General features: G+C 65.3%; 69 protein-coding genes, 1 tRNA gene, 2 pseudogenes and 1 riboswitch. Of the genes and pseudogenes, 41 read left to right on the top strand and 31 right to left on the bottom strand.

All coding sequences use genetic code 11. The features are described 5' to 3' along the window. The 6 genes and pseudogenes from FG95_RS04055 to xth all read left to right on the top strand — a co-directional run. Positions 1-339, top strand: a pseudogene (locus tag FG95_RS04055) (glutamine-synthetase adenylyltransferase); the annotation flags it as partial. 3 nt (positions 340-342) lie between these two features. Then, complete coding sequence (locus FG95_RS04050; RefSeq protein ID WP_037554122.1) at positions 343-810, top strand: peroxiredoxin; 468 nt, start codon at positions 343-345, stop codon at positions 808-810. Next, a complete protein-coding gene (locus FG95_RS04045) occupies positions 810-1,601 on the top strand; it encodes a ferritin-like domain-containing protein (RefSeq protein WP_037554121.1) in 792 nt (263 codons plus the stop codon). Before FG95_RS04050 ends, FG95_RS04045 begins: the two co-directional genes overlap by 1 nt. Before the next feature lie 186 nt (positions 1,602-1,787). Beyond that, entirely contained in the window at positions 1,788-2,420 is a 633-nt protein-coding gene (locus FG95_RS04040; protein ID WP_235211451.1) for a M23 family metallopeptidase, read from the top strand. A 91-nt stretch (positions 2,421-2,511) separates the two neighbouring features. Beyond that, entirely contained in the window at positions 2,512-2,853 is a 342-nt protein-coding gene (gene erpA / locus FG95_RS04035) for an iron-sulfur cluster insertion protein ErpA (RefSeq protein WP_037554119.1), read from the top strand. Positions 2,854-2,892: 39 nt separating this feature from the next. Further along, positions 2,893-3,663, top strand: a complete 771-nt coding sequence (gene xth / locus FG95_RS04030) for an exodeoxyribonuclease III (RefSeq protein WP_037554118.1) — start codon at positions 2,893-2,895, stop codon at positions 3,661-3,663. Between the two features lie 25 nt (positions 3,664-3,688). On the opposite strand, the gene FG95_RS04025 is transcribed toward xth, so the two are convergent. The 3 genes from FG95_RS04025 to FG95_RS04015 all read right to left on the bottom strand — a co-directional run bounded on the left by FG95_RS04025 (position 3,689) and on the right by FG95_RS04015 (position 7,475). Next, positions 3,689-4,810 carry a DUF1501 domain-containing protein gene (locus FG95_RS04025; RefSeq protein WP_037554117.1) on the bottom strand — a complete coding sequence of 374 codons (1,122 nt, stop codon included), beginning with the start codon at positions 4,808-4,810 and terminating at the stop codon, positions 3,689-3,691. Between the two features lie 3 nt (positions 4,811-4,813). Beyond that, positions 4,814-6,244: a DUF1800 domain-containing protein gene (locus FG95_RS04020; protein WP_037554116.1), complete on the bottom strand. Its 1,431-nt coding sequence runs from the start codon at positions 6,242-6,244 to the stop codon at positions 4,814-4,816. Positions 6,245-6,308: 64 nt separating this feature from the next. After that, positions 6,309-7,475 (bottom strand): hypothetical protein, encoded by a 1,167-nt coding sequence (locus FG95_RS04015; RefSeq protein ID WP_037554115.1) that lies wholly within the window; start codon positions 7,473-7,475, stop codon positions 6,309-6,311. 127 nt (positions 7,476-7,602) lie between these two features. Here FG95_RS04015 and FG95_RS04010 point away from each other — a divergent pair, with 127 nt between their 5' ends. Beyond that, positions 7,603-8,691: a fatty acid desaturase family protein gene (locus FG95_RS04010; RefSeq protein WP_037554114.1), complete on the top strand. Its 1,089-nt coding sequence runs from the start codon at positions 7,603-7,605 to the stop codon at positions 8,689-8,691. Between the two features lie 51 nt (positions 8,692-8,742). On the opposite strand, the gene FG95_RS04005 is transcribed toward FG95_RS04010, so the two are convergent. Genes FG95_RS04005 through lptF form a run of 3 tightly spaced genes read right to left on the bottom strand, consistent with a single transcriptional unit; the run spans position 8,743 to position 11,340 of the window. Beyond that, positions 8,743-9,015: a hypothetical protein gene (locus FG95_RS04005; protein WP_037554113.1), complete on the bottom strand. Its 273-nt coding sequence runs from the start codon at positions 9,013-9,015 to the stop codon at positions 8,743-8,745. 13 nt (positions 9,016-9,028) lie between these two features. Beyond that, a complete protein-coding gene (lptG, locus tag FG95_RS04000; RefSeq protein ID WP_037554112.1) occupies positions 9,029-10,129 on the bottom strand; it encodes an LPS export ABC transporter permease LptG in 1,101 nt (366 codons plus the stop codon). Next, positions 10,129-11,340, bottom strand: a complete 1,212-nt coding sequence (gene lptF / locus FG95_RS03995) for an LPS export ABC transporter permease LptF (RefSeq protein ID WP_037554111.1) — start codon at positions 11,338-11,340, stop codon at positions 10,129-10,131. The genes lptG and lptF overlap by 1 nt, the downstream gene beginning before the upstream one ends. 132 nt (positions 11,341-11,472) lie before the next feature. On the opposite strand from lptF, the gene FG95_RS03990 reads away from it, so the two are divergent. The 3 genes from FG95_RS03990 to FG95_RS03980 all read left to right on the top strand — a co-directional run bounded on the left by FG95_RS03990 (position 11,473) and on the right by FG95_RS03980 (position 13,928). Then, a complete protein-coding gene (locus FG95_RS03990; RefSeq protein WP_037554110.1) occupies positions 11,473-11,946 on the top strand; it encodes a DUF2141 domain-containing protein in 474 nt (157 codons plus the stop codon). A gap of 4 nt (positions 11,947-11,950) precedes the next feature. Beyond that, positions 11,951-12,925, top strand: a complete 975-nt coding sequence (locus FG95_RS03985) for a diacylglycerol/lipid kinase family protein (RefSeq protein ID WP_037554109.1) — start codon at positions 11,951-11,953, stop codon at positions 12,923-12,925. A 208-nt stretch (positions 12,926-13,133) separates the two neighbouring features. After that, positions 13,134-13,928, top strand: a complete 795-nt coding sequence (locus FG95_RS03980) for a hypothetical protein (RefSeq protein ID WP_235211453.1) — start codon at positions 13,134-13,136, stop codon at positions 13,926-13,928. A gap of 175 nt (positions 13,929-14,103) precedes the next feature. On the opposite strand, the gene FG95_RS03975 is transcribed toward FG95_RS03980, so the two are convergent. The 3 genes from FG95_RS03975 to FG95_RS03965 all read right to left on the bottom strand — a co-directional run bounded on the left by FG95_RS03975 (position 14,104) and on the right by FG95_RS03965 (position 17,630). Next, positions 14,104-16,086: an ATP-binding protein gene (locus tag FG95_RS03975; protein WP_235211450.1), complete on the bottom strand. Its 1,983-nt coding sequence runs from the start codon at positions 16,084-16,086 to the stop codon at positions 14,104-14,106. Between the two features lie 96 nt (positions 16,087-16,182). Then, the gene (gene spt / locus FG95_RS03970; RefSeq protein WP_037554107.1) at positions 16,183-17,385 is read right to left on the bottom strand and encodes a serine palmitoyltransferase; all 1,203 of its coding nucleotides are present in this window, start codon (positions 17,383-17,385) and stop codon (positions 16,183-16,185) included. A gap of 8 nt (positions 17,386-17,393) precedes the next feature. Beyond that, a complete protein-coding gene (locus FG95_RS03965; protein WP_037554106.1) occupies positions 17,394-17,630 on the bottom strand; it encodes an acyl carrier protein in 237 nt (78 codons plus the stop codon). 152 nt (positions 17,631-17,782) lie between these two features. Between FG95_RS03965 and FG95_RS03960 the strand changes: the two genes are divergently transcribed. From FG95_RS03960 to FG95_RS03940, 5 genes are all read left to right on the top strand, one after another. Beyond that, positions 17,783-18,355 (top strand): Pycsar system effector family protein, encoded by a 573-nt coding sequence (locus tag FG95_RS03960; protein ID WP_052182065.1) that lies wholly within the window; start codon positions 17,783-17,785, stop codon positions 18,353-18,355. A gap of 242 nt (positions 18,356-18,597) precedes the next feature. Then, positions 18,598-19,995, top strand: coding sequence for an MATE family efflux transporter (locus FG95_RS03955; RefSeq protein WP_052182062.1), 1,398 nt, complete (start codon positions 18,598-18,600; stop codon positions 19,993-19,995). Between the two features lie 118 nt (positions 19,996-20,113). Next, positions 20,114-20,401: a co-chaperone GroES gene (gene groES, locus FG95_RS03950; RefSeq protein WP_037554105.1), complete on the top strand. Its 288-nt coding sequence runs from the start codon at positions 20,114-20,116 to the stop codon at positions 20,399-20,401. A 45-nt stretch (positions 20,402-20,446) separates the two neighbouring features. Continuing rightward, positions 20,447-22,090 (top strand): chaperonin GroEL, encoded by a 1,644-nt coding sequence (gene groL / locus FG95_RS03945; protein WP_037554103.1) that lies wholly within the window; start codon positions 20,447-20,449, stop codon positions 22,088-22,090. A gap of 169 nt (positions 22,091-22,259) precedes the next feature. Continuing rightward, positions 22,260-23,027: a glutaminyl-peptide cyclotransferase gene (locus FG95_RS03940; protein WP_081932991.1), complete on the top strand. Its 768-nt coding sequence runs from the start codon at positions 22,260-22,262 to the stop codon at positions 23,025-23,027. Here FG95_RS03940 and FG95_RS03935 read toward each other — a convergent pair. The 4 genes from FG95_RS03935 to FG95_RS03920 form a co-directional block, all read right to left on the bottom strand. Further along, positions 23,024-23,695, bottom strand: coding sequence for a DJ-1/PfpI family protein (locus FG95_RS03935; RefSeq protein ID WP_037554101.1), 672 nt, complete (start codon positions 23,693-23,695; stop codon positions 23,024-23,026). The genes FG95_RS03940 and FG95_RS03935 overlap by 4 nt on opposite strands. Before the next feature lie 20 nt (positions 23,696-23,715). Next, a riboswitch (ZMP/ZTP riboswitch) is annotated at positions 23,716-23,796 on the bottom strand. Positions 23,797-23,828: 32 nt separating this feature from the next. After that, positions 23,829-24,026: a hypothetical protein gene (locus FG95_RS03930; RefSeq protein WP_052182061.1), complete on the bottom strand. Its 198-nt coding sequence runs from the start codon at positions 24,024-24,026 to the stop codon at positions 23,829-23,831. Positions 24,027-24,101: 75 nt separating this feature from the next. Further along, positions 24,102-24,431, bottom strand: a complete 330-nt coding sequence (locus FG95_RS03925; protein WP_037554100.1) for a hypothetical protein — start codon at positions 24,429-24,431, stop codon at positions 24,102-24,104. Positions 24,432-24,602: 171 nt separating this feature from the next. Beyond that, positions 24,603-24,935, bottom strand: coding sequence for a hypothetical protein (locus FG95_RS03920; RefSeq protein ID WP_037554099.1), 333 nt, complete (start codon positions 24,933-24,935; stop codon positions 24,603-24,605). 233 nt (positions 24,936-25,168) lie between these two features. On the opposite strand from FG95_RS03920, the gene FG95_RS03915 reads away from it, so the two are divergent. From FG95_RS03915 to FG95_RS03895, 5 genes are all read left to right on the top strand, one after another. Then, complete coding sequence (locus FG95_RS03915; RefSeq protein WP_037554146.1) at positions 25,169-26,155, top strand: ArsR/SmtB family transcription factor; 987 nt, start codon at positions 25,169-25,171, stop codon at positions 26,153-26,155. Continuing rightward, positions 26,152-27,090 carry a methylenetetrahydrofolate reductase gene (gene metF, locus FG95_RS03910; protein WP_037554098.1) on the top strand — a complete coding sequence of 313 codons (939 nt, stop codon included), beginning with the start codon at positions 26,152-26,154 and terminating at the stop codon, positions 27,088-27,090. The genes FG95_RS03915 and metF overlap by 4 nt, the downstream gene beginning before the upstream one ends. Further along, positions 27,087-28,136: a homocysteine S-methyltransferase family protein gene (locus FG95_RS03905; protein WP_037554096.1), complete on the top strand. Its 1,050-nt coding sequence runs from the start codon at positions 27,087-27,089 to the stop codon at positions 28,134-28,136. Before metF ends, FG95_RS03905 begins: the two co-directional genes overlap by 4 nt. A gap of 118 nt (positions 28,137-28,254) precedes the next feature. Continuing rightward, positions 28,255-30,876, top strand: coding sequence for a methionine synthase (metH, locus tag FG95_RS03900; protein ID WP_200880144.1), 2,622 nt, complete (start codon positions 28,255-28,257; stop codon positions 30,874-30,876). 111 nt (positions 30,877-30,987) lie between these two features. After that, complete coding sequence (locus tag FG95_RS03895) at positions 30,988-31,941, top strand: hypothetical protein (RefSeq protein ID WP_037554094.1); 954 nt, start codon at positions 30,988-30,990, stop codon at positions 31,939-31,941. Between the two features lie 39 nt (positions 31,942-31,980). Here the strand turns inward: FG95_RS03895 and FG95_RS03890 are convergent, their stop codons facing one another. The 5 genes from FG95_RS03890 to FG95_RS03870 form a co-directional block, all read right to left on the bottom strand. Then, on the bottom strand, positions 31,981-32,487 hold the full coding sequence (locus tag FG95_RS03890; protein ID WP_037554093.1) for a YbjN domain-containing protein: 507 nt from the start codon (positions 32,485-32,487) through the stop codon (positions 31,981-31,983). A 98-nt stretch (positions 32,488-32,585) separates the two neighbouring features. Next, the gene (locus tag FG95_RS03885; protein WP_037554092.1) at positions 32,586-32,912 is read right to left on the bottom strand and encodes an accessory factor UbiK family protein; all 327 of its coding nucleotides are present in this window, start codon (positions 32,910-32,912) and stop codon (positions 32,586-32,588) included. A gap of 48 nt (positions 32,913-32,960) precedes the next feature. Further along, a complete protein-coding gene (locus FG95_RS03880) occupies positions 32,961-33,512 on the bottom strand; it encodes a TspO/MBR family protein (protein ID WP_037554091.1) in 552 nt (183 codons plus the stop codon). 61 nt (positions 33,513-33,573) lie between these two features. Beyond that, complete coding sequence (locus FG95_RS03875) at positions 33,574-34,314, bottom strand: TlyA family RNA methyltransferase (RefSeq protein ID WP_037554090.1); 741 nt, start codon at positions 34,312-34,314, stop codon at positions 33,574-33,576. After that, complete coding sequence (locus tag FG95_RS03870; RefSeq protein WP_037554089.1) at positions 34,314-36,371, bottom strand: protein-disulfide reductase DsbD family protein; 2,058 nt, start codon at positions 36,369-36,371, stop codon at positions 34,314-34,316. Before FG95_RS03870 ends, FG95_RS03875 begins: the two co-directional genes overlap by 1 nt. A 100-nt stretch (positions 36,372-36,471) precedes the next feature. Between FG95_RS03870 and FG95_RS03865 the strand changes: the two genes are divergently transcribed. Beyond that, entirely contained in the window at positions 36,472-38,136 is a 1,665-nt protein-coding gene (locus FG95_RS03865; protein WP_235211449.1) for an alkaline phosphatase family protein, read from the top strand. Between the two features lie 19 nt (positions 38,137-38,155). Beyond that, positions 38,156-38,986, top strand: a complete 831-nt coding sequence (gene proC, locus FG95_RS03860; RefSeq protein WP_052182060.1) for a pyrroline-5-carboxylate reductase — start codon at positions 38,156-38,158, stop codon at positions 38,984-38,986. A gap of 537 nt (positions 38,987-39,523) precedes the next feature. Here proC and FG95_RS03855 read toward each other — a convergent pair. Further along, positions 39,524-40,036 (bottom strand): MarR family winged helix-turn-helix transcriptional regulator, encoded by a 513-nt coding sequence (locus FG95_RS03855; RefSeq protein ID WP_037554088.1) that lies wholly within the window; start codon positions 40,034-40,036, stop codon positions 39,524-39,526. A gap of 78 nt (positions 40,037-40,114) precedes the next feature. Here FG95_RS03855 and FG95_RS03850 point away from each other — a divergent pair, with 78 nt between their 5' ends. After that, positions 40,115-41,200 carry a branched-chain amino acid aminotransferase gene (locus tag FG95_RS03850; RefSeq protein ID WP_037554087.1) on the top strand — a complete coding sequence of 362 codons (1,086 nt, stop codon included), beginning with the start codon at positions 40,115-40,117 and terminating at the stop codon, positions 41,198-41,200. A 58-nt stretch (positions 41,201-41,258) separates the two neighbouring features. Then, positions 41,259-41,333, top strand: a tRNA-Gln gene (locus tag FG95_RS03845). Between the two features lie 54 nt (positions 41,334-41,387). Here FG95_RS03845 and FG95_RS21325 read toward each other — a convergent pair. Then, positions 41,388-41,483: pseudogene (locus FG95_RS21325) on the bottom strand (enoyl-CoA hydratase/isomerase family protein); the annotation flags it as partial. 440 nt (positions 41,484-41,923) lie between these two features. Between FG95_RS21325 and FG95_RS03840 the strand changes: the two are divergent. Together FG95_RS03840 and FG95_RS03835 are read left to right on the top strand one after the other, a co-directional pair. Further along, entirely contained in the window at positions 41,924-44,668 is a 2,745-nt protein-coding gene (locus FG95_RS03840; RefSeq protein WP_152567568.1) for a TonB-dependent receptor, read from the top strand. A gap of 107 nt (positions 44,669-44,775) precedes the next feature. Continuing rightward, on the top strand, positions 44,776-45,450 hold the full coding sequence (locus tag FG95_RS03835; protein WP_052182058.1) for a MipA/OmpV family protein: 675 nt from the start codon (positions 44,776-44,778) through the stop codon (positions 45,448-45,450). Between the two features lie 208 nt (positions 45,451-45,658). On the opposite strand, the gene FG95_RS03830 is transcribed toward FG95_RS03835, so the two are convergent. Next, positions 45,659-48,661, bottom strand: a complete 3,003-nt coding sequence (locus tag FG95_RS03830) for a TonB-dependent receptor plug domain-containing protein (RefSeq protein WP_052182057.1) — start codon at positions 48,659-48,661, stop codon at positions 45,659-45,661. A gap of 401 nt (positions 48,662-49,062) precedes the next feature. Here FG95_RS03830 and FG95_RS03825 point away from each other — a divergent pair, with 401 nt between their 5' ends. Continuing rightward, positions 49,063-51,471 (top strand): penicillin acylase family protein, encoded by a 2,409-nt coding sequence (locus FG95_RS03825; RefSeq protein WP_037554135.1) that lies wholly within the window; start codon positions 49,063-49,065, stop codon positions 51,469-51,471. Here the strand turns inward: FG95_RS03825 and dacB are convergent. From dacB to FG95_RS03810, 3 genes are read right to left on the bottom strand one after another with little or no spacing between them, the layout of a single operon-like run. Further along, positions 51,445-52,932, bottom strand: a complete 1,488-nt coding sequence (gene dacB, locus FG95_RS03820) for a D-alanyl-D-alanine carboxypeptidase/D-alanyl-D-alanine endopeptidase (RefSeq protein ID WP_052182056.1) — start codon at positions 52,930-52,932, stop codon at positions 51,445-51,447. The two genes, FG95_RS03825 and dacB, sit on opposite strands and share 27 nt — an antisense overlap. After that, complete coding sequence (locus tag FG95_RS03815; RefSeq protein ID WP_037554086.1) at positions 52,929-53,957, bottom strand: serine hydrolase domain-containing protein; 1,029 nt, start codon at positions 53,955-53,957, stop codon at positions 52,929-52,931. The genes dacB and FG95_RS03815 overlap by 4 nt, the downstream gene beginning before the upstream one ends. After that, the gene (locus FG95_RS03810) at positions 53,954-55,489 is read right to left on the bottom strand and encodes a permease (protein ID WP_235211447.1); all 1,536 of its coding nucleotides are present in this window, start codon (positions 55,487-55,489) and stop codon (positions 53,954-53,956) included. The genes FG95_RS03815 and FG95_RS03810 overlap by 4 nt, the downstream gene beginning before the upstream one ends. A 294-nt stretch (positions 55,490-55,783) precedes the next feature. On the opposite strand from FG95_RS03810, the gene FG95_RS03805 reads away from it, so the two are divergent. The 6 genes from FG95_RS03805 (at position 55,784) to FG95_RS03780 (ending at position 61,496) form a co-directional block, all read left to right on the top strand. After that, positions 55,784-56,344, top strand: a complete 561-nt coding sequence (locus FG95_RS03805) for a superoxide dismutase family protein (protein WP_235211446.1) — start codon at positions 55,784-55,786, stop codon at positions 56,342-56,344. A gap of 140 nt (positions 56,345-56,484) precedes the next feature. Then, positions 56,485-57,426, top strand: coding sequence for a hypothetical protein (locus FG95_RS03800; protein WP_037554084.1), 942 nt, complete (start codon positions 56,485-56,487; stop codon positions 57,424-57,426). After that, positions 57,423-58,295 carry a HesA/MoeB/ThiF family protein gene (locus FG95_RS03795; protein WP_037554083.1) on the top strand — a complete coding sequence of 291 codons (873 nt, stop codon included), beginning with the start codon at positions 57,423-57,425 and terminating at the stop codon, positions 58,293-58,295. Before FG95_RS03800 ends, FG95_RS03795 begins: the two co-directional genes overlap by 4 nt. Further along, positions 58,292-59,431: a hypothetical protein gene (locus FG95_RS03790; RefSeq protein WP_037554081.1), complete on the top strand. Its 1,140-nt coding sequence runs from the start codon at positions 58,292-58,294 to the stop codon at positions 59,429-59,431. The genes FG95_RS03795 and FG95_RS03790 overlap by 4 nt, the downstream gene beginning before the upstream one ends. After that, entirely contained in the window at positions 59,428-60,522 is a 1,095-nt protein-coding gene (locus FG95_RS03785) for a GNAT family N-acetyltransferase (RefSeq protein ID WP_037554080.1), read from the top strand. Before FG95_RS03790 ends, FG95_RS03785 begins: the two co-directional genes overlap by 4 nt. Then, the gene (locus tag FG95_RS03780) at positions 60,519-61,496 is read left to right on the top strand and encodes a hypothetical protein (protein ID WP_037554079.1); all 978 of its coding nucleotides are present in this window, start codon (positions 60,519-60,521) and stop codon (positions 61,494-61,496) included. Before FG95_RS03785 ends, FG95_RS03780 begins: the two co-directional genes overlap by 4 nt. Here the strand turns inward: FG95_RS03780 and FG95_RS21290 are convergent. The 4 genes from FG95_RS21290 to FG95_RS03760 all read right to left on the bottom strand — a co-directional run bounded on the left by FG95_RS21290 (position 61,493) and on the right by FG95_RS03760 (position 72,053). Then, positions 61,493-62,899, bottom strand: a complete 1,407-nt coding sequence (locus tag FG95_RS21290; RefSeq protein ID WP_161786529.1) for a c-type cytochrome — start codon at positions 62,897-62,899, stop codon at positions 61,493-61,495. The two genes, FG95_RS03780 and FG95_RS21290, sit on opposite strands and share 4 nt — an antisense overlap. 371 nt (positions 62,900-63,270) lie before the next feature. Continuing rightward, positions 63,271-65,436 (bottom strand): AsmA family protein, encoded by a 2,166-nt coding sequence (locus tag FG95_RS03770; protein WP_235211445.1) that lies wholly within the window; start codon positions 65,434-65,436, stop codon positions 63,271-63,273. A 142-nt stretch (positions 65,437-65,578) separates the two neighbouring features. Then, positions 65,579-69,337, bottom strand: coding sequence for a CHAT domain-containing tetratricopeptide repeat protein (locus FG95_RS03765; protein WP_161786528.1), 3,759 nt, complete (start codon positions 69,335-69,337; stop codon positions 65,579-65,581). Positions 69,338-69,542: 205 nt separating this feature from the next. Next, a complete protein-coding gene (locus FG95_RS03760) occupies positions 69,543-72,053 on the bottom strand; it encodes a TonB-dependent receptor plug domain-containing protein (protein WP_037554078.1) in 2,511 nt (836 codons plus the stop codon). A gap of 197 nt (positions 72,054-72,250) precedes the next feature. On the opposite strand from FG95_RS03760, the gene guaA reads away from it, so the two are divergent. Next, positions 72,251-73,837, top strand: a complete 1,587-nt coding sequence (guaA, locus tag FG95_RS03755) for a glutamine-hydrolyzing GMP synthase (RefSeq protein WP_037554077.1) — start codon at positions 72,251-72,253, stop codon at positions 73,835-73,837. Between the two features lie 18 nt (positions 73,838-73,855). On the opposite strand, the gene FG95_RS03750 is transcribed toward guaA, so the two are convergent. Genes FG95_RS03750 through uvrB form a run of 3 tightly spaced genes read right to left on the bottom strand, consistent with a single transcriptional unit; the run spans position 73,856 to position 78,800 of the window. After that, the gene (locus FG95_RS03750; protein ID WP_037554076.1) at positions 73,856-75,364 is read right to left on the bottom strand and encodes a S10 family peptidase; all 1,509 of its coding nucleotides are present in this window, start codon (positions 75,362-75,364) and stop codon (positions 73,856-73,858) included. 59 nt (positions 75,365-75,423) lie between these two features. Next, the gene (locus FG95_RS20080) at positions 75,424-76,605 is read right to left on the bottom strand and encodes a pentapeptide repeat-containing protein (protein WP_235211452.1); all 1,182 of its coding nucleotides are present in this window, start codon (positions 76,603-76,605) and stop codon (positions 75,424-75,426) included. Between the two features lie 8 nt (positions 76,606-76,613). After that, on the bottom strand, positions 76,614-78,800 hold the full coding sequence (gene uvrB, locus FG95_RS03740; protein ID WP_037554072.1) for an excinuclease ABC subunit UvrB: 2,187 nt from the start codon (positions 78,798-78,800) through the stop codon (positions 76,614-76,616). 102 nt (positions 78,801-78,902) lie between these two features. On the opposite strand from uvrB, the gene FG95_RS03735 reads away from it, so the two are divergent. The 7 genes from FG95_RS03735 to FG95_RS03705 all read left to right on the top strand — a co-directional run bounded on the left by FG95_RS03735 (position 78,903) and on the right by FG95_RS03705 (position 86,784). Further along, positions 78,903-79,427 carry a DUF3617 domain-containing protein gene (locus tag FG95_RS03735; protein ID WP_037554070.1) on the top strand — a complete coding sequence of 175 codons (525 nt, stop codon included), beginning with the start codon at positions 78,903-78,905 and terminating at the stop codon, positions 79,425-79,427. Positions 79,428-79,981: 554 nt separating this feature from the next. Next, positions 79,982-81,739: a tetratricopeptide repeat protein gene (locus FG95_RS03730; protein ID WP_037554069.1), complete on the top strand. Its 1,758-nt coding sequence runs from the start codon at positions 79,982-79,984 to the stop codon at positions 81,737-81,739. Between the two features lie 54 nt (positions 81,740-81,793). After that, positions 81,794-82,993: a serine hydrolase domain-containing protein gene (locus tag FG95_RS03725; protein WP_052182053.1), complete on the top strand. Its 1,200-nt coding sequence runs from the start codon at positions 81,794-81,796 to the stop codon at positions 82,991-82,993. Positions 82,994-83,039: 46 nt separating this feature from the next. Beyond that, entirely contained in the window at positions 83,040-83,276 is a 237-nt protein-coding gene (locus FG95_RS03720; protein WP_003039428.1) for an acyl carrier protein, read from the top strand. Between the two features lie 169 nt (positions 83,277-83,445). Continuing rightward, positions 83,446-84,705 carry a beta-ketoacyl-ACP synthase II gene (gene fabF / locus FG95_RS03715; protein WP_037554125.1) on the top strand — a complete coding sequence of 420 codons (1,260 nt, stop codon included), beginning with the start codon at positions 83,446-83,448 and terminating at the stop codon, positions 84,703-84,705. A 296-nt stretch (positions 84,706-85,001) separates the two neighbouring features. Beyond that, the gene (mltG, locus tag FG95_RS03710; RefSeq protein ID WP_037554068.1) at positions 85,002-85,943 is read left to right on the top strand and encodes an endolytic transglycosylase MltG; all 942 of its coding nucleotides are present in this window, start codon (positions 85,002-85,004) and stop codon (positions 85,941-85,943) included. 91 nt (positions 85,944-86,034) lie between these two features. After that, positions 86,035-86,784 (top strand): alpha/beta fold hydrolase, encoded by a 750-nt coding sequence (locus FG95_RS03705; protein ID WP_037554067.1) that lies wholly within the window; start codon positions 86,035-86,037, stop codon positions 86,782-86,784. Positions 86,785-86,927 lie beyond the last annotated feature (143 nt).

Raw genomic sequence — 86,927 nt, 5'->3', positions numbered from 1 at the left:
GTCGTCGACCTCGAATTCGCAATGCAGGTGACCCAGCTTGTGAGCGGCCAGTGCCACGATCCGAATATCGCGGCAGCGCTCGCGTGCATGAAGGCGGCGGGGCTTGTGCCGCTCGAGGTAATCGACGCGCACGGCCTGCTCGCGCGCATGCTCGTCATGTTGCGCCTCACGGCGCCCGAAGGCGAGCCGCCGACGGCGGCGGCGCGGCAGTTGGTGGCAAGCCAGTGCGGCGAGCCCGGCTGGCCGCAACTGCTTGCCGCGCACGATCTGGCGCGGCAGGAGATCGCGAACTGGTGGGCCTCGATTCGGCCCGTCGCCCCGGCACAGCAGGAGATTTGAGACATGAACGCACCCGCGATCGGCGACCCGATTCCCGATGTGAAGCTTCTCGATGCCGACGGCGCGGCGATCGACCTTGCCGCGATGAAGGGCGCGCCGCTCGTCGTCTATTTCTATCCCAAAGCCGACACCCCCGGCTGCACGACCGAGGCGCAGGATTTCACCCGCCTCGCGCCCGAATTCGCGCATCTGGGTGCACAGGTGCTGGCGGTATCGCGCGATGCGCTGGCGAAGCTCTGCAAGTTCCGCGATAAATATGGCCTGACCGTCCGCCTCGCGTCGGACGAGGATGGGGCGGTGTGCGAGGCATTCGGGACGTGGGTGGAAAAGCAGAATTATGGCCGCACCTATATGGGCATCGAACGGTCTACTTTCCTCTTCGGCCGCGACGGCAAGCTGGCGAAAGAGTGGCGCAAGGTGCGCGTCAAGGGCCATGCCGACGCCGTGCTGGAGGCCGCCAAGGCGCTTTGATGCCGACGCTGGGCGAAGCCGCGCGCGCGGTGCTGCTGACCGCGGATCCGCACGACAAGCGCCGCGCGGCGCGGGGTCTGGCGCGGGCTTGGCGGCGCGGCGAGATCGAACATCGCTGCGACACGGCGATGCCCGATCAGCCGGCGTGGCCCGCCGAACTCGAACTGCGCGCACCGAACCAGATGCCCAAGCGCGGCAAGGGCGGGTCGGAGCGCGGCCGCATCGCGCTGCTCCATGCGCTCGCGCATATCGAATTCGTCGCGATCGACCTCGCGGTCGATCTGGTGGGACGCTTTGGCGGCGAGTTCCCCCGCGCTTTCGTCGATGACTGGATCGGCGTCGCGGCCGACGAGGCAATGCACTTCGCGCTGCTCGACCGGCGTCTGCGCCAGCTCGGCAGCCATTATGGCGCGCTTCCGGCGCACGCCGGATTGTGGGAAGCGGCGCAGGCGACCGCCGACGATGCGCTCGCCCGCCTCGCTATCGTGCCGATGGTGCTCGAAGCGCGCGGGCTCGACGTCACTCCGGCGACGGTCGACCGCTTCCGAAGCGTGGGCGACGAGGCGTCCGCGAAGATTTTATCGCGTATTTACAAGGACGAAATTCGCCATGTGAGCGCCGGCACAGTCTGGTTCCGGCAAAAGTGCGACGAAATGGGATTCAACGCCGTCGAAACGTGGCACAGCCTAGTAAAATCGCGCTTTCGCGGCAGTTTGAAGCCGCCGTTCAACGACTCGGCGCGCGAGCGTGCCGGTTTAACGCAAGAATTCTACGCCGTTATTGCTTCGTAAGGATTGGAACAGCACACAGGCTTCCGCGGGGGATGAGCAATCATCCAAACCAAGAAAAACCGGCGCCAAGGCCTATTTCCGGGGCTTTGGCGACATGGCAAATGCGGGGTCGTTGTTTTGACTAACACTCTTCTGGCGCAGAAGTTGCACCAAGTCGCAATAATTTGCGCGGCAGCATGTTTCGGATTGGCCACCCCGGCCGTCCACGCCGCCGAAACCAGCGCCGACGCTGGCATTGTCGCTCCCGACGAACCCGATGACGACAGCTTCGACGCTGGCGTTCCCTCGGCGAGCGAAGACAGCGAAGCCCGCGCGATCTTTCAGGCGTGGAAGCGCCTCGACACCGGCCTGACCGCTTCGATCGGCGTTGCGATCCCGTCGCGCCGCCCGATCGACCAGATGTCGCTTTCGTCGTCCTATGGCATGCGCGTCCACCCCGTCACCGGCCGGGTCGCGCGCCACAACGGCATCGACATTCCGGCGCCGCGCGGCACCCCGATCTATGCGACCGCCGACGGCATCGTCGGCCGCGCCCAGCGCCTTGGCGGCTATGGCAATTATGTCGAAGTCGAGCATGGCAACGCGATCCAGACGCGTTACGGCCATATGTCCTCCTACATCGTGCGCTCCGGGCAGCAGGTGAAGAAGGGCGACATCCTCGGTTACGTCGGTTCGACCGGCCGTTCGACCGGCAACCACCTCCATTATGAAGTCCGCATCGAAGGCGCACCGGTCAATCCGATGCCGTTCGTCCGTTCGGACCAGATGGCGATCGCCGCGATCACGGGCAAGAATGTCGCGATGGGCGGTCCCGAATAAGAGCTTTCCTGGGTCGGAGAGGAAGGGGCGCCAGGCGGGTCACCGTCGAGGCGCCCTTTTTATTTGGGGATAAGGCTCCTATCTAGCGATCATGGCTACGCAGCTTTCCGATATCACCCTTTCGCCCGCCGCTGCGGCGCGCGTCCGTTGGATCGCCGACCGCAAGGGCGAGGCCGAGGCCGCGCTGCGTCTCGCGGTCGACGGCGGGGGCTGCTCGGGCTTCACCTATCGTTTCGGGCTTGCCGAAAGCATCGAGGCCGATGACATCGTCGCCGAAACCGACGGGGTGAAGCTGGTCGTCGATCCCGTGAGCATCGACCTGGTGCGCGGCTGCGTCGTCGATTTCGTCGATTCGCTCGGCGGATCGTCGTTCAAGGTCGAAAATCCCAACGCCGCCGCAGGCTGCGGTTGCGGCTCCAGCTTCTCAATCTGACGCCTTTCACAGCGGCGTGCTTGCTGGCATAGCAAGCCGATGAAAATCGCGACCTTTAACATCAACGGGATCAAGGCCCGTTTGCCGCGCCTTGTCGAATGGCTCGAAGAAACGCAGCCCGATATCGCCTGCCTGCAGGAACTGAAATCGAGCGACGAGACGATGCCGACGAAGGAAATCGAGGCGGCGGGCTACGGCTTTCTCTATCACGGGCAAAAGGGCTTCAACGGCGTCGCGATCCTCGCCAAGGGCACACAGCCGGTCGAGGTGCAGCGCGGCCTTGCCGGCGAGGCCGAAGACGAGCAATCGCGCTACCTCGAAGCCGATGTCCACGGCCTGCGCGTCGGGTGCATCTATCTGCCCAACGGCAATCCGCAACCGGGGCCGAAATTCGATTACAAGCTGCGCTGGATGGCGCGGCTGCGCGAGCGGGCGAAGTTTCTGCTCGCTTCCGAAATCCCGACGATCCTGACCGGCGACTATAATGTCATCCCGCACGACGACGATGTGTGGGACCCGCGCGCGATGGCGACCGACGCGCTGATGCAGCCCGATTCGCGCGACGCCTGGTTCCGCCTGCTCGGCGACGGCTGGACCGACGCGATCCGCAGCCGCCATCCGGCGGGCGGCGTCTGGACCTTCTGGGATTATCAGGCGGGCGGCTGGCAGCGCGACCATGGCTTCCGCATCGATCATCTGCTCTTGAGCCCCGCGCTTGCCGACCGGCTTGTCGACGCGGGCGTCGACAAGGACCATCGTGGCCGCGAGAAGGCGAGCGACCATGCGCCGACCTGGGCGGTGCTTTCTTAACGCGCAGCCGAGATAACGGCTGTCATCACGCGTCAGGGTAAAGCGTCGACATCACCCGCTTGGGATCGAGCGCATAATGATGCGCGACCGCGCCCGCGATCACGCGCTCCAAGCTGCGCGTCGGCTTGAGGTCGCGGCCCTCATATCGCGCAGCGGCAGCGAGCCCCGGCCAGTCGGCCGATACCTTGCCGCCCGCCGCCAATCCGCCGCCGAGCAGCATCGCGGTCGACGCGGTGCCATGATCGGTGCCGCCGGTGCCATTGACCTCGACCGTGCGGCCGAATTCGGTCGCGACGATGACGAGCGTGTCGTTCCACGCGGGACCGAGCCCCGTCTGCAGCGCGCCGATCAGCTGGTCGAGCCCGCGCAATTGCGCCGCGAGACGATTTCGCTGGCCGCTGTGCGTGTCCCAGCCGCCGGTTTCGACCATCATCACGCGCGCACCGTCTGCGGGGAGCATCAGCGACGCCGCGAGCTTGCCGAGTTCGGCGCCGTTGCGGCCGTTGTTGCCGCCGATGTCGCTCGCGAGTTCCTGCGTCTTCACCGCGCTGTCCCACAGCGGGTGGAGCAGCGGGTCGTCGGCATATAGCGCGGTCAGCCGCGCGATCAGGTCGGCGTCGGCCTGCGGCAGGCGGCTCGGAGCATAGGTGCCGACCTGCACCGACCCGCGCAGCGCGAGCGGGACTGCGGGGGCAATGGCGATCGCGTCGCGCTCGGCGGCGGGCAGCAAAGTGAGCAGCCGTCCGACCCAGCCGTCGTCGCGGCCATAGGGGCGCGACCCGCCGCCCTCGAGCATATTCTGTCCGTCGAAATGCGACCGGTCGCGATAGGCCGTCGCGACGGCATGCGCGAAATGCGCTTGCTTGCCGGTGTAAAGGCTCGCGGTCTGCGCGAGCGACGGGTGCAATGTGAACATGCCGTCGAGCTTCGCGCCGCCCGCCGTTTCGTCGGTCATCGCGCGGCGCGCGGCGGCGAAGGCGGGATCGCCGGTGGGGGCAACGGTTGCGAGCCCGTCGGCGGCGCCGCGCTGGATCACAAAGACAAGCCGCTTCGGCGTGCCCGCCGCGGCATAGGCGAAGCCGGGCATCGCGCCCGCGGCGGCAACGGTGATTCCCGACAGGAGGATCGAGCGGCGTGAGAGGATCATCGTCTATCTCCGCAAAAAGGCCGGGCTGGCGAACAGCATCGCGAGCCCCTGTCCGGGGCTGTCGGCGCGGGCGATGGCTTGGGCGGTATCCGGGGCGAGGGCGTCGGCGAGGACGAGGGGAGCGAGCTGGCGCGCGTCGGCGCGGTCGCCGATCCGGCCCGCGATGCGGCTCGCCAGTTCGACGCGCTGCATCAAGGCGGCCGATCCGGCCCAGGTGGCGACCGTGTCGTCATAGCCTTTGGGCGATCCGGGGCGCCACACCGGCTGGCCGAGCTGGGTGAACATCGCGGCGATATTCTGGCGCTCGCCGAGCCCCGGTGTTTTCAGGGCGCGCAGCATCGACACTGTCCAGTCCCATGGCGATTTGAACATCGTCGATTCGGCCGCCCAGGGCTCGGGCGAAGCGACGAGGGTGCGATAAAGCGAGGGCAGGTCGCCGCCGGTTTTTTCGAAATCGTCGGCCAGCCGCTCGACGAGCGCCGCGGGCGGTTCGTCGCCGGTAAAGTGCCTTGCGAGCTTGGTCGAAACATGGCGCGCCGTCGCGGGATGAACGGCGAGGTCGCGCAGCACCGCTTCGGCCTGTTTCGCGCCGGGCTGGTCATAGCGTTTGCCGAGGATCGTGAGCGCCCCCGGCTGATGGAGCCGGTCGACGAAGACCGTCGCGCCCGCTTGCGCGTCGGCGGGCATCAGCCGCTGTCCCGCGCCGCGGCCGAGCCCGGCGACCGTCAGGCCGGTGAGCGCCTTGGCGAAGTTCGTCACATCGGCCTGCGTATAGCCGGCGCGCACGCCGAGCGTGTGCAGCTCCATGATCTCGCGCGCCAGATTCTCGTTGAGCCCCGGCGCCTGCCGCCTGCCGCGATTGCGTACCCGCGTTGCAAAGGCACTGTCGGGGCCGAAGCTTTGTGCCTGATCGAGAAAGAGCAGCATCGCGGGGTGGTGGACCGCGGCGGTCAAGAGGTCGGAAAATTTGCCCATGACATGCGGGCGGATCGCTTCATTCTCGTAATTGCCGGCGAAGCCGACGACGGTCTGTTTGTCCGCCGAGATCGCGAAATGATTGGACCAGAAATGGACGAGACGTTCGGCGAAGGGGGTTTGCGTGGCGACTGCGGCGGCGAGGCGCGCGCTCGCGGCTTCGCCATAATGGCGGCGGAATCCCGCGCGCGACATGCGGCGCATCGCCTCAACCGCACTGCCGTCGTCGTCGCGCATTTCTGCATTCTTCGCTTCGCGGCGCATCGCCTGCCGCTCGCCCTGATATTCGGCATAGGCGGTCGCGATCGCCTCGCGCCCCGCCAGCTCCGCGATCGCCGCGGGGGCGGGATCATAGTCGCCGATCTGGCGGATCAGCCAGTCTTTCGGGTCTTCGATGGCCGGATCGTCGAAGCGGCGGCCGAGCCCGAAGCGATTGGTGGCAAGATACTGGACTGCCATGACAAACCTTTCCGTGGCTTCAAACGCACGATGGCCGCCATTTGTCGCAAAGCTATCCCAGCGATCAGAGCATTTTGTCGTAGATCTGATACACCCGGTTGACCTTGGCCTCGATCGCCTCGGCGACCGCGTTCATCCCCTGATTGTCGTCGAGCACCCAGCCGATGTCGCCGCGCTCGGTGCCATAGTCGACCACCGCGTCGCGGCGGATATATTCGATCATCATGAAGGCCAGCGTGCTCGCCATGCGGCTGTTCTGCAATTTCTTGGCGACGCCCATCAACGGCACGCGCAGGATGCGGCTCTTGGGCTTGCGCAGCCACCAGAGCAGCCGCGCCCAGTTGAAGGGCAGCAACGAGCCGTCCATGTCGATCAAGAGCTGGTTGATGTTCGGCAGCACGATCATGAAAGCGACCGGTTCGCCGTCGACTTCGGCGACGCGGATCAGGTCCTCGAACACGATATCCTTGAGCTTCTTGCCGACATAGGCGATCTCGCTGTCGGTCAGTGGCACGAAACCCCAATTGTCCGACCATGCGTCGTTGAGCAGCCCCATGATCAGCTTCGCTTCGGCATCGAAACGGCGCTTGTCGACCTTGCGGATGCGGATCCGCGCATTCTTCTCGCCCGCCGCGACGATGCGGTTGACGATCGGCGGGAAGCCGTCGCCTATCGCGACATCATAATTCAGAAGCTGCTTCACCGGCCGATAGCCGGTGCCCTCGATCCACCCGCGATAGAGCGGGCTATTATGCCCCATCATCACCGTCGGCGGGTTGTCGAACCCCTCGATCAGCAGCCCGGGCTCGTCCCAGATCGAAATCGACAGCGGCCCGAGCGCGCGCGTCATGCCTTGCCCGCGCAGCCAATCCTCGCCCGCGGCGATCAGCGCATGCGCACTTTCCTCATCCTCGGCTTCGAGCAGCCCCCAGTTGCCGGTGCCGGGCCCCATGCCCTGTTCGGCAGGCTGGGCGAGCGCGAGTTCGTCGATATGCGCCGAGATGCGGCCGATCGTGCGGCCGTCCCGCCGCGCGAGGAAAAATTGGGCCTTGCCATGTTCGAACCACGGATTCTTGCCCGGCGTGAGCAGACCGTAAACCTCGCCCTTCAGCGGCGGCACCCACGCCGGATCGCCGCGGTTGAGGCGAAAGGCGAGCTCGACGAACTCGCGCAAATCATTCTTGTCCTTGACCGGATGAATGGTGATCGGGCCGTGCGAATGTCCGCTCATGGGTGGTTTCCTGAAAAGCCGAGCCTATATTTGTGGCGAGGCATTAGGGCATAGATGGGGCGCTGGCGACCCGCTTTCGGCCATTTTGCTGCCACGAAAATATGATGAAGAGCCGCCTATGTTAGCGATGAACACCCTTGTCGACCGCTTGTCGGCGCCTGCCGCGGCGACGACCCCGAAGTCCGCGATCGCCGACGATATGGCGATGATCCGCGCGGCGTCGGAGCTGACGCGCGATCTCGTGCAGCCTTCGGCGCGCATTTATTGGACCGATTTTCTCGCTTCGACCTTCATCGGTTATGCGGGCATCGCGGCCGCGATCCTTGCGCCTTCGATCGCGTGGATGCTCGTCGCGGCGGTGATCGCGGTCGTTGCACTCTATCGCGCGGGGAGCTTCATTCACGAGCTGACGCATATCCGCAAGAATGCGCTGCCCGGTTTCCGCCTCGCGTGGAATATCCTCGTCGGCGTGCCGCTGCTCATCCCCTCCTTCATGTATGAGGGGATACACAGCCTGCACCACAACCGCACCAAATATGGCACGGTAGAGGATCCCGAATATCTGCCGCTCGCACTGATGAAGCCTTGGACGGTGCCGCTGTTTGTCGTCGCTGCGGCCTTTGCGCCGCTCGCGCTCGTCTTCCGCTATGGCGTGCTCACCCCGCTCTCGTTCCTGATCCCGCCGCTGCGCCGGATCGTCGTCGAACGCTATTCGGGGATGATCATCAACCCGCTGTTCCGCCGCAAGCCGCCCGAGGGCGAATTCCGCCGCCAGTGGGCGTGGCAGGAAGGCGGCGCCTGGGCGTGGTCGAGCCTGCTGATCGCCGCGGGCGTCTTCGGCTGGGTACCGCTGCGCGCGCTGATCATCTTCGGCGCGATTGCGTCGGCGACTTTGGTGCTCAACCAGATCCGCACGCTCGTCGCACATCTCTGGGAAAATGACGGCGAAGTGCTGACGGTGACCGGCCAGTTCCTTGACAGCGTCAACGTGCCGCCGCCGGGTCTGCTCCCCGAATTGTGGGCGCCGGTCGGACTGCGCTACCACGCGCTGCACCACCTGTTGCCGGGCGTTCCCTATCATTCGCTCGCCGAGGCGCACCGCCGCCTGAAGGACGCGTTGCCGTCGGACTCGCAATATCATGGCGCGAATTACGACAGCCTGCCGAAGCTGGTGATGAATCTGGTTGCGGGTTCGGCACGGGGCGCGGCGGTCTGAAGTTGCTGGAATGATTTTTTGGCTGCCGGAGGATTTCTCCCGCAAATCGGATCAATCGCGGGAATCTCGGCGCGCCGCCCACAGTCGTAACGCCCTGAGCATGTGGAAGATCAGATAGCCAAGCCATATCGTTCCGGGCGCGAGCAGTAGGGCGAGGATCATGATGCGATACGGATTCGCCAAGCCCACGCTGATGTCGAGGGCCGCAAATATCGTGCAGCCGACAAGGAATGGCCAGAGCATCGTGAGCTTGTCGGGGCCGAACGGTTCCCCTTCGTACATCTCGCCCAAAATCTTGGCTCGATAGTTCGCGAACGACTTCATGGGTTCGAGCCCGCTATTCCTCGGTCCGGATCAAAATCATCTCGCCGATCAGCGCGAACAGGATGAATGGCCCCCACGCCGCGAGGAAGGGCGAGTAAGCGCCGAGATCGCCCATCGCGAGCGCGAAATTGTCGGCGACGAAATAGGCGAAGCCGAGCCCCATGCCGATGATCGCGCGCACGAACAGCTTGCCCGAGCGCGCGAGGCCGAACGCCGCGACCGCGCCCAATAGCGGCATCAAGATCGCCGACAGCGGCCCCGAAATCTTGTGCCAGAGCACGCCCTTCAGCGCGTCGACGGGGCGCCCCGCGGCCTCGAGGTCATCGATCGCCGATTTGAGCTTGAGGAAGGGCAATTCGTCGCCGTCGACCTGCGCCAGCGTGAACTGGTCGGGGCGCACATTTTTCGCGGCAACGATCGTGCCCAGCGGTTCGACGGTGCCCGAGCGGCGGATGAAGCGCCGCGCGTTCGTCAGTTCCCAGCCGCCACCCGCGACCGCGCGCGCGCTGTCGGCCGACAGCATCGACGACAGCACGCCGCCGGTGCGCTCATAGATGGTGACATAGCCGAGGGTGATTGCCGGGCCGCTGGTATCGACCGTTGTCGCGTTGATCAGGTCGTCGCCGTCGCGAACCCAGATATTGGTTCTTATGCCGCTGTCCTTCGGCACTTTTTTATATTCGACCTTCTGCCAGGCGCTGAGCGCGGCGGTCGAGCGCGTGACGATGCGTTCGTTGAAGGCGAAACTGATCCCCGCGACGAGCAGCGCGGCGAGGAACAGCGGCGCGAGCACCTGATGCGCCGACATGCCCGACGCCTTCATCGCGATGACCTCGCTGTTCTGGTTGAGCGTCACCATCGTCAATATCGTACCGAGCAGCACTGAAAAGGGCAGGAAGGTCTCGATGATCTGCGGCAGCCGCATCCCGACATAGCGCCACACGTCGGCATCGCTGTTGCCGGCGACGCCCAGGATCTTGCCGCTTTCGCCGAGCAGGTCGAGCGTCTGGAGGATCAGCACGAGCGCGAAGAGGATCGAAAAGGAGCGGACGAGGAACAGGCGGCCGACATAGATCGCCATCGTGCGCGACGGGAAAAAATGAAGCTGGTGCATCAGGTAAGCCGGGCCTTGTCGCGCTGGAACATGCTGAGCAATCCGCGGATCTTCTGCGCCGCCTTGGCGGCGACGCGTTCGAGCGCGCCGATCGGCTGGCCGCCGGGAACATGCGCGATCGTGTAATACATCCAGATGGCGAGGGCGGCAAAGAGCAGATAGGGGACCCAGAGCGCGATCAGCGGGTCGATCGTCCCGCGCGCGCCCAGATCCTCGGCATATTGGTTGATCTTGTGCTGGGTGACGAGCAGCACGATCGACAGGAAGACGCCGAGCGACGAGGTCGATCGTTTCGGGGGCACCGCGAGCGCGACGGCGATCAGCGGGATCAGGAACATCGACATCACCTCGACGATGCGGAAGTGGAAATTCGCTCGCGATTCAAGCCGCGTCTGTTCGGGCTGGCTGCTGTCCTTGCCCGCGACGAACAGTTCGGGGATCGTCATCTCGCGGTCGGCGCCGCCGCGCAGGCGGAACGCCTCGATCTTGGGGAGCGGGATCGGCAGATCGTGATTGTCGAAGGTCAGCACGCGCGGCACCGAGAATTTGGGCGATTCATGGATCAGCACGCCCTGCGACAAGCGCAGGATGATCGTGTTGGGGTCGTCGGTCGCGAGGAACTGCCCGCGCGCCGCGGTCGCCGACACGCGCTGCCCGTCGCGCTGGTCGCCGCGTACGAAGATGCCGCGCAGGGACCGCCCGTCGTTATAGCTTTCCTCGATGCGCAGCGTCATGCGGTCGCCCAATTTGGTGAATTCGCCGACCTTGATCGACGCCCCGAGCGCGCCCGAACGCAATTCGAACTGCAACCCTTCATAGGCATAACGCGCGACGGGCTGGATGAAGCCGACGATCGCCAGATTGAGCGCCGCGAGCGCGATCGCATAGGCGAATGGAATACGCATCAGGCGCCCGAAACTCATGCCGACGCCCTTGAGCACGTCGAGCTCGCTCGACGTCGCAAGCCTGCGGAAAGCAAGGAGAATCCCGAGCATCAGGCCGATCGGGATGCCGAGCGAGAGATATTCGGGAATGAGGTTGGCGAGCATCCGCCACACGACGCTGACCGGGCCGCCCTCGGTCGCGACGAAGTCGAAGAGGCGCAGCATTTTTTCGAGCACGAGCAGCATCGCCGACAGGACGAGCGTGCCGAGCATCGGGAAAAAGATGAGCCGCGCGATGTAGCGGTCGATGGCAGGAAGCTTATTCAATCTTTCGTCGCCCCATCACCATGATTTGGCCGCAGTTGTTTCCGATATGCCGATTCAAGGGCGACAGGGACCCACGTCGGCGCGCGCTTAGCGTGTGCGGATGTGGCTATAGCCTCTGGAGGTTTTGAGGTCATGTCGAAATTTCTATCCGCGCTGCTTGGCGTTTCCGTGCTGGCTGTCGCCGCGACGGCGCAGGCGGAAGGCCGGGTCATCTCGAACGATCTGTCGCAGTGCAAAAGCGGCCCGTCGACGCTGGTCCGGATCAGCGGTGTCAAGGCGTCGACCGGCAAGATTCGCGTACAAAGCTATCGCGGCACGGCCGCCGACTGGCTCGAGAAGGGCCGTTGGCTCGCGCGCATCGAGGTGCCGGCGCGTGCCGGATCGATGACCGTCTGCGTTCCGCTGCCCGAAGCGGGCGTGTATGGCATCGCGGTGCGTCATGACGTCAACGGCAATGGCAAGACCGATATCTCGCGCGATGGCGGCGGGATGTCGAACAATCCCAGCATCAACATCTTCAACCTCGGCAAGCCGAGCTACAAGAAGACCGCCTTTTCGGTCGGCGATGCGCCCAAAACGATCTCCATCTCGATGAAATATATGTAAAGACATGGCCAGCGTCGCGCTCCTTTCGAATCCACGTTCGACGGGCAACCGTGCCCTGTTGCCGCGGGTTCGCGAATATTGCGCGGCGCACCCCGATATCTTTCATTACGAGGTCGAGGACGTCGACCAGATCGGCGAAGCGATCCGCACGATGGCGATGGTCAGCCCGCGCATTGTCGTCATCAACGGCGGCGACGGCACGGTGCAGGCGGCGCTGACCGAATTGTATTCGGGCGGCCATTTCGGCGGCTCGCCGCCGCCGGTCGCGGTGCTCCCGAACGGCAAGACCAATTTGATCGCGCTCGACCTCGGCGCCGAGGGCGATCCGATCAAGGCATTGCAGCGCGTCGTCGATCTGGTCGGGAGCGGCCGGCTCGAGGATCATGTGATCGAACGCCAGCTCATCTCGCTCGACAGCGGCGACGAATCGCGCCCGGTGCTCGGCATGTTTCTCGGCGGCGCCTACCTCGCCGACGTGATGCTCTATTGCCGCAACCGCATCTATCCGCTCGGTCTGCCCAACGGGATTTCGCATTTCCTCGCGGCGATGCTCGCGCTGTTCGCGATCATCTTCGGGGTCGGCGGCGGGCGCCTGCCGCCCAAGCCCGAGCCGATGACGGTGTCGCTGATCCGCCAGGGCGAGTTCAAGGGCAAATTCTCGCTGCTCATCGTGACGACGCTCGAGAAACTGCTGCTCAGCATCCGCACCAGCGAAGCCTATGGCACGAACGGCAATATGAAGCTGCTCGCGACCGACAGCAGCGTCGGCGCGCTGTTTCGCATGCTCGGCGCGACCTGGCGTGGGACGCTGGGGCAAAAGCAGCTCGAAGGCGTGCATTTCCAGCAGGGCGACGAGATTCGTATCGAGGGCGAACGGTCGAACGTCATCCTCGACGGCGAAATCTTTCAGGCGAAGAACGGCATGCCGATCATCCTGACCTCGACGCAGCCGGTTCCCTTCCTGCGCCTCGCCGCCTGAGCGCAGTCGTTCGGCGATGGCTGAGCCAAACCTCCCATCCGCATCCCCGAGCGAAGACGAGGGGCTCGTTCGAGCGAAGCGAGAAGCTGGGCGCCGCAGCCTCGACTGCGCTCGGCATAGCCCCTCGTCTTCGCTCGGGGATGCGGGAAGGTTGGCGCATTTGGTCCGCGAAGAACTCGGACGCCCCGTCGATCCGCGCGTCACCGCGATGGCGACAGCGATCGCGGCCGACTATCCGGGCAGCGCGCGCGCGGTGCTCTTTTACGGCAGTTGCCTCCGCGAGAGCGAACTCGACGGGCTGATGCTCGATTTCTACCTGATCGTCTCCGACTATGGCGACGCCTATTCCAAAGGCTGGATGGCGGCCGCGAACCGGCTGATCCCGCCCAATGTCTTTCCATTTCAGCACGGCGGCCTGATCGCCAAATATGCGGTCCTGAGCGAAGGCGATTTCGACCGGCTGAACGGCGCCGAAACGCGCAACGTGTCGGTGTGGGCGCGTTTCGCCCAGCCGTCGCGGCTCGTCTGGGCGGTGGACGACACCGCGGCGAGCCGCGCGGTCGCCGCGGTAGCGCGCGCCGCGCCGACCCTGCTCGCGGCGGCGGGCCGGCTCGACGGCGAAGCGCCGCTCGACTGGTGGCGCCGCGCTTTTTCGCTCACCTATTCGGTCGAGCTGCGCGCCGAGCGGGCGGGTCGCGCGCAGTCGGTCGTCGATGCCGACGCGGAACGTTATGAGCGGTTCAGCGCGCCCGCGATCGCGGCGATCCCGGCGGAGGCGCGCGCCGGGGGGTGGGCGCGCCGGCGGCTGGAGGGCAAGCTGCTCAGCGTTGCGCGGCTTGCGAAGGCCAGCCTGACCTATGCCGGCGGGATCGATTATCTGGCGTGGAAGATCAACCGCCACGCTGGAACGAAGATCGAGATCAAGCCCTGGCAGCGCCGCTGGCCGCTCGTCGCCGCGCTGACGCTGGTGCCGCGGTTGATCCGCGGCGGCGCGATACGTTAGAGCTGCATCGTTGAATCTGATCCGCATCCCCGAGCGAAGACGAGGGGCTATGCCGAGCGAAGTCGAGGCAGCGTCACTACGCGGGGTTCTCGCTTCGCTCGAACGAGCCCCTAGTCTTCGCTCGGGGATGCGGATGACGAAGGTTGTGCGCCAGTGAATCTAGCGTGCGAATAATCTAACTCGCCAGCCGCTGGCCGTCGGGCCGCGTTTCGCCGCTCCGCCGGATCGCGCGGTCGAGCGCGCTGAGCGTGAAGGGCTTGCGCAGCACGTCATGGTCGCCAAAGGCGGCGTCCTCGCTCGCATCGCCGGCATAGCCGGTGACGAACAGCACCGACAGTTCGGGCCAGCGCTGTTTCAGCTGCGCGACCATTTCGGGGCCGGTGAGTTCGGGCATCAACACGTCGGACAGGATCAGGTCGAACCCGCCGCGGCCTTCGGCCAGCCGCCCTTCGACCAAGGCCTCGGCCTCCAGCGGATTGCCGCATGCGACCACATTATGGCCGAGTTCGCTGACCGCGTCGACCGTCGCGGCCAGGACGCGCGCGTCGTCCTCGACCACCAGGATGCTGAGTGCGTCGGCGGGCGCCGCGGGGGCTTCGGTATCGCCGGGTACCACTTCGTCCGCGTCGCTGGTCGGCGGCTGGGCGACGGGCAGCAGCATCGCGACGCTCGTGCCTTCGCCCTCGGTCGACGAAATCTGCACCTCGCCGCCCGATTGACGGCAGAAGGCGAAGACCTGGCTCATGCCGAGGCCGGTTCCCTGGCCCGCGGGCTTGGTGGTGTAGAAGGGGTCGAAGACGCGTTCGAGCACCTCGGGCGACATGCCGCAGCCGGTGTCGATCACCTGCACCGCGAGCGCCGCTGCCTTCACCTCGCCGTCGCCCAGCGTGCGGATCGTCAGCGATCCGTGGCCATCCATCGCGTCGCGCGCGTTGACCGCGAGGTTGAGCAGGGCATTTTCGAACTGCTGCCGGTCGACCCAGCAGGCGAGGTCGCCGGCCTGAAGGTCGAGCGTGAGCGCGATCCGGTCGCCGATCGTGCGCTCGATCAGCTGCGCAAAGCTCGCGATACACTCGTCGACCGGGGTCATTTCGGGGCGCGCGGGCTCCGAGCGGGCGAAGGTCAGCAGGCGCCGCGTCAGGTCGGCGGCGCGATTGGCGCCGTCGAGCGCGTTGGTAAGGTGACGCTGCGCCTTGTCCGGCGTATCGGGAAGCCAGCGCTGCGCCAGTTCGAGCCCGCCGACGACGACCGCGAGCATATTGTTGAAATCATGCGCGATGCCGCCGGTCAGCTGGCCGACGGCTTCCATTTTCTGTGCCTGGCGGAGCTGCGCCTCCGCCGCTTCGCGGTCGGTCATCTCGCTGCGCAGCGCGGCGTTTGCCTCAGCGAGTTCGGCGGTCCGCTCCTCGACCGCCGCCTCGAGCTGCGCGGCACGGTCGCTTTCGACCAGCTGCTCGCGCCGTGCGAGGCGCCGTTCGCCCTCGGCGCGGATCAGCGAGAAGGTCGCGCCGATCGCGATGACCGCCGCGGCAGCGCCGAGCAGCGAAAAGAGCAGGATAGCCTGGTTGAGACTGGCGCGGTCGGCCGCCGCCAACCGGTTGCGCTCGCGCAGCAGCGCGCGTTCGTTGGCGATGATTTCGCTGAGCAGATTGTCGATCCGCGCCAGCCCGTCGCCTTGGCCGGCGGCGTAAAATTTGGAAATCGCGGCGACGGTCTGGTTGTAGTTGGCGCTGAGCGCTGCGTCGCCCAGCTGTTCGCCGCGGCTGTCCATCTCGCGCGCCAGCTGCTCGACGAGCACGATCTGTTTGGGATTGTCGCGCACATTGCGCTTCAGCCGCGTCATGAACTGGCGCGCGCGGCCCCATTGATATTCATAGATGCGCCCGTCCTCTTTCTGCAGCCCGACCGCGAAGCGGCCGAGCGCCGCCTCCGCCCGCGCGATCGCGGCGTCGACCGAGCGCGTCTGCGAAATGACCTCCATGCTCTGCGTCTGCCAGCCGAGCGAGCGGTCGTAATTGTCGTTGGCGCGCGCGAGCAGCAGCACGAGCGCCCCGACCACACCGGTCAGGATCGCACCGAGGACGATCATTGACCAGAAGCGAATACGCTCCCGCCGGCCGTCATTTTCGCTGTCGATATCCCGCTCGAACACGCGCATCTCTTACCGGACAAGCGGTGCGCCGCAAAGCACCGAAGGTCGCGCGGCTTCAATTCGCCGCGAAAAGGAATCCGCTGGTCGGCGTGAGCGCTCGGTTCAGCCGATAATCTGCGCGCGCTTTCCCGCGCGTTCGAAGCGGCCGAGGATTTCGCCGACCTGCTCGCTACTATGCTCGGCGCACAGCGAACAGCGCAGCAGCGTCATACCCGCGGGCGTCGCCGGCGGACGCGCGAGGTTCACATAGAGCCCTTCTTCCAGCAGCGCTTCCCACATCATCGCACCCCTTTCGAGGTCGGGCATGATCACCGCGATGATCGCCGACTGCGGCTCGTCGGTGCCGAGCTGGAAGCCCAGATCCTTGAGCCCCTGGTGGAGCATCTTCGAATTTTCCCACAGATGCGCGCGCTTGTTCGACCCGTGCATCAGCTTGCGGATACTCGTCGCGGCGGTCGCGACGACGCTCGGCGGCAGCGAGGCGGTGAACACATAAGGACGGCAGACGAGCCGCATGATCTCGAACTTCGGATGGTTCGAGACGCAGAAGCCGCCGACGGTGCCGACGCTCTTGCTGAACGTGCCGATGATGAAGTCGACATCGTCGATCACGCCCTGCGCCTCGGCGACGCCGCGGCCGTGCTCGCCGATGAAGCCCATCGAATGCGCTTCGTCGACCAGCACCATCGCGCCATTTTCCTTGGCGACGCGGACCATTTCCTTGAGCGGCGCGACGTCGCCCAGCATCGAATAGACGCCCTCGAGCACGACGAGCTTGCCGGCCTCGGCGGGCAGGCGCTTCAGCCGCTTTTCGAGCGCTTCGATGTCGTTGTGGCGAAAGGCGACGATTTCGGCGTCGCCCATCTTGCACCCGTCATAGATCGACGCGTGGCTGTCGATGTCGAGGATGACATAATCGCCCTTGCCCGCGATCGTCGAAATGATGCCGAGGTTCGCCTGATAGCCGGTCGAAAACACCATGGCATGATCCATGGCGTAAAATTCCTTGAGCGCGTCCTCGCACTCCTTGTGCCCCTGATAGGTGCCGTTGAGCACGCGGCTCCCGGTCGTGCCGCTGCCGAATTTGTCGAGCGCGTCCTTGCCCGCGGCGATGACATCCTCGTCGAAGGTCATGCCCATATAATTATAGGTGCCGAGCAGGATCGTCTCGCGCCCGTTGCAGATCGCGACGGTCGGCGAGATCACCTTTTCCATCACCAGGCTGAACGGATCGGTGACGCCGGTCGCGAGCAATGCCTCGCGCTGCTGGATCAGCGGGTCGAATTTGGAGAAGAGGTCGGTCATCGCGGTGGTCAGCCCTGCAGCTTCTCGACCGCGGCGACGAGCTGGCCGACATTTTCGATCTCGGCCTGCATGTTCATGCTGATGATGATGTCGAACGTGTCCTCGACCTCGGCGACGAAATCCATCACGGTCAGGCTGTCCCATTCGAGGTCGCCGGCAAAGGTCGTCGCGTCGCTCAGTTCGACGCCCTTCTTGTTGAAAGGGGCGATCAGGCCGTAAATCTGGTCCTTGATGGCGGTGCTCATATACTGTGTCCTATAGCGGAATAAAGTTGCGCGCGGGCATGCCGCGAAGCCTCCGGATTGGCAAGCGAATGCGGCGGGAACAGGGCAGCATCTTGCCGCTCGCGGGACTTCATGCCATCCCTGTCGCGGGTCGCCAGCAGGGGCAGCTTGGCATGGATAGCGCAGAATCAGAGGTGTCGCGGGACCCGCCGGCGGTCTCCTTTCCGGCGAACGCGGTGCATCTCGTCCGCACGAACCAGCAGCTGACGATGCAATTGTCGCAGATGGCGGATCAAAAGGCGTCGATTCTGATGGGTGCGACCTTCGTCGTCTTCACCCTCGCGATCGGACAGGCGCGGTCGGGCGGCGGCGCGCTCGCGATGCCGCTCGCCATCCTCGCGACCTTTTCCTTCCTCTCGGCGCTGCTCGCGGTGTCGGCCGTGCTCCCGCGCGTCGGCAAGGGCCCGCCGGTCGTCTACAAAGACGGTAAGGATCACAGCAACATTCTCTTCTTCGGCCGCTTTGCCCAGATGGACGAGGATGAATTCATCGCCGAGGTGAAGAACCGGCTGCGCAGCGAGGAGGATCTGTACGAAACGATGCTGCGCGACACCTATCAGAACGGCGTCGTCCTCGCGCGGCGCAAATATCGCTATCTCGCTTATGCTTATCGGCTGTTCGTGGTGGGGCTGACTTTGACCTTCGTGGCGTTTGGGGTCGAAATGGCGGGGCTTTGGAGCGAATGAACCCATTGATCCTCCCTGTCGCGAAGCGATGGGGAGGGGGACCACTCGCGTAGCGAGTGGTGGAGGGGCCGCGTTAAAGCCCCTCTGTCAGCGCTTCGCGCTGCCACCTCCCCATTGGCTTCGCCACAGGGAGGAGCAAATCGGGCAGCGCTGTTGCCATTCTGCCACCCCCGCCGACAAATCATCCGCCGCCGTCTCGCCGCACTTGAACGGTAACATTCGCGCGCCTATCCGGGCCGGCTATGCTGCAGCGGGCTACCCCTCTGACCGCGGAAACACCGCAGAGTCTTCGCGCCGAATTCCGCGCGACGCTGGCGCTCGCCGTGCCGCTGGCGGCGGCGAATCTGTTGCAGATGCTCGTCCACGCGATCGACGTCATTTTTGTGGCGCGGCTCGGCGACGCGGCACTCGCCGCCTCGTCGCTCGGGGTGGCGATCTTCGGCCTGCTGCTGTGGACGGGATCGGGACTTGTCGGCGCCTCGGCGCCGCTGATTGCCGCCGAACTCGGGCGCCGCAAACATGCGGTGCGCGAGGTGCGGCGGACGGTGCGCATGGCGCTTTGGCTCAGCGCGCTGGTGTCGATCCTATTCATGGGTATTTGCGCCGCGGGCGGGCCGATCATGATCGCGACCGGGCAGCCGCCCGAAACCTCGGCGCGCGCCGCGGGCTTCCTGCTGATCCTGATGTGGGGCATGTTCCCGATGATCGCGGCGGCGGTGCTGCGCATCTTCGTCTCGGCGCTCGGCCGGCCGACCATTGCCACGGCGATCACTTTCGGCGCGCTCTTCGTCAACGCGCTCGGCAATTGGGTGCTCGTGTTCGGCCATCTCGGCATGCCCGCGCTCGGCCTCCACGGTTCGGCGATTTCGAGCGTCATGACGAGCGTGCTGATGCTGCTCGCCTATATCATCGTCATCCAGACCGACCGTCGCCTGCGGCGCTATCGTCTGTTCGGAAACTGGTGGCGGTCCGAATGGACGCGCTTTTTCGATATGCTGCGCATCGGCACTCCGATCAGCCTGACCATTCTCGCCGAGGCGGGGCTGTTCACCGGCGCCGCCTTCCTGATGGGCCGGATCGGCGAGACCGAACTCGCCGGGCACACGATCGCGCTTCAGGTCGCGGCGCTCGCCTTCCAGATTCCCTTTGGCGTCGCGCAGGCGGCGACGATCCGCGTCGGCCTCTTCTATGGCGCGCGCGACCACAATGGTATCGCGCACGCGGGGCAGGCGTCGCTGATACTCGGGATCGGCTTCATGGCGGTCACCGCGCTGATCATGTGGCTTTTCCCGTCGCTCGTGCTGTCGATCTATGTCGACGTCGATGCCGCGCGCAACGCCGCGCTCGTCGGCTTCGCGATGCAGTTCCTCGTCGTCGCGGCCGCCTTCCAGCTCTTCGACGGTGCGCAGGCGGTGGCCGCGGGGGTGCTCCGGGGATTGCAGGACACGCGAACGCCGATGATCATCGCGATCTGCGGTTACTGGATCGCGGGTTACGGCACCGCCATCTATCTCGGCTTCTGGACCCCGCTCGCCGGAGTCGGGGTGTGGATCGGCCTCGCCGTCGGGCTCGTCGTGGTCTCGGCGGTGCTGCTCCTGCGCTGGCGAATGCGCGGCCGTCTCGGTCTCCTCCCGGTCTGACGCAAAAATCTTGCGGCGGCGCTTGACGCTCCCCTGACTCCCACCCATATCCCCGCCTGTTAGCACTCGCGTCCTGTGAGTGCTAAGCGACATCCATTGCACTATTGGAGGGATATCCATGCAATTTCGTCCGCTGCACGACCGCGTGCTCGTCCGCCGTATCGAAGCCGAAGAAAAGACGGCCGGCGGCATCATCATCCCCGACACCGCCAAGGAAAAGCCGCAGGAAGGCGAAGTCGTCTCGGTCGGTTCGGGCACCCGCGCCGACGACGGCAAGGTCACTCCGCTCGACGTCAAGGCCGGCGACCGCATCCTGTTCGGCAAATGGTCGGGCACCGAAGTCAAGGTCGACGGCGAAGAGCTGCTGATCATGAAGGAATCGGACATCCTCGGCGTCATCGCCTGAGTCCCTGTTCTTCCCCTATTTCATTCCATTTGAAGGAGCATCCACATGGCTGCCAAGGACGTTAAATTTTCGCGCGACGCGCGCGAGCGCATCCTGAAGGGCGTCGACATCCTCGCCGACGCCGTCAAGGTCACGCTGGGCCCCAAGGGCCGCAATGTCGTGATCGACAAGAGCTTCGGCGCGCCTCGCATCACGAAGGACGGCGTCAGCGTCGCCAAGGAAATCGAACTCAAGGACAAGTTCGAGAATATGGGCGCGCAGATGCTGCGCGAAGTCGCCTCGAAAGCGAATGACAAGGCCGGCGACGGCACCACCACCGCGACCGTTCTCGCCCAGGCGATCGTTCGCGAAGGCATGAAGTCGGTTGCCGCCGGCATGAACCCGATGGACCTGAAGCGCGGTATCGACCTCGCGGTCGGCAAGGTCGTCGCTGACCTCGCCGCGCGCTCGACCCCGGTCGCCGGCACCTCGGAAATCGCGCAGGTCGGCATTATCTCGGCCAATGGCGACACCGAAGTCGGCGAGAAGATCGCCGAAGCGATGGAAAAGGTCGGCAAGGAAGGCGTGATCACCGTCGAGGAAGCCAAGGGCCTCGAGTTTGAACTCGACGTCGTCGAAGGCATGCAGTTCGACCGCGGCTATCTGTCGCCCTATTTCATCACCAACCCCGAAAAGATGATCGTCGAGCTCGCCGATCCGTACATCCTGATCTTCGAAAAGAAGCTGTCGAACCTCCAGTCGATGCTTCCGATCCTCGAAGCGGTTGTGCAGTCGGGCCGTCCGCTGCTGATCATCGCCGAGGACATCGAAGGCGAAGCGCTCGCGACCCTCGTCGTGAACCGTCTGCGCGGCGGCCTGAAGGTCGCGGCCGTCAAGGCGCCGGGCTTCGGCGATCGCCGCAAGGCGATGCTGCAGGACATCGCGATCCTGACCGCCGGTGAAATGATCAGCGAAGACCTGGGCATCAAGCTCGAGTCGGTCACGCTGAACATGCTCGGCCAGGCGAAGCGCGTCACGATCGACAAGGACAACACCACCATCGTCGATGGGGCTGGCGACCATGATGCGATCAAGGGCCGCGTCGAACAGATCCGCGCGCAGATCGAAACCACGACCAGCGACTATGACCGTGAAAAGCTGCAGGAACGTCTGGCGAAGCTCGCCGGCGGTGTTGCTGTGATCAAGGTCGGCGGCGCGACCGAAGTCGAGGTGAAGGAACGCAAGGACCGCGTCGACGACGCGCTGCACGCGACCCGCGCCGCGGTCGAAGAAGGCATCGTCCCCGGTGGCGGTACGGCGCTGCTGTACGCGACCAAGGCTCTCGACGGCCTGAAGGGCGCCAACGACGATCAGACCCGCGGCATCGACATCGTCCGCAAGGCGATCGAAGCGCCGCTGCGCCAGATCGCGGCCAACGCCGGCCACGACGGTGCGGTTGTCGCCGGCAACCTGCTGCGCGAAAATAACCAGGATCAGGGCTTCAACGCCGCGACCGACGTTTACGAAAACCTGAAGGCCGCCGGCGTCATCGACCCGACCAAGGTCGTGCGCACCGCGCTTCAGGACGCCGCGTCGGTGTCGGGCCTGCTGATCACCACCGAAGCCGCGGTCAGCGAGCTGCCCGAAGACAAGCCGGCGATGCCGATGGGCGGCGGCGGCATGGGCGGCATGGGTGGCATGGACTTTTAAAGTCCGTACCGTTCGGCGCTCAGCCAACGAAAAACGGGGCCGGGGGAGCGATCCTCCGGCCCTTTTTCTTTGCGCTTTTCCTGTCTTCGTCACCCAGACGAAGATGGATTAGCGAAATAGGGTAGGCGGGACATTGCCAGTTCAGCCTGAGCGACATAGCTAAGCGGTGATGATGCTTGTCTTTGCCCTCGCCCTGCTCGCGGAACCGCAGGCCGCGGCGTCGCCCGCATTGCCGCCGGTCGAGCGTTGCAGCTACCAAATCGTCGAGACCTTCCCGCACGACATATCCTCCTTCACGCAGGGACTCTTCTGGCACGAAGGGCATCTCTATGAATCCACCGGTCAGTACGGCCAGTCGCGCGTCGCGCGGCTCGACCTCGAGACGGGCAAGGCGCTCGCCCAGACGCAACTTTCCTCGGACCAGTTCGGCGAGGGGATCACGCGCTGGGGCGACCAGATCATCGGTGTCACATGGCGGGGCGGCGTCGGCAACCGCTGGTCGATCGAAGATCTGAAACCTGTCGGCGCCTTCAAATATTCAGGCGAGGGCTGGGGGCTGACGATGGTCGGAGACAGCCTCGTCCTCAGCGATGGCACGCCGGCGCTCCGCTTCTTCGACCCCGCCACGATGGAGGAGAGGAGACGCGTGACCGTTCGTTTCGCCGGCCGGCCGGTCGCGATGCTCAACGAACTCGAAACGATCGACGGGCAGGTGTGGGCGAACGTCTGGATGACCGATTTCATCGTCCGAATCGATCCCGCGACCGGTAATGTCGCCTCGCTCGTCGACCTCACGACGCTCAAGGCCGATGCTGGTGTGACCGGTACCGACAGCGTGCTCAACGGAATTGCGTGGGACGACGAGGGGAAGCGCCTGTTCGTGACGGGCAAGAACTGGCCCAAGCTCTACGAGATCGCACTCGCCGACTGTCGCTAGGCGCGCAGCGCTGCCTCCATCCGCGCCGCCGCCGCATCATAGACGTGTGCCTTCAGCCCGACGGTAACCCCTTCGGGTGCGCGCTCGGGATGACCGCCGGCAAAGGGTGGGGCAGGGTCATATTCGATCGCGAGCTGGATCGCTTGCGCCACGGCATCGCCTTTCAGCCGCGCGATCAGCGTCAGCGCGAAATCGAGCCCCGAGGTCACGCCGCCGCTGGTCACGACTTTGCCGTCCTCGACGACCCGGGCGTTTTCATGGCGCGCTCCGACGAGCGGCAGCAGATGCGTGTAACCCCAGTGCGTCGTCGCGCGCTTGCCCGCGAGCAATCCGGCACGGCCGAGCAGGAAGGCGCCGGTGCACACGCTCGTCACCCACGCGGCGCCCGCCGCCTGCCGCGCGATGAAGTCGATCGTCGCCGCATCGTTCAGCGCCTCGGTCACGCCGTGCCCGCCGGGAATGCAGAGGATGTCGGCTTGCGGCGCGCCCGCAAAATCATGCGTGGGCAGGATAGCGAAACCGCTGTCGGTCGCGATGGGGTCGAGCCGTGCCGCCGCCGCCGCCAGCACCGCGCCGGGCATCCGGGACAGCGCCTGCGCGGGCGCGGTGAAGTCAAGCTGGGTGATGCCCGGAAAGAGCAGGAAGACGATGGTGGTCGTGTCGGTCATGCGGATGGTCCTTCGCTGGCGTGGATCACCCAGGCGCGCGGCTCGCATCGGTCCCGCTCCCCGATGGAACTCCATCTTCAGCGCCAGTCGCGGGACGGCATCAGCCTAACCCTCGCCGCGCGGCGAGGAAAGATTATTCGGCGGCGTCCTTTGCCGGCGCGCCTGCTGGCGGCCCGCTGTCGCGGCTTTCGAGCATCTCGGCGGCATCGTCGAGCGCCTTGGCTTCGCTGACGGTCACGCCGCCGGGGCCCGGCTCGTTGTCGGTGCGGCTGCATCCCGTCACGAGCAGGCCGAGCAGGGCGGCGGCGGCGGGCACGAGGTTTCGCATCATTCGTTTTCCACAAAAAAAGGGCTCCACCCGTCCGGATGGAGCCCCTCCTTAGCAGCCCAAGGGCGTGCCGACGACTTATTGCTTGTCGTTGGCTTCGGCCTTCTTGGTTTCCTCGGCGATCTTGTCGCCGGCCTTGTCGGCGGCCTCGCCGGCGGCGTTCACCGTGCCTTCGACGGCATTGCCGGCGTTGTCGGCGGCGCCTTCGACGGCGGCGCCGGCATCGGCGGCGGCATCGGCGGTCGCGTCGGCGGCGTCGGCGGCGCCTTCGGCCATTGCGTCGCCGGCGGCGGCGGCATCGTCAGCCATGGAATCGGCGGTTTCACCGGCGGCGTCCTGCGTCTTTTCCGAGCAGGCGGCGAGGCTGAAGGCCGCGGCGGCCATCGAGGCGATGATGATCTTGCGCATGGGTATTCCTTTCGAATGCAATGACCGGGTGGCCGGCCATGGGAAGAGAGTTAACCGGCGATCAGGGGCTTGGCAACCGCGCTGCGACGCCTGTCCCGAAAAGGAAAGGGGCCGCCGGCAAGCCGTCGACCCCTTCCTGTTTCTTCGGCCCCGAAGAGGCCGGAAAGAAGCTTACTTCTTGGCTTCTTCCATCGCGCCCTTGGCGGCGTCGGCGGCTTCTTGGGCAGCGCCGGCAGCTTCGGCCGCCTTGTCGGTGGCGGTGGCGGCGTCGCCGGCAGCGGCGGCATCGCCAGCAGCGTCGGCGGCGGCACCGGCTTCGCCAGCGGCGGCGGCGGTCGCGTCGGCAGCGCCTTCGGCAGCTTCCATCGCGCCGTCAGCAGCGCCTTCGACGGTCGCGGCTGCGTCTTCGGTCGTGGCGGCCGTGTCGTCGGCAGCCTTTTCGGCGCAAGCAGCGAGGCCCATCGAAGCGGCGAGGACGAGCGACAGAGTGATCGATTTCTTCATGTGGGAATACCCCTCTCAAATTTGGACTGATCGACCGGCACAGGAACTGATCGATCCCGAACATTGCCAATCGCGCGCAGAATTACCCACTCGCCAAATGGCGTGCAACCGTCCTTTTGGCGATTGACCCCGCTGTTGCGTCGCAATGCCGCGACGACCGCGGCGCGCACCGCGGAAAATCGTGGCACGGCGCTTGGTTGACCAGATATAAAGAAAGCTTTATATGTCCTTTGGTGAGTGAGCTTATCGACATTTTCCGCGCTCTCGCGGATCCGACGCGACTGCGAGTCGTCGCGCTGCTGCGCGAGATGGAGCTTGCGATCGGCGAACTCGCGATCGTTCTCGACCAGAGCCAGCCGCGCGTATCGCGCCATGTCCGTATCCTTGTCGAGGCTGGAATCGTCGAGCGGCGGCGCGAGGGAAGCTGGGTTTTCCTGCGCATCGCCGGCGAAGGGCCGGTCGCCGAGATTATCGGTCAGGCGGAGAAATGGCCTTTCTCCGCGCGCGAAACGCGCGTCATCGCGCATGATGCTCGGCGGCTGGCGGCGGTGCGCGACGAGCGTGTCGCGGCGGCCGAACGCTATTTCGCCGAGCATGCCGCCGAATGGGACGCGATCCGATCGCGCCATATCGCCGAGAGCGAAGTCGAAGCCGCAATGCTGGCGATGATGCACAACCGCCGCCTCGGCCATTTGCTCGACATCGGCACCGGCACCGGCCGGATGGCCGAGATTTTCGCACCGACCGCGCGCCGGATCACCGCGCTCGACCGCAGCCCCGAAATGCTGCGCATTGCGCGCACGAAGCTCGAGCGGCAGCCGGTGCCCGTCGATCTGTTGCAGGGCGATTTCCTCGACCTGCCGGTCGCCGACGCCAGCATCGACAGCATCGTCATCCATCAGGCGCTCCATTTCGCGCACGAGCCCGACCGCGTGATCGCCGAGGCGAGCCGCGTGCTGCGCGGCGGCGGTCACCTTCTCGTCGTCGATTTCGCGCCGCACGAGGATGAGGAACTGCGGGCGCTCGCCGCGCATGCCCGCCTCGGATTCTCGGATGCGCAGATCCGCGGCTGGTTCGCCTCGGCGGGCTTGCTGCTCGAAACCACCCAGACGCTCGAAGGCGGGGAGCTGGCCGTGAAGCTGTGGCTCGGCCGCCGTCGCAGCGACGAAGATCAACCCCCCGTCAGCGAAGGCGGGCAAAGTAAAAGGCTTGCGGCATGACGTCGAACTTGAACTCGCTGGCGGAGGCGCGCCGCGCCGCGGCGTCGCCGCTCTTCGCCAATCTCGACGGCGATATCGGCGTCAGCTTCGAATTTTTCCCGCCCAAGACCGAGAAGATGGAAGCGCAGCTGTGGGATACGTTCCGCACGCTCGAGCCGCTGGCGCCCAGCTTCGTATCGGTCACCTATGGTGCGGGCGGATCGACGCGCGAACGCACCCACTCGACCGTCGCGCGCATTGCTGCCGAAAGCCGCGTGCCGCCCGCGGCGCACCTGACCTGCGTGGAGGCCTCGCGCGCCGAGATCGACGAGGTCGCGCAGGCCTATTGGGAAGCGGGCGTGCGCCATATCGTCGCGCTGCGCGGCGACGTCCCGGGTGGCGAGCCCTATCGGGCGCACCCGCAAGGCTATGCCAATGCGATCGAACTGGTCGCGGGGCTGAAGGCGGTCGCGCCCTTCGAGATTTCAGTGGCAGCTTATCCCGAGGTGCATCCCGATGCCGATTGCCCGCAGTCCGACCTCGACAATCTGAAGCGCAAGCTCGACGCCGGCGCAACGCGCGCGATCACGCAATTCTTTTTCTCGCCCGACAGCTTCCTGCGCTTTCGCGATGCGGCGGCGGCAGCGGGCATCGACGCGCCGATCATTCCCGGCATCCTTCCGGTGTCGAACGTGTCGCAGACGCGGCGCATGGCCGACATGTGCGGCACCGCGATCCCCGCGTGGATGGTGTCGTTGTTCGAGGGGCTCGACGATCATCCCGCCGCGCGCCAGCTCGTCGCGGCGACGATCGCCGCCGAAATGTGCCGCCGCCTCTACGCGGGCGGCGTGCGCGATTTCCACTTCTACACCCTCAACCGCGCCGAGCTCAGCTATGCCATCTGCCATCTGCTGGGGCTGCGGCCGGTTTCGACCGCAAAGGATCAGGCAGCATGAGCAGCGCACGCGAAGCCCTCACCGCGGCGGCAAGGGAGCGCATCCTCCTGACCGACGGCGGCTGGGGCACCCAGATCCAGCTCCGTAAGCTCGACGAAGCCGACTATGCCGGCACGCTCGGTCTGACGCACGATCAGAAGGGCAACAACGACATTCTCGCGCTGACGCGCCCCGACGTCGTCACCGCGATCGGCGAGGCCTATCTGGCGGCGGGGTCGGACATCGTGTCGACCAACACCTTCAGCGCGAACCGGATCAGTCAGGCCGATTATGGTGCCGAGACGCTCGTCGCGGACATCAACATCGAAAGCGCGCGGCTGGGCCGCGAGACGGCAGTGAAATATGAAGCGCTCGACGGCCGCCGCCGCTTCGTCGCGGGCGCGGTCGGGCCGACGAACAAGACGCTGTCGCTGTCGCCCGACGTCAACAACCCGGGCTATCGCGAGATCGACTTCGACGAGCTGAAAGACGTCTATCTCGACCAGGTCGTCGCGCTTGCCGAAGGCGGCGCCGATTTCATCCTGATCGAGACGATCTTCGACACATTGAACGCCAAGGCGGGGATCGCCGCGACGCTCGAAGCCGAAGCCAAGGTCGGACGCGAGCTGCCGCTGATGATTTCGATGACGCTCACCGACCTGTCAGGACGCAACCTGTCGGGACACACGGTCGAGGCTTTCTGGTATGCCGTGCGCCATGCGAAGCCGCTGACGATCGGGCTCAACTGCTCGTTCGGCGCGTCACAGCTCCGCCCGCATGTGAAAGTGCTGTCCGATCTCGCCGACGCGCTCGTGATGGTCTATCCAAACGCCGGGCTTCCCAACGAACTCGGCGAATATGACGAGATGCCTGAAACAACCGCGGAGCTGGTGCGCGAATGGGCCGAGCATGGGCAGGTCAACATTCTGGGCGGCTGTTGCGGGTCGACGCCGGCACATATCGCTGCGATGGCGAAAGCGATCGCGGGTCTCGCGCCGCGACATATTCCCGACGTTCCGGTGCGCACGCGGCTTGCGGGGCTGGAGCCGTTCACGATGGCGGCGTAATTCCCCTCCCGCTTGCGGGAGGGGTTAGGGGAGGGCCTGTTCCTTTCTACGCCGCCCGAGATTGAACGGACCCTCCCCCGACCCCTCCCGCAAGCGGGAGGGGAGCAAGATGAGCAAGATGACTGAAACCAACGCCTCCTCAACTTTCGTCAATATCGGCGAGCGCACCAACGTCACGGGTTCCGCGGCGTTCAAGAAACTGATCCTCGCCGATGATTATACGGCGGCGGTCGAAGTCGCGCGCCAGCAGGTCGAGAATGGCGCGCAGGTCATCGACGTCAACATGGACGAGGGTCTGCTCGACGCCGAATATGCGATGACGACCTTTTTGAAGCTCATCGCCGCCGAGCCCGACATTGCGCGCATTCCGGTGATGATCGACAGCTCGAAATGGGATGTGATCGAGGCGGGGCTGAAGTGCGTCCCCGGCAAACCGATCGTCAACTCGATCAGCATGAAGGAAGGCGAGGAACAGTTCCTCGATCATGCGAAGAAGTGCATGGCCTATGGCGCCGCGGTCGTCGTGATGGCGTTCGACGAGGTCGGGCAGGCCGACACCAAGGACCGCAAGATCGAGATTTGCGAGCGCGCCTACAAGCTGCTCATGACCATCGGCTTCCCGCCCGAAGATATCATCTTCGACCCCAATATCTTCGCGGTCGCGACGGGGCTCGAAGAGCATGACAATTATGCCGTCGACTTCATCGAGGCGGTGAAGGAAATCCGCGTCCGCTGCCCGCACGCGCATTTCTCGGGCGGGCTGTCGAACCTCTCCTTCGGCTTCCGCGGCAACGAGACGGTGCGCCGCGCGATGCACAGCGTATTCCTTTACTATGCGATCCCCGCCGGGCTCGACATGGCGATCGTCAACGCCGGGCAGCTCGACGTTTATGATACGATCGACCCCGAACTCAGGACCGCATGCGAGGATGTCATCCTCAACCGCAAGGTGGACGGTGAAGAGCTGAGCCCGACCGAGCGGCTGATCGCGCTCGCCGAACGTTACAAGGGAACGAACGCCGCGCAGGAAAAGGCGGCCGAGGAATGGCGCGGCTGGGCGGTCGAAAAGCGGCTCGAACATGCGCTGGTCAAGGGCATCGACGCCTATATCGTCGACGACACCGAGGAAATGCGCCTCGCGATGCCGCGCCCGATCGAGGTGATCGAAGGCCCGCTGATGGACGGGATGAACGTCGTCGGCGACCTGTTCGGATCGGGCAAGATGTTCCTGCCGCAGGTCGTCAAATCGGCGCGCGTGATGAAAAAGGCGGTCGCGCATCTGCTGCCCTTCATCGAGGCTTCGAAGGAACCCGGCGCGAAGGGCAAGGGCAAGGTCGTGATGGCAACCGTCAAGGGCGACGTCCACGACATCGGCAAGAATATCGTCGGCGTCGTGCTCCAGTGCAACGGCTTCGAGATCGTCGACCTCGGCGTGATGGTGCCCTGGTCGAAGATCCTCGATGCGGCGAACGAGAATGACGCCGACATGATCGGCCTTTCGGGCCTCATCACTCCCTCGCTCGACGAGATGGTGACGGTCGCCGAGGAAATGCAGCGCGCAGGCATGACAATGCCGCTGCTGATCGGCGGCGCGACGACATCGAAGGTGCATACCGCGCTGCGCATCGACCCGGCGTACAAGGGCCCGGTGCTCCACGTCCTCGACGCGAGCCGCGCGGTCGGCGTCGCCACCGCGCTGGTCAGCGACACTGGGCGCGACGCCTATGTGCAGGGTTATAAGGACGATTATGAGCATGTCCGCGATGTGCGCGCGGGCAAGGGGCAGAGCGTGTTGCATACGCTCGAAGAGGCGCGTGCCAATTATTACGACGCCTATCTCAGCGACAAGCCGGCGCCGCCGTTGCAGCCCGGGCTGCACCGTTTCGACGACTGGTCGCTCGAAGATCTGCGCGAATGTTTCGACTGGACGCCCTTCTTCCGCGCGTGGGAGCTGCACGGGACCTATCCGTCGATCCTCGACGACGAGGTGGTCGGCGAGACCGCGCGGGCGCTCAAGGCCGACGCCGACGCGATGCTCGACAAGCTGATTGCCGAGAAATGGCTGACCGCGCGCGGCGTCTGCGCCTTCTGGCCGTGCGCACGCGACGGCGACAGCGTCACAATCCACCTCGCCGAAGAGGAACGGCATGTGACGCTCCCCTTCCTGCGCCAGCAGATCAAGAAGAGCCGCGACCGCGCGAACATGTGCCTCGCCGACTTCATCGATCCGGCGGGCGACTGGATGGGCGGCTTCGCGGTCGGCATCCACGGTATCGAGCCGCATTCGGAGCGTTTCCGCGCCGACAAGGACGATTATTCGGACATCCTGCTGAAGGCGCTCGCCGACCGCTTCGCCGAGGCGTTCGCCGAGCGGCTGCACCAGCATGTCCGCACCACGCTGTGGGGCTATGCGCCGGGCGAGCAGCTGACTAACGAAGCGCTGATCAAGGAAGAATATCGGGGCATCCGCCCGGCCCCCGGCTATCCCGCCTGCCCCGATCACAGCCTGAAGCCGATCCTGTTCGACCTGCTCGCCGCGGGCGAGAATGCCGGGTTGGTGCTCACCGAAAGCTTCGCGATGCTGCCCACCGCGGCGGTCAGCGGCTTCTATTTCGGTCACCCCGAAAGCCAGTATTTTGGCGTCGCACGGATCGGCAGCGATCAGCTTGAGGATTATGCGCAGCGGCGCGGCGTCGACATCGAAACCGCGACGCGCTGGCTGCGGCCGAACCTGGATTGATTTCGGCGCGACGGTTAATGGGCGTGTCCGCACTTGTCCGAAAGCGAGACAGGTACGGGGTTAACCAGCTTCACCAACGACTTGCGTCGCTAAAATCGCTATGCGCGGTCCATGTTCAGATCGATCCTTCGCCGGCCGCTGCTGCCGCTGCTCGCCCTGCCGCTGCTTTTCGCGTCCGCGCCGCTGCCGGCGCAGACGGGCGGCGCGCCCTACAGCATCGACGGCCGCGGTTTCGGGCGGCTGCAGGACGCGGTCGATGCGATCGGCGAGGGTGAAGGGACGATCCGTATCGCCCCCGGCTATCACCGCGATTGCGCGGTGCAGACCGCGGGGCGCATCGCCTTCGTCGCCGCCGAGCCGGGCCGGGCGATCTTCGACGGCGTGACCTGCGAAGGCAAGGCAGCGCTCGTGCTGCGCGGCGATGGCGCGCGCATCGACGGCATCGTCTTTCAGAATATGCGCGTTCCCGACGGCAATGGCGCGGGCATCCGGCTCGAAACCAGCGATCTCGACATTGTGAACGCGATGTTCCGCGACAGCGAACAGGGCATCCTGACCGCCGACGATCCCGACGCGACGCTGACGATCGACCGTTCGACCTTTTCGCGCCTCGGCCGCTGCGACCGGGGTTTGAGCTGCGCGCACAGCGTCTATACCGGCATCTACGGCCGCGTCGCCGTCACCCGCACGCGCTTTGAAAAAGGCAGCGGCGGCCATTATCTCAAGACACGCGCGGTGCGGGTCGACATCGACGACAACAGCTTCGACGATACTCAGGGGAAGGCGACCAATTATATGATCGACCTGCCCTCGGGTTCGATCGGGCGGATTTCGAACAATCTGTTCGTGCAGGGGCGCGACAAGGAAAATTATTCGGCCTTCATCGCCGTCGCGGCCGAGGAGCGCAAGAATCCGTCGCGTGGGCTCGTCATCGAGGGCAATCGCGCGAGCCTGCCCGCGGGCATCGATCGCCGGTCGGTATTCGTCGCCGACTGGAGCGGCGAGGCGCTGGCGATCGGGGCGAACGAGCTCGGCGCTGGCCTGACGAGGTTCGAGAAAAGGTAAGGGCCCTCCGAACCCGCTGGATGCGAGCGGGGAAGGGGGTTAAGCCTCGCCGCGCGTTTCGATGAGCGAGGCGGCGAGCGCCTCGGCCGGCGTCTTGCCGCCCCACAGCACGAACTGGAACACCGGATAGAAGCGCTCGCATTCGTCGATCGCGCTTTCGATCAGCGTTTCGGTCAGGTCGAGCGACAGCGCCGCATCAGCGCCGACGAGCATGCCGTGGCGGAAGAGAATCGTGCCGCTGTTCGACCACAGCTCGAAATGGCCGAGCCAGAGCTGCTCGTTGATCATCGCGAGCGCCTCGTGCGCCACTGCGCGCTTGTCCTCGACAACGCGAATGTCGGGAAAGGCGAGGAGCTGGATCACCCCGTCGTCGGGCCGCCACACCGCGCGCAGCTCATAGGCCGTCCAGCTGCCCTGCGCGGTCGCGACGATCTCGTCCTCACCGACCATCTCGTGCGGCCAGTCGTGCGCGGCGAAATAGGACGCTAGCATTTCCATCGGCGCGGCGTCCTGGCCGTCATCGTCGTCGTATAGATCGTCACTCATGCGCGCGCCTTAGCCCGGATGGCGCAGCGACGCGAGTCCGCGTCCCACGTCATCCGGGGATAATTTGCAGACAAGATACGGCGGGCGCGGGGGACGCGTCAGCTTTTGGGCTTGCGCGCCGCGGGCTTTGCCGCCGGTTTTGCGGGCGCCGTCTTGGCAGCCGCCTTTGGCGCCGCAGCGGGCTTGTTTGCGCCCTCGAGCTTGTCGAGCCGCGCTTTCAGCGCTTCGGCTTCGGCGCGCGCGGTGGCGGCCATCTGCTTCACCGCCTCGAATTCCTCGCGGCTGACGAAATCCATGCGGCCGACGAATTCCTTCGCGCGGTCGCGCATCGCGGCTTCGGCTTCGCGGCCGGCGCCGGCGACGGTCCCGGCAATGCCGTTCACCATCTTGGCGAGGTCGTCGAAAAAGCGGTTTTCGCTCTGCATGTCTGATATTCCTTCGTCGGGGTGGCCCCCGGGTTGTCCCTTGCGCCTTCACCTTATCTGGGTGCTGGCGGCGGCGGGGACAAGGGTTTCGGCGTCGGGATTGCGCTGATCGATCTGGAAATTCAGGATCGCGGCAAAGCTGAGCCAGACCATATAGGGCACGAGCAGCCATGCGGCTGCCTTGCGGATCGGCGCGAAGGCGAAGGCGGTCGCGATCGTGACCATCAGGATGAAGATGATGAGGTAGAGCGCGGTCGTCACCTGATGCTGGCCGAAGAAAAGCGGCGACCAGGCGAAATTGGCGATCAGCTGGACGAAGAAAAGCAGCAACGCGAAACCGCGCCCCTTGGCGCCGCGCGCATGGAGGATCATCGCGAGCGACAGGCCGAGGCAGATATAAAGGATCGGCCATACCGTGCCGAACACCCAGCCCGGCGGTGTGATCAAGGGCAGGTCGAGCGCGGCGAACCAGCGATTGCCGTAACCGCTGTTCGAGAGCAGGCCCATCAGGCTGCCGATCAGCACGATCGCCGGCACGGTGACGAGCGCCCAACGCAGGTAGGACATGCGAAGCTGGCCCTGTGTCGCGATTTCGGTCATGTCCGCAATATCCCCCAAATGCGAATCCGTTGCATTTGTGTCGCGATTGTGCGGCGTAGCGTCAAGCGGCTCGATTCACCGCTGCAATCAGAAATTCGACATTGCCCTCGGGCCCAGTGATCGGGCTTTCAACGAGGTCGGCGACGTCCCAGCCTTCGCTTTGCAGCCAATCTCGCATCTCGGCGCAAACGCGCGCATGCACCTCGGCATCACGCACCACCCCTTTTTTGCCGACTTCGCGACGCTCGGCCTCGAATTGCGGCTTGATCAGCGCGACCATGCGGGCACCGGGTTTCGCGAAGCTCATGGGCACCGGCAGCACCTTCGACAGCGCGATGAAGCTCGCGTCACAAACGATCAGGTCGACGGGTTCGGGGATATGGCCGGCGGTCAGGATGCGCGCGCTCGTTTGTTCGTGGACAATGACGCGCGGGTCCTGCCGGAGTTTCCATGCGAGCTGGTTGGTGCCCGAATCGATTGCATAGACGCGCGCCGCGCCGCGGCTGAGCAACACGTCGGTGAACCCGCCGGTCGACGATCCGACATCGATCGCAACCGCGCCGCTCACGTCCCAGCCCAGATGCCTAAGCGCATGGTCGAGCTTGATCCCGCCACGCGACACCCATGGGTGATCGCGGCCCTTGACGCTGATCTCGGCATCGTCGGCGATCTGCTGTCCCGCCTTGTCGATCTTGCGGTCGCCGACGAAGGCAAGCCCGGCAAGGATCAATGCCTGCGCGCGCGTCCGGCTTTCGGCCAGCCCACGGTCGACGAGCAACTGGTCGGCGCGCTGCTTCGCCATCAGCCGCCCGCCTTGTCGGTGAGCAGACCCGGGGTCAGGATCTGCGGCAGGATTTCGGGCTTGGCGGTGCCCGGCGCATACCAGAGGTAGAGTGGCACGCTGTTGCGGCCATGCTCGGCGAGCGTGCGCGTGATGACCGGATCGCCATTGGTCCAGTCGCCGACGAGCGTGACGACGCTGGCCTTGTCGAAGGCTTTCTGCACCGCCTCGCGCTCGATCGCGCCGGCTTCGTTCGCCTTGCACGACAGGCACCAGTCGGCGGTGAAATAGACGAAGACGGGCTTGCCGGTGGCACGCGCCTTGGTGAGCGCATCGGGGGAGAAGGTCGAGCCCGCGCCCTCAATGCTGCGCTCCGCCTCGGCAACCTCGGTCACCGTTCCTGCAAGGCTGACGACGAGGAGCAGGCCCGACGCGATCAACAGCCACGACCGCCGGTCGCCGCGCTGGATCGCGCCGTATTGCGTCAGAAGGACAAGTGCCATCGCGACCGCGAGGCTGGGCCACAGAAGCTGCCCGCCGCTGCCGAGTTGGCGCCACAGCAGCCATGCCAGCGCGAGCGTGGTGAGGCCCATCGGCAGTGCCATCCATTTGCGGAACCGGTCCATCCACGGGCCCGGCTTGGGCAGGCGGCGCCGCAAGGCGGGGACGAAACCGATCGCGAGGAAGGGCAGGGCGAGCCCCAGCCCCAACCCGCCGAAGATCGGCAGCGCCGCCCATGCCGGCAGCACCAAAGTCGCGCCGAGCGCAGCACCGAGCAGCGGCCCGCTGCACGGGGTGGCGACGAAGGCCGCGAGCGCGCCGGTCCAGAAGCCGCCCGCCGCGCCGCCCTTTTCAGCAAGCGCTTGCCCGCCGCCGAACGACGGCAGTTCATAATATCCGAGCAGGTTGAGCGTGATTGCCAGCGCGAGAATCAGCAGCGCGAGCACGCTGACCGGATGCTGGAGCTGGAAGGCCCAGCCGACCTGCTCGCCCGCCGCCCGGAGCGCGAGCAACGCGCCGCCGAGGAGCAGCGCGGTGACGATCGCGCCGGCGGTGTAAGCGAGCGCTTCGACCTTGGCGCTCCGTGCAACGCCACCCGACCGCGCAAGGCTGAGCGCCTTGAGGCTGAGGATCGGGAAGACGCAGGGCATCAGGTTGAGGATCAGCCCGCCGAGGATCGCGCCGCCGAGCGCGGTCCAGAACAGCGTCCCGCCGATCGCGCCCGTCGGTCCCGCAATCGCTTCGCCGGCCGCGGGCACCGTGCCGGGTTCGAGCTTGAGCGACAGGCCGCGCCCGCCGCCCAGCTTGAGCAGCGCCGAAACCGGCCCGGCCTTCTCGCCCTTGGCGCGCGTCTCGACGATGATCTGATCGCCGTTGCGGCTGAACTTCTGGGGCGCGGCATAATCGACGACATCCTGCGTCTCGACGAACAGGTGTGGTGCGTCGATCTGGGTGCTGGCGGGCAGGGGAATGGCGAAGCGCACCGTCTCGCCGCGCCGCTCCCACGCGCCGTGCCGATCGAGCGGCTGCGGAAGCAGCGCGCGCCAGCCGTCGAAGCGAGTGCGCGACGCGTCCGGGATCGCCCCGTCGCCTGCTTTCAATGCGACCGAGATCACCGCCCGTTCGGGGACGCACACCTTGTCGGTGCAGGCCAGCCAGTTGGCGACACCCGACAAGGTCAAGTCGGTGCCGGGCGCGACGCTTTCGTCGACCCGCACCTCGGCGAGCAGCGCATAGGGATGCTCATAGACATGGTTCATCATGCCGAAGAGGATCAGCGCATCGGGAACGGGATAGCGGAAGGGCGCGATCGTCACCCCCTCGGGCGCGTTCCATTCGACCGACAGGCCGAAGCCCGCGTCGCCGCCATTGACCCAATAGCCGTGCCACGTCTTGTCGGGCGCCATGGTTAGCGCCAGCGTCGTCGTGCCGCCGGGCGCGGGGGTGGCCGATTCGGCAACGAGTTTGGGATGGATATGCGTCGATTGCGCGTGCGCGGGGCTGAACGCGGCGAGCGCCAGCGCCAGCAGCAGCGTACGCGCTATGCGTGTCACAAAAGCCTCACTCAGCAAATTCATGGCCCGTCCGCAGCTGTTGGTCGTTCGAAGGCTTGCCATATAGGCGGCTTTCGTCGAGAGGACAGCCCGCGCTGACACCCCTTGGTTGGAGAAGCCGTCCGTGACGCTGAAATATTTGTCCGCTGCCCTTGCCACCGCGCTTTGTCTCGCCGCGGGAACCGGCCTCGCGCAGGATTCGGCGCCGCCGGTGCAGAAGGTTACGGCCGCGACGCCTGCCCCGAAGCTGGTGGTGATGGTCGCGGTCGACCAGTTCTCGGCCGACCTTTTTGCCGAATATCGCGGCCGCTTCACCGGCGGTCTCGCGCGGCTCGCGTCGGGTGTCGTCTTCCCGTCGGGCTATCAGGCGCATGGCGCGACCGAAACCTGCCCCGGCCATTCGACGATCCTGACCGGCAACCACCCGGCGCACACGGGCATCGTCGCCAATAATTATTTCGACCCGTCGGTCGCGCGCGCGGACAAGCGCGTCTATTGCGCCGAGGACGAGAGTGTCGCCGGCACGACGTCGAAGGGCGGCGAATATGCGCCGTCGGTGAACCATCTGCTCGTCCCGACGCTCGGCGACCTGATGAAGGCGCGCGACCCGAAGGCGCAGGTCGTCTCGGTATCGGGTAAGGACCGCGCGGCGATCATGATGGGCGGACGCCGGGCCGACGAGTTGATGTGGCTCGTGCCCACCGGCCTCACCAGCTATCGCGGCACCACGCTGTCGCCGACCGCGCAGCAGGCGAGCGCCGCGATCGCCGCGGCGATCGGTCAGGCGCGTCCGGCACTGACGCTGCCCGCCGAATGCGCGCCGCACGACATCGCGATCCCGCTCGACAAGGGCGGTTCGGTCGGCACCGGCCGGATGGCGCGCGACGCGGGCGACTTCCGCCGCTTCATGGCGTCGCCCGAAGCGGACGGCGCCGTGCTCGCGACCGCCGCGGCGCTGCGTCAGGTGCGCAAGATGGGCGAGGGGGACAGCACCGACCTCCTGATCGTCGGCCTTTCGGCGACCGATTATGTCGGCCACGGCACGGGTACCGAAGGCAGCGAAATGTGCCTCCAGATGGCGGGGCTCGACCGCGAGCTCGGCGACTTCTTCGCGCGGCTCGATGCGACGGGCATCGACTATGCGGTCGCACTCACCGCCGACCATGGCGGCCACGACCTGCCCGAACGCAACCGCCAGAACGCCTGGCCCGATGCGCAGCGCGTCGACAAGGCGCTCGATCCCGAGGCGATGGGGAAAGCCGTCGCCGAAAAGCTCGGCCTGCCGCAGCCCATTCTTTACGGTGATGGCGGCGACTATTATCTCGCGAAGACGCTGACCGCGGCGCAGCGCAAGGCCGTGCTTGCCGAACTGCTTCCGCGCCTCCGCGCGCATCCGCAGATCGAGGCGGTGGTGACGCGCGAGGAACTCGAAGCGCATCCGATCTCGAAGCGCGCGCCCGATACCTGGACGCTGATGGACAAGCTGCGCGCCTCCTATCATCCGCAGCGGTCGGGCGATTTCATCATCGCGTTGAAGCCCCGCGTCACCCCGATCCCCGAAGCCGGCGTCGGCTATGTCGCGACGCACGGCTCGGTGTGGGATTACGACCGCCGCGTACCGATCCTTTTCTGGCGCAAGGGGCTGGCCGGCTTCGAACAGCCCAATGCGGTGATGACGGTCGATATCATGCCGACGCTGGCCTCGCTGATTGGCTTGACGGTGGATGCAAACAAGATCGACGGCCGCTGCCTCGACCTGATCTCGGGTCCAGAAAGCAGTTGCCGGTAACTAAGAAGAACCAGGGACCATGACGAAGAATTTGAAGAATTTTGCCGGCCGGATGCTGCTCGTGGGGTGCGGCAATATGGCGGGCGCGATGCTGGATCGCTGGCTGAAGGCGGGGCTTGATCCCGCTACGGTCGCGATCGTCGATCCGTTCGCGGCGCCGCGCGAGGGGATCGCGCAATTCGCATCGCTCGCCGAATGGCTGGGCGCGGGCGGAGCCGCCGAATGGGTCATGCTCGGCATGAAGCCGCAGCAACTCGGCGAAGTCGCGAACGAGCTTGCCGAGGTCGTGACGGGCGAAACCCATCTGCTGTCGATCCTCGCGGGGGTTTCGCTCTCCGACCTCGCGGCACGTTTTCCCGCCGCGCGGGCGCAGGTCCGCATTCTGCCCAACCTCGCCGCGCGCATCGGCGCCGGGGTCTCGGCGGTCGCGAGCCACGGCAACGCCGACGAGACGACGATCGGCAGCCTTCTCGACCCGCTCGGCACGGTCGTCCCGCTCGCCGACGATTCGACGATGGACCTCGTCACCGCCTTCACCGGCAGCGGCCCGGCGTTCGTTTTTCGCCTGATCGAATCCTACGCAGCCGCCGGAGAGCGCCTCGGCCTGTCGTCCGAAGACGCGTTGAAGCTCGCGACCGCAACCTTCGGCGGCGCGACCGCGCTGCTCGCCGACAGCGGCGAAAAGCCCGGTGCATTGATCGCGCAGGTCGCAAGCAAGGGCGGAACCACGCAGGCGGGGCTTGACGTGCTCGACAGCGACGGCCAGCTCGCTGCGTTGCTGACGGGCGTCTTGCGCGCGGCGCGCGACCGCGGGCGCGAACTGGCGGACATTGCGCGCGGCGAGGGATAGACTCTGTGGCTCCGGCTGACGCTGTGGGCAGCTGCCGTGGCGATCCTCCCTGTCGCGCAGCGATGGGGAGGTGGCAGCGCGAAGCGCTGACGGAGGGGCCGCGAGCGAAGCGAGCGCGCTGCGCGCGTGGCCCCTCCACCCCTCCCCACGGCTCCGCCGCAGGGGAGGATCATTATGTCCGTAATCGCTCGAAACCGGACATTCACCACCCTTCCGGATCCAAAATAAGCGAGCCGCGGCGCGGGCCGAAAAGATCGCTTTCCTACATTATCCGGCTGTGCCAGCCTTTGGACCGGCTCTTTGGATCGTTGATTGTCACCCGGCAGCAGGGGTTCCGCGTCGCTTTCTTAAAGTGACAAAGGAGACAGTCGCGGCGCGTTCACGCATATCCTTTGTCGCCTTAGAGCCGCAAAGGACACAATACGGTGCGCGCATGCGGGGCTTTTGTGGCTTTAAGGCCTGACCCGCCGGCGCAGCGTCGCCGCTCGGCGGGCGTCTCGCGGCAATCTCGATCCCTCAATCGCCTCAGGACAGATTCTAGCCGGCGTCCTTCCCCAGCTCTGCGATCCGGCGGCGTTCGCGCGCCGGGACGAGCGCTTCGCTCACCTGCCAGAAGCCGGTCACCGCCTGCTGCCCTGCATGGGTATAGGCGCGGCTCATCGTATCGCGCAGCGCCGCGAATATCTCGCGTTCGGCCGCGCGGCCGGCGTCGGTGAGCCGCAGCTCCTTGGCGCGCCGATCACGGTTGCCGGGCCGCGTCGTCAGATAGTCGCGCGCTTCGAGCTCCTTTACCACCCGCCCCAGCGACTGCTTGGTGATGCCGAGCAGCGCGAGCAGATCCGAAATCGTCAGCCCCGGCTGGCGCGCGATGAAATAGAGCGCGCGGTAATGCGCGCGTCCCAGCGCCTTTTCGGCGAGCCGCGCGTCGATTGCGTGCCAGAGCGAAGCATGGGCGAAAAAGAGGAACTCGATGCCGCGACGCACCTCCTCCTCGCGCAAGAAAAGGGCAGAGGCGGCGGGGACTTGTGAAAGAAAATTTTCATCCGGCATAGTCGCTACCGTTGCGCGCCGGGCCGCTCTTTGGCAAGAGGCGCGCTCCTGAAACCAGCCAACCAAAGGTGTTTTCGCATGTCCGCTCCCGTCTTCACCCATCTGCCGCATCCCGATCCGGCGGCGGACGATGTACGGGCGGCGGCGATTGCGGACCCGCTTTTCGGGCGCGTATTCACCGATCATATGGTGTCGATCCGCTATACCGAGGGGAAGGGTTGGCACGACGCGCAGGTGATGCCGCGCGGGCCGCTAACGCTCGATCCCGCGACCGCAGTGCTCCATTATGCGCAGGAAATCTTCGAGGGGCTGAAAGCCTATCGTCTCGACGACGGGTCGATGGCCTTGTTCCGCGTCGAGGCCAATGCCGCGCGCTTCAACGCGAGCGCGCGCCGCATGGCGATGGCCGAACTCCCCGAGGAATTGTTCATCGCGGCGGTGAAGGAGGCCGTGGCGGCCGACGCCAGATGGTTCCCGCCCGTCGACGGCGGCGCGCTCTATCTCCGCCCCTTCATGTTCGCGAGCGAGGTGTTTCTGGGGGTCAAGCCGGCCTCCGAATATCAGTTCCTCGTCATCACCTCGCCAGTCGGAAATTATTTCAAATCGGGCGCCCCCGCGATCTCGCTCTGGGTGTCGGAGGATTATACCCGCGCCGCGCCCGGCGGTACCGGTGCCGCCAAATGCGGCGGCAATTATGCCTCCAGCCTGGTCGCGCAGCGCGAGGCGATCGCCAAGGGGCACGACCAGGTCGTCTTCCTCGACGCCGCCGAGCATCGCTGGATCGAGGAACTCGGCGGCATGAACATGTTCTTCGTCTTCGACGACGGCAGCATCGTCACGCCGCCGCTGACCGGCACGATCCTTCCCGGCATCACGCGCGACGCGATCATCACGCTGGCGAAGGACGCGGGCCTGACGGTGCGCGAGGAACCCTATGCGATCGACCAGTGGCAGGCCGATGCGGAGAGCGGCAAGCTCACCGAAAGCTTCGCCTGCGGTACCGCCGCGGTGGTCACCCCGGTGGGCAAGGTGACGCGCGGAGAGGCGAGCTTCACGATCGGCGCGGGCGGCCCGGGACAGGTCACCGAAATGCTGAAGAGCAAGCTCGTCGACATCCAGCGCGGCCGCGCCGCCGACCCGCACGGCTGGGTCACGCGGCTCTGATCCGACCCGCCTTGCATTAGGTCGCGACGCGCTATAGAGCGCGCGTCGCACCGGCCGTTGGGGCGTAGCCAAGCGGTAAGGCAGCGGTTTTTGGTACCGCCATGCGCAGGTTCGAATCCTGCCGCCCCAGCCAGCCGGTGAATTGCAGGTCGGGTGGCGCGTCAGTCGTCGATTTCAGGTCCACGCCCGCGCAGAAGGCTCGCCCGGCTCCGCGCAGCACGATCACGCGGCAATCATCGTCGTCGCGCTTTTGCCGGAAATAGGAGGTCAGCGCATCGACCATACGCGGATCGATGGCGTTGAGCCTGTCGGGGCGCTCAAGCGTCAATATATCGAGCGTGCCCGAGCGGTGTATCTGCAACCCTTCATGCTGGCGGACGGATTGCGCGCGTGTCTTGTCGTTCATGCCGCCCCCTGTCCGCAGGGCGAGTCGGCAATTCGCAACGCTCGTTGTGCCGCGTGCAAGGGCGGAGCGTTCATAGAAACGCCGAGCCGATCCGATGATCGCGAGCGTGGCTTTGGGCGATGCGCCTGCCTCGACTCGCTCGCCAAAGCGTTACCCTGAATCATCGCGCAACCGGATTGTCAGATATGATTTATCGCATTATACCGTTATCCAAGCGCCTCGGTCCAATGACGCGCTACAAAGATGGGAAACGGATGATGAGCAAGGCGTCTAAAGCTGTCGTGTCGGTGTCATTGTTGCCACTCGTGGCGGGCCTGATGATTTCCGACGCAGCCGCGTCGGAAGGGCAATCGCGTACTTCCGAACCGATTTCCGGCAATGTGATCGTATCTGCGACCCAAGGAAATACCGATCCGCAGCCCGCCGGATCGGACGCGGAAATCGTGGTGACAGGAACGATTCGTCGGAGCCTTGAGGCGGCGGCCGAGATCAAGCGCGATTCAGTCCAGGTCGTGGATTCGATCGTGGCCGAGGAAATCGGTAAATTCCCCGACCCGACGACCGCCGCGGCGCTGCAGCGCGTGCCGGGCGTGCAGGTGACGGTGGGCGCGAACAACGAGATCACGGGCGTCGTGATCCGCGGGCTGGGCGACATCCTGACCACCCTCGACGGCCGCGAGTTCTTTTCCACCACCGGCAGAACCTTTTCGTTTCAGGACCTTCCCGCCGAAGCCTTGTCGCGGGTCGACGTCATCAAATCCGCGACGGCCGACCTCATCGAGGGCGGGATTGCAGGGAACACCGACCTTCAGTTGAACAAGCCGTTCAAGTTTCGCGACCCGACGATCGTCGTCACCGCCCGCGGGAACTACGCCACCAACGTTGAAAAGCTCAATCCGCAGTTCGGGCTCCTCGCTACCAACCGCTGGGACACCGGCATTGGCGAGATCGGTGCACTGTTGAACGTCTCGTGGAGCCGCACCGACTATAACCGGCCTTATCTCTATGCTCCCGTCCGCCGTTCTACTGCTACGGCGCCGTTCAACTTGCCGGGCTATGCGTCGCAGAACGTCGCGGGCGGGCTCAATGAATATGGCTATTTCGAACGTCCGCAGGCGAATGCGGCGATCCAGTGGCAGGCAACGCCCGAACTCGAAATCTATTTCGACGGACTTTACGCGGGCTATCGCGCGAAGCAGCAGTCGGCCTTTGTCGAGGCCCAGCTGTTCAGCCCGGGCACGACGATCTCGAACCCCGTTACGAACGACAATTGCTTCCGCGCTCGCGTGAACGCAGCCGGATTCAACCCGACGACGGCCCAGATCGAAGCGGGAGAGTTCACGCTGCAAGAGCTTTGCGAGCTCGACAGCGCCACCTATGGCAACGCCACCTCATTCGTCAGCACCCAGGCGCGCGATCAGAAGACAGACAATTACCTCTTCGGCGGCGGTTTCATCTTCGAGAAGGGGCCGGGCCGCGTAAAGTTCGACCTCGCCTATCAGGAATCGACCTTCATCAATGAAGTGGTGATCGTCGATGTCGGCAAGCGGCTGGCGGAAGTCGTGGTCGAAAGCAACGCCGGCATCGGGGCGCAGTATGAGTTCACCGGTAACCCGCTGAACGATCCCTCGGATTTCAGGCTCCGGAACGGACTGAACCAGAATTTCACTCGCGCGGACGGGTCGCTGTTCCAGGTACGAATGGACGCCGAGTTCGAGGTCGGGGGCTTGCTCGACCAGCTTCAGCTGGGCCTTCGCTTCGCCGATCGCGGTGCCACGTCCAATCAGGCGCTAGTCAACCGCGCCGCACCCGGCGGCGATTCGAATACGCTGCTCAGTTCACTGGATTTGCCGTCCGACTTCCTCATCGAGGTCCCCGGAATTCCGCGCCTGAACGGCGGAGCTCCGCGTTTGTCGCCCAACCCCGATTATCTGCGAACGGCCGAGGGCCGCGATCGGCTGCGCGAGATTTACGGCGTCGCATTGGGCGATCCTGTTTACCAGCCGGAGCGGCGCTTCGACGCAAAGGAACGGACCTTCGCCGGCTATATTCAGGCGAAATATGAAGTCGAGCTTGGCGGACCGCTCGTCCTCGACGGGGTCATCGGCGTGCGGCCGACGCTGACGGACCGGCAGATCGAAGGCGCTGGCGTGGTCAGCGGCGTGGTCACTCCGGTTCGTGCGAAGACGTCGGATATCGATATACTTCCCAATGCCAGCGCGCGTATCCAGTTCGGCGGCGGCCTGCAGGCCAGAGCGACCTATTCGAAAACGATCCGCCGCCCCGATTTCGGCTCGCTCAATCCCGGTTTGAGCTACATTGTGGCGACCAATCCGAACGTTCAGAATTCGGGATCGGCGGGCAATCCGGAACTGCGTCCGCAAAAATCGGAAAGCTTCGATGCGACGCTCGAATATTATTGGAAGAGCGGTTTCGTCGCCGTGGCGGGCTATTATCGCGACATCACCGATCGCGTCATCAGCGCCCCGTCGCTCGAATTCATCGACGGCATCGGATATAATATCACGCGTCCGCGCAACGTCGGCGAAGCGAAGCTCAAGGGCGTCGAAGTCAGCGGTCAGACCTTCTTCGATTTCCTGCCCGGTGCTCTGTCCGGCTTCGGCGTGTCGGGCAACTTCACCTATGCCGATTCCGAAGTCGGCGGCGACGACCGGCTTGCCGGCCTGCCGCTTCAGGGCGTCAGCAAATATAATTTCAACGCTGGCCTGTTCTACGACAAATTCGGTTTGTCGGCGCGTCTCGTCTACACCTATCGGTCGAGCTATTATGACGGCGACACGACCGGGCTCAATCTGGTGCGGCCGATCACGGACGCGGAACTGGCCGCCGGTGTGACCCCGCCCAATCTGAACTACGTCCGTCCGGGCGGGCGTCTCGATTTCGGGATCGGCTATGAGCTGAACGAGAATCTGCGGGTCGACGTCGGCGGCACCAATATTCTGGGCAATAAATATCGCAGCTACTTCAACCCGACCGGGTTCAACCGCGATATCCGGTGGGACGACACCATCTACACCGCCGGGATCCGGGCGCGCTTCTAAAGGCGCATGCTCCGAGGGGAACGGTAGTCCTTAAGGCGCTTGCACCATTCGCAACATTTCATTTTCAGTGCGGTGCCGCCGCTCATGAATCGCCAGCCTTCGTCATCTTGGTCCGCATCGTCGTCGGTGTCGGCGGACTCTATGCGCCAGCCTATCAGGGCGCGGACGATTACAGGTTCCAGCCGCTGCCCATGGTCGACGTGAAATGGGGCCGTTTCTTCGTCAATCTTCAGGACGGTATCGGAGCCAATCTCTTCGATTCCGAGCATGTGACGGTTGGCGCAGGGCTCACTCCGGTCGGCGGCTACCGGGCGAAGGATGCGCCGGATGGCATCGGCAAGCTGTCGCTGGGCCTCGGTGGGCGCGGTTTCGTGAAGCTGCGGCAGGGCGGCTTCGAAGCGACGCTCGGAGCGACCAAGGTCATCACCGGCAACACCGAAGGCGTTATTGTGGATGCGAGCCTCGCCTATCGCGTCACGGCGAGCGACAAGCTGATGTTGATCCCGTCGATCGGCACCACCTGGGGGAACCGAAAGCACAACAATCGCTATTTCGGGGTGACCGCAGAGCAATCCGCCGCATCGGGGCTCCCGCAATATCGCGCGGGCAGCGGGCTTGTCGACGCGAAGGCCGAACTCGCAGTCGTCTACCGCCTGACCGATCGCGTCAGTTTGATGACAGTGGGAGGCGTGTCCTCATTGCTTGGCGATGCGAAGGACAGCCCGATCGTCTATCACAAGACGCGTCCTTATGGGATCTTTGCGATCACCTACCGTTTCTGATCCTACAACCATGAAGCCGCGATGCTCGACGACCGCGGACTATCGCCTCTTTGTCCTCGGAGTAATCGGCGATCGCGCCGGTGGTGTGCCCCCGCTTCCTTCGCGATATTGCGCAGCGAAGCGGGGGCATGGCCATCACCCTGATTTCCGGGGGCGCAGCAGTTCGCGGCTTGTTGTCACGCGAAATTGGCAGCTCGTTCCTGCCGGTTCACTTCGTCCTGAACCGGATTCCGACGCGGAATTGGCGGCCGAGAAGATCCGAATAGGTGCTGTTCGCAGCCAAACCGGTTTCAGGTAGCAGCAGCGGATCGGCATCGAACAAATTGGTCACGTTGAAGAAGAGTTCGGCCTGCGATCCACTCTGCATCCGGACCTTCTGTGTCAGATTGAGATCGACGTAGAAGGTGCCCTTGACGTGGTTGTTGTCATAGGTCGGCGCCTGGCTGGTCGAGGTCGGGCAGCCGCTCGTGCATTCGATGGCGTTTGCCAGATATTTGCCCGAACTGACGCCTCGACCGGTGATCGTGCCTGAGAAAGCCGGATTTTCATAGATGAGGCTGCCGCGAAAGATCCATTTCGGCGTTGCCGACTGGCTGCCGTTCGCGCCGACGGTATTGACCGGGGTTACCCCGGCAATGCCGGTGTCTGACAGATTCTCGATATAGCGCGTCGCGTTACCCCGCAGCGTGATGCTGCTTTCTCCGCCGACCGGCAGGCGGTAGGCCGCGTCGAAGTCGATGCCGCGCACCAGCTTGCTGACGAAATTGAAGGGCTGACTGCGGATCAGCAGATAGGGGACGCGCGGCGGCCCCGGTTGTTCGCGTGCCGGATCCTCGGTGATCGCGTCGCAATATTCCTGTCGTCCTTCGTCGCAGCGGTTGACGATTTCCTGTGCGGAGATCGTATCGATCGCATCCTCCAGATCGATGCGGAAATAATCGACCGATGCGCTGAAGCCGGGCAGGAAACGCGGCGTGACCACCGCGCCGATATTCCACGAATCGGCCTTTTCCGGTTTCAGGTCCGGATTGCCCGTCGTCAGGCCCGAATAGGGGAAGAATTGCGGGCCGCTGGTCGGGTCGCCCTGAACGAACGCCGGGTTGCGCACCGAATCGCTGTTGGCGGTGCCTGCCTGGAACAGTTCGTTGAGGTTGGGGGCGCGAATGTCGCGCGATCGCGTGACGCGGAAGCGGATATCCTCGATCGGCGCCCAGGTTGCGCCAAGCTTCCACGTGGTAACATAGCCCGAGGTCGAATAGTCTGTCGCGCGGACAGCTCCGTTGAATTCGAGGCCAAGGCCCAGCGGGACCACGGTCTCGAGATAGGCTTCCTTCACATTATAGCTGCCCTTGAACGGCAGATAGTTGCCGACCGACCATCGGTTCGACGTCGTCCCGTCGGCGTTGCGGGCGGGCTGAAATTCCTCCGGCACGCTGCCGCGAATCTTCTCTTCGCGATATTCGCCGCCGATCGCGATGCTCACGTCGCCCGCCCATGTCGCGAACGGCGTCAGCGACAGGTTCGCACCGGCGACATATTGCTCCATCACCTGCTTGCGATAGGGATCGCCGAGCACATAGTCGATCGCCGCCGGGTCGGCGACGCCGATACCCAGACGGTTGAGCGGCACGCAGTTCGGATCGTTGTTGTTGGCGTCCGCATCGACGTTGATCAGGCACTGGATCGAACCGGTCGCATAGCCGCCGGAATTTCCTGCCGGCGCGAAGGCGGCGTTTGACGCGTCTCGCATCCGGCCCACATTCATGATGTTGCGGAGCTGCTCGCGCAGGTCCGACCGGCTATATTGGCCATAAACGTCCCAGCGCGCCGCTTTGCCGAACGCGTCGAACTCGCCCTCGGCGCCGATGACATAGCGCTGGACCTCGCGCTGGTTGTTGATGCCGCGGAACGGCAGGTCGGCCGCGGTGGTCGTGATGCTGATGCTGTTGACGCCCGCGAGGCGCGCGGCACCCAGCGTTTGCAGCGCAAAGGCGTTGCAGGTCGTGGGGACGGGGACGACCGTGCAACCGACCGTGCCGAGCGTCGCCGACCCGAGGTTGGGGCCCGCGTTAAAGAAGACTTCCTGCCGGTTGTACGAGCCTTCGGCGAAGATTTCGACGCCGTCGGCGATTTCGTAGCTCAGGCGGCCAAAGACGCCCCAGCGGTCGTCTTTGGGGTTCAGGCCGATGCGGCGGCCCGAATCGTTGAGCCGCCAGTCGCCGCCGACGGTGCGCGTCACCGCGGAACCGCTGTTCAGCGCGGGCGAGTTGAACGAGCCATAGTTGAACTGATTGACCTCCCCGTTCCGCCCGAAATAGAGGCCGCGCAGTGCATTGTTGTTGCCCGCCGAACCCGTGATGAAGCCGCCGGGCGCCTGATTGGTCTGGCCGGCATTCTCGCGGAAGGTGATAAACGCCGGTTGGCCATTGGTCGCGGTATAGGCGGGGTTTGCGAAGGCCAGATAGCCGCGGTGGTTCCACGGCCGGTCGTTCGGATCGATCTCGTAAATGCCGTCCTGATGCGCGATCTCGGCGTTGAAGACGGCATGGCCGCGGCCTTCGGCGAACGACAGGCCGCCCGCCACGCTGCCCGAATAGTTGAACCCGTCGCCCTTGTCGGTGAGGCCGATGTCCCCGGTGATGCGGAGACCTTCCAGCTTTTTGTTGAGGACGAAATTGACGACGCCGGTGACCGCGTCGGAACCATAGGCCGACGATGCGCCCCCGGTCACGACCTCGACCCGATCGACCAGCGCCTGCGGGATGGTGTTGATGTCGACCCAGCCGAAAATCGTGGAACCGACCGAACGACGGCCGTCGACGAGAACGAGCACGCGGCTTTCGCCGAGGTTGCGCATGTTGAGCGCGTTGATGCCCGCCGAGCCGTTCGAAATATTGAGGCGCGAGTTGGCGGGCCGCGTCGAACCGGCGAGTTGTGGAAGCTGGTTGACGAAATCGGCGATATTGTTCGACGGCGAGGTGTTTTGGATGTCCTGTTGCGACAGAACGACCAGCGGGGTCGGGGCTTGGAAGCCGTCGCGTGCGACGCGCGAACCGGTGACGATGATCTGGTCGGACAGCGCCGCTTCGGTGCTGTCGGCAGCGGAGGCTTCCTCCTGCGCCAGTGCCGGTGCGGCCTGCACCAGCGCCAGTGCGGTCATCGCCGCCCCGAAACGGCCCAGCGGCCCACGAACATGTTCCATATCACGCATATCAGCAGTCCCCTGTTGCCCGAGCCGCACGCCCCAAGGCGCGTTCCGGCCTGTCGCCGGCTCGGCTTGCCTAATGTCCCACCTGACCATCTGGCGGATGCCCTGCTCCGCCCTTCTTATTCATGATAAGCGCCGTACCCTACCCGCGGCCGCCACGCACAAGGCTAGCCCAGGTCGGTTTGGTGACGGTGAGGTTACAGGGTGCTTTCGGCAGGTCAACAACTACCCTAATAACTTGAATATATGGATATATAACCTCAAGGAATAATACTGTGGCAGCCCTTGCGGGAATATCTGATAGCTTGCAGTTATAGGACGTGACCCGCTTGTTATGGCCGCGCCGCGGAGAGGTGCGATAGGGTCGGCGTTGGTTGTGCTTTTTCGATGTTGGAGGGCTCCTGTTGATCCAGCGCCGTGCGTTCCTGCTGGCTTCCGCCGCCTTTGTCGCGATGCCGGCAAGCCTGATGGCAAAACCCAAGGTGACGGGAGGCATGGGCACAGCGCGGTCCGTCCGGCTGGCGGGCGCGCGGGCACCGATCGAGGTGATCGAAGACGAACTGGGCGTGCCGCACGTCCGCGCCGCGTCGTTGCACGACGCCTTTTTTGGGCAGGGCTATCTCGTCGCGCGCGACCGGCTCTTCCAGATCGATATGGATCACCGCCGCGACATGGGGCGAATGGCCGAAGCTTTCGGCCCACGATTTATCGCGGCGGACAAAGCGGCGCGACTTTTCCTTTATCGCGGCGACATCGACGCCGAACTTGCGGCGCTGCCGTCCGACGTCCTCGAATGCGCGCGCGGCTATGTCGCCGGCGTCAACGCCCGCATCGACGAACTCGCAGCCGATCCGGCGCAATTGCCGCTGGAATATGGCATCCTCGGAATCAGTCCGCTGCGCTGGGATGTGCGCGATCTCGTGCGGGATCGCGGCATCAGCATGGGCGACGCCGACGACGAGGTGCGCCGCGCACAGCTTCAGGCGCGCGGCCTGCTCGACGCCGACCAGCTGATGATGCCGCTGCGCCCCGCCTGGTCCTTCACCATCCCCGAAGGGCTCGACGTCGCGGCGGTGAGCGAAACCGATCTGGGTATCCTCGACCCTGCCAACCGGCCTGCGAGCTTCGCCCCGATCCAGGAAACGCGGCTCGACCCCGCCGAGCGCAATGCCGAGCGCTTCGCGCTCGGCAGCAACGCGTGGACCGTCGCACCGTCGCGCAGCGCGACCGGACGGCCGATTCTCGCCAATGACCCGCACCTCGGCATCGGCGGGTCGAGCCCGCGGCACATGGTCCACCTGACGGCGCCGGGGCTCGATGTCATCGGTGCGGGCGCGCCGGGACTGCCCGGCATCATGCAGGGCCATACCGACCGCTTCGCCTTTGGCCGCACCAATTTCCACATCGATCAGACCGACCTCTTCATCCTCCGCACCAAAAAGGACGATCCCGGCCGCTATTGGCACAAGGGCGAATGGAAAGCGTTCGAGACGGTCGAGGAGGAGATTGCCGTCAAGGGTGCGCCGGCCGAGCGCGTGATCCTGCGCTATGCGGACGGCCGCCCGGTCGTGTCCGAGGATGCGGCACGCGAGCGCGCGGTTGCCCTGGCGACCGTCGCCATGCTGCCAGGTGCAAACATGCGATTTGCGATCATCGCGATCAACCTGTCAAAGGACTGGGCGTCGCTCCGCAAGGCGTTCAAGCTGCACGTTTCCCCGACCAATTTCCATTATGCGGATGTCGACGGCAACACCGGCTGGCAGACAATCGGTTTTGTACCGCGCCGGCCGCGGCACGACGGGTTGTTTCCGGCGCCCGGCGACGGGTCGTTCGACTGGACGGGCATCCTGCCCGTCGAGGATATGCCGCACGTCTATAACCCGCGCGAAGGCTGGTTCGCGTCGGCGAACCAGATGAACCTGCCGGCCGATTATCCCTATCGCGAACGGATCATCAGCTTCAGCTGGAGCGACCCCTTTCGCTACGATCGTTGCGCCGAGGTCTTGCGTGCCCAGCCGAAACACCGGATCGAGGACAGCATCGCGCTTCAGCACGATGTCCAATCGCTTCCCGCGCGCGCACTCGTCAAACTGCTTCCGGCCGCGCCGTCGCCCGAAGCCGCCGGCGCCGCGGCGCTCCTCCGCCGCTGGAATTGCGGCATCGAGGCCGACAGCGCCGCGACCCTGCTCTATGAAATGGTCATGGCATCGCTGTCGACGGCCTTTTACGAACGGGTCGTTCCTGCGGCTGCGCGCGACCTGATCCCCTCGGTCAACCTGTCCGAAATGTTGCGCATCCTCGGCGCACCCGACAAGCGCCTCGGCGACGATCCCGTGGCGGCGCGCGATGCGATGATCGATGGCGCACTGGCGGCGGGCTGGAAGCGCGCGGTCGAACTGGCCGGCCCCGATCCCGCGGGCTGGCGCTGGGGCGACCTCCACCGCGTGACGATCGCCCATCCGCTGGCGTCGTCGAACCCGGCGATCGCGGCGGCCTTCCCGAAGATCGAGGGCGGCCGCTCGGGCGGCGACTGGAATACGCCGATGGCGCGCGGTTTCAACGCCAAACGCGGCTTCGACGTCTCGCACGGCGCCAGCTATCTCTTCGTCGCCGACGTCGGCGCTTGGGACAATAGCCGCTTTCTGTTGCTCCCCGGCCAGTCGGCCGATCCGCGCTCGCCGCGCTATCGCGATTTCTATCCGAAGTGGATCGCGGGCGAGATGCAGCCCTTATGGTTCAGCAAGGGGGCGGTCGAACGGCACGCCGCCGCGCGGCTGATCCTGACCCTAAAGCGCCTCGGCGATAGCGACTAGCGCGCGGTCGACCGCAGCGGTCGCCTCGCCATCGGTGTCCTCGGGCATGTCGTTCGCCAGCGCCGAGAAGATGAGCGTCGCGCCGCTGCGCGTCACGAGATAGCCCGACAGCGCGCGCGACGCGTTGAGCGAGCCGGTCTTCGCGAACAATTTTCCTTCAAGGACCGTGCCCTTGAACCGGTTTTGCAGTGTCCCGTCGCGCCCCGCGACCGGCAGCGTCTCGCGCCACGCCGCGCCCCATGGCTGGCGTGCGATCCAGCCGAGCAGACCGACCGCGGCGCGCGGGCTGAGGCGGTTGTAGCTCGACATGCCCGACCCGTCGGCAAAGTGATAGCCTGCCTCGGACACGCCCGCCCCGGTCATGACCCTTTGCATCACCGCCTGCCCGTCGGCGATCGAGCCGCTGCCCGCGTGCCGCGCGACGCGCCGCAGCATCAGCTCGGAGTGGAGATTCTGGCTTTCCTTGTTGATCCGCACCATATTTTCGGCGAGCGACGGCGCGGGCAATTCGGCGAGCATGGCGGGTTCGGGGGGGCGCGTGGCCGGTGCGCCCTTGCGATTCTCGGGATCGTCGGCGGCGGTCAGCGGCCGGTGACGCACCGCAATATCGCCATCGACGCGCACCCCGCGCGCGCGCAGCAGTTCGCGAAAGCGCCACGCCGTATAATGGGCGGGATCGTCGATCCCATAGCGGAGCGCCATCGGCGCGACATCGGCGCCGACGGTGCCGGTCAAGCGGAGGGTGCGGCTGTTCGGCATGCGATCGGCCTCAATCGCCTCTTCCTTGCCCGCGACGGTAATGACGCGATTCTCGATCTCGTAATAGCCGGACGTCTGTATGCCCGGCGCCGCGCCGATCGCACCCGGCGCCAGCTTCACCACCAGCTCATTGTCGTCGAGCGTCAGCGCCGATATGCCGGTGCCGTAACGCGACGGGATATTGTTCCAGCTCATCCCCGGGCTCCAACGCTCGTCGGGGAACCAGCTGTCGTCGCCGACTATGTTGCCGACATGACGCGTCTTCGCCGCGACCGCGTCGGCGAGCGTTTGCAGGCAATCGGTCTTGCAATCGTCGGCGCTCGACAGCATCGCGTCGCCGCGCCCGTGCAGCACGACGTCGACCTTGCCGTCGGCGCCGGTTTCAAACCGCACGCCCGTGCCCTTTGCGTTGCTCTGGAGCGAAGGCAGCTCGGCATAGGCGATCGCGGTCGTGAACATCTTGGTGTTCGATGCCGGGATGAAGCGCTGATCGGGCGCGATCGACACCAGCACCTCGCCGTCGAGCGTCGTCACGAGCACACCGAAGCGCGAACCCGCCGGTCCCTCGGCCAGCTTCTGCTCGACAGTCGCCAGCAGCGGCGCAGGCACCGGGCTCGTGGCCGTCTGCGCCCGCGTTGCGACCGACGAAAAGGACAGCGCGAGTGCCGCGGCGAGAGCGAGCTTGTTGATCGGTGCGTTCATGATTTCGTCTGTTCGTCCCATGCAGTGATGACCCGATCGCCCACGGCGGGGCGCAGGATCGCAATGTCGCTATCGGCGTGGCGGGTCGGATGGACCCGGTTGGTGAGCAAGGTCCAGGCGAGGCCGCGTTCGAAATCGACCCAGAGGCCGGTGCCGGTGAATCCGGTATGGCCGATCGTCTCCGCCGAACAGGCATCGCCGCCATGCCATCCGGCGAAGGCGCGTTCCCAGCCACAGGTACGATGGCGATCGCCCGCCGTACGGATTTCGGCCATCATCGCTTCCGGCAGGATTTCACCGGCCATCAAAGCGCGCGCGAAGCCGAGGACGCCGTCGATGGTGCCGAACAGCCCCGCGTGGCCCGGCGCGCCGCCGAGCGCGAAGGCGTTTTCGTCATGCACCTCGCCCTTCATCACGCGCCCGCGCCAGCTGCAATCTTCGGTTGCGACCGCCGGGCCGGGCGGCGGGCCGAAGCCGAGTCCCGCGCCGAGCGGCCAGTCCGACAGCGGCGCGCCGGTCAGGCGTTCGATCGCGATGCCGAGCAGGATAAAATTGATGTCCGAATAGACCGGCGTTCCATGTCGCCACTCGCGCTGAAGGACGAAGGCGCGCAGCCGCGCCGGATCGTCGCCATAGGTATAGATCGGCTCGACCGCGGGCAGGAAGCTGCGGTGCATCAGGCAATCGCGAAAGGTCAGCTTGCGCTCGGCCGCGCCCGCGATGTCATATTGGCGCAGATCGGGGATGGCGTCGGTCAACGGCCGGTCGAGCTCGAGACGACCTTGCTCGGCGAGCGTCAGGATCATCGTCGTTGTCGCGATCACCTTGCTGAGCGAGGCGAGGTCGAACCAATGCTCGCGCGTCAGTGTCTCGCGCGCGGGGACGAGCGCTGCCATGCCCTCCAGCCGGACCGCACTTTCGCCGTCGGCACCGACCACGCCGACCGCTGCGCAGGGAATGCGCCCGCTTTCGACCGCTTCGCGCGCGGAGGCGAAGGCCGCCTCGCAAACAGCTCCGACCGTCACGCCGGTATCCGCCCTTTCACGCGGGCGACAACGGGTAACAGGAAGATCGCCGCAAAGCTCAGCGCGCCGGACAGCAGGAAGAAGCCGTCATAGCCGATCTGCGTCTGCATCGACCCCGATGCCCCCGCGAGCAGGCGCGGCAACAGGAAAGCAAAGCCTGAGAGCAGCGCATATTGCGCGCCCGGATAGGTGGGGCTCACCAGCATTGAGAGATAGACGACGAAGACCGCACCCGCGAAGCCGTTGCCGAATTGGTCGACCGCGACCGAGGTGTAGAGGACGAGAGCCGACGGGTCGGCGTGCCACAGCCAGACATAGATCCAGTTGCCGACGGCGGCGGTCACCGCACCGATACCGAGAGTCCAGCCGAGCGACAGCCGCGTCGACAGAAGGCCGCCGAGCGCGACTCCCGCCATGCTCGCCGACAGCGCGACCACGCCGTCGGCGACGCCGATCTGGTGCAGGCTATAGCCCTTCGCGTTCCACAGGGGATGCGACAGCGTCAGCGTCAGCACGTCGCCCATGCGGTAGAGTGAAACGAAGGCGAGCATTGCGAGCACCGCATAGCCGTAGCGCCAGAACAGCTCGACATAGGGCGCGGCGAAGGCGGGCAGGGTGGCTGCTGTGCCGGCGGAAAGGCGATTGATCCGCGGCAGCGCCATTGCCAGCGCCGCAAAGGGAAGCAGCGCCACCGCCAGCACGAAAGGCGTTACATTGGTCTTCGCCGACAGCCCCATGCCCGCAGCAACCGACAGCAGGATCCAGCCGGCGGCCGCGGCAATCAGTGCGGCGGTGAGCAGGATGAGCAGGCTGGCGCCGATCCCGCTCGCCAGCGCCAGGACGCGGCCGCCCGTGCCTTCGCGTTCGGGGCGCATCGCTGCGAGAATCGGAAAAGGCGCAAACGCCGCGATTGCGATGACCAGATAGGCGATCGTCCAGTCGGCCCACGCCGCGACCAGAATCGCGCCGCTCCCCGCCGCGACCATCGCGCTGCGATAACCCCACAGATTGGCGGCGACGATCGGCGCCTGCTCGGTCTGCGTCGGCGCAAGCTCGATCCGCCAGCCGTCGGCTGCGACCTCGAGCGTTGTCGTCCAGAAGGCGAGCAGGATCGCGAACAGCGCGGTAAGCGGCAGGCTCTTGTCGCTCGAGGTAAAGGCCATCGCGACCATCGACAGGAAAATGCCGAGCTGCGACAGCATGATCCACCCGCGCCGCCGCCCCCAAAAGCGCGCAAAGCCGGGTATGTCATAGCGTTCGATCAATGGCGCCCAGGCGAATTTGAAGGTCGGCAGCAACGCGATCCACGCGAAAAAGCCGATGATCACGATGTCGACCCCGTGCCGCGCGAGACGCAACGTCAGCACCGCATTGAACATGTAAAAAGGCAGCCCCGCCGAGAAACCGAGCAATAGATAAAGGCCGAGCAGGCGCCTTGCCGACGGTTTGGCGGGCGTATCACGAGCGAGCGCCGGCGCGTCGACGCCAAGCACCGCGGCCGCTGCATTCGCCTCAATCGCCGATACAGTCACGCGCCGGCACCCGGCCCGGCGGCCCCCTGGCCCTCTGACGCCGCGATTCCGCGGTGGAATGAACCTCTCATCGACCCTTTTTTGCCCCGATCTGTTTGTTCCGTCCCGAGCGTGCGATCCTTCCGCGAGCGGAGCCCGCCCGTCAAGTTCGGCGTTTCTCGTTGGCCCCGCGACGCGCCCGCAGGTTCAATGCGCTGGCCGGTTGACGGGCCATTGCGGAACGTTGGAGCCGCCGGGCGGTTTGCTTAATATGTGACATGGCAACGGAGGCCTTTAATGAACAAGATTTACTGGATGACCGTCGCGATTTCCGCCGTGCTGGCCGGTTGCGACGCCCCTGAAACTTCGACGCAGGCGCCCGACCCGACGGTATCGAAAGAAGGAGCGGCCGGGGCCGGCGGCGATGGAACGACGGTAGAAAGTGCCGCGGCGATCCTGCGGACCGCCGGGGGCGAGCCTGCCGGACAGGCGACCGCAACAATGGTCGACGGGCGCGTCAAGTTGGCGCTTCAGGTCGAAGGGTTGCCGACGGGTCGGCACGGGGCCCATGTGCATATGACGGGTAAATGCGACGCTCCCAAATTCGAGAGCGCCGGAGGTCATTGGAACCCTACCGGTGCGAAGCATGGACTGGAAGACCCGGCAGGGCAACATGCCGGCGACATGCCCAATCTGGTCGTCGGCGAAGACGGGCGCGGCACGCTTTCGTACGAGTTGCAAGGCGCGACCTTCGAAGGTCTGCTCGACAGCGATGGCTCGGCCATGGTGATCCACGCGTCCGTCGACGATCAGAAGACCGATCCGTCGGGCAATAGCGGCGACCGTATCGCTTGCGGTATATTCGAGACTGGCTGACGGCGCGGCGGTCTTGCTCGCAAGCGAATTGCCGCTGATCGTCAATGGTCGTCCGTCGGGGAATCCAACCTGCGCCAGCCTCGCTATGGCATGTTAACCAACTGATGTTACAGTCCGCCTGATTGGCCGGGAAGGGGCGGATGAATATTCTGTTGGCCGCATTTCGGCACAAGCAATTGAGACTGCAGTTCCGGGCATCGCCCGAGCATGTCGTCAATATTTATGAACGACCCGGCGAGTTTCTGGCGCCGGCGGAGCTCGACCGGCTGGTCGCGCAATGCCGCACCGTCGTGCGCGCATGCCTGGCGGGACAGGATCTCGATTACGGCCTTTTCGATCCCCGGACCGACGCCTGGTCGCGCTGCGTTATCACCTTGGTATGTCGCAGCGCCGACGGAGCGCCGGTCGCCTTCAACGCGATGCCCCAGCTCGCGGTCAAACGCGCCGGGCGCGACGAGCATGTCCTGCACCTCGGCCTCGTCATGGTCGATCCTTCGGAACGTAGCGGCGGCCTGTCGTGGATACTCTATGGCCTCACCTGCTTTGCCCTGTTCCTCCGCGGCGGACTTCGACCGCTGTGGGTCAGCAGCGTGACGCAGGTGCCGGCGGTCGTCGGCATGGTCGCCGAAACCTTCAGCAATGTGTTCCCCGCCCAGGACGCAACGCGGCAAAGCTTCGCACATCGCCATCTGGCGCATCAGATCATGAAACGGCACCGCGCCGCTTTCGGTGTCGGCGACGACGCCGGGTTCGATCCCGACCGGCAGATCATCACCGACGCCTATACCGGCGGTTCGGACAATCTGAAGAAGAGCTTCGATGTCGCGGCGAAGCATCGGGCCGAACGCTATAACGAATATTGCCTGCGCGAGCTCGATTATGGCCGTGGCGACGATGTTTTGCAGATCGGCGCCATCGATCTCGGCGCCGGACAGCGCTTCCTGTCGCGCAGTGTGCCGCGCAGCGCCTTGCCGCAGCTTGCCGTGCAAGCGCTGGTGCTCGCCACCGGTGCCGTCGTCGCCCCGCTGATCCAATGGCTCGATGCGAGCACGCATTCAAGACGTTTGAGGCCCGCCCGATGAGCGATTTTGACTATGGCGAGATGACCACGCGAAATCGCGGTTTCGTGACCCGGGTCGAGCAGGAAAGGCTGCGCGACGCGCGCGTGTTCATCCCCGGTGTCGGCGGCATGGGCGGCGCTGCTTTCATGGCACTCGTCCGCGCGGGAGTCGGCAGCTTTATCATCGCGGATATCGATGTCTTCGAGGTGTCGAACCTCAACCGCCAGCTTTTCAGCCGCGCCGACACCATCGGCCGCCCGAAAGTCGAGGCGGCGCGCGATCTGGCGCTGGAAATCAACCCCGGCCTCGATATAGAGGTGCTGAACGGTACGTGGGTCGATGAACTCGACCGGATACTGCCGTCGGTGGCGGTCGCGATCAATGGCACCGACGATGCCGCGGCGGGGGCACAGCTTTACCGCAAGGCGCGCGAACATCGCCGGGCGCTGATCGACGCCTATGCGTCGCCACTGCCGTCGGTCACCGTCGTGCGGCCCGACGATCCGCGGATCGAGGACCGGCTCGGCTATCCGACGCGTGGCGTCGCCTGGACCGATATCGACCGCGAAATGGCGGTCGAATGCCTGATGCTCGAAATAGAATATGTGCTGACGCACAGCAGCAGTCACAAATATGTCGACCTCGATGTTGCAGCGGAAGTCGCACAGGGCAAACGCTCGCGCTTTTCTTTCTCGACGATGGTCACGATGGCCGGGACGATGATGGCCGAAGAGGCGGTGCGCGTCATCCTGGGCCGCCCGGGAGGGGTCGATTATCGGGGCTATTTCTTCAACACCCATGCGGGAAAGGTCGAGCGACCGCTGCCGGCGCCGATCGCCGCGGTCAAGCGCGCCCTGGTGCGGCGCTTCATGAAAAAACTGATGGCGTGACCCTGTCGCCAGCGATCCTGTTGACGCTCATCGCGCTCGCTGCAGTGCTTGTCGCGCGGCGGGGGATCGCGGCGGTTGCGCGGCGTTCGCCCGTCGCGGCGCGGCTGCGGCTGGTGTACGGGCTGGTCGGGGCGCTCCTCTTGCTGCGACTGGTATACGCCGCGTGGATGGTGCCGCCGGTCGCCTCGCTCGTGATGATCGCAGCCGCGTGGCTGCCTGTCGCCATGCTCCGCCTCGCCGAAGAGCTCGTTCGTCGCCACGCACCACGCGCCGTCAAACTGGCTGCGCTCGTCGGAGCGATCGGCTTCTCGGTTCTTGCGGTCACCTTCGGGCTGGTGTGGAGCGGCGCCGCGATCGCGGCGCTCGCCGCTTTCCAGATGTTGGCGATGATCGCCGTGATCGTCATGCTGATGCGCGGTCGCGGCGAGCTTTCGTTGTCGGAGCGGCGCGCCGCCGATCTTTTCGTTATCGCGCTGCTGCTCGCAATGCCGCTCGTCCTGACCGATTTTCAGCGACTGTTTCCCCACCTCTCGGTTCGCGGCGGTGCGTTTGCGGTGCTGATCCTGATCCTCGCGACGTCGCGGCTCGTGGCGGCCGAGGGGCGACCGCGGCAGCTGTTCGGTGACCTGCTCCTCGCGCTCGGCGGGGGCGGCATTGTCGCGCTGGCGCTGTTGGCGCCGCCCGGCCTCGGGATCGAAATGCTACCGATCGTCGCCTGCGCGACCGCGGGCGCGGCGTTGTTGCTGCTGATCGAGCGTTTCGCCCTGGACGATGATGCACGAGCTGGTCTCGTTTCGACGCTGGTGGGGGTCGAGCATCGCCGCAGTGCGATGCTTGCGGCACACCCACTGCTCGATCGCGGCGTGCTGGTCGAAGGCGATGCCTTGTCGGACTATCCGCCAGCGGTCATCGAACAGCTTGCCGAACATCGCCTGATCAACGGCGGGCTCGTGCCTGACGACCCCGCACTCGCGGATGCCGCCGCCGACCTGCTCGGCCATTATGCCGCAAGCCACCTGATCCGCCTGTCGCAACGGCCGCCGCGTTTTCTCGCCGTTTCTGCCGGCGGCCTATCCGAAGCCGCGCTCGACGAAGAACTCGAACTCGCGGCAAGGTTGCTGGAGGGCGCGGCATGACGATCGAGCTTCGTTCGGGCGATGCACAGGCCTTTTTCGACGCGCCCTTCAACGCCTATGATGACGCGCTTGGCTATGTTTCGCCGATGAAGGGCGACATTTTCCGCATGCTCGAAACGGCGAAGAACCCGTTGTGGACTGCCGGAAATCCGTTCGCATTCTGGACGGCGCATCGCGACGGGCGTCCGATAGGGCGGATCGTCGCGCATGTGCATGGCCAGTCGAATGCGGCACATGGGTGGAAACGCGCGCAATTCGGCTTCTTCGACTGCGCCGACGACGCCGAAGCCGCGGCCGCGCTGCTGGGCGCGGCGCAGGATTTTGCGCGAAGGCACGGCCTTTCCGAACTGGTCGGCAACTTCAATCTTACGGCCATGCAACAATGCGGGGTGATGACCGGCGGCTTCTCGCGGCGCGGATATACCGACATGGTCGTCGGGCCGCCGCATCTGCCCCGGCTGCTGATAGCGAACGGGTTCGAACCCTTTTTTCCGATGACGACTTTCGAGCTCGACCTCGAACGCGCCGCATCGCCGTCGGAGGAGCCCGTCGCAAGCGGGGCCTACAGCTTTGCCCCGATCGAGCGGCGCAGTTTCCCGGAGCGCATGGAGGATGCGCGGGCGGTGCTCAACGACGGGTTCGCGCAGAATCCGATGTTCGTGCCGTTGACGGAGGAAGAGTTCGCGTTCCAGGCGGGCGAAATGAGCGCAATTCTCGACCCGCGCCTGTCGTCGGTGCTGATGGAGGATGGCCGACCGGTGGGCACGATCATCTGCATCCCCGACCTCAACGGCTTTCTGCGCGCGACCCGTTCGCGCATCGGGCCGCTCACGCTATGGCATTTCCTGCGATTCCGTTTCCGCCGCCGCCGCGCGGTCATCATCTTCTATTCGATCGTGCGCGATCGGCACGGTCGCGGCTTGATGGGCGCGATGCTCGCGCGCACGATCCGCCAGCTGCGCGCCGCTCATTACAGGCAGCTGGGCATCACCTGGATCGCCGACGAAAATGCTGCAAGCCTGCGCCAGATGGAGAAGTTGGGCGCAGAACCTCTTCACCAGCTGCACCTGTTCCGAAAGACGCTCGGATGACCAAAGCGATATTGCGACGGCTGGTCGAAGACGCGATCACGGCACCGAGTGTCCACAATGTCCAACCCGCGCGTTGGCGGATCGAGGACAATTCGCTGTTGCTCGCCGAAGATCTGTCGCGCCGGCTGGCGGTCGGCGATCCGACCGGCAACGATGCCGCCATCAGTCTGGGCGCCGCCGCTGAAGCGTTGCGAATCGCAGCCTCGCGCGAGGGTTGGCATGTTGTCGAGGAACGGAGGGGCCTTCCGGACCTTGGCGCCGGGCTGCGGGCCATCGCGCGATACCGGTTCGATCGCGGCGCTGACGTCGACCCGTTGGCCGGATGGCTCGGTAAACGGGCATCCTGGCGCGGAAATTTTCTCGTCCCGACCGAGGCCGATCGGGCGGCGGTCCAGCAGTTCGCAGGCGCCGATGCGACCATCGTCACGGCACCCGACGCGCTTGCCCTGCTCGGGCGGGAATTCGACGCCGCCAGCTATGGTTTCATGCGCGACGGCGCCTTTCGCGGCGAGCTGCTTGGCTGGATGCGGCTGCGGCGGCGTCATCCCTGTTGGGCGCGCGACGGGTTGAATGCCGAAGCGATGGCATTGTCGCCGGTCGAGGCGATCGGCGCGAATCTGGTGCTGGGGCCGCTTTTCAGTCCGCTCGATCGCCTGCGCGTTGCACCAGCGCTGCTGGCAGAGGGCGCCAAGGTGGCGGCGGCGGCGGCGGTCATCTTGTTTCACCGTCCCGTCGTCGAAGCGCCTTTCGAAAGCGGCCGGCATTTTCTCCGCCTGTGGCTCGGCATCGAGCGGGCAGGGATGGGTGCGGCGGTGCTCGCCGCGCTGGCCGATGATCCGCGGGCGGCGTCGCATGTCGCTTCAACCCATGGCATCGCCGCCGGACAGCGGCTGGTCAGCGCCTTTCGCGTCGGCCGGCGTTCGGGACCCGGCTTTGCCCGGGCCCGTCTGCCGATCGACGCTGTCCTGTTCTAGAGCCGCTTCAGAAATTCGATGAGCGCTTGCCGGTCGGCAGCCGTCAGCCCGGCTCCGAACAGGTGTCCGCCATTGCCGCGCCCGGGCTGCGTGGTGTCGGTCCACTGCGGTGTCGAAAAGGGGCGGTAACCGTCGGGATATGCGCCGGCGGGTCCCAGACGGAGTCCGACGCTTTCGAAATCGAGCGCATGCCCTCCGACGAGGAAACGCGCCTGACGCTGCGTCGGGTCGAGCAGCGCGCCAAGGCTCGTGACCGAGCCATTATGCAAATAGGGTGCGGAGGACCAGAGACCGGCCAGCGGCGGCGCGGCATATCCCCGCCCCGCCTTCACGGCGATCAGCTTGCGATATCCGGTATTGCCGACAGCCTTCCGGAGCTCGGCATCGAACAGGCGCGCGCGCAGCGGGTCGGTTCCGACATCGCCGATCCAGTTCGGGAAGCGCACGAGTTGCGGTGCCGCGCTTTCGTTCATGGCGTAATCTCCGTGACACGCGGCGCATTGCGCCCGGTAAACCGCCGCGCCGCGCCGTGCCGCCGCATGATCGATTGCCCCGGGAAAGGGCTGCGGTCGATAGGTTCGCAGCCAAGCGAAAACGGCTTCGGCATCCCCCATTCCTTGCTGCGCCCGGTCGGGATGGACCCCCATGCTCGGAACCGTGAAGAAACTGGTGATCGCGGCCAGCTCGCGCAGTCGTTCGGCGGTCAGGTCGGCCTCGACGGTCGCGCCCGGCTTTACGCCGGGCAGCGCATAGGCCCCGTCGGCGAGCAGCGCGCTGCGCCACTCCCGGCGGCCTAGCTCGGGCACCGAAACAATTCCGTCATCGCCCGGCCCGCCTTCGGCAAGCGGCGCACCAAGCGCGTGTTTGAGCGCTGCTACGCCATTGGTGCTGCCCGGCGATCCGTTGGGAAAGGGCAAAGGTCGCGGTTGACCCTCCAGTGCGGCAAGCCGTCGCTTCGCGAGCGGGATGACCAGCCAGCGCAGGCTCTGCCGCTCGCGCCATCCCATTTCGGGGTAGAGCGTTGCGGCGGTGGTCAGCAACTCTTCGGACCCGATGTGTCGGCGCGTCGCGTCGAATATCGCCTGCGTATAGGCCTCAAGGTCGATCGAGCTGTTGGGCGTGCCCAGCCACGCCCGGTCGGGCCGGGGGCCGCCTGTTTCATCATAGGTCACGCCGGCATGGCAGGCCGCGCACCCAAGGTTGGCGACTTCCACCCTGGTGCCGCCGATCGGCGCGATGGCGCCGTGCGTGATGCCCAGCGGCATCTCACCCCCGCGCGGGCGAAGGTCCGCGGGAAGGTTCGCGATCGTTGCTGGATAGAGGAACCCGAAGCGCTTCAAGATGCTGCGCACCGTTGCCCGGTCGATGGCGGCAGACGGATTCCGGCGGCGTTCGTCAAGCACCAACGCAGCGGCTGCAAGCCGCCAGGGAATGGCACTGGAGTCGAGCGATTCCATCGAGATGCCACCGAAACCCGCGCCCAGGAAAGCCGCTGCGCCACGTGCATCTGCCGAGGCACCTTCCGATAGGACCGGGCGGGAATCGGCTTCGATTTGCGGTTTGGAGGTCAGCCACAGCAACGCAGCTGCCAGAAGGAGCGAGATAAGAATTCGCACGATCCAGCGCCGCGTCGAGGTTGTGCGTAAGCTCTGTTGCCTCATTGCCATGACGCATGATTCCCGAAACGGTGCTGAAGGCAACCTGGAAATATCGGCGTCGGAGCGGTTCTATTTGGCCAGGCGTTGCCCGGGCTCGCCTGCGCCGCGCCCCGCGATCAGAAAATTCCGAGGAATTTCTTGCGCTGTTCCTTCCGGCCCTCGGAATTCTGCTTGCCGTCCTCCGACTTGGCGGTCGTTCCCTTGCCGACGTCGTCGCGCGGCTTGCCCTTGGCTGTCCGCTGCGCCTTGGCGGTCGCGCCCGCAAGGACGGGGCCGCATTGGGCAGCCTTGGCATCGCCCGGGTCGATGAAGGGCGCGATCGCGGCGACGGGGCTCGCCAGAATACCGAGCCCGAGCCCGGCGCCCGCGCGCCCCACCAGTTCGTCGCTGATCGGATCGATTTTGGGCGCCGCGAAATAGCCGCCGACGCCAACCGGCGACTGGCCCGAAAAAAGGCTGAAGGTCTTGCCGTCGGCGCGAACCGCCATATCGATCGCCTCGCTGCGGAACGAAAAGCCGCCGCGGCCGAGCATTACATTCTTTTTCGTGTCGATGAGGATCGGATCGGCGGCAGCGACGCCGCCGCGCACGGTGAAGGCGATGACGCCGCAATTGATATCGACCGGTTTCTTCAGCTTTTCCTGGAACATCTTCTGAACGAACGTGCCGATATCGAGTTCGGCGAGCTGGATGTTGCGCGTCCAGAAGGTGCCCCGCGGCATGACGAACGCGATGCGGCCATTCGACGTGGCAAGCGATTCGCGCACGCTGTCGCCAAAGCCCGCCATCCGCACCCGCCCGCTGACCGTTCCCGTCGTCCCTGATTCTTCGGTGCCGAAGTGGGCGAGGAGGGCGCCGAGTTTGGTGGGGGACAGGCGGATGTCATATTCGGTGCGCACGACCGCGGGGCGGCTGTCGATCGAAATGTCGCTTTTGACCGTGCCGCCCGCGACGGCGAAATTGAAAGGTTTGAGCTCCATCAACCCGTTCTTCAGCGCGAGGGTGAGATCGACATCGCTGATCGGAAAGCTTTCGGCGCGGACTCTCGTGACGCGGTAGCGCACGTCGGCATCGAAGCGCTTGATCGCCTCGACACGGAGCGGTGCGTCGGGAAGGATACGCGGACGGCCCTGTTCGGTCCGCACCGTGCCGGAGGTTCCCATCCTGTCGAGGCGTTCGGGGTCGTAGCCGACAAACGGCCCCGCATCGATGATATTGAGCGAGCGGGTGACGAGATTGGCCTTGAGATAGACGCGGCCCTTGGGCTGGCTGACCGCAAGGTTTCCGGCAAGGTCGCTGTCGCCGAACATGCCTTTCAGCCCCGTGAGCTTCCAGACTTCACCCTCATAGGTGAGGGCGGAACGCAGGCGGTAGGCACGGGTGTCGGGAATGGCGACGCCCAGAAAATCGAAGATACGCGAAAGATTGCCGCCGCGCGCACTAAGATCGAGCTCGGCACCCTCGATGTCGGTCGGGCCGCGCAGCGTGCCGGATATATCGAGCGTGTTACCAAGACCTTCGGCGTGCAGCGTGAGCGCATTCTTCCCTCCCGCGATCGTCTCGTTCGGCGAGGCGAGGCTGCCCGACAGGCTAAAGGGCTGGGAGCGCATCGTCCCCCGGCCCCCGAAACGGATCGCGTCTTCGATCCGCGTGTTCCTCGATGTCACCGTCTCGAAGCCGATGTCGGCGAACAGCCGCAGCCCCGGGTCGCGATAGGACAGGCCGCTGTTCGCGATCGCGGCGCGGCGGATCACGGGGAGGTCGAGCGGCTGGGGCGGACGATCGGGGTCGCCGAAGGTCCAGCTGTTATGCCTGTTTCCGGCATCCCATTCGAGAGCGACTCTGGCGCCGTCGAAATTGGCGAAGCGGACGATGCGTCTCCCGAAGATCAGCGGGATCGTAGCGATCCGCATATCGATGGTTCGGGCAACGAAAAACTGCTTCTCACGCGCCCAGACGGGGTTCGCGATGCGGATGTCTTCGGCGTAGAACTTGATGTCGAAAGGCGCGAAATAGAGCTGGAAATCGCCGCCCACATCGACCCGCCTTTCAAGCTGCGACGTTGCGAAGCGCTCGAACGGGCTCTTGAGAAACCGGCCTTTGGTGACGAAGAGTATCAGCCAGATCGCAAATAGCGTCAGCAGAAGGATCGCGGCCGTGCGGACAATGATGCGGACCGGGCGCGGGCGCTTCTCAAGCCAGGCCGGAGTCCAGCTTTTCCGTGCCCAGTGCCGGGGATGGTCGAACCATCGCGGCGAGCTCGATGTGGCCGCGGAGGCCATTTGACCCGTGCGCATTTCCATGAGGCACCAATCCGCCGCTCGGCGCATCGTTCCGCCGATCGCGCGCCGAACCGAGCGCCGGCCCGGCTGTGCGGAGGATCGGATTTTGCGGCAGACGGGGCTCGATCTGCGTGCGAGGCGGTCAGTCGTCGGTCGCGATCAGCGTGAAGGGCGCCCAGGCGGCGGGGTGCGCCCAGTCGCTGGTCCAGCCTTCGACCGCCGATCCGTCGTCGCGTTTGCCGGTGCGGATCGCCCGCATCGCGGACTGGAGCGCCGCCGCTTTACCGCCGGCCGGGTTTCGACGCGCGTTTACAAGCGTTTCGACGGTAAGCGCGGCGGTGACCTTGTCGCCGACCCGCCAGCGGCTCGCGAGGAGCGCGTCGGCGCCGGCATGGAGGAAAGAACGCGCCAGCCCGGACAATGCGTCGCCGCCGCCGGGGCCTTCGGTCGTGCCCGTGTTGCATGCCGACAGGATCACCCACTCGGCCGACAGGTCCAGCCCCGCGGCTTCGGCCGCGGTCAAAATACCGTCGTCGGCGTAAGTCGCGCGCCCCGGCGGGGTGAAGATCAGCCCCGGCTCGGCTAAGCCTTCGATTTCGCCGGGAAGGACGCCATGCGTGGCAAAGGCGACGATACGCGCATCGCGCAGCCGGTCGTTTGTGCGGACGGCCGTCTCGGTCGCCTCCGCGCCGAGATGGATCGCCGTCGCGTCGGCGCCGAGCGCCTGTGCCATCGCGTTCAGTTCGACCTCGGTCCCGGGAAGCGACGGAAGCGCGCGCAACCGTGCGGGATCCGCGAGCGCGGGACCGGCAGGGCCCGCCTGCGGCGACAGTCCGGCGGTCGCCGCACGCTTGCCCCCGGCTTCGGCCAGCACCGGGGCGCCATAGCCGATGAGCGGCAGCGCACCGCGCTTCTCCGGCCGCTGCCGGCCGATCCGCAGCGATTCGACCGACGGCAGGTTGACGATCGCGAACCGGTCAGCGAGCCATGGGGTCGCCGCGAGCGCCGCGTCGGTGTCTTCGCCTTGGGGTTCGGCGGTGATGAAAGCCGCGAAGGGCAGGTCGGCGAGTGGCCCCGACGTCGTCACATAAAGCGTCTTCACATCCTTGAGCAGCGCTTCGTGCGGCTGGACGAGGAAGCGATACAGGTCCCAGGCATAGCGGCGATCGAATAGCGGCGAAGCCGTCCAGATGCCCGAGCAGGTCTTCGGATCGACCTCGCAGCGGAACGCCTCGATCGTGCCGCGCAGATAGGATTGCATCCGCGGTACGGCGTTCCAGCCGGCCGCTTCGGCGGTGACGACGAAGGTGAAATCGTAAAGCTCGCCCTCGGTGACGAGCAGCAGCGCTTCGCCGGGGCGTAGGCGGCGGCGCACTTCCTCCTCGCTCAACGACTGCGGAACCGCGAGCCGCGCATAATCGGGATAGGCGCGGCGCAATCTTTCTTCGATCGCGCCGAGCTCGCGCCCGAGCACGCCGATCCGGCTTCTTGCGATCGCGGCGGCATCGGCGGCGCCGATCATCGCCTTGCCGAGACTCTGGTTGAGGTCGCGAATGTCCTGCGCCAGATCCTGCTGGCGCCGCACCAGCCGGGCCAGCGGTGTGTCGCCAAGCGCTTCGCGCGCGACGATTCCGGCGAGCGCACGGGTCGCGGCGCTCGACGTCGAATCCTGCGCGATGCGAAAGGCTTCGGCGCGAAGCTTCGCCTCCTCGCCGCGGACTGCGGTCGCGTGATTGGCATAAAGGGTGAGCGCCAGTGCGAAAACGCTCGCGCCCGAACGGTCGGACCCGTCGTTGTCGCTCAGCGCCGCTGCCGTCGCGCGTTCGCCTGCAGTCGCGCCCGACACGTCGGCCGCCGACAGCACGCGCGTCCGCTCGCCGCGCGCTCGCGCGACCGCTTCGCGCATCAGGTCGACATATTCGTCCGATGCGGGGTCCTGCCGCGCGATCGACCGCGCCAGCGCCGTCGATGCGATCGCGATATAGGGATGGCCGGGGTCGAGCGTGTCGAGCGCGAGCGCCAGTGCGCGGCGCTGATAGGCGATCGCGTCATCATGCCTGCCTTCTTTCGCGAGGATCGCGCCCATCCGCCCGAGGTCGGCGATGCCCTCCTCGTGATTGCGTTCGGGCAAGACCGACCGCCGCGCGATGACGCGCGTCTGCAGCGCGCCCGCCTCGTCATATTTGCCCTCCTTGGTCAGCAGGCCGACGAGGTTGCCGAGCGAGCGGAGCGTGTCGGGGTTGGCGGTGCCAAGGTGGCGTTCGCGGATCGCGATCGCCTGGCGCAACCGCACCTCGGCCTCGAGCGCCTTGTCCTGCCGGTCGAGGTTGCTCGACAGGAGCGCGAGCGTGCGGGCGGTGTCGAGACTGCCACGCCCCCTGGTACGCACGAGGAGGTCGAGGTTGCGGCGATAGATCGCCTCGGCGCCCGCGATGTCGCCCATTTCCTCGAGGTTCAGCGCAAAGCCGTTATATTCCTCGATGACGAAGGGATCCTCGTCGCCCAGCGCCGCTTTCGCATGGTCGATCGCCTTCTGCATCGCTGCCGAGGCTTCGGGGCGGCGGCGCTGTCCGGCGAGGATTTCGCCGAGCGTGCCCCACGCCGCCGACAGCGAGCGTGTTTCACTGTCCAGCGGCTCGACCAATTCGATCGCGCGCCGCGCATGGGCCTCGGCCCTGTCATATTCGCCCCGCGCCGAAAGGACGAGCGCCAGACGTCGCAGCGCGGCCGAATGCGCCTTGGGCTCGCCGAGCCGCTCGCGGATCGCGAGGGCATCGCGCATCAGCTTTTCGGCGGTGTCGGCGCGCCCGGTAAGGTAGAGGATGTTGGCGAGCAGCTCCTTGTCGGTCGCCGCGGCGGCCGAGCGGGCGCCTTCCGCGCGACCGTTCATGCGCGCCCGGACCACGGTCTCGGCCCGGACGAACATGCCGCGGTCGATGAGCTGGCGGATATCCGCCTCGGTCTCGGCCGGCAGCGCCGCGACATGTTCGTCCGGGGCGGCGGTCGCCGCGCGTGCGTCGGCTTCGCGGCGGAGCATCGTGGCAAGCTGGTAGAGCGACGCTCGCGTATCGGCATGGTCGCGTCCGAGCGTCCGCGCCTGAATCGCATAGGCCTCTTCGGCGGTTCTCGTCGCTTCGTCGACCTCGCCCTGCCGTGCCAGAAGGAGCGAGAGGAGATAGAGTTCGCGGGCGGTTTCCGTGCTGTCCGGCGCCGTCGTTTCCGCAGCCGCCGCGACCTTGCGGCGCTGGGCCGTGGTGCGCTCGCGATAGGCCGACAGCGCCGCTTCGGCGTCGGCGCGCAGCGATTGCAGTGCGGCGATCACCTCGTCGCCTTCGCCGGGCATTCGGCGGCCGGCCGCGATTCCCCGGTCATAGGCGCCGATTGCGTCGGGCAACCGATCGCGAGCTTCGAGGATGCGTCCCAGATTGCCCCAGGCTGCCACCAGCCGGTCGTCGGCCGGGCCGGGCGCGGCGAGCAGGTCGATCGCGCGCCGCGCCGCCGCTTCGGCTTCGACATGGCGACGGCGCTCGAGGAGGACGGACGCCAGGCGGTTGAGGCTTCGGCCGGTAAGCCGGTCGTCGCCGAGCCGCTCGCGCGTCCGCACCGCCGCACGGATCAGCGGTTCGGCCTCTTCGGCGCGCTTGGTCATCGTCAGCAGGAAGGCCAGCGTTTCACCATCGCCCGCCGCCGCTGCTGTGGCCATCGTCCCTGCCGCTTCATGCGCCCTCAGCCGGCCGCGCAGGATCGTCTCGGCTTCGGGATATTTGCGGGCCTCGATCAGCGACAGGACCGCGCTGTCGCCCGCCGGTGCCGTCTGCGCGGTCCGCGCCCGGAGCGGCCCCGCCTGCGCCATCATCGTGATGCAGGCCAACCAGCAAAGGCAGTGGACGACGCGAAGCAAGAAATTCCCCAATTGCACCGTCGATCGAAAGCGGTTCGTTGGGCTGAAACAGCCCGGTGCCGTATTGGTTCCTCGTGCTTCAGCAGGCCCCGTCGAGAACAGGTCCCGCGAAGCGGCTCCCGACGGTAATTCCATGGGACGCCGTGAACGCGGTCGTGCGGCTTCCGGCGCCCCCGAAGCCGCCATCCCGCTTATACCCCCGGGGTTAGAACGCCTTGCGCCACTCCAGCTCGACATAGCGGCCGAGCGGGTCGGTATAGCCCGGCTGATAATTCAGCGGCACGACGCCGCTCGCGTCGGTCACCTTGCGCTGCGCGTCGAACAGATTGTTGACCGACAGGCGCAGACGCGATCCTTTCAGGAAGGGCAGGTCGTCGGTCAGCTTCGGCATCTGGTTGAAATCGGCGAAGAAACGCAGGTTGAAGGTCGCGAGATCGTGGAATTTGAGGTCGCCGTTGGCGCCGCCCACAATGCTGCTGCCGCTGTCATATTTCGCGCTGACCCGGGTGCCGAAGCCCTTGTAGAAAAGGCCGCCGTCGAGTTCGACAAGATGGCGATTGGTGCCGCCGCCGCTCCCCGTCGCCGATCCGTTCAACAGGTCCAGTTCGGGGACGCCCGGGCCAATCAATATTTTGTCGGTCAGCTTGACCGTGTGGTACAGCGACACCTGCCAGCGCCCGCCCTGCTGCTGCCGTCCGCCGAACATGCCGCCACGCCCGCCGCCGCGACCGCGAAAACCGCCGCCACCCCCGCGACGACGCTCGCCCGCTTCCGCCGGGGGGCGCTGTCCTTCGGCGGGAGGCGATGCCGCCTCGCCGCCCTCGCGCGGCGGCGGCGTGCCTGCGTCGCTTGAAGGCGGCGGCCCGCCGGCACCCGAACGGCCGCCAAAGCGCCCGCGGCCGCCGCCCGCTTCGCTCTGGCCGAAGCTCTTGCCGAAATTGAAGCCCCAACGAATCTGCGAGTTGGTCGCGCGCTCGAAATTGACCGGACGCTGGTCGATCGCGAGCAGGGTCCCGTTGTCGTCGCGGATCACGCGATCGGGAAAGGCCGCCTCGATCTCGGGAGTCAGCAATGGGAAACCATTCGCCGTGTCGTTGCTTCGGTTGCGGTTGTAGTTGATCGAGAAGCGCAACCCTTCGACCATCGGCAGCTCCCAGTTCAGCCCGACCTTGAGGTCGCGCCGCTGCTCGGCGAGCAGGAACGGGTTGCCGCCGGTGATCGTGGTGATCAGCACTGTCTGGCCGGTCCGAAAGTCGTAATAGGTCACGCCTTCGGTTTCGAGCGGCGCCGCGCCGAGCTGGGTCATGCTGGGCGCCGCTTCGTCGCTCGCGTAGCTGGCGAGCAACGACAGATTGTCGGTGACGCCCCAGTTCAGCGTCGCGCCCCAGCTCGCCAGCGCCGAAAAGTCGCTCGGCCGCTCGGCCTGGGCGTTGAGGGTCAGCGACAGGCGGCCGATATTGCCGATATCATATTCGGGATCGAGCAACGGCACGGTGAGCGAACCGAAGACGCTCGGCGTGTCGCGCGCGAGTTCGGTCGTCGTGATGTCGACGCCGCGTTCGGTCCGGCTGTCGAAGCGCTGACCGCTGTAGCCGCCGGTGATCGAAGCGCGGATCGGGCCCGCCCAGCCGTCGGCGACGCTGCCCGAAATATTGGCGTTGGTGCCGAAGCTCTGCTGGCTGCTGTCGAACCGGTCGCGCGCGCCGCTGTCCTGCTCGGTGAAGGTGCGTTGATCGGCATCGGCATAATTGCCCGTTACCGACCAGCGCCAGTCGCCGAGCATGCCGTTGACGCTCGCCGAACTGGTCCAGTTCTGCGAACGGCTGTCGCGGCGTCGGGGATCGTCGGGGTTGCCGTTCCGCGGGCCGAGCAGCGACAGGCTGTCGGTCTGGTCGAAGCGAAGGCTGACCGACGCCTCGGTCACCTTGTCGATGTTGCGCACCAGCGTGCCGTCGATGACATATTCGTCGCTCGCGGGGGCCAGACTGCGCGCCGGCGCGCCCGCGGCAAGGACGGGATCGTCGTAAACAAGATCGCGTTCGCTTTCGCGCAGCATCGTCTGATGCTCCCAGCTCGCGTTGAGATTGAGCCGGCCGTTGTCGCCGATCGCGATGAAGGCGGGTTCGAGTTCGTTCTTGAACTGCCCGCCCTGCGTCGGGATGCCCGCTTCCGCCTCGACCGAAATCTGGCGAAAATCGGGCTTGAGCACGAAATTGACCACGCGCTCGGTCGCGGCATAGCCATATTCGAGTGCGACTTCCTCGGGGAAAATCTCGACCTTCGCGATTGCTTCGGGGGGGATGTTGCGCACCGCGCCGAACCCCGAAATGCGTCGCCCGTTGACGAGGATGACGGGCCGTCCGCCGCGCCCGCGGCCCGAGCGCGTCTGCGGCTCGAGTGCGTCGAGCAGTTCCTCGATCGACGAGGCGCCATAGCTGGCGATCGCCGCCTCATCGAGCTCGGCCTCGGCCTTGATGTCGGTGGCAAGCTGCCCCGCGAGGCGCGGCGCCGTGACGATGATCTCGTCCTCGCTATATTCCTCCTCTTCGGATTGATTGTCGGCGGACGCCGGAGGGGCGGCCTCGGCGGGCTGCTCGCCCACCGCCGATGCCGCGGCGGGCCCGATCGGCGCCGCTGCCATCGCCGGCAGCGCGAGCGAAGCCCCGGCCGCGAGAAGCGCGGCGCGCGCAGAAATAGGCAGGCGGATATTATTCATGGGGGGAGAGCCTTTGTTCTTTTCTGTCGTGGTTTTTTCTTGGCATGAGGGGGCTTAACGCCTCCTGACACCGAAATTTGTCCGGCGTTCACTTATGTCGCGCAATTGTCGCAACAATGTGTCGAGGTCATGCTTGTTCGACGGGCGCACCATATCGACCGCTGGACAGCATGGCCCCATGCCCTTATCGGCCAGCCATGCCGACTCCCGACTCTTCCGCCGCCCCTGAATCCATCCTGATCATCGACTTCGGGTCGCAGGTCACCCAGTTGATCGCCCGCCGCGTTCGCGAAGCCGGCGTCTATAGCGAGATCGTCCCGTTCAGCGCCGCCGAAGCCGCGCTCGAACGGATGCAGCCCAAGGGCGTGATCCTGTCGGGTTCGCCCGCTTCGGTCCCCGCGAGCGGCAGCCCGCGCGCGCCGCAATCGGTGTTCGACAGCGGGCTTCCCGTCCTCGGCATCTGTTACGGCCAGCAGGTGATGAGCCAGCAGCTCGGCGGACAGGTCGAACCCGGCGGCGCCGACGGCGAACGCGATGGCGAATTCGGCCGCGCCTTTCTGACCGTCACCGAACCCTGCGTGTTGTTCGACGGATTGTGGGAAGTCGGCGAGCGCCATCAGGTGTGGATGAGCCACGGCGACCGCGTGACGAAATTCGCCCCCGGCTTCCGCATCGTCGCGATCAGCGATGGCGCACCCTTCGCGCTGATCGCCGATGACGAGCGCCGCTATTACGGCACGCAGTTCCACCCCGAGGTCGTCCACACCCCCGATGGCGCCAAGCTGATCGCGAACTTCGTCCGCCACGTCTGCGGCTGCGGCGGCGACTGGACGATGGCCGAGTTCCGCGCGACCAAGATCGCCGAAATCCGCGCGCAGGTCGGCGACCAGCGCGTGCTCTGCGGCCTGTCGGGCGGGGTTGACAGCGCGGTCGCCGCGGTGCTGATCCACGAGGCGATCGGCGAACAGCTCACCTGCGTCTTCGTCGACCATGGCCTCTTGCGCATGAACGAGCGCGAACAGGTCGAGCGGCTGTTCCGCGACCATTACAACATCCCGCTCGTCGTGGTCGACGCCGAGGAGCGGTTCATGGCGGGCCTATCGGGCGTCACCGACCCCGAAAAGAAGCGCAAGTTCATCGGCGCCGAATTCATCAACGTGTTCGAGGAGGAAGCGAAGAAGATCGGCGGCGCCGATTTCCTTGCGCAGGGAACGCTCTATCCCGACGTCATCGAGAGCGTCAGCTTCACCGGCGGGCCGAGCGTGACGATCAAGAGCCACCACAATGTCGGCGGTCTGCCCGAGCGGATGAATATGAAGCTCGTCGAACCGCTGCGCGAATTGTTCAAGGACGAGGTGCGGCTGCTCGGCAAGGAACTCGGCCTTCCCGACATCTTCGTCGGCCGTCACCCCTTCCCGGGCCCGGGCCTCGCGATCCGCATCCCCGGCGAAGTATCGAAGGACCGCTGCGATATCCTGCGCAAGGCCGATGCGGTCTATCTGGAGGAAATCCGCAATGCCGGCCTTTACGACGCGATCTGGCAGGCATTCGCGGTGCTGCTTCCCGTCAAGACCGTCGGCGTGATGGGCGACGGGCGCACCTACGATCATGTCTGCGCGCTCCGCGCCGTCACCTCGACCGACGGAATGACCGCCGATATCTATCCCTTCGATGCGAGCTTCCTCAGCCGCTGCGCCACGCGGATCATCAACGAGGTGCAGGGCATAAACCGCGTCGTCTATGACTATACGTCGAAGCCGCCGGGCACGATCGAGTGGGAGTAGCGGCCTCGTCCTTGGCGCTCACCGCGCCCGGATAAACGCCCGCACATCCTCAGCCAATTTATGCCGGTCCTCGTCGCGGATATACATCATGTGGCCGGCGTCATAATAAGTGTAAGTGATGCGATCCTGCGGAATGCCGGTGCGCGACAGCGCATATTCGGCAGCGAAAAAGGGCGTCGCGAAATCATAATAACCCTGCGCGACGAGCACGCGCAGTCCTGAATTCTCGCGCAGCGCCTGCCCGATATAGGGCGCGACGTTGAGATAGGCGTTGGTGTCGCGGCCGCCGAGACGCCAGTCCCACTGGCCGCCGATCCGGCCGATCGACTGATATTCGCGGTCGGTCTTGAAGCCCAGCCCGTCGCGGCTCCAGCTGTTGATTGCCGCGGTATAGCTCGCGTCGATGCCATAGAAGCTGGGATCGTTGTCGGGGCTTTCCCCGGCGCTGTCATAATCCTTGCCCGTATAGCGGCTGTCGAGGCGGCCGACGGTGAGGCCGCGGTCGCGCAGCAATTCCTTGTAGAAACGGCTCGGCGTGACGCGCAGATCGGCGCTTTCGAGATAGGTTTCCGAAAGGCCGGTGAAGCGCGACAGCTCGCGGCGAATCTGCGCGCGCTCCTCGCCTTGCAGTTTCTGGCCCTTGAGCAGCGCCGAGGCGTAGGGGCCGATGGCCCATTGCCGCGCTTCCTCGGCAAAGGCTTCGGGCGAGGCGGCGGTCGCCTTGCCGTGATAGAGCGCGGTGACCGCCATCGAGGGCAGGTTGGTGATCGGCGACAGCTCGTTACCCGGTGTATCGGCGCCCGCCGCGAAATCGAGCACGGTCGAGATCAAGATGATGCCGTTGAGCGCGACGTCGTTGTACGTCTCGTTCATCAACTGGTTGGCGACCGCGGCCGAGCGCGTCGTGCCATAGCTTTCGCCGCCCAGATATTTGGGGCTGTTCCAGCGGCCGTTGTCGTTCAGCCAGCGGCGGATCACCTCGGCGACGAGCTTGGCGTCCTGCGTGACGCCGTAATAATCCTCGGGATCGGCCTTGCCGATCAGGTGCGAAAAGCCCGTGCCCGGCGGGTCGATGAAGACGACGTCGGTTACATCGAGGAGCGCGTCAGGATTGTCGACGATCGGATAGGGCGGCGCGCCGTCGTCGGTGCCGTCGCCCGGGATCGCGACGCGCTTCGGCCCAAACGCCCCCATCATCAACCAGACGGTGCCCGATCCTGGGCCGCCGTTGAAGAGGAAAGTCACCGGCCGGCTCGGGTCGCGTGGTTCCTTGACATAGGCGGTGGTGACGACCGCGACTTCGGGGACGCCATCCTTGTTTTTGATGATCGTCTCGCCGATCGTCGCGGCGTAATTGATGCGCTGGCCGCCGAAGGTGCCCGACAGCTTGGTCGTGCGGACCTGCGGTTCGTAATCGGCGGCGGGCTTTTCGGCCTTCGCCTTCTCGTCGGCCTTGTCCTCGGCATGGAGCGCGGCGGGTGCGGCGAAGGCAAGCGCCAAGGCGATGAGCGAAAGACCCGATTTCATAACTAGTTCCTCCCCGATTGCGGGGCGAACGCTAGGCGGCACGGGGAAGGGGAGCAAGGTTACTTGTCGGTTACAGCCGGGGTTTCGTCGAAGCGGGAAAGGTGGTTCTGAAGGCTCTCCGAGGCGCTTGCTCCAGCAGCATACCAAATCGAACGCACTTTTTCCTTTTCATCTTCACTCAACCCGCCCCAATTTGATGCCATCCAGCAGTTCTCGTCGATTTCGGATCCGGAGCAGTCTGGGAATGACGCTGTGTCACTGATACCGATATTGGCGCCCCAGAGAATGCAATCCGACAAGGTTCCCCTATCAAGATGTGCACCCCACAGGCGAGCGCTTGATAGATCGCAATCATGAAACTCAGCGGCTTGTAGTTGAGAATATTCAAAATTGACGGATTTAAGTAAGCATCCAAAGAAGGAGGCGCCGAAAAAGCTCGCATTGGCAATTTTTAGATCTGGTTTGAATTCGGCCCAAGTGAAATCTATGAAGTCAAAGCATTTTCCAGATAGATTAAAATATCCACTAAAGATTTGATCATATTCAAATTTAATAATCTCAAGACGTTCTTTGTCGACCATGTCCATCTTGAGGATGAGTTTTTCCTTCGAGACCCAAATGTCGTCGGAAATATCGTCATCACATTCAGATATCTGCTTTTGAACTTGTTTAACGCCGATACGTTCCATTGCGTTGGCATGTCCCGACATTAGAAGTTCGAAGGCCGGTCTGCGAAAGCTCTCACCATATTCTCCGCGAAGAAAACCTCGAATTTGATGAAGCGCCGCGATCTGCAACTGACATTTGACGCTTTGCTCTCCGTCGGCTCCCTCCACGAGGCCGGCAGCCATTTTCTGAACTTCCAAATACTCTCGTAAGTTGGTGTCTTTTCGAGCATTTTCTATTTGATCGCGAACGTTTCTATCGCGCCAATGCCATAAGAGAAACGCAACCGGAAGCCCGATGAGGAGAAGTAGAGATTGAACTCGGTCCTTCCATTCGATCGGATTATTGGCGGATTCCGGAGGAAAGAAAATCGGACCGAACACGCGACTTTGCCGAGGGAGTTCGAATAAACTAGAAAAATAAGGATTTTTGCTTAAGGTTTCTCCAGAAATAATAACCGTTATTACTAGAAAAGCGGTAATAAGTAGTTTGTATGGGCGTTCGACGTTTTGCCAAGCTAAACGTGTTTTTCTGTATGACGTTGATGAAAATTTGGCAATTCTCGACCACCACATTTTGATCACTACCGCCCCCACTTTGTCTTGCTCTGCTTTCCGAACCGCCCTTTGCGCGTGCCGGGCTTGCCCTCGTTGCTGCGCCCGACGCGCGGCGCGACCTGTTCGTCTGGTGGCAGGCCGAGTTCGTCGGCCTCCAGCTTGCGGATCTCGTCGCGCAGGCGGCCCGCTTCCTCGAATTCGAGGTCGGCGGCGGCGTCGCGCATCTTCTTTTCGAGCTCGGCGATATAGGCGCGCAGATTGTGCCCGACCATGTGCGCGGGCTTGTCGTCGCCGATGTCGATCGTCACCTGATCCTTCGACGCGACATGCGCGATGATGTCGCCGATGTTGCGCTTGATCGTCTGCGGCGTGATGCCATGCTCGGCGTTATAGGCTTCCTGCTTTTCGCGGCGGCGGTCGGTTTCGCGCATCGCGCGTTCCATGCTGCCGGTGATGCGGTCGGCGTAGAGAATGACGCGGCCGTCGACGTTGCGTGCGGCGCGGCCGATCGTCTGGACGAGGCTGGTTTCGCTGCGCAGAAAGCCTTCCTTGTCGGCGTCGAGGATCGCGACGAGCCCGCATTCGGGAATGTCGAGCCCTTCGCGCAGCAGGTTGATCCCGACGAGCACGTCGAACACGCCGAGCCGGAGGTCGCGGATGATCTCGATGCGCTCGAGCGTCTCGACGTCCGAGTGCATGTAGCGGACCTTGAGGCCGGCTTCGTGGAGGAATTCGGTCAGATCCTCGGCCATGCGCTTGGTCAGCGTCGTCACCAGCGTGCGGTATCCCGCTGCGGCGGTCTTTTTCGCTTCGGCGATCAGGTCGTCGACCTGTTCCTCGACCGGCTTGATCTCGACCGGCGGGTCGATGAGGCCGGTGGGGCGGATCACCTGTTCGGCGAAGACGCCCTGGGTGCGGTCCATCTCCCACGTCCCCGGCGTCGCCGAGACGCTGACCGTCTGCGGTCGCATCAAATCCCATTCGGCAAAACGCAGCGGCCGGTTGTCGATGCAACTCGGCAGGCGGAAGCCATATTCGGCGAGGGTGATCTTGCGGCGATGGTCGCCCTTCGACATCGCGCCGATCTGCGGGATCGTCTGGTGGCTCTCGTCGACGAAAAGCAAAGCATTGTCGGGCAGATATTCGAACAGCGTCGGCGGCGGCTCGCCGGGGAGGCGGCCGGTGAGGAAGCGGCTGTAATTCTCGATCCCCGCGCAGCTGCCCGTTGCGGCGATCATCTCGAGGTCGAAATTGGTGCGCTGTTCGAGCCGCTGCGCCTCGAGCAGCCGGCCTTCGGCTTCGAGTTCCTTGAGCCGCTCGGCGAGTTCGTGGCGGATCGCCTCGGTCGCCTGCTTGAGCGTCGGGCCGGGGGTGACATAGTGGCTGTTGGCATAGACGCGGACGTAATTGAGGTTCGCGATCTTCTTGCCCGTCAGCGGGTCGAACTCGGTGATCTCCTCGATCTCGTCGCCGAAGAAGCTGACGCGCCACGCCATATCCTCATAGTGCGAAGGGAAGATTTCGAGGCTGTCGCCGCGCACGCGGAAATTGCCGCGCGCGAAGGCCTGATCGTTGCGCTTGTACTGGAGCGCGACGAGCTTGCGGATGATCTCGCGGCTGTCGGCGACCTGGCCTTTCTTGAGGTCGAAGATCATCGCCGAGTAGGTCTCGACCGAGCCGATGCCGTAGAGGCACGACACCGACGCGACGATGATCACATCGTCGCGTTCGAGGAGCGCGCGCGTCGCCGAATGGCGCATGCGGTCGATCGCTTCGTTTACCGAGCTTTCCTTCTCGATATAGGTGTCCGACCGCGGGACATAGGCCTCGGGCTGGTAATAGTCGTAATAGCTGACGAAATATTCGACCGCATTGTTCGGGAAAAAGCTCTTGAACTCGCCATAGAGCTGCGCCGCGAGGATCTTGTTCGGCGCGAGGATGAGGGCGGGGCGTTGCAACTCGTCGATGACCTTTGCCATTGTGAAGGTTTTGCCCGATCCGGTGACGCCGAGCAGCACCTGATCGCGCTCGCCCGCGAGCGCGGTCGCGACCAGTTCCTTGATCGCGGTCGGCTGGTCGCCCGCGGGTTCATAGTCGCTGACCAGTTCGAACCGTTTGCCGCCTTCGACCTTTTCGGGGCGGGCGGGGCGATGCGGAACATAGCCTTCGGCGGTGTCGATTTCGTCGAGCGAGGTGCGAATCTGGATTGCCATCGCTGCCAATATGGTATCGATTGCGCCCAACGACAAACATAATGGCTCGCAACCAAATGGCCGCATCTGGGTTCGCCCATTTGCTCAACAGGAGGATGATTTATGAAGAAAATTCTGACGGTAGCGGCCATCGGCGCTCTGATCGCCGTGGCGGGTTGCAGCGGCGGCAAAACCGAAAACGAAAATGCCGGCGGCACGGTAAAGCGCGAGGCAGGCAACTGGAAGACCGACGTCAAGCTGGTCAAGTTCGAAGTTCCCGGCCTGCCGGCCGAAGCGAAGGACGCGATGTCCAAGCAGTTCGCAGCGGCGAGCGGCATGGATCAATGCTTCACGCAGGAACAGGTCGACAAGGAAGACATTGCGGCCGAACTCGCCAAGGGGCCGAACGGCGGCGGCGAATGCACCTGGTCCAAGAAGGAGGTCGCCGGCGGAAAGATCGACGTTGCGGGCACCTGCACCGCCAATGGCCAGACGGTCGACATGGCGATGGCCGGGACGATGGAAGCCAAGAAGACCGACGTCACGATCACGACCAAGGGCAAGGTTCCGACCGGCGGCGACATGGAAATGGTCATGCAGATGACCAGCACGCATACGGGCCCGTGCAAGGCAGCGACGACGACTTGAATCTTCGCGTCTATTTCGACGAACGATGGGGGCGCCGGTGGAAACCGGCGCCTTCTTCAATTCAAGCTGCCTCAAAACCAAGGCGGTCTCACGCCCGGCCGCCGGCTGACGCGGGGCGGCAGATGTCCTGTCCGGGTCGGCAGGCGTCGAGGGAGGGAAGATCGACTTGCCGGGCGACAGAACAGGTGGGGCTGTCGGGTCGCCCGGCGAAGTCTTGAAATGAAGCCTGAGGGGGATCGAAAGGTGCCAGGGACCAGCTCGCACCATTCGCCTTTTGGCTCCACACCGCGCCATCACAGGGATGCCGCGACGTCGGAAAGGATGCCAGAGTTTCGCCTGTGCGGCAGTTACAAGGGGTCACATGCCGCAATGTTGCCATTTGATAACCAATCCTTAACCCGTTTTCGCGCTTTTCCTTGCGGATTGGCGGGACGATTTTCTTCTGATATGACTCAAGGTTGCCGTGTTACCGTTACGTCAAAGTAACAACGGGTGGCCGCGCTGGCTGATTGGCGTATCTACCGCACCGCCCGTCGGGGGTATTTGAGGGTAGCATGGATCAGGCGAAAGCGAACGAGACACAGGATCCGGTAGAGGTCGACCGGATCATCGCCGAAGAGCTCGAGAAGCTGCTCGATTCCCCCCTGTTCACGCGTTCGCCCGTGCTGTCGCGGCTGCTGCAATTTCTTGTCGAACATCGCCTGCGCGGCGGGCGCAGCTCGCCCAAGGCCTATGCGATCGCGACCGAGGCGCTGGGGCGCAGCGAAGATTTCGATCCCGCCGTCGACAGCTATCCGCGCGTCATGGTCGGGCGGCTGCGCAGCCTGCTCGACCGCTATTATGCCGACACCCCCTGGGTGCATCGCCTGCGCGTACCGCAAGGCAGCTATGAGGTGGTCGTCCAATATCGTTCGGCGCCGCCGTCGTCGCGATCGGCTGACGGCGCGGCGGATGAAGATGACGTCAAGGCTGCAACGCTCCGACCAGCGGCCGCTCGCTCGGCCGCGTCCGGGCGCGTGTCTCGCGCTCGCGGTTACCGGTTCGGTCGATGGATCGTCGTGCTCATTCTGTTCGCGCTTGCGCTTTTCACCTTGTGGACGCTCCGCGAAGGCCCCGGCCGGCTCTTTGCCGGCGATCCGGTGCCCGTTCCATTGCTCGAAGTCAGCCCGCCGATGGCGGGGAATCTGCCCCAGTCGCGGGCGCTGGCGCGCGCGCTCGACGGCAAGCTGCGCGACGGGCTGCGGCGTTTCGATCTGATCGACCTGCTGAGTTCGAAAGCGCCGGGCGGCGCGGCGGCGCGAACGGGGGACTATCGTCTCGATACCTCGCTGGTTCGCACGGTCGAAGGCGACACCGATGTCACGCTCGTCCTCAACCGCGTCGCCGACCAGCGCGCGATCTGGTCGCAGCAGATGCGCCTGACCAGCGACGAAACCCCCGAATTCACCGCGATCGAACCGCTGATTGCCCAGCTTGCCGGTGACTATGGCGTGATCGTGCGCGACCAGGTTCAGCGCCAGCCCGACAATTTCGCGGCGGGCTTTCCCTGCCTCGCGCAATTCAACCGGATGCGCCAGATGCGCAGTGCGGCGTCGGCGAAGCGGGTCGAGGTCTGCTTGCGCGCGACGATCGAGGCGACACCGCGCGATCCGGTCGCGCTCACCGCGCTGTCGCTCGTGCGTTATGGCGACTGGCAGCCGCAGCGGTTGACGCCGGCGGGCCGCGAAGCCTTGGGCGAAGCGCGCGCGCTTGCGCTGCGCTCCTATGAAAGCAGCCCCAATTCGGCGGCGGGCCTGTTCGCGATGGCGCGCGCCAATTTCTATTCGGGCAATTGCGCCGGCGGCAACGCGATGGGCGACGCGGCGCTCGCGCTCAATCCCTATGATGCCGACATGTCGGGCTTCCTCGGCTTGTTCAAGCTCGCCTGCGGGCAAGCGGAGGAGGGCGAGGCGCTGCTCCGGCGGTCGTTGCAGCTCGACGCCTCCTATCCCGGGGTTCCCGCAGTCACGCTGGCCTTTGTCCTGTCGCAGCGCGGCGAGCAGGCGGAAGCACAGCGGATCCTCGACCAAATGCCGTCGCCCAGCAATATGGAGCCGCAATATATGATGGTGCGCGCGGTCGTGCTCGCGCGGCAGGGCGATCTGGCCGCGGCGCGCGCGCAGTGGAAGCGCCTGCTCGCCTATACGCGCCAGCCCGCGGACGCGGCGCCCGAAACCGTGCTCGGCCGCTTCATGATCACCCCGGCGGTGATCCAGGCCGCCTCGGCGGCGCTCCGCGATTCGGGCGTGGTCGCCGCCAAAGCGGCGCCGTAAGCGACGCTTGACCGCCTACTTGACCGCAGGGTTGATGCCGCGCACGGTGGTGCCATGTTGTCCGCCTTTGCTCTGCTGGCCCTCGCCGCACCGCCGCCGCCGGCGGCGGTCGCGGTGCATTTCAACCGCGACGGAAAGGTCGAAACGCGCGTCGCGGACGGCCTCGCCGATCGCGCGGGCGGCAGGCCGGTCGGCCCCGACGATCCCGTGCGTATCGCGTCGGTTTCGAAACTGGTCGTGGCATTGGGCGTGTTGCGGCTCGTGGAGGCGGGGCGTCTCGACCTCGACCGCGATGTATCGGACTATCTCGGCTGGCGGCTGCGGCACCCTGCCTATCCGGACCGGCCGATCAGCCTCGCGCAGCTGCTGGGGCACCGTTCGGGGCTGAACGACGACACCGATTATGCGCTGCCGCTCGACGCCGATCTCGAAACCGCACTTCGCGATCCCGCGGCGTGGGACAAGGCGCGCGCGCCGGGCGGCGACTTCGCCTACGCCAATTTCAACTATCCGGTCGTCGCGGCGGCGATCGAAGCGGCGACCGGCGAGCGGTTCGACGCGGCGATGGCGCGGCTGGTTTTTCGTCCGCTCGGCCTCGACGCCTGTTTCAACTGGCCGGCGTGCAGCAACGCCGCTGTCGCGCGTGCCGTCGTGCTGCACGATGCTGACGGCAATGTGGTGCGCGACGACCTGAAAGGGCAGCGCCCGGCCTGTCCCGTCGTGCCCGCGACTGACGGCAGCTGCGACGTCGCGAGCTATCGGCTCGGCCGCCACGGTGCGGGGTTCAGCCCGCAGGGCGGACTGCGCATTTCTGCCAACGGGCTCGCACGCATCGGGGTGATGCTGCTGCGCCGGGGGGGCGGTTTCCTGAAAGCCAAAAGCCTTGCCCGGCTGGAGGCGATGGCGCCCGTCCGGCCGACGAGCGGCGAGGGGACGGGCGGTTTTTTCTGCGAATATGGCATGGCCATGCACAGCACCGGCGGCCCGGCGCTGCGCGATCCGGCCTGCCACGACGACCTGTTCGGCGATGGACGGCTGCGGCTCGGGCATTCGGGTGACGCTTATGGATTGCGCTCGGGGCTGTGGTTCGACCTTGAAGGCGGTGAGGGCATTGCCTATTTCGTCACGCAGGTGCCGGAGGGGCAGAAAGGGATACGGTCGGCCTATAGCGCTGCGGAGGAAAGGCTGGTCGACGCGGCGCTTCGCCGCGCGGCCAATGCCAGCCCCCTTGCCAGCCCCGCCCACCGGCACTAGGGCAATTTTCAACATTCACGAACAGGTCAGAAAAAAGGAACTGTGCATGAGCGATTCGGCCGAAAAGGTTAAAAAGATCGTCGTCGAACATCTGGGCGTCGAAGCCGACAAGGTCACCGAGGAAGCGAGCTTCATCGACGATCTGGGCGCCGACAGCCTCGACATCGTCGAACTGGTGATGGCGTTCGAAGAAGAATTTGGCGTCGAAATCCCCGACGACGCGGCGGAAAAGATCGCCACCGTCAAGGACGCGATCGACTATATCGAAGCGAACAAGGGCTAAGTCCTTGCTGTCCGGCGTGGCCGGACGCGGCGGCGACGCCGCCAACGCGTTTCCGGCTTCCCGGTCCCGAGCGCTCGCGCGCAGTGGCCGGGAAGCTTTTTTTATGGATATGCGTCTTCAAGGATGACGCGGCACCCTGCGGGGGCAGGGGTCGATGAAAGGAATGATTATGCGCCGGGTTGTGGTGACGGGTCTGGGTTTGGTGACGCCGCTGGGCGGCGATGTCGAAACCAGCTGGAAGAATCTGATCGCGGGCAAATCGGGCGCCGGCACGATCACCCATTTCGACGCGTCGGACCAGAAATGCACGATCGCCTGCGAGGTCAAGGGTCCCGACCATGAATATGGCTTCGACCCCGGCAAGCGCGTCGATCACAAGGTGCAGCGGCAGGTCGATCCCTTCATCATCTTTGGCATCGACGCCGCGGGCCAGGCGCTCGAGGACGCGGGCCTGACCGACATGACCGAGGAGCAGAAGGTGCGCGCCGGCTGTTCGATCGGTTCGGGCATCGGGGGCCTGCCGGGCATCGAGAGCGAAAGCCTGCTGCTCGCCGAAAAGGGGCCGGGCCGCGTTTCGCCGCACTTCGTTCATGGCCGCCTGATCAACCTGATCTCGGGCCAGGTCAGCATCAAATATGGCCTCAAGGGTCCGAACCACGCGGTAGTGACCGCCTGCTCGACCGGCGCGCATTCGATCGGCGACGCCGCGCGGATGATCCGCGACGATGACGCCGACATCATGCTCGCGGGCGGCGCCGAGGCGACGATCTGCCCGATCGGCATCGCGGGCTTCGCGCAGGCGCGTGCGCTCAACATGAGCTATAACGACCGCCCTGAACAGGCGAGCCGCCCCTATGACAAGGACCGCGACGGTTTCGTGATGGGCGAGGGCGCGGGCGTCGTCGTGCTCGAGGAATATGAACATGCCAAGGCGCGCGGCGCGAAAATCTACGCCGAAGTCGTGGGTTATGGTTTGTCGGGCGACGCCTATCACGTCACCGCGCCCGATCCCGAAATGGACGGCGCCTTCCGCTCGATGAGCGCGGCGCTGAAAAAGGCGGGCATGACCCCCGCCGACATCGACTATATCAATGCGCACGGCACCTCGACGATGGCCGACACGATCGAACTGGGTGCGGTGAAGCGCCTGTTCGGCGACGCGATGGCCAATGTGTCGATGAGTTCGACCAAATCGGCGATCGGCCACCTGCTCGGCGGCGCGGGCGCGGTCGAGACGATCTTCTGCATCCTCGCGATCCGCGACCAGATCGTGCCGCCGACGCTCAACCTCGACAATCCCGACGAGGGCACCGAGGGCGCCGATCTGGTCCCGAAGGTCGCGAAGAAGCGCAAGGTGAAGGCCGCGCTCAACAACAGCTTCGGCTTCGGCGGCACCAACGCCAGCCTGATCGTCAAGGCGGTCGACTGATCCTGATCCTCCCTGTCGCGCAGCGATGGGGAGGGGGACCGCTCGCGAAGCGAGTGGTGGGGGGGCAGCGACGGTTGCGCCATTGGCCCCTCCGTCAGCGCTTCGCGCTGCCACCTCCCCATGGCTACGCCACAGGGAGGATCGAAACCCTCTTTCCTACATTATCCCGCCATGCTTTACCCTCGGAACGACCTGCCGGGACCACCGGCTTAAAACCACAAAGGACACAATCAGGCCCTGCACACGCGGGTCTTTTGTGGCTTTAAGCGTGGCTATATGACTGACGGGAGAATGGCGTGCATCCGTTCCGCTGGTTGACGATCGCGATCTTCGCGCTGGCGCTCGCCGCTTGTTCGCCCGGCGCGCCGAAGGATGCCGAGGTCGTGATCCCTGAGGGCGCGAGCATCGCGAAGGCGGGCGAGATTCTCGAGGACGCCGGGCTCGTCTCGGCGTCGAGCTTTCGCAATCAGGCGCGCTTCTTCGGCTCGGACGAGCCGATCAAACCCGGCGAGTATAAAATCGAAAAGGGGATGGATGCGGGCGACATCCTTGCGCTGTTCCAATCGGGCAAGACGATCCAGCGGCTGGTGATGATCCCCGAAGGCATGCCCTCGATCATGGTGTGGGAACGGCTGATGGCCGAGCCGCGTCTCAAGGGCGAAATTCCCGTGCCCGCCGAAGGCAGCATATTGCCCGACAGCTATGCCTTCACGACCGGCGAGACCCGCGCCGCGGTCGTGAAGCGGATGCAGGCGGCGATGGACAAGGCGTTTGGCGAACTTTGGGCGAAGCGCACGCCGCGCGCCGCGGTCAAGAACCGCAACGAAACGATAACGCTCGCGTCGATCGTCGAGAAGGAAACCGCCGTCGCCGCCGAGCGCCGCACCGTCGCGGGTGTCTATACCAACCGCCTCGGCGTCGGGATGCGGCTTCAGGCCGATCCGACGATCATCTATCCGGTCACCAAGGGCAAGCCGCTCGGCCGCCGTATCCTGCGCTCCGAAATCCAGGCGGTGAACGGCTACAACACCTACAGCATGGCCGGGCTGCCCAAGGGGCCGATCGCGAATCCGGGCAAGGCGTCGATCGCCGCCGTGCTCGACCCGCAAGCGAACGACTATCTCTTCTTCGTCGCGCAGGGCGACGGCAGCCATGTGTTTGCACGGACGCTGTCCGAGCATAATGCCAATGTCCAGAAATGGTATGCGCTCCGCCGCGAGCGGGGGGAGATGGAGTAAATATTCGTCGCCCCGCGGAGGCGGGGGCCGCTGTCAGCGTAGCATGACCCCGACGGCGCCCCCGCCTTCGCGGGGCGACAGGAGAGTGCATATGACCGCCAAACTCTTCATCCACGGCGTTCCCGACAGCCCGGCGATCTGGCGGCCCTTGCTCGCCGCGCTCGAGCTTGGCGACACGCCCGTCGCGGTCCCCGCGCTGCCAGGCTTCACCGCACCGCTGCCCGAGAGCTTTGCCGCGACCAAGGAGGCCTATGCCGATTGGGCGATTGGTCAGGCCGAGACATTGGTCGCCGCGCACGGCCCGATCGACATCGTCGGCCACGATTGGGGCGCGCTGATCGCCCAGCGCGTTGCGATGCTGCGCCCCGACCTGATCCGCAGCTGGGCGATCTCGAACGCGGTGATCGAGCCCGACTATCGCGGCCACCGCATCGCGCGCATCTGGAACACGCCGATCCTCGGCGAAATCTTCATGGCGCTGAGCAGGGCCGACAAGCTCGCCGACGGCCTCGCGGCACAGGGCATGCCCGCCGACATCGCGCGCGAAGAGGCCGAGCAGTGGAAGAGCAGGGACAAGCGCCGCGCGATCCTCAAACTCTATCGTTCGGCGAAGGGGTTGAGCTTTGCGCATGACTGGGCGCTGGACATCCCGAAATTGCCCGTGAACGGCACGCTGATCTGGGGCGCGGGCGATCCCTATGTCGAGCTGTCGGTTGCCCGGCGCTACACCGCGAACACGGGCACGCCGCTGACGGTGATCGAAGGGGCGGGGCACTGGGCGATCGCCGAACGCCCGGCCGAAGTTGCTGCGGCGCTCCGCGTCTTCTGGAACGGGCTGTAGAACCCGCATAATTTTATTTCATCGGTTTGCACGATTATTGTGACGCAATAAATCGATTGGAGCGCGGATCCGATCCGGCGCATGAAGTGGACATCGAGAAAGGGCGTCCTGTGGACGATGGCAAACCTCCCCCGAAATTGCCC

The sequence above is a fragment of the Sphingopyxis sp. LC363 genome (assembly GCF_000756385.1).
Classification (GTDB): Bacteria; Pseudomonadota; Alphaproteobacteria; order Sphingomonadales; family Sphingomonadaceae; genus Sphingopyxis.
The sequence above is the reverse complement of the archived record's forward strand: the minus strand, read 5'-3'. Positions and strand labels throughout refer to the sequence as shown.

Excerpts from the sequence above, each read along its gene's own strand:
- FG95_RS03850 (WP_037554087.1), top strand. The coding sequence starts at position 40,115 with ATGTCCGCTCCCGTCTTCACCCATCTGCCGCATCCCGATCCGGCGGCG.
- FG95_RS03830 (WP_052182057.1), bottom strand. The coding sequence starts at position 48,661 with ATGCGTGATATGGAACATGTTCGTGGGCCGCTGGGCCGTTTCGGGGCG.
- FG95_RS03720 (WP_003039428.1), top strand. The coding sequence starts at position 83,040 with ATGAGCGATTCGGCCGAAAAGGTTAAAAAGATCGTCGTCGAACATCTG.
- FG95_RS03920 (WP_037554099.1), bottom strand. The coding sequence starts at position 24,935 with ATGAAGAAATCGATCACTCTGTCGCTCGTCCTCGCCGCTTCGATGGGC.
- FG95_RS03975 (WP_235211450.1), bottom strand. The coding sequence starts at position 16,086 with ATGCGCGTGTTCGAGCGGGATATCGACAGCGAAAATGACGGCCGGCGG.
- FG95_RS03960 (WP_052182065.1), top strand. The coding sequence starts at position 17,783 with ATGGATAGCGCAGAATCAGAGGTGTCGCGGGACCCGCCGGCGGTCTCC.
- FG95_RS03760 (WP_037554078.1), bottom strand. The coding sequence starts at position 72,053 with ATGAATAATATCCGCCTGCCTATTTCTGCGCGCGCCGCGCTTCTCGCG.
- FG95_RS03980 (WP_235211453.1), top strand. The coding sequence starts at position 13,134 with ATGGCGACAGCGATCGCGGCCGACTATCCGGGCAGCGCGCGCGCGGTG.
- FG95_RS03800 (WP_037554084.1), top strand. The coding sequence starts at position 56,485 with ATGAATATTCTGTTGGCCGCATTTCGGCACAAGCAATTGAGACTGCAG.
- FG95_RS03935 (WP_037554101.1), bottom strand. The coding sequence starts at position 23,695 with ATGACCGACACGACCACCATCGTCTTCCTGCTCTTTCCGGGCATCACC.
- FG95_RS03895 (WP_037554094.1), top strand. The coding sequence starts at position 30,988 with ATGTTCAGATCGATCCTTCGCCGGCCGCTGCTGCCGCTGCTCGCCCTG.
- FG95_RS03725 (WP_052182053.1), top strand. The coding sequence starts at position 81,794 with ATGTTGTCCGCCTTTGCTCTGCTGGCCCTCGCCGCACCGCCGCCGCCG.
- FG95_RS03770 (WP_235211445.1), bottom strand. The coding sequence starts at position 65,436 with ATGGCCTCCGCGGCCACATCGAGCTCGCCGCGATGGTTCGACCATCCC.
- FG95_RS03785 (WP_037554080.1), top strand. The coding sequence starts at position 59,428 with ATGACGATCGAGCTTCGTTCGGGCGATGCACAGGCCTTTTTCGACGCG.
- FG95_RS03870 (WP_037554089.1), bottom strand. The coding sequence starts at position 36,371 with ATGAATTTGCTGAGTGAGGCTTTTGTGACACGCATAGCGCGTACGCTG.
- dacB (WP_052182056.1), bottom strand. The coding sequence starts at position 52,932 with ATGAACGCACCGATCAACAAGCTCGCTCTCGCCGCGGCACTCGCGCTG.
- FG95_RS03805 (WP_235211446.1), top strand. The coding sequence starts at position 55,784 with ATGACCGTCGCGATTTCCGCCGTGCTGGCCGGTTGCGACGCCCCTGAA.
- FG95_RS03905 (WP_037554096.1), top strand. The coding sequence starts at position 27,087 with ATGAGCAGCGCACGCGAAGCCCTCACCGCGGCGGCAAGGGAGCGCATC.
- FG95_RS03730 (WP_037554069.1), top strand. The coding sequence starts at position 79,982 with ATGGATCAGGCGAAAGCGAACGAGACACAGGATCCGGTAGAGGTCGAC.
- lptG (WP_037554112.1), bottom strand. The coding sequence starts at position 10,129 with ATGCACCAGCTTCATTTTTTCCCGTCGCGCACGATGGCGATCTATGTC.
- FG95_RS03890 (WP_037554093.1), bottom strand. The coding sequence starts at position 32,487 with ATGAGTGACGATCTATACGACGACGATGACGGCCAGGACGCCGCGCCG.
- FG95_RS03885 (WP_037554092.1), bottom strand. The coding sequence starts at position 32,912 with ATGCAGAGCGAAAACCGCTTTTTCGACGACCTCGCCAAGATGGTGAAC.
- FG95_RS03840 (WP_152567568.1), top strand. The coding sequence starts at position 41,924 with ATGATTTCCGACGCAGCCGCGTCGGAAGGGCAATCGCGTACTTCCGAA.
- FG95_RS04015 (WP_037554115.1), bottom strand. The coding sequence starts at position 7,475 with ATGAGCGGACATTCGCACGGCCCGATCACCATTCATCCGGTCAAGGAC.
- xth (WP_037554118.1), top strand. The coding sequence starts at position 2,893 with ATGAAAATCGCGACCTTTAACATCAACGGGATCAAGGCCCGTTTGCCG.
- FG95_RS04025 (WP_037554117.1), bottom strand. The coding sequence starts at position 4,810 with ATGATCCTCTCACGCCGCTCGATCCTCCTGTCGGGAATCACCGTTGCC.
- groL (WP_037554103.1), top strand. The coding sequence starts at position 20,447 with ATGGCTGCCAAGGACGTTAAATTTTCGCGCGACGCGCGCGAGCGCATC.
- metF (WP_037554098.1), top strand. The coding sequence starts at position 26,152 with ATGACGTCGAACTTGAACTCGCTGGCGGAGGCGCGCCGCGCCGCGGCG.
- guaA (WP_037554077.1), top strand. The coding sequence starts at position 72,251 with ATGCCGACTCCCGACTCTTCCGCCGCCCCTGAATCCATCCTGATCATC.
- spt (WP_037554107.1), bottom strand. The coding sequence starts at position 17,385 with ATGACCGACCTCTTCTCCAAATTCGACCCGCTGATCCAGCAGCGCGAG.
- FG95_RS03855 (WP_037554088.1), bottom strand. The coding sequence starts at position 40,036 with ATGCCGGATGAAAATTTTCTTTCACAAGTCCCCGCCGCCTCTGCCCTT.
- FG95_RS04050 (WP_037554122.1), top strand. The coding sequence starts at position 343 with ATGAACGCACCCGCGATCGGCGACCCGATTCCCGATGTGAAGCTTCTC.
- FG95_RS03735 (WP_037554070.1), top strand. The coding sequence starts at position 78,903 with ATGAAGAAAATTCTGACGGTAGCGGCCATCGGCGCTCTGATCGCCGTG.
- FG95_RS03780 (WP_037554079.1), top strand. The coding sequence starts at position 60,519 with ATGACCAAAGCGATATTGCGACGGCTGGTCGAAGACGCGATCACGGCA.
- FG95_RS04005 (WP_037554113.1), bottom strand. The coding sequence starts at position 9,015 with ATGAAGTCGTTCGCGAACTATCGAGCCAAGATTTTGGGCGAGATGTAC.
- FG95_RS03940 (WP_081932991.1), top strand. The coding sequence starts at position 22,260 with ATGATGCTTGTCTTTGCCCTCGCCCTGCTCGCGGAACCGCAGGCCGCG.
- metH (WP_200880144.1), top strand. The coding sequence starts at position 28,255 with ATGACTGAAACCAACGCCTCCTCAACTTTCGTCAATATCGGCGAGCGC.
- FG95_RS20080 (WP_235211452.1), bottom strand. The coding sequence starts at position 76,605 with ATGTGGTGGTCGAGAATTGCCAAATTTTCATCAACGTCATACAGAAAA.
- FG95_RS04020 (WP_037554116.1), bottom strand. The coding sequence starts at position 6,244 with ATGGCAGTCCAGTATCTTGCCACCAATCGCTTCGGGCTCGGCCGCCGC.
- FG95_RS04010 (WP_037554114.1), top strand. The coding sequence starts at position 7,603 with ATGAACACCCTTGTCGACCGCTTGTCGGCGCCTGCCGCGGCGACGACC.
- FG95_RS03880 (WP_037554091.1), bottom strand. The coding sequence starts at position 33,512 with ATGACCGAAATCGCGACACAGGGCCAGCTTCGCATGTCCTACCTGCGT.
- FG95_RS03875 (WP_037554090.1), bottom strand. The coding sequence starts at position 34,314 with ATGGCGAAGCAGCGCGCCGACCAGTTGCTCGTCGACCGTGGGCTGGCC.
- uvrB (WP_037554072.1), bottom strand. The coding sequence starts at position 78,800 with ATGGCAATCCAGATTCGCACCTCGCTCGACGAAATCGACACCGCCGAA.
- FG95_RS03955 (WP_052182062.1), top strand. The coding sequence starts at position 18,598 with ATGCTGCAGCGGGCTACCCCTCTGACCGCGGAAACACCGCAGAGTCTT.
- FG95_RS03705 (WP_037554067.1), top strand. The coding sequence starts at position 86,035 with ATGACCGCCAAACTCTTCATCCACGGCGTTCCCGACAGCCCGGCGATC.
- proC (WP_052182060.1), top strand. The coding sequence starts at position 38,156 with ATGACGAAGAATTTGAAGAATTTTGCCGGCCGGATGCTGCTCGTGGGG.
- FG95_RS03965 (WP_037554106.1), bottom strand. The coding sequence starts at position 17,630 with ATGAGCACCGCCATCAAGGACCAGATTTACGGCCTGATCGCCCCTTTC.
- FG95_RS03990 (WP_037554110.1), top strand. The coding sequence starts at position 11,473 with ATGTCGAAATTTCTATCCGCGCTGCTTGGCGTTTCCGTGCTGGCTGTC.
- groES (WP_037554105.1), top strand. The coding sequence starts at position 20,114 with ATGCAATTTCGTCCGCTGCACGACCGCGTGCTCGTCCGCCGTATCGAA.
- erpA (WP_037554119.1), top strand. The coding sequence starts at position 2,512 with ATGGCTACGCAGCTTTCCGATATCACCCTTTCGCCCGCCGCTGCGGCG.
- FG95_RS03985 (WP_037554109.1), top strand. The coding sequence starts at position 11,951 with ATGGCCAGCGTCGCGCTCCTTTCGAATCCACGTTCGACGGGCAACCGT.
- fabF (WP_037554125.1), top strand. The coding sequence starts at position 83,446 with ATGCGCCGGGTTGTGGTGACGGGTCTGGGTTTGGTGACGCCGCTGGGC.
- FG95_RS03925 (WP_037554100.1), bottom strand. The coding sequence starts at position 24,431 with ATGCGCAAGATCATCATCGCCTCGATGGCCGCCGCGGCCTTCAGCCTC.
- FG95_RS03930 (WP_052182061.1), bottom strand. The coding sequence starts at position 24,026 with ATGATGCGAAACCTCGTGCCCGCCGCCGCCGCCCTGCTCGGCCTGCTC.
- FG95_RS03750 (WP_037554076.1), bottom strand. The coding sequence starts at position 75,364 with ATGAAATCGGGTCTTTCGCTCATCGCCTTGGCGCTTGCCTTCGCCGCA.
- FG95_RS04045 (WP_037554121.1), top strand. The coding sequence starts at position 810 with ATGCCGACGCTGGGCGAAGCCGCGCGCGCGGTGCTGCTGACCGCGGAT.
- FG95_RS03795 (WP_037554083.1), top strand. The coding sequence starts at position 57,423 with ATGAGCGATTTTGACTATGGCGAGATGACCACGCGAAATCGCGGTTTC.